The organism is Pseudenhygromyxa sp. WMMC2535, assembly GCF_011083025.2.
Genome location: NZ_JABJWV010000001.1, coordinates 3,020,001 through 3,135,343, shown reverse-complemented (window position 1 = coordinate 3,135,343; position 115,343 = coordinate 3,020,001). Strand labels below are relative to the sequence as shown.

At 69.8% G+C, this 115,343-nt stretch carries 79 protein-coding genes, 2 rRNA genes and 1 riboswitch (1 of these 82 only partly in view); of the genes, 38 read left to right on the top strand and 43 right to left on the bottom strand.

The window, feature by feature from the left end:
• Positions 1–281 precede the first annotated feature (281 nt).
• Together G6O69_RS12040 and G6O69_RS39370 are read right to left on the bottom strand one after the other, a co-directional pair.
• The gene (locus G6O69_RS12040) at positions 282–2,018 is read right to left on the bottom strand and encodes a hypothetical protein (RefSeq protein WP_172303656.1); all 1,737 of its coding nucleotides are present in this window, start codon (positions 2,016–2,018) and stop codon (positions 282–284) included.
• Positions 2,019–2,907: 889 nt separating this feature from the next.
• A complete protein-coding gene (locus tag G6O69_RS39370; protein WP_217909812.1) occupies positions 2,908–3,117 on the bottom strand; it encodes a hypothetical protein in 210 nt (69 codons plus the stop codon).
• A gap of 4 nt (positions 3,118–3,121) precedes the next feature.
• Here G6O69_RS39370 and G6O69_RS12035 point away from each other — a divergent pair, with 4 nt between their 5' ends.
• Together G6O69_RS12035 and G6O69_RS12030 are read left to right on the top strand one after the other, a co-directional pair.
• Positions 3,122–4,075, top strand: coding sequence for a hypothetical protein (locus G6O69_RS12035; RefSeq protein WP_217909811.1), 954 nt, complete (start codon positions 3,122–3,124; stop codon positions 4,073–4,075).
• Between the two features lie 285 nt (positions 4,076–4,360).
• A complete protein-coding gene (locus tag G6O69_RS12030) occupies positions 4,361–5,152 on the top strand; it encodes a hypothetical protein (protein ID WP_176396783.1) in 792 nt (263 codons plus the stop codon).
• A gap of 147 nt (positions 5,153–5,299) precedes the next feature.
• Here G6O69_RS12030 and G6O69_RS12025 read toward each other — a convergent pair whose 3' ends face one another.
• From G6O69_RS12025 to G6O69_RS12015, 3 genes are all read right to left on the bottom strand, one after another.
• Positions 5,300–6,034: a hypothetical protein gene (locus G6O69_RS12025; RefSeq protein ID WP_172303653.1), complete on the bottom strand. Its 735-nt coding sequence runs from the start codon at positions 6,032–6,034 to the stop codon at positions 5,300–5,302.
• Positions 6,035–6,111: 77 nt separating this feature from the next.
• A complete protein-coding gene (locus G6O69_RS12020) occupies positions 6,112–8,418 on the bottom strand; it encodes a hypothetical protein (RefSeq protein ID WP_217909810.1) in 2,307 nt (768 codons plus the stop codon).
• A 147-nt stretch (positions 8,419–8,565) separates the two neighbouring features.
• Positions 8,566–9,462 (bottom strand): crotonase/enoyl-CoA hydratase family protein, encoded by an 897-nt coding sequence (locus G6O69_RS12015; protein WP_172303651.1) that lies wholly within the window; start codon positions 9,460–9,462, stop codon positions 8,566–8,568.
• A gap of 354 nt (positions 9,463–9,816) precedes the next feature.
• Between G6O69_RS12015 and G6O69_RS12010 the strand changes: the two genes are divergently transcribed.
• Positions 9,817–10,560: a DUF6709 family protein gene (locus G6O69_RS12010; protein ID WP_172303650.1), complete on the top strand. Its 744-nt coding sequence runs from the start codon at positions 9,817–9,819 to the stop codon at positions 10,558–10,560.
• Positions 10,561–10,596: 36 nt separating this feature from the next.
• Here G6O69_RS12010 and G6O69_RS12005 read toward each other — a convergent pair whose 3' ends face one another.
• Complete coding sequence (locus tag G6O69_RS12005; protein ID WP_172303649.1) at positions 10,597–11,025, bottom strand: YchJ family metal-binding protein; 429 nt, start codon at positions 11,023–11,025, stop codon at positions 10,597–10,599.
• Positions 11,025–12,074 carry a hypothetical protein gene (locus G6O69_RS12000; protein WP_172303648.1) on the bottom strand — a complete coding sequence of 350 codons (1,050 nt, stop codon included), beginning with the start codon at positions 12,072–12,074 and terminating at the stop codon, positions 11,025–11,027. Before G6O69_RS12000 ends, G6O69_RS12005 begins: the two co-directional genes overlap by 1 nt.
• Before the next feature lie 149 nt (positions 12,075–12,223).
• On the opposite strand from G6O69_RS12000, the gene G6O69_RS11995 reads away from it, so the two are divergent.
• The 9 genes from G6O69_RS11995 (at position 12,224) to G6O69_RS11955 (ending at position 24,669) form a co-directional block, all read left to right on the top strand.
• A complete protein-coding gene (locus G6O69_RS11995; RefSeq protein WP_172303647.1) occupies positions 12,224–13,294 on the top strand; it encodes an ABC transporter substrate-binding protein in 1,071 nt (356 codons plus the stop codon).
• Positions 13,291–14,358, top strand: coding sequence for an iron ABC transporter permease (locus tag G6O69_RS11990; RefSeq protein WP_172303646.1), 1,068 nt, complete (start codon positions 13,291–13,293; stop codon positions 14,356–14,358). The genes G6O69_RS11995 and G6O69_RS11990 overlap by 4 nt, the downstream gene beginning before the upstream one ends.
• A gap of 134 nt (positions 14,359–14,492) precedes the next feature.
• Complete coding sequence (locus G6O69_RS11985) at positions 14,493–15,587, top strand: hypothetical protein (protein WP_172303645.1); 1,095 nt, start codon at positions 14,493–14,495, stop codon at positions 15,585–15,587.
• Positions 15,588–15,631: 44 nt separating this feature from the next.
• Complete coding sequence (locus G6O69_RS11980) at positions 15,632–16,477, top strand: ABC transporter ATP-binding protein (protein ID WP_172303644.1); 846 nt, start codon at positions 15,632–15,634, stop codon at positions 16,475–16,477.
• A gap of 219 nt (positions 16,478–16,696) precedes the next feature.
• A complete protein-coding gene (locus G6O69_RS11975) occupies positions 16,697–17,242 on the top strand; it encodes a TetR/AcrR family transcriptional regulator (RefSeq protein WP_172303643.1) in 546 nt (181 codons plus the stop codon).
• A complete protein-coding gene (locus G6O69_RS11970) occupies positions 17,239–18,228 on the top strand; it encodes an efflux RND transporter periplasmic adaptor subunit (RefSeq protein ID WP_172303642.1) in 990 nt (329 codons plus the stop codon). The genes G6O69_RS11975 and G6O69_RS11970 overlap by 4 nt, the downstream gene beginning before the upstream one ends.
• Before the next feature lie 20 nt (positions 18,229–18,248).
• On the top strand, positions 18,249–21,395 hold the full coding sequence (locus G6O69_RS11965) for an efflux RND transporter permease subunit (RefSeq protein ID WP_172303641.1): 3,147 nt from the start codon (positions 18,249–18,251) through the stop codon (positions 21,393–21,395).
• Positions 21,396–21,446: 51 nt separating this feature from the next.
• Positions 21,447–23,066, top strand: coding sequence for a TolC family protein (locus tag G6O69_RS11960; RefSeq protein WP_176396781.1), 1,620 nt, complete (start codon positions 21,447–21,449; stop codon positions 23,064–23,066).
• A gap of 166 nt (positions 23,067–23,232) precedes the next feature.
• A complete protein-coding gene (locus G6O69_RS11955; RefSeq protein WP_172303639.1) occupies positions 23,233–24,669 on the top strand; it encodes an MATE family efflux transporter in 1,437 nt (478 codons plus the stop codon).
• 28 nt (positions 24,670–24,697) lie between these two features.
• Here the strand turns inward: G6O69_RS11955 and G6O69_RS11950 are convergent, their stop codons facing one another.
• On the bottom strand, positions 24,698–25,468 hold the full coding sequence (locus G6O69_RS11950; protein WP_176396780.1) for an SRPBCC family protein: 771 nt from the start codon (positions 25,466–25,468) through the stop codon (positions 24,698–24,700).
• Positions 25,469–25,635: 167 nt separating this feature from the next.
• On the opposite strand from G6O69_RS11950, the gene G6O69_RS11945 reads away from it, so the two are divergent.
• The 4 genes from G6O69_RS11945 to G6O69_RS11930 all read left to right on the top strand — a co-directional run bounded on the left by G6O69_RS11945 (position 25,636) and on the right by G6O69_RS11930 (position 30,073).
• On the top strand, positions 25,636–27,342 hold the full coding sequence (locus tag G6O69_RS11945; protein WP_172303637.1) for a DUF1592 domain-containing protein: 1,707 nt from the start codon (positions 25,636–25,638) through the stop codon (positions 27,340–27,342).
• A complete protein-coding gene (locus tag G6O69_RS11940) occupies positions 27,339–28,742 on the top strand; it encodes a DUF1552 domain-containing protein (protein WP_172303636.1) in 1,404 nt (467 codons plus the stop codon). Before G6O69_RS11945 ends, G6O69_RS11940 begins: the two co-directional genes overlap by 4 nt.
• A gap of 51 nt (positions 28,743–28,793) precedes the next feature.
• Positions 28,794–29,039, top strand: coding sequence for a hypothetical protein (locus G6O69_RS11935; protein WP_172303635.1), 246 nt, complete (start codon positions 28,794–28,796; stop codon positions 29,037–29,039).
• Between the two features lie 92 nt (positions 29,040–29,131).
• Positions 29,132–30,073 (top strand): hypothetical protein, encoded by a 942-nt coding sequence (locus G6O69_RS11930; protein WP_172303634.1) that lies wholly within the window; start codon positions 29,132–29,134, stop codon positions 30,071–30,073.
• Between the two features lie 78 nt (positions 30,074–30,151).
• On the opposite strand, the gene G6O69_RS11925 is transcribed toward G6O69_RS11930, so the two are convergent.
• The 5 genes from G6O69_RS11925 to G6O69_RS11905 form a co-directional block, all read right to left on the bottom strand.
• A complete protein-coding gene (locus tag G6O69_RS11925; protein ID WP_172303633.1) occupies positions 30,152–31,744 on the bottom strand; it encodes a TIM44-like domain-containing protein in 1,593 nt (530 codons plus the stop codon).
• Positions 31,741–32,421, bottom strand: coding sequence for a hypothetical protein (locus G6O69_RS11920; RefSeq protein ID WP_172303632.1), 681 nt, complete (start codon positions 32,419–32,421; stop codon positions 31,741–31,743). Before G6O69_RS11920 ends, G6O69_RS11925 begins: the two co-directional genes overlap by 4 nt.
• Before the next feature lie 121 nt (positions 32,422–32,542).
• Entirely contained in the window at positions 32,543–33,442 is a 900-nt protein-coding gene (locus tag G6O69_RS11915; RefSeq protein WP_172303631.1) for a hypothetical protein, read from the bottom strand.
• A 3-nt stretch (positions 33,443–33,445) separates the two neighbouring features.
• Positions 33,446–33,988: a sigma-70 family RNA polymerase sigma factor gene (locus G6O69_RS11910; RefSeq protein WP_172303630.1), complete on the bottom strand. Its 543-nt coding sequence runs from the start codon at positions 33,986–33,988 to the stop codon at positions 33,446–33,448.
• Positions 33,989–34,073: 85 nt separating this feature from the next.
• Positions 34,074–36,200, bottom strand: a complete 2,127-nt coding sequence (locus G6O69_RS11905; RefSeq protein WP_172303629.1) for a serine/threonine-protein kinase — start codon at positions 36,198–36,200, stop codon at positions 34,074–34,076.
• Positions 36,201–36,460: 260 nt separating this feature from the next.
• Between G6O69_RS11905 and G6O69_RS11900 the strand changes: the two genes are divergently transcribed.
• On the top strand, positions 36,461–37,756 hold the full coding sequence (locus tag G6O69_RS11900; RefSeq protein WP_172303628.1) for a hypothetical protein: 1,296 nt from the start codon (positions 36,461–36,463) through the stop codon (positions 37,754–37,756).
• A gap of 140 nt (positions 37,757–37,896) precedes the next feature.
• Positions 37,897–38,679 carry an expansin EXLX1 family cellulose-binding protein gene (locus G6O69_RS11895; RefSeq protein WP_255215766.1) on the top strand — a complete coding sequence of 261 codons (783 nt, stop codon included), beginning with the start codon at positions 37,897–37,899 and terminating at the stop codon, positions 38,677–38,679.
• Positions 38,680–38,746: 67 nt separating this feature from the next.
• Here G6O69_RS11895 and G6O69_RS11890 read toward each other — a convergent pair whose 3' ends face one another.
• The 6 genes from G6O69_RS11890 to G6O69_RS11865 all read right to left on the bottom strand — a co-directional run bounded on the left by G6O69_RS11890 (position 38,747) and on the right by G6O69_RS11865 (position 47,253).
• A complete protein-coding gene (locus G6O69_RS11890) occupies positions 38,747–40,369 on the bottom strand; it encodes a hypothetical protein (RefSeq protein ID WP_172303627.1) in 1,623 nt (540 codons plus the stop codon).
• A gap of 135 nt (positions 40,370–40,504) precedes the next feature.
• Entirely contained in the window at positions 40,505–41,881 is a 1,377-nt protein-coding gene (locus tag G6O69_RS11885) for an HTTM domain-containing protein (RefSeq protein WP_172303626.1), read from the bottom strand.
• A gap of 82 nt (positions 41,882–41,963) precedes the next feature.
• Entirely contained in the window at positions 41,964–43,409 is a 1,446-nt protein-coding gene (locus G6O69_RS11880; protein ID WP_172303625.1) for an amidohydrolase family protein, read from the bottom strand.
• A gap of 49 nt (positions 43,410–43,458) precedes the next feature.
• Entirely contained in the window at positions 43,459–43,875 is a 417-nt protein-coding gene (locus tag G6O69_RS11875) for an acyl-CoA thioesterase (RefSeq protein ID WP_172303624.1), read from the bottom strand.
• Positions 43,862–44,830 (bottom strand): ribonucleotide-diphosphate reductase subunit beta, encoded by a 969-nt coding sequence (locus G6O69_RS11870; protein WP_172308205.1) that lies wholly within the window; start codon positions 44,828–44,830, stop codon positions 43,862–43,864. Before G6O69_RS11870 ends, G6O69_RS11875 begins: the two co-directional genes overlap by 14 nt.
• 59 nt (positions 44,831–44,889) lie before the next feature.
• Complete coding sequence (locus G6O69_RS11865; RefSeq protein WP_172303623.1) at positions 44,890–47,253, bottom strand: ribonucleoside-diphosphate reductase subunit alpha; 2,364 nt, start codon at positions 47,251–47,253, stop codon at positions 44,890–44,892.
• Positions 47,254–47,437: 184 nt separating this feature from the next.
• Positions 47,438–47,634, bottom strand: a riboswitch (cobalamin riboswitch).
• 292 nt (positions 47,635–47,926) lie between these two features.
• Here G6O69_RS11865 and G6O69_RS11860 point away from each other — a divergent pair.
• Positions 47,927–49,999 carry a lipoxygenase family protein gene (locus G6O69_RS11860; RefSeq protein ID WP_172303622.1) on the top strand — a complete coding sequence of 691 codons (2,073 nt, stop codon included), beginning with the start codon at positions 47,927–47,929 and terminating at the stop codon, positions 49,997–49,999.
• A gap of 8 nt (positions 50,000–50,007) precedes the next feature.
• Here G6O69_RS11860 and G6O69_RS11855 read toward each other — a convergent pair whose 3' ends face one another.
• The 6 genes from G6O69_RS11855 to G6O69_RS11830 form a co-directional block, all read right to left on the bottom strand.
• Positions 50,008–51,435: a homogentisate 1,2-dioxygenase gene (locus tag G6O69_RS11855; RefSeq protein ID WP_217909809.1), complete on the bottom strand. Its 1,428-nt coding sequence runs from the start codon at positions 51,433–51,435 to the stop codon at positions 50,008–50,010.
• Positions 51,432–53,351: an iron-containing alcohol dehydrogenase gene (locus G6O69_RS11850; protein WP_172303621.1), complete on the bottom strand. Its 1,920-nt coding sequence runs from the start codon at positions 53,349–53,351 to the stop codon at positions 51,432–51,434. Before G6O69_RS11850 ends, G6O69_RS11855 begins: the two co-directional genes overlap by 4 nt.
• 22 nt (positions 53,352–53,373) lie before the next feature.
• A complete protein-coding gene (locus G6O69_RS11845) occupies positions 53,374–54,078 on the bottom strand; it encodes a pirin family protein (protein ID WP_172308203.1) in 705 nt (234 codons plus the stop codon).
• Between the two features lie 337 nt (positions 54,079–54,415).
• Positions 54,416–55,648, bottom strand: a complete 1,233-nt coding sequence (locus tag G6O69_RS11840) for a hypothetical protein (RefSeq protein ID WP_176396779.1) — start codon at positions 55,646–55,648, stop codon at positions 54,416–54,418.
• A 99-nt stretch (positions 55,649–55,747) separates the two neighbouring features.
• On the bottom strand, positions 55,748–57,082 hold the full coding sequence (locus G6O69_RS11835) for a DEAD/DEAH box helicase (RefSeq protein WP_172303619.1): 1,335 nt from the start codon (positions 57,080–57,082) through the stop codon (positions 55,748–55,750).
• Positions 57,083–57,416: 334 nt separating this feature from the next.
• Entirely contained in the window at positions 57,417–59,891 is a 2,475-nt protein-coding gene (locus G6O69_RS11830) for a UvrD-helicase domain-containing protein (protein WP_172303618.1), read from the bottom strand.
• A gap of 272 nt (positions 59,892–60,163) precedes the next feature.
• Here G6O69_RS11830 and G6O69_RS11825 point away from each other — a divergent pair, with 272 nt between their 5' ends.
• The 6 genes from G6O69_RS11825 (at position 60,164) to G6O69_RS11800 (ending at position 69,699) form a co-directional block, all read left to right on the top strand.
• Complete coding sequence (locus tag G6O69_RS11825; RefSeq protein ID WP_172303617.1) at positions 60,164–62,587, top strand: hypothetical protein; 2,424 nt, start codon at positions 60,164–60,166, stop codon at positions 62,585–62,587.
• Complete coding sequence (locus tag G6O69_RS11820) at positions 62,584–63,279, top strand: hypothetical protein (protein WP_172303616.1); 696 nt, start codon at positions 62,584–62,586, stop codon at positions 63,277–63,279. The genes G6O69_RS11825 and G6O69_RS11820 overlap by 4 nt, the downstream gene beginning before the upstream one ends.
• Before the next feature lie 37 nt (positions 63,280–63,316).
• Positions 63,317–64,894, top strand: coding sequence for a hypothetical protein (locus G6O69_RS11815; protein WP_172303615.1), 1,578 nt, complete (start codon positions 63,317–63,319; stop codon positions 64,892–64,894).
• A 323-nt stretch (positions 64,895–65,217) separates the two neighbouring features.
• Complete coding sequence (locus G6O69_RS11810; protein ID WP_172303614.1) at positions 65,218–66,807, top strand: hypothetical protein; 1,590 nt, start codon at positions 65,218–65,220, stop codon at positions 66,805–66,807.
• Positions 66,808–66,860: 53 nt separating this feature from the next.
• Positions 66,861–68,444 (top strand): DUF4215 domain-containing protein, encoded by a 1,584-nt coding sequence (locus G6O69_RS11805; protein ID WP_172303613.1) that lies wholly within the window; start codon positions 66,861–66,863, stop codon positions 68,442–68,444.
• Positions 68,445–68,721: 277 nt separating this feature from the next.
• A complete protein-coding gene (locus G6O69_RS11800) occupies positions 68,722–69,699 on the top strand; it encodes a hypothetical protein (protein ID WP_172303612.1) in 978 nt (325 codons plus the stop codon).
• Between the two features lie 82 nt (positions 69,700–69,781).
• Here G6O69_RS11800 and G6O69_RS11795 read toward each other — a convergent pair whose 3' ends face one another.
• On the bottom strand, positions 69,782–71,257 hold the full coding sequence (locus tag G6O69_RS11795; RefSeq protein ID WP_176396778.1) for an Ig-like domain-containing protein: 1,476 nt from the start codon (positions 71,255–71,257) through the stop codon (positions 69,782–69,784).
• A gap of 187 nt (positions 71,258–71,444) precedes the next feature.
• On the opposite strand from G6O69_RS11795, the gene G6O69_RS11790 reads away from it, so the two are divergent.
• Both G6O69_RS11790 and G6O69_RS11785 read left to right on the top strand, forming a co-directional pair.
• Positions 71,445–73,103, top strand: a complete 1,659-nt coding sequence (locus G6O69_RS11790; RefSeq protein ID WP_172303610.1) for an NAD-dependent epimerase/dehydratase family protein — start codon at positions 71,445–71,447, stop codon at positions 73,101–73,103.
• 188 nt (positions 73,104–73,291) lie between these two features.
• Positions 73,292–75,514 carry an NADP-dependent isocitrate dehydrogenase gene (locus tag G6O69_RS11785; RefSeq protein WP_172303609.1) on the top strand — a complete coding sequence of 741 codons (2,223 nt, stop codon included), beginning with the start codon at positions 73,292–73,294 and terminating at the stop codon, positions 75,512–75,514.
• A gap of 647 nt (positions 75,515–76,161) precedes the next feature.
• Here G6O69_RS11785 and G6O69_RS11780 read toward each other — a convergent pair.
• The 4 genes from G6O69_RS11780 to G6O69_RS11765 form a co-directional block, all read right to left on the bottom strand.
• Positions 76,162–77,166: an alpha/beta hydrolase gene (locus G6O69_RS11780; RefSeq protein WP_172303608.1), complete on the bottom strand. Its 1,005-nt coding sequence runs from the start codon at positions 77,164–77,166 to the stop codon at positions 76,162–76,164.
• A gap of 345 nt (positions 77,167–77,511) precedes the next feature.
• The gene (locus tag G6O69_RS11775; RefSeq protein WP_172303607.1) at positions 77,512–78,210 is read right to left on the bottom strand and encodes a hypothetical protein; all 699 of its coding nucleotides are present in this window, start codon (positions 78,208–78,210) and stop codon (positions 77,512–77,514) included.
• A 103-nt stretch (positions 78,211–78,313) separates the two neighbouring features.
• The gene (locus G6O69_RS11770) at positions 78,314–81,307 is read right to left on the bottom strand and encodes a serine/threonine-protein kinase (RefSeq protein ID WP_172303606.1); all 2,994 of its coding nucleotides are present in this window, start codon (positions 81,305–81,307) and stop codon (positions 78,314–78,316) included.
• An 89-nt stretch (positions 81,308–81,396) separates the two neighbouring features.
• Positions 81,397–82,365, bottom strand: coding sequence for an NAD-dependent epimerase/dehydratase family protein (locus G6O69_RS11765; RefSeq protein ID WP_172303605.1), 969 nt, complete (start codon positions 82,363–82,365; stop codon positions 81,397–81,399).
• A gap of 349 nt (positions 82,366–82,714) precedes the next feature.
• On the opposite strand from G6O69_RS11765, the gene mraY reads away from it, so the two are divergent.
• Positions 82,715–83,833, top strand: coding sequence for a phospho-N-acetylmuramoyl-pentapeptide-transferase (gene mraY / locus G6O69_RS11760; RefSeq protein ID WP_172303604.1), 1,119 nt, complete (start codon positions 82,715–82,717; stop codon positions 83,831–83,833).
• On the top strand, positions 83,830–85,257 hold the full coding sequence (murD, locus tag G6O69_RS11755) for a UDP-N-acetylmuramoyl-L-alanine--D-glutamate ligase (protein ID WP_172303603.1): 1,428 nt from the start codon (positions 83,830–83,832) through the stop codon (positions 85,255–85,257). The genes mraY and murD overlap by 4 nt, the downstream gene beginning before the upstream one ends.
• Before the next feature lie 107 nt (positions 85,258–85,364).
• On the opposite strand, the gene G6O69_RS11750 is transcribed toward murD, so the two are convergent.
• Positions 85,365–86,567, bottom strand: coding sequence for a hypothetical protein (locus G6O69_RS11750; RefSeq protein ID WP_176396777.1), 1,203 nt, complete (start codon positions 86,565–86,567; stop codon positions 85,365–85,367).
• 240 nt (positions 86,568–86,807) lie between these two features.
• Entirely contained in the window at positions 86,808–87,530 is a 723-nt protein-coding gene (locus G6O69_RS11745) for a glutathione S-transferase family protein (RefSeq protein WP_172303602.1), read from the bottom strand.
• Positions 87,531–87,631: 101 nt separating this feature from the next.
• On the opposite strand from G6O69_RS11745, the gene ftsW reads away from it, so the two are divergent.
• From ftsW to G6O69_RS11730, 3 genes are all read left to right on the top strand, one after another.
• Positions 87,632–88,951 carry a putative lipid II flippase FtsW gene (ftsW, locus tag G6O69_RS11740; protein WP_172303601.1) on the top strand — a complete coding sequence of 440 codons (1,320 nt, stop codon included), beginning with the start codon at positions 87,632–87,634 and terminating at the stop codon, positions 88,949–88,951.
• 132 nt (positions 88,952–89,083) lie between these two features.
• The gene (locus tag G6O69_RS11735) at positions 89,084–89,788 is read left to right on the top strand and encodes an isoprenylcysteine carboxylmethyltransferase family protein (protein WP_172303600.1); all 705 of its coding nucleotides are present in this window, start codon (positions 89,084–89,086) and stop codon (positions 89,786–89,788) included.
• A 38-nt stretch (positions 89,789–89,826) separates the two neighbouring features.
• Positions 89,827–92,439, top strand: a complete 2,613-nt coding sequence (locus tag G6O69_RS11730; RefSeq protein ID WP_172303599.1) for a DUF3516 domain-containing protein — start codon at positions 89,827–89,829, stop codon at positions 92,437–92,439.
• A 51-nt stretch (positions 92,440–92,490) separates the two neighbouring features.
• On the opposite strand, the gene G6O69_RS11725 is transcribed toward G6O69_RS11730, so the two are convergent.
• Positions 92,491–94,401: a DUF2254 family protein gene (locus G6O69_RS11725; protein ID WP_172303598.1), complete on the bottom strand. Its 1,911-nt coding sequence runs from the start codon at positions 94,399–94,401 to the stop codon at positions 92,491–92,493.
• A gap of 46 nt (positions 94,402–94,447) precedes the next feature.
• Here G6O69_RS11725 and G6O69_RS11720 point away from each other — a divergent pair, with 46 nt between their 5' ends.
• Positions 94,448–95,242 carry a type III pantothenate kinase gene (locus G6O69_RS11720; protein ID WP_172303597.1) on the top strand — a complete coding sequence of 265 codons (795 nt, stop codon included), beginning with the start codon at positions 94,448–94,450 and terminating at the stop codon, positions 95,240–95,242.
• Positions 95,243–95,283: 41 nt separating this feature from the next.
• Here the strand turns inward: G6O69_RS11720 and G6O69_RS11715 are convergent, their stop codons facing one another.
• From G6O69_RS11715 to G6O69_RS11700, 4 genes are read right to left on the bottom strand one after another with little or no spacing between them, the layout of a single operon-like run.
• Positions 95,284–96,837, bottom strand: a complete 1,554-nt coding sequence (locus G6O69_RS11715; protein WP_172303596.1) for an ATP-binding protein — start codon at positions 96,835–96,837, stop codon at positions 95,284–95,286.
• A complete protein-coding gene (locus G6O69_RS11710) occupies positions 96,830–97,054 on the bottom strand; it encodes a hypothetical protein (protein WP_172303595.1) in 225 nt (74 codons plus the stop codon). The genes G6O69_RS11715 and G6O69_RS11710 overlap by 8 nt, the downstream gene beginning before the upstream one ends.
• Complete coding sequence (gene tatC, locus G6O69_RS11705) at positions 97,051–97,965, bottom strand: twin-arginine translocase subunit TatC (protein WP_172303594.1); 915 nt, start codon at positions 97,963–97,965, stop codon at positions 97,051–97,053. The genes G6O69_RS11710 and tatC overlap by 4 nt, the downstream gene beginning before the upstream one ends.
• A 56-nt stretch (positions 97,966–98,021) precedes the next feature.
• Positions 98,022–98,714 carry a twin-arginine translocase TatA/TatE family subunit gene (locus tag G6O69_RS11700; RefSeq protein ID WP_172303593.1) on the bottom strand — a complete coding sequence of 231 codons (693 nt, stop codon included), beginning with the start codon at positions 98,712–98,714 and terminating at the stop codon, positions 98,022–98,024.
• Between the two features lie 91 nt (positions 98,715–98,805).
• Here G6O69_RS11700 and G6O69_RS11695 point away from each other — a divergent pair, with 91 nt between their 5' ends.
• The 5 genes from G6O69_RS11695 (at position 98,806) to G6O69_RS11675 (ending at position 105,357) form a co-directional block, all read left to right on the top strand.
• A complete protein-coding gene (locus tag G6O69_RS11695) occupies positions 98,806–100,983 on the top strand; it encodes a retropepsin-like aspartic protease (RefSeq protein WP_172303592.1) in 2,178 nt (725 codons plus the stop codon).
• A gap of 3 nt (positions 100,984–100,986) precedes the next feature.
• Positions 100,987–102,375, top strand: a complete 1,389-nt coding sequence (locus tag G6O69_RS11690) for a formimidoylglutamate deiminase (protein ID WP_172303591.1) — start codon at positions 100,987–100,989, stop codon at positions 102,373–102,375.
• A 14-nt stretch (positions 102,376–102,389) separates the two neighbouring features.
• Entirely contained in the window at positions 102,390–103,145 is a 756-nt protein-coding gene (locus G6O69_RS11685; protein WP_172303590.1) for a hypothetical protein, read from the top strand.
• Between the two features lie 88 nt (positions 103,146–103,233).
• Complete coding sequence (locus tag G6O69_RS11680; RefSeq protein WP_172303589.1) at positions 103,234–104,424, top strand: hypothetical protein; 1,191 nt, start codon at positions 103,234–103,236, stop codon at positions 104,422–104,424.
• A 486-nt stretch (positions 104,425–104,910) separates the two neighbouring features.
• Entirely contained in the window at positions 104,911–105,357 is a 447-nt protein-coding gene (locus tag G6O69_RS11675) for a hypothetical protein (RefSeq protein ID WP_172303588.1), read from the top strand.
• 97 nt (positions 105,358–105,454) lie between these two features.
• Here G6O69_RS11675 and G6O69_RS11670 read toward each other — a convergent pair whose 3' ends face one another.
• The 6 genes from G6O69_RS11670 to G6O69_RS11645 all read right to left on the bottom strand — a co-directional run.
• A complete protein-coding gene (locus tag G6O69_RS11670; protein ID WP_172303587.1) occupies positions 105,455–107,767 on the bottom strand; it encodes a DUF4139 domain-containing protein in 2,313 nt (770 codons plus the stop codon).
• A gap of 88 nt (positions 107,768–107,855) precedes the next feature.
• Complete coding sequence (locus G6O69_RS11665; RefSeq protein WP_172303586.1) at positions 107,856–109,814, bottom strand: serine/threonine-protein kinase; 1,959 nt, start codon at positions 109,812–109,814, stop codon at positions 107,856–107,858.
• 29 nt (positions 109,815–109,843) lie between these two features.
• A complete protein-coding gene (locus G6O69_RS11660; RefSeq protein ID WP_172303585.1) occupies positions 109,844–112,054 on the bottom strand; it encodes a S9 family peptidase in 2,211 nt (736 codons plus the stop codon).
• On the bottom strand, positions 112,051–112,656 hold the full coding sequence (locus G6O69_RS41545; protein ID WP_176396775.1) for a biotin/lipoyl-containing protein: 606 nt from the start codon (positions 112,654–112,656) through the stop codon (positions 112,051–112,053). Before G6O69_RS41545 ends, G6O69_RS11660 begins: the two co-directional genes overlap by 4 nt.
• Before the next feature lie 499 nt (positions 112,657–113,155).
• Positions 113,156–113,272, bottom strand: a 5S ribosomal RNA gene (gene rrf / locus G6O69_RS11650).
• A 174-nt stretch (positions 113,273–113,446) separates the two neighbouring features.
• Positions 113,447–115,343 (bottom strand): 23S ribosomal RNA (locus tag G6O69_RS11645) (it continues 1,043 nt past the right edge of the window).

Genomic DNA, 115,343 nt, shown 5'->3' with positions numbered 1-115,343 from the left:
GGACCCAGGACGATACAGTGCAGGGTGAGGTGCCTCTCAACCTCTCCAACGTATGGGAGGATGAGCCGGGGTTGGTCCATCGAGGAGCACAGTCTGTTCCCGACCCCCAGTACCCGCCTCCATTCGAGCAAGACTACATTGACTATGCGGGCTATGAACGAGGTGTTCGAGAAATTGCGGCGCGAGTAGAACCTTCTGCACGGTTTGTTCTCGGCGGCGCTCCTTTTTCTGTGCGGCGTCTCGCCAAGCAAATGCTGCTCCACGCTCGCGCGGGCGAGGACTCACCTCGTACGATTTTTGAGCGCATGGTGTTCGAGGCCAATACAGGAATCTCGTGCCGCGACTTCTATACTGATGATGACATACCAAATTTCCGTCCACTGGAGGCGATGGCAGTCGTCGGAGACTTCCTCGATAGCCCCCGAAGCCAGCGCTTTGTCGAGGGACAGCGATATTTTTGGGGCCACCCAATCCCCGATTGAGCGCGAACATGTAGATCCCCTCGTTCCTCTATGGCTGCTTCGACTGGCGGGAGAACGGCCTGAACTGGAATCATGCGCCCGAGTTCGATCTTCTATCGGATACGGCGCTCCACTCGACGAATCCCTGGATCGTCCTGGCCGCCGTGACCGAACGGGCCAAGCACGGCGACCATCATCACGCTCGGCGGCTTCAGCCCTTCTTTCATCTTGACGAGCCGTTCGCGCTGAGCCGGGTGTCGCTACTCGTCTGCGCCAGCGTCGCGGCCTCGGAGGACCTCTCCATGCTGCGCGAGGTTCTCGAGAGCGACGATCGCAACGCCCGTTGCTACGCTGCCGAGGGCGCAGGAGCGCTTGGTTGGTATCGATGGTCGAGCGAAAGGTGTGGACTGCGAACTCACCATGCACACCGCAGCTGTAGACTTGCTCTGTCAGAACCTCGTCAGTCCCACAGCTGGCCGCGACGACAGGCGAGATGCCAGAATACTCGCCAAACTCGAATGTTTTGAAGCGCCCGCTCGACGGCGTGCAAACCTCGACGCCCCAGGCCTCGGCGGTCTCGGAATCGCTCGGACGGTCGCTGGCGCAGGTCTCGGTGACGGTGAACCCCGCCGGGTCGACCACGAGATCGGCGAGATCATCCTGCAGCTCGGTGCACATCACGAACAAGATGTCGCACTCATCGTCGAGTTCGGCCTGCCAGCGTGGCGGAGCGGCCCCGATCTCGTCGAGTAGCTCAGCGAGGGCGACGACCTCCTCGCAGCGGCTGTAGTCGCTTCGCAAAGACTCGAGCAAGGTGCGGGCGATGGCCTCGGCCTCGGCCGCCGGGAGTCCGTGAAGCTCGGCGATCGCGTCGAGTGGTGTCTGGAAATCGGCGTCGATATCGAGGACCAGGGCCGGAAGGATCGTTCGGGGAGGAAGGCTGAGAGTCAGGATCGCAAACAACTCTTCTCGCGGGGTCCACTCGACCTCGTAGCCGCTGTAGTAGGCCCCGCGAGGGCGAAAGTCGCTTGCCTCGATCAGGCCCAGCCAGGCGTCGAGGTTGGCTTCGAGGGCTGTGCTCGCGCTCGCATCGGCGACTTCGATCGCGCGACCAAGCTTCCAGCATGGATCGTCGAGATCTCGATAGGGAGGCCGGGGCCACGCGACGACACGATCGGCGCAGATGGGCGAGATCTCGACAGGGTCACACATCTCAGCCCCGTCGAGCAGCCATGCACCGAGCTCGGCCTGCCTGATCGGCGACAGCGTGGCAGGATCGACGAGGGGCTCGAGCCACGGCCACGGCCCCTCCGGGTCTCGACTGGCCTCGCGCGTGACCTCGACCTCGACCTCGAGCGCGGTCTCGGCTGCCGCGCGCTGGTCCTCCCTTGCCGACTTCAACACGAGGCTGGTCTCGCGTGTGCCACTTGGGGGCAACTGGACCGCGAGCAGCGCGCTCGAGCCAAGCTCGAGCGCCATGGGGGTGTTCGGATCGAGCTCGAGACCTGCGGGCGAGTCGAGCCAATCCGGCTCGACGGTGTTGCCATCTTCGGACACATAGTCGAGCTCGAGAGCGTGAATACCTGGGCCCGGGTCCTCAGCGAGCGACCACAAATCCCCATCACAGCGCAGCTGCAGAGAATCGATGACGTCGCACTCGAGCGCGTCGAGCTCGCTCGTCTGGTCTCGATCCAGGTCTCGACGATACGTGGCGAGGCCTCGGTGTGATTCCAATGCAGCCAGGTCAAGTTCACGCGGCCAGCCTCGGAGATCGGCTTGGCGCCACGGGTAAGGAGCAAGCTGACCGCGCGGGCGCTCATCTCGAAGGACAGCACGGCGCCGGTCTCGAACCGTGCAAATCCGCGCTCGTGCCCGCTGGGGTCGAGTCGCCACAGCCAAGCCCGGCTGGCTGCGCTGCGCCCGAACACGTAGAGGTCAGTCGGGCTCGCGTGAAGATCTTCGGCCCAGCCGGGGCCGTCGTTGTCGTGGGTCGCCGACCACTGCATCAGTCCGTCGAGGTCGAAGCCCGCGACCCACGCCACGCCTGCGTCGGCTGTGGGCGTCCGCGTCCGGCCAAGCGCGACGACCTGGTGTTCATGGATCCGCAGCGCACTCGCGTGGACGCCGGGGTAGCGCCGGGTCTCCTCACCTTCGTCGATCTGCGCGGGCACCGAGGAAACAGGGGAAGTGGCCTCGGGCGCGGCTCTGCACCCGAGCAGGCCAAACGCGAGCGCGATCACAGTGGCAGGACGCATCTCGGCGACGATCGCACGGGGGCACGGGGAACGCCACCAGGCCCAGGCTGCTCTCTGCGACGTGGCATGACCAGAACTCGCACGACAAAATCGACTCCAAGCGCGGCTTCGCTAGTATGCGCTCCAGAGGACCTGATGGCCAAAGCCCCAGCACACAAATGGACCTTCCTCCCTCGCTTCCGTCGGGGTGCCTACGGATGGAAGTCGCAGCCGGCGATCAAGCGGATCAAGGAGGCAGTCTCCGAGATCAAAAAGGAAGCGCGCAAGAACCCGCTCCTCGCCGCAGAGGGGGCAGTGCTCTTCCTCGAGAAAGTCTCGCCCGCCATCGAGCAGGTCGACAGCTCGTCGGGAGCCATCGGCGCGGCGGTGAACAACGCCATCGCCGCGCTGGTGGAGGTCATTGCCGTGGCACCGGCCGACGATGGCACGCGGGCGAAGTGGCTCGAACGGCTGTGGAAAGCCTACCAGGACGACGACATCCCCTACCTCGAGTCGCTTGGAGACCACTGGGGCGAGCTCTGTGCAAGTCCCGAGGTCGCGTCCCACTGGGCGGACGAGCTCATCGAGACGTGCAAGCTGGCGTGGAACCCCGACCCCGCTCTGCGAGGCTACTTCGAGGGCACCACGAACTGCCTGAGCGCGCTCCTCGTAGCCGGCCGCCACGAGGAGCTGCTCGAGCTGCTCGACATGGCGCCGTACAAGATGTGGCACTACCGGATGTATGGTGTGAAGGCCCTCGCGGCGATGGGCCGCAAGGCCGAAGCCATCCGCTACGCCGAGGAGGGTCGCGGGCTGAACGACAGCCCCGTTGCCATCGCGCGGGCCTGCGAGGAGGTGCTGCTCTCCTCCGGGCTCGCCGAGGAGGCCTACGTGAAGTACGGGCTCGTCGCCAACCAGGCCGGCACCTACCTCGCGTGGTTCCGCGCCGTAGCCAAGAAGTACCCCCACAAGTCGAAGGCCGAGGTGCTGGCCGATCTGGTGGCGAACACGCCCGGCGACGAAGGCAAGTGGTTCGCCGCAGCGAAGTCAGCGAAGCTCTTTGACGAGGCCATCGTGCTCGCCAATCGGACACCGTGCTCGCCGCAGACTCTGACACGGGCGGCGCGGGACTTCGAGGAGAAGAACCCGACCTTCGCGCTCGAGGCCGGCATGGCTGCGCTGCGCTGGCTGGTGGATGGCTTTGGCTACGAGATCACCGGCGCCGATGTGCTCGCCGCCTACTCCCACACCATGAAGGCCGCCGAACATGCGGGCGTCGTCGAGGAGACGCGAGCGAGGATCCGCGCGCTCGTCTCCCGCGAGACCTTTGGCAAACGCTTCGTGACCCGCGTCCTCGGCCGCTACCTGCAGCTGAGCTGATGCCCCACCTACGTCACGGCGAACGCGACTCCGTGGCAGCGACTGAGAACGAATCCACACCAAGTACCAGCTGTGGCATACATCATCAAAAAGCCCACGGCCTGAGCAAGCGACCTGCCGATTTGGAGAACTCGACAGATGAAGTCATCAGAAAGAATTCCTCCTTTCCTCCATGGCTGTTTCGACTGGCACGGGAACGGCCTGAATTGGAATCATGCGCCTGACTTCGACCTCCTGTCAGACGCGGCGCTCCATTCGACGAACCCATGGATTGTCCTGGCGGCCGTGACCGAACGGGCCAAGCACGGCGATCATCGTCACGCTCGGCTCTTGCGACCCTTCTTTCACGATGACGAGCCATTTGCGCTCAACCGGGTCTCGATCCTCGTCTACGCGAGCGTGGCCCCCTCGGCGGAGCTTCCGGTCGTGCGCGAGGCCCTCGAGAGCGAGGACCCCGACGAACGCTACTACGCGGCTCAGGCTGCCGAGTTCGTGGGGCAACTGTCTTTGGTCCCAGCCATGCTCGAGGCATGGAAACGTGGCGATACCATTCACGAACTCGAGACGATTGGCTTTGGGCTCTCCGACATCCTCGAACCCGAGCTTGGAGAGATCGCCAATCAAGTCGGGATTCAGGACACCAAGCCTCCTGAGCGCGCTCCCACCCCCGATGATTCGCCGGGAATGGTCTGGCTGCTCGAAAGCAGGGCGAGGCGGGCCCGCGAGGCCCTGGAGGACCCGGCGCCCTTCCCCGGACTGGTGACCGACGCCTATGAAACCTTGCGAGCCAAGTTCGGCGACGACGCCTTCGTGTGGAAAGCCGAGCCGCTGAGCGTCTCGAAGGTCGTCTCTAGCCTGCTCACAGCCGCCAAGCAGGGAGAGCGCGGCATCGGAGGCTACCTCCCCCTGCGCCACCGTCTCGAAACATGGACTGGGATGGACTGCCGCCCCTTCTTCTACGCAGGCGAACCCCGCCGCCTCGAGATCGTCGCGGCGCTGGAGTCCTTCGTGGAGTCTGGCGAGATCGAGCGTTATACGCCCGGCCAGCGCTACTTCTGGGGCCACCCGGTCCCGTAGCCCCTAAACTGCAAGACCAATGCGCTTCCGCGTCGTGTGGATCAGTCCCCGTCGAGACCCCCTGATCGCCGAGCAACTCGGGCCGGGGTGATTTCGGCTCGGAGAAGCTCCCCGACTCGGGCCAGTCATCCTGCGCCGGGCGCTGAGTCAACCGCGGGCCTTGGATCCCAACCCAAGCCCACCAGCCCGCGCCACGTTCCCATGAAAGGCCGCCACCGTGCGAGCATGCCCCGCCGGATAGAGCCACCCCCGAATCCGCCCCTCACAGCGAAACCATGTCTCGTGCCGAATCACCGTCTCCCCGCCGACCTCACGAAAGCTCATCCGCTGCCTCCCACGTGTGTTCCCCCCAGCGAGATAGGTAAATTCGATGACCTTCGCCAATGCATCGACCCGAGAGATCTCCACACCAACCGCCATCTCGAACAACCCAAACACCTTCAGGTCGAGATAAAAGCCCGTCCCCTCCTGCTGCGGTGGAACACCGTCGCTCGCGCGCAGGTAGAGCGCCTTCGTGGCGCGCGAGTAGGCGAAGGCATACGCGATCCCGTCGCCGTCCCAGCCGGCGCGCGGATCTGTGCTGGTGTAGGCCGTCCAGACCACGTCCAGGGGCGCACCATGCTCGACCGACATGTCGTGGTAGTCGAACGCCGACTCGAGCTCGCCCTCGGTCATGCCCTCCGTCGACAGGCGCAGCTCCGCGACCGAGCGCATGTTTGGGACGCCGACGTGCTCGAGGCGCGCGCGCATCGGGGCAGACAGCCCACGAAAGTAGTCCGCGTCGAGGAAGCCGACCTTGGGGCCGTTTGGGAGCTGATGTTGGCTGGAGATGGTTCCTCCGCTGACGACGGCGACTTCGGGCCGTGTCGTCGGCGTGCTCATGCTCCCCCTCGGACGAGGAGGATGCAAGAGAGCCTCCCTTGGCGCGCTACTGGTGGCCCCGAGCGATGAGCTTCGGCTCAGTTGGGGCACAGCTCGTAGCGCCACAAGCGAACCCCATCGTGGATGAACACCCCATCGTCCGCCGGCTCGAGCAGCATGCTCTGCCGCTCCGACCAGCCATGCAGCAGCGCCGGCGTGTCGATCATCGTCCAGTCCTCCCCGTCCCAGTGAGCGAGGTCCTCGGGCTCGAAGAAGGTCGAGCCGAGCATCCACATGTCGTCGGCGCGGTTGGCCTTCAAGGTCCACCAGTCGTCCCCCTCGGCGATCTCCGGGTAGAGATCGGCCGCGGCCTCCCAGCTCACGCCGTCCCAGCGGTAGAGGCGACGGCCCGTGGCCTGGCTGACGTAGCCCGCGACCCACAGCTCGTTGGCGCCGGTCGCCTCGAGCGCGGTGGTGCTGCTGAAGGGCGGAGTGGGCAGCGACTCCCAGGTCTCCGCCCCCGCGTCGAAGCGCCACAGCCCATCCGGCAGGTAGCTGGTATAGACCACGCCCTCGGCCGCGGTGATGGCCTCGACGTCGTAGACATCCGAGGACACCGGCGGCAGACGATCGATCCACTGATCCCCCACGCGGGCGTAGAGGAAGGCCTCGACGTCGTCCACGCTGTGCGTGCGCCCGCCGATCCACAGCTGCGCCTCGCCCCCCAAGCTGAGCTGCTCGGCCTCGCCGATTGCCAGGTTGTCCGCCGGTAGCGCCACACCCTCGGGCACGCCGTCGACGATGCGGTGGAGGTGATCGTCCTCCGGGGCAGGGTCCGGGCTCCAGTCCGGGTTGGCGTAGCGGGCACCCCAGCCTTGATCCACGGCGCCGCGCAGATGGCTGAAGCCGTTGACGACCTCCGGATAGGTGGACGTCCAGTCCTCGCCGTCCCAGCGCCGGCTCCCCACCTCGCCGGCGCTCGCGCTGTAGTTGCTGGCCACCGCCGAGCCCATGTCGTCGACGACCATGGTCTGCGGCCAGAAGCTTCCGTCGCGGGTGTAGATCGGCGTGACCGTGGCGTTGCTCGTGTCGACGTGGGCGATCCAGTGCCCGCCCTCTTCGCCGACCACCACCAGCCCGTCATCGAGCACGGCGAAGTCCCGAGCCTGAGGCAGCGCGAAGGCGGTGGTCCACTGCGCGCCGTCCCAGGCGTGGATGTTCCCGTCCGCGTCGAGGGCCCAGACCTCGCTCGCCGAGCGCCCGTCGAGCTTGACGACGCGCGCCGTCGTCGCGAGGTCGTGGCTGGTCCACAGGCCCTGCGCGAAGTGACGCAGCGTCCCGGACTCGCCGCCGACCCAGGCCTCGTCGGCGTCGGCGGCCCACACGGCGTAGAGCGCTGGCATGTCGTCGATCTCCAGCGTCTCCCAGTCCACGCCGTCGAAGCGCGCCACCTGACCGCCGGTTGGCGTCAACCAGGGCGAGTCGTCGCGGCCTCCCGCAGCCCAGGTCGTGACCCCGTCGGTCCACAGCGCCTGGATCAGGATCGGCACCTCGACCTCGGACCACTCGACGCCGTCAAAGTGCACCGCCACCGCCGGCTCCGAGTTGCAGGTGCAGTCGGGCTCTTCGGAGCAGGTGAAGGAGTTGCAGTCGGCGACGGCCACGGCCCACACGTCATCGGGCCCCGAGCCGGCGAGCTCGCGCGGCTCCATCTGACCGCTGTCGCCCGGGACCCCGGGAAATTCCAGCACCTGCGTGAGCTCGCTGCCGTCGCTGTGAAACACGCCAGGTGAGGCGCTGGAGATCTGGCCGAGCACCCAGTGGCCGTCGACCGCCGGGCCCCACACGTCATCGCTGCGAAACAGCAGGCGATCGCTGGTCGCCGCCTCGATGTCGAGCCAGGGGCCCTCACCACGCGCGACGATGTCGCCCTCGCCGAGGGCGATCACGTCGAGGCCGTCGGTCCACACGTGGTCGAGGCCGTAGGCGCGGGTCTTGAGCGCATACCACTCGCCGCAGAGCGGATCGAAGCCATTGCCACCGCCCGTCTCCGTCTCCTCTCCGCCCGTCTCCGTCTCCTCTCCGCCCGTCTCCTCGCCAGTCCCCGTCTCCCCGCCAGTCCCCGTCTCCTCTCCCGTCTCCTCTCCAGTCCCCGTCTCCGTCTCCTCTCCCGTCTCCGTCTCCTCTCCCGTCTCCGTCTCCTCTCCCGTCCCCGTCTCCGTCTCTTCTCCGCCCGTCCCCGTCTCCTCCCCGCCCGTCTCCTCCTCGCCCGTCGACTCTCCGGAGGTGTCTGTGTCCACACCCGCGTCGTCACTCCCCTCCTCGCCGCCCATGCCCTCACCAGCGTCATCCTCGCCTGGGTGGGGGCCACAGGCCGCGAGCCCAGCCAAGACGAACAGACCCAAGACAGAGCGCCCAAAGTGAAGAGACCGCGGTCGTGACATCTGAGGCTGAAATGTCCCTCGCCCGCAGATCCTTCACGTCATCCCCCCTTTTTTCAGACCTACGGTGCCGCGCCGAACCAGCGACGAGGAGCGAGGGCCCCGAGCGCGTCAAAGCGAGGGCAGGCCCAGCTCGCTGCGCTTGCGCGGCTGGTCCTCCGCCGCCCCCTGGCTGTAGTCGCCAAACGGCCCATCGCGCTCGATCACCGCCGCCTTCACCCCCTCGTCCATGGCCTTGCGCACGAAGGCCCGGCCCTCGATGGTGTTGCGCATGGCGCCGTCGAGGATCGGCCCGAGGGTCTGGGTGCTCTGCAGGCCCATGTTGTCGTAGGCCTGGTTGACGATCAGCTTCATGGAGACGAGCTGCGTGAGCGGGATCTTGGCCAGCTTCTGCGCCAGCTCGTCCACCTTTTGGTCGAGCGCTTCGAGCGGATAGGAGAAGTTGATGAGCTCCATGTCCACGGCCTGCTTGCCGCTGACCCACTCGCCCGTGAGGGCGTAGTACTTGGCCTTCGCCAGACCCAGGCGATAGATCCACATGCCGGTCAGGTGGCAGCCCCAGACCCGCGAGTATGGCGTCCCAAAGCGAGCCGAGTCCGCGGCGACGACGATGTCGGCGGCGAGCGCCAGCTCCGAGCCACCGCCCACAGCCCAGCCATGGACCTTGGCGATCGTCGGCTTCGAGCCTCGCCACAACCCCATGAATGTGGTGATGTAGCTCGTATATCGATTGGTCACCATGTGATGATCCACGCCGGGGTCGTAGCCGGCCTCGGTGATCCCAGGGTAGTGCTCGAGTCCACCCGAGAAGTCGAAGCCTCCGCAGAAGCTGTCGCCAGCGCCCTGAAGCACGATGACCTTGATGGCCCCGTCACGGTTCGCGTCGCCGAGGGCCGCGTCGAGCTCATCGAGCATCTCGAAGCGCAAGGTGTTGTACTTCTCCGGGCGGTTGAGGGTGATCGTGGCGATCGCCCCGTCTTTTCGATACTTCACGAGTTCGTCGGACATGCACGTCTCCTTCATCTCGAACTTCACCAAAGTTACGGATCGACGGCTGGGCTTTCAAGTGAAGTTCGTGAAGTGAGTCGAAACCAGTCGACGTCCAATGGGCGAGCTGTGTGGGACCCGCCCGCGCGACCTCGTGCCACACCTTGCGATCGCGGGTCACCGCCTCGATGTCGAGCCAGGGACCCTCTCCACGCGCGACGATGTTCCTCTCTTTTCTCCGCCTCGACCATGACGAAGACCTGGTGGCCATGTACTCTCCCGTGCGTGACATCCTCATTCAAAATCCGACTCCCCCACGACGTCCGAGCATCCCTCGTTAGAGCCGCGCGCAACGCCTCACTGACCGGCGTGGCCGTGCTCGCGGGTCTCCTCTATCTGCTCATCACCTCGCGCTGGTTCCCGAGCTCGGCGCTGGTCGAGCTGTGGTGGCCACTCGAGATCATCGGGTGGCTCGCCGTGCTAGTCACCCTCGCGCTGCTCTGGGACAGCGTCCGCTCCATGCTCCGACCGCAGCAGCACGACGCGATCACGAGATTGCGGGACCACGAGCTCTCCCCAGCGCTCACCGAGACGCTGGTGGTCGAGCTCGCAGAGGCCAAGCGCGAACGCCACGGCAGCGCGACATTCCTGCCGAACTTCGTGCTCGTCGAACACTGGGCGAATTATGCGATCATCCCCATCGACTGGATCGTCTGGGCCTACGCCAAGAAGACCGAACACCGCAAATATGGGGTCCTCCACGTGCGCAGCAGCCACGAGGTGTACCTGGCCCTGCGCAACGGTGAGCGCTACCGGATCCCGTCGAGCAGCAGCGACTGCGACAACCAGCTCCTGTGCTGCAAGCAACGCAACCCTGAGGGCATGCTGGTCGGCTACGACGAGGCCCTCGACAAAGCCTGGTCCGACGACGCGGATCAGGTCATCCGAGACATCGACGCGCTCGCGGCTCTCGGCGAGCTCGAGCGCGGACCCGCAGCCCTGCCCGGGGCCGCGCTGCGCATGACGGCCGGACAGACCGTCGACGCGACTCGCAAGGCGCTGGCAGCCTCCCAGAAGCTGCTGAGCCAGCGTCGCGAGTCGGGTCAGGACGACCAGTAGCGCCCTGTTCATCGAAGCGCGACCTCGCGATGGATCTCATCGGAGGTCGCGGCTCTCGAGCAGCTCCCCGGAGTGATAGAGCCACCGCCCCCCGACCCGAAAGAACACGCTCCGCTCCCCAAACGAAGTATCTCGCCCCTGCGCAGACAAGCGCACGAAGAACGCCACCATCCCGCGAGCCCCCTCCGCCGACGCCTCGCGGACCTCGAGCCCTTCGAAGCGCGTCCCCTGGCAAAAGCTCGCGACCTCGCCCACCCAGACCAGCTTGTCCCGCTTCGCCAGCGGGCTGTCCGGGTGCGTGGTCGCGAGGATGTACTCGACCAGGCCCAGGGCGTAGGCGCTGTAGCGCGAGCGCATCAGCGCCTCGGGGTTCTTGGCCGCCTTGCCCTCGTGCAGCGGCCGACAGCAGCGCTTGTACTTGCGCCCGGAGCCGCAGGGGCAGGCCGCGCCAGCCGAGATCGCCATCACTTGCCCCGCCAGTAGACCTGCTGGTCGTCGACCCAAAACAGGTTGAAGCGGTTGCTGGTCACCTCGCGGTCGCCGGAGCCAGCGAGGATCTCGATCTCGCCGCCGGCCTTGGGCAGGCGACGCAGCTCGCCGCCGCGCACGGTGGTCAGGTAGATGTGGCTGTCGTCGGCGAAGACCTCCATGAAGCCGGGCAGGCCGCGCTTGCGGGTCAGGACCTGGGTGTCGCCGCCGGCGATCGGGCGGCGGTAGAGGCTGTGCAGGGGCTCGCCCTCGTCCTCGTCCCAGGTCACCCACAGGAAGTCGTCGCCGTCGACGGCGATGCTCGCAAAGGTCTCGTCGCTGCGCAGGAGCTCCTTGCCCGAGCGCTTGCCGTCCCACTCGTAGACGCCCCAGGTGCCGTCGCGGCGCTGGCGGGTGATCCAGTAGAGCTTGGAGCCGTCAGCGCTGGCGAGCAGCGAGCGGACGACGCCGCGCCGGCGGGCGACGAGCTTGGGCTTGGACTCGCCGTCGCGGGCGAGCACGTAGAAGCCGCCCTCGTCGATCTCGTCGTCGGGGCGGGTGAAGTAGACGAAGTCGGGCTGGATGCTCCAGCTGTGCCCGGAGATCTCGCTGATGCGCTCGAAGTGCTCGCCGTCGGTGCTCAGCGCTCGCAGGCCGCGGCCGTCGGGGGAGTCGTGGCGCTCGTGCCAGTAGAGCCAGCCGTCGATCAGCTCGAGGTTGGTCATGGGCACGAAGGCGCCCTCGGCGAGGGTCTCGGGCACGCCGAGGAAGGGGATCTTGACGATCACGCCCGTGGGCTCGCCCGCGCCCTCTTTTTCGCCTTCACCCTCGCCGGTGTCGGCGAAGCGCAGGCCGCTGACGTAGAGGTTGTCGGCGTCGGCGACCATGCCTCGGATGACGAAGTGCGCGGTGTAGAGCGGGGTCGGGCGGGTCTCGGCGACGACCTGACCCTCGCGGATGTCGTACGCGCCCCTGGTCTGGGCGCCGTTGAGCTGGCACGCGCTCGCGGTGAGCGTGAGGCCAAGGAGCAAGGCAAGGCGATTCACCAAGACGATTTTTAGCAGCTCCGCCCGTGGCTTGACGACCGCGGGGGGGCGGGCGAGGCTGTCACGCGCCTCGCCGCGCTGTGTGGGCCACGAGCGCCAGCGACGCCCAGACACGCCCAGACACGCCCAGACACGCCCTGATACGCCCTGTGGCCAGCTCCGCCGACACCTCGCAGCCCTCCTCCACGCCTGTCTGCGCGCGGCTCGGCTGCGCTTCGCGGACCAGCCTCGCGGCTGCCACGGGCCTCGCCGCGCTGCTCGGCTCGAGCCTCACCTTGGCGGCCTGCCAGCGCGAAGGAGCGCCCTCGCAGGCCACCACTTCTTCGGGTTCGAGCGAGCGCACGCGCGCGCTCGAGGGGAAGGCGCCCACGCGCGTGGCCTCGCGGACGGTGCTCTCCGACGAGATCCTGTGGGCCCTGGGCCCCGCGGCCCGCGGCCGCGTGGTCGGGCTCAGCCCGCTCGTCGACGATCCCCGCTACTCCCAGGTCGCCGGGCGCTGGCCCGAGGCCACGCCGCGCCTGGGCACCAACCCCGAGGAGCTGCTCGCCCTCGCCCCCGAGCTGGTGATCCTCGCCAGCTTCAGCGATCCGGTCTATCGCGCGGCCGTCGAGGACCACGTGACGCTGCTGACCCTCGACGACTTCTCGGGCTTCGACGGCTACCGCGACAACCTCGCGCAGATCGGGGCGGCCCTCGTCCTGGAAGACGAAGCCGCCGAGCTGCGCGAGCGCTTCGACGGGCGCGTGGCTGCCCTCGAGGCCCGCCGCCCGCCGCCCGCCGCCCGCCCCAGCGTGCTGTGCTGGTCCGCCGTGATGGTCCCCGGCGCGTCGACGACCTTCGACGACGCGGCCACGGCCGCCGGCTTTCGCAACCTCGCGGCCAGCGAGGGCATCGAGGGCCACCAGCGCGTCGACGTCGAGCAGGTCGTCAGCTGGAACCCGACGTGGCTGGTGATCAGCTGTGAGGAGCGAGGCTGCGCCGACGCCCGCGAGGCCCTCGCGGACCAGCCGGGGCTGCGCCACATGGCAGCGGTGACGGCCGGACGAGTGATCCCCGTGGAGGCGCCCGTGCTCGCCAGCGTCGGCGAGGGCATGCTCGCGCTCGCCGAGCAGCTCCAAGCCGCGCTGCTCGATGCCCCCCCCGAGCCCGGATCGGGTTCGGGGTCGGGGTCGGGGTCGGCCGCCGACGAAGCTGCTGACGCCGAGGCGGACCAGGGATGAGCGCCGAGCCTGCGAGCGCGGGCGCAGTCGAGCCGGCACCCGCGAGGCGCCGCGTCATCCTCGCGGGCATCGGCCTCGCGCTCTTTCTCACCCTGGCCGTGGTCGCCGCGCTCGGCGTGGGCCCCGGAGAGATCTCCTTCGCCGAGATCCTCACGGCCTTCGCTGCCAAGCTCAGCGGCCGCCCGCTGGCGTTTCGAACCGAGGCGATCTTGTGGGAGCTCCGCCTGCCCCGAGTGCTACTCGCGCTGCTCGTCGGCGCGGGCCTGGGCAGCGCCGGCGCCCTGACCCAGGGCCTCTTTCGCAACCCCCTCGCCAGCCCCGGCGTGCTGGGGATCTCCACGGGCTCCGCGGCGGCGGTGATGCTGGGCTTCGTCCTCGGCCTCGACGAGCGCGCGCTGTGGGCCACGCCGGCGCTCGCGGGCATCGGCGCCGTCGTGATGCTCGCGCTGCTCTTCGCGCTGACCGCCAGGCGCCGGGACCTCGCGCAGCTGCTGCTCACCGGCGTCGCCCTCAACGCCCTCGCCGGCGCCCTGGGGACGCTGCTCCTCGCGCTCTTCCTCGATCGTCCCACCCTCGCGCAAAAGGCAATGGCGTGGACCCTGGGCAGCTTCGACGGGCGCGGCTTTCCCCACCTGCGCGCCGCGGTCCTCCCGCTGAGCGTGGGGATGCTCGGTGCGTGGACCCTGCATCGGCCGCTCGACGCGATGGCTCTCGGCGAGGAGACGGCGGCGAGCCTGGGCGTGGATCCCGGGCGGCTGCGCGTCGGTGCAGCGCTGCTCGTGGGCCTACTCGTGGGCACGAGTACCGCCGCGGTCGGCGTGATCGGCTTCGTCGGCCTGATCGTGCCGCATCTCGCACGCAGCCTGCCCTGGGTAGGAAGCGCCGATCACGGGCGACTCCTGCCGGCCAGCATGCTCACTGGCGCCGCGCTGATGCTCGGTGTAGACACCTTGAGCCGCGCGTCGACGCCGACCTTTCTCCCCCCCGGTGCCTTGACCAGCCTGCTCGGTGGCCTCTTTTTTCTATGGCTGCTGCGGCGCCAGACGCCAGAACAAGGCATCTGAACCGGGTGCCACCATGGGGTTCTCGCAAATAGCGCGGTTGCGACTTACACCACTCTCCCTTTGAAAACACCTGAAAAAGATGCGCATCAGCGGTCTGTACAGACTCGAGGTTTTCGCGCATAGGCACTGAGTTCATGTCCGAGGTCATCGACACCGTAGAGATTGCTCCCGACACCTACTGGGTCGGCAAGCGCGACACCAATTCCATTTTCTTCGCCAACCCCTACTTGCGCCTGTTTCGATCCGATGACGGCAGCAAGCAGGTGAGCTTGTTGATCGACCCCGGCTCGAGCTCGGACTTCGCGGTGGTCAGCGCAAAGGTGACCTCGATCCTCGGCAACCTGCGGCGGCTCTCGGCGATCTTCATCAACCACCAAGATCCGGACGTCGGCACCTCGACCCCCACGCTGATCAATCGCTTCGCGCCCAAGGCTTCGATCTTGTGCTCCGAGGCGACCTGGCGCCTGGTCATCCACCTCAACTTGCCGCGCGAGAACTTCGTCGACCTCGATCGCTTCCCCCACGGCATGCGCCTGGGCACCGGCCAGCTGCTGCTCCCCGTGCCCAGCCCCTTTTGTCACTTCCGCGGCGCGGTCATGCTCTACGACCCGCAGACCCGGGTGCTCTTCTCCGGTGACCTCTTTGGCGGGCTGACCGAGCTCGGCGCCCACGGGATCTGGGCCGACGAGAGCGACTGGCGAGGCATGCGAGCCTTCCATCAGCTCTACATGCCCTCCAACCGCGCGCTGCGTCCGGTGGTCCAGCGCATCCGCGCCCTCGATCCCTTCCCCGAGGTCATCGCGCCTCAGCACGGTCGGCTGCTGCGTGGCGAGCTGATCAACGAGGTCCTCGATCGCATCGAGAACCTCCCCGTCGGCCTCGACATCATCGACGACACCGACGAGAGCACCCTCGACGCCTGGAACCATGTGCTCTCCCGGGTGATGGAGACCGCGCAGATGCTGCTCGGGCCCCACGGCGAGATTCGCCTCGCCGACGCCCGCGAGCTCGAGGACAGCCTCGACTTCTCCTCCGGCGTCCCTCGCATCACCAACATCGGGCGCTGGACCGTGGGCAAGGTCGTCGAGAACCTGTGCCGCGGCGAGCCCGTCGAGGTCGTCAACCCGATCAAGTTCGAGGCCATCGCCGCTGCCGAGGAGCTCGGCCTCCCGGCCCCCGACATCGGCATCGAGAACGAGAGCGACGACGCCCACATCGGTCTGTTCTGAGATTTCTCGTGGCATGGGGCCCGCGCTGGCCCCAAACTGCCAACGTGAGCCGCGAGACGACCGAGCTGCGCGCCGAAGGTCTCGGCTACGCCCTGCCCCGCTCCAACGAGCGCGCAGGGCGTTGGCTTTTTCGTGGCCTGGATCTGCGCCTCGAGCCGGGCAGCGTCACGGTCCTCGTCGGCCCCAATGGCAGCGGGAAGACCACGCTGATGCGCACGCTCTTGGGGCTGCACCCGCCCAGCGAGGGCAGCGTCCGGCTCGGCCCGCGCCCTCTCGCCGAGCTCCGCGCCCGCGCCCGCGCCCGCGCCATCGCCTGGCTCCCCCAGCGCACCGAGCTGCCCTGGAGCATGACCGCCGAGCAGCTGGTGATGCTCGGCCGCACGCCGCACCTCTCGGTCCTGGCAGGGCCACGCGCCGAGGACCGCCACGCCGTGGCCGCGGCCCTCGCCCGCGTCGGCGCGAGCGAGCTCGCCGACAGAGCCCTCCAGACCCTCAGCGGTGGCGAGCGCCAGCGCGTGCTCCTCGCTCGCTTGCTGGCCACCGACGCGCCGATCCTCCTGCTCGACGAGCCAACCACCGCCCTCGATGTCGGCCACGCCCTCGAGCTGCTCGAGCTCACCCGCAGCCTCGCCGCGTCGGGCCACGCGCTGCTGCTCTCCCTGCACGAGCTCGACCAGGCCCGCCGCTATGGTGATCGCGCGCTGCTCCTGCGCGCAGACGAACAGGGCGGTCACGTGCAGGGCGAGGCCAAGGCCGTCTTGACCCCAGCGCGCCTTCAAGAGGTCTTTGGTGTGGGTGTAGAGCTGATTGGTGACAGGCTCGGCTTTTCCCCACTCGTCACTCGTGACCCCGTGTATGCCGAGGTGGTGAATCGAGATTTCGCAGAGTGAACTTGATCCACTCGCGTGACCCATGGCTAACACCGTTCAATGAGGCACAGGGTGCAAGCATTTGTTTTTATTAGACTTTTAAAATTGATACCCATGTTTTCTTGACATGAATCATGATTCATATCATGAACTCGAAGTTCGATGTCGCGTACACGAGCCGTTAAGGGGCCACGCAAATCCGTGCGTGAAGAGAGTCGTGCTGTCTATCGACGGGCGATCATGGATGCCGCGTTGCAGATCTTTGGCCAGGCTGGCTATCACGACACGAAGATCACCGACATCGCCAGCGCCGCCGGCGTGGCCACCGGCACGCTCTACAACTACTTCTCGAGCAAAGAGGACATCTTCTTGTCCATCCTCGAGGACGGTCGCGTCCACCTGCGCGCGTCCTTGACCAAGCTCTCGGAGGTCCCCGATCCAATCGAGCGCCTGCGCGCCCTCGCTGCCGTCATCCTCGACTTCCTCGAGGAGCGCGGGGCGGCCTTTTTGATTCATCTACAGGTGGGGGCGACCCTCGCCCAATACCGCACCAGCGAGGCCGACGAGGTCTTTCGCCGCGAGCTCTTCGAGATCATCTTGGCGACCGTCGCCGAGGCCCAGGACCAGCTGCGCGAAGACTTCCCCTCCGAGACCCTGGCCATCGCCTTTGGCGGGCTGCTCAACGGCGTGATCCTGCGCTGGATCGAGAACGGCTGCCAGACGAAGCTGCGCGGCCAGGTCGACACGATCATGGAACTCTTCTTGAACGGAGCCACATCCCGATGAACACGACGCGAACCATCGCGCTGGCAGCCGCGCTCTCGTGCCTGGCGGCCTGCGACCGCGGCGAAGAGGGCGCTGGGCTGCCCGACGCCAAGGGCGACAGCGCCCCCGCCCGCGCCGAGATCCCCCTGCCCAGCGCCTCGCAGCGCGCGGCCACCGAGGCCGTCGAGTCCGGCAGCCACCGGTGGATCGGCAGCGTCAAGGCCAAGCACCACGTCGAGCTCGCCCCGCAGATGACCGGGGTGATCTCGAGCATCGAGGTCGAGGAGGGCGACCGCGTCGAGGCTGGCGACCGCCTGTTTCGCATCGAGGGCTCCGCCGTCAAGCTCGGCGTCGCCCAGGCCAACGCGGCCCTCGCCGGCGCCGAGCTCCAGCTCGCCGACGCCCAGCGCGAGGCCGAGCGCACCGCCAAGCTCGCCCAGCGCGGCTCCGTGGGCGCGGCCAACCTCGAGCGCGCCGAGGCCGGCGTCGAGGCGGCCGAGGCCGGCGTCAAGCAGGCCAAGGCGGCGCTCGGCATCGCCAAGGCCCGGACCGCGGACCTGCTGGTCAAGTCGCCGATCTCCGGGGTCGTGACCTCCAAGTACAAGAGCGTCGGCGAGCTCGCGACCATGGCCCCGCCGACGACGGTGTTGGTCATCGACGACCTCTCCGTGGTCGAGGTCCGCGTGCGCGTGCCCGAGCTCAAGCTGCGCGAGATCGACGTCGGCTCCTCGGTCAGCGTGTACCTCCCGGCCCTCGACGACACCCGCGAGGTCCCGGTCACGCGCATCGGCAACGCCGTCGACCCGCACACCCGGACCATCGAGCTGATCATCGACGTTCAAAACCCCGACATGCGCATCAAGGCGGGCATGTCCGTCGAGGTCGGGCTCCCGCGCAAGCAGGCCGCGGCCAGCGACGCCCAAGCCAACGACGCCCAAGCCAGCAAAGATCCAGCCTCCAAGCCCACGGCCATGGCCGAGCGCGAGGCCGACCAAGACCCGGTCTGAGACCGAGCAAAGAGCCTGAAGTGAAGCTCGTCGACGTATCCGTCAAGCGGCCGGTGTTCGCGGCCATGCTGATCATGGCCCTGGTCGTGTTCGGCTTCTTTGCCTACCCGCGCCTCGGCGTCGACCTCTACCCCTCCGTCGACTTCCCCGTGGTCACGGCCACGGTCGTCTACCCGGGCGCCGACCCCACGACCATGGAGTCGAAGGTCGCCGAGCCGATCGAGGAGGTCCTCCAGGGCATCAGCGGCATCAAGCGCATGACCTCGCGCAACCTCGAGGGCGTGTCGATGATCGTCGTCGAGTTCGAGCTCGAGGTGCCCTCGGACCAGGCCCTCCAGGAGGTCCGCGACAAGATCTCGGTGGTCGAGCGCGACCTCCCGCCGGGCATCGACCCGCCGGTGATCCAGCGCTTCGACACCGGCGCCGCGCCGGTCGCCTCGATCGCCCTGGCCTCGAACCTGCCCCCGGCCGAGCTCACCCGCGTCGCCGACAAGCTCGTCAAGCAGGACCTCCAGCAGATCCCCGGCGTCGGCGAGATCGAGATCATCGGCGGGCGCGAGCGGCAGATCCGCATCGAGGTCGACCCGGCCAAGCTCGCCAGCTACGGCCTGGCCGTCGACGACGTGTCCCAGGCGCTCCAGGCCCAGAGCCTCGACATGCCCGCGGGCCACGTCACCGAGGGCTCGCGCGAGCTGACCGTGACCACCCGCGGCGAGGTCCGCTCCGTCGAGGAGATCTCGGACCTGGTGATCACCGGGGTCGGCGGCGCGGCGATCCACATCCGCGACGTCGCCGAGGTCGTCGACGGCGTCGAGGAGGCCCGCTCGGTCAGCGCGCTCAACGGCCAGTCGGGCCTCGCCCTGGTCGTGCGCAAGAAGTCCGGCGGCAACACGATCTCGATCTCCGACGGGCTGCACGAGCGCCTCGAGGTGCTCGGGCCGCGGCTCGAGGAGCTCGGCATCACCTACTCGATCCCCAGCGACAACTCGAGCTTCATCCGCCGGTCGATCGCCGACGTCCAGCTCGACCTGCTGATCGGCGCCGGGCTCACGGTGCTGATCATGTTCGTGTTCCTCCACGACCTGCGCACCACCTTCATCTCGGCGCTGGCGATCCCGACCTCGGTGATCGGCACCTTCGCGTTCATGGACGCGATGGGCTTCACGCTCAACAACGTGACCATGCTCGCGCTCTCGCTGTCGATCGGCATCCTCGTCGACGACGCGATCGTGGTGATCGAGAACATCTTCCGCCACCTCGAGATGGGCAAGCCGCGCATGCAGGCGGCCCGCGAGGCGACCAACGAGATCGCCTTCGCGGTCATCGCCACGACCTTGTCGATCGTCGCGGTGTTCGTGCCCGTGGCCTACATGTCCGGGATCATCGGCCGCTTCTTCTACGAGTTCGGCCTCACGGTCTCGGCGGCGGTGCTGATCTCGATGCTCGTCAGCTTCACCCTGACCCCGATGCTCGCGGGCCGGATGATGAAGCAGACCCACGAGTCGAGCGGGCAAAAGTTCATCCTCGCGCGGTGGTTCGACAGCGCCTTCACCGGCCTCGAGGACGCCTACGCGTGGCTGGTCCGCAAGGCCCTGCGCTTCCCCTGGCTGACGATCTTCGCCGCGCTCGCGACCTTGGTGCTCTCGGTCCTGGTCGTCACCCAGGTGCCCGGTGAGTTCATCCCGCCCGAGGACCGCTCGGAGTTCGCGGTCACCATCGAGATGCCCACGGGGACCTCGATCGAGGCCACCCAGGAGACCGCGCGCGCCGTGTCGGCGGACATCCGCGAGAACCTCCCCGGCGTCCGCGACACCTTCACGACCATCGGCAGCGGCAGCTCGCCGGTCAACCAGGCGCGGATCAACGTCTCGCTCGACGGCCCCCACGCCCGCGGCTGGCCGCAGCTGGCCGGCATGACCTGGGTCCGCGCGCGCCTGGGCGACCTCGCCGAGGCCGGCGTCGAGGTCAAGGTCGAGAAGATCGACCCCTTCGGCGGCGACGGCTTCCGCCAGCAGGCCTTGCAGTTCACGATCCGCGGCAACGACATGGACGCCATGGTCCACGCCGCCGACGAGCTCGCCGCCTACATGCGCTCGGTCGAGGGCTTCGTCGACGTCGACACCTCGTTCTCGGGCGGCAAGCCCGAGCTCGCCATCGAGATCGACCGCGAGCGCGCTGCCGACCTCGGGGTGCCCGTGGCCCAGATCGCCGCCGGCCTGCGCAGCCTGATGGCCGCCGACCCGATCGGCACCCTCAAGGACGAGGGCGAGGTCTACGACATCGTCGTCCAGCTGCCGATCGAGCGCCGCGACACGCTGCGCAACCTCGACGGCATCACCTTGCGCTCGACCACCGGCCAGCTCGTCGACCTGTCGAACGTGGTCAACATCGTCGAGACCACCGGGCCCAGCGAGATCGAGCGTCAGTCTCGCCAGCGCCAGATCATCGTGCTCGCCGACCTCGACGGCATGCCCCTGGGCGACGCCAAGAAGCTGGTCGAGGCCAAGGCCGCCGAGGTCGTGCCCGAGGAGTTCAACACCGGCTGGCTCGGCAACGCCGAGATGATGGAGGAGTCCTTCGTGGCCATGGTCGGCGTGCTCGGCCTGGCCGGCGTGCTCGTCTACATGATCCTCGCGGCGCAGTTCAACAGCCTCAGTCAGCCGCTGGTCATCATGATCTCGCTGCCGCTGTCGGTGATCGGCGCCTTCGGGCTGATCTGGCTGACCGACCAGACCCTCAACATCTTCAGCTTCATCGGCGTGATCATGTTGATGGGGCTGGTCACCAAGGCCGCGATCTTGCTCGTCGACTTCGCCAACGCCGAGCGCGAGCAGGGCGTCGAGCTGAGCGACGCCCTGGTCCGCGCCGGCAAGGTCCGCCTGCGCCCGATCCTCATGACCGCCGCGGCCACGGTGTTCGGCATGCTGCCCATCGCCCTGGCCCTGTCCGAGGGCGGCGAGACCCGCTCGTCCATGGCCGTGTGTGTGATCGGCGGGATGATCACCTCGACGCTGCTGACCTTGGTGGTGATCCCCGCGGTCTACCTGATCTCCGAGCGGACCATCGCGCGGCTCTCGGGGGTGTGGGTGCAGCTCGGCGGCAAGCCCAAGTCCACGACCGAGGCGTCGGGCGAGGTCTCGAGCGAGACCTCGCCCGACGCGTCCTGATCGCCGCCTCGCGCCGCACCACGTCTCGATCACTTCGGAGCGCACCTCTCGATGCCCCGTCCCCTCGTCATGCTCCCCTCCCTCCTCCTGGCCACGCTCCTGCCAGCCACGCTGCTGGCCGCCCCGCCCTCTGATCAGCCCGCAGACCGGGGCGAGCCCCCGGCTGACCTGGCGACGCAGCCCAGCGACGGCGTCGTCGAGGGCCCCGCGCCCGTGCCCGAGTACGACGACCCGATCGTCGCCGCGCTCCAGCCCGTGCCCGGGGGCCTGACCGCCGACGAGGTCGCCCGGCGCACCGTCGAGCAGTCGCCCAACCTCGTCGCCAAGCAGGCCGAGGTCGACGTCGCCAAGGCTCAGCTCGACCAGACCCTCTACCAGTTCATCCCCCACATCGAGGGCACCGCGAGCTACACCCGCCTGTCCCAGGCCTACCTCGACTTCGGCCTCGACGAGCTGTCCGACACCGAGGGCTACATCGTCGGCGCCCTCAACGAGGGCCCGCTGAGCCTCGGGCCGTGCACCGAGGGCAGCCCCTTTCAGTGCGTGATCGACTCGGGCGGGATCCCCGTGGGCGCGGCGCCCTTCGAGTTCGACTTCGAGATCTCGAACCCGCCGTTGAACGCCTTCTCGCTCCAGGCCACCTTGGGCGTGCCGATCTCCGACTACATCGCCCGGCTGCCCACGGCCAAGAAGGGCGGCGAGGCCCAGATCCGCGCGGCCGAGTACGCCGCCGAGGCCGAGACCCTGACGATCCAAAAGGACGCCCGGCTGGCCTACTACGACTGGGTGCGGGCGATCGCCAGCACCGTCGCGCTGCAGGAGTCGCTCGAGCGCACCCAGGCCCGGCTCGAGGACGCCGAGGCCAGCTTCGAGGCCGGCCTGATGTCCAAGGCCGACGTCATGCGCCTCGACGCCGCCGTCGCCAGCTTGACCGCGGCGAGCATCCGCGCCGACAACTTCCAGCGCGTCGCCGCCCAGTACCTGGCCACGATGATGGGCGAGGAGGGCTTCCCCAGCTACCAGATCGGCGAGGACCTGTTCACGGACCTGCCCCCGCTTGAGGACGCCGAGGATCTCGAGCAGATGCTCGAGGAAGCGGTCGCCTCGCGCCGCGAGTTCAAGGCCTTCGACGCCAGCGTCGAGACCCTCGACTACGGCATCAAGACCACCCGGGCCGGCTACTACCCGCGCCTCGACGGCTTCGCCGAGGCCACCTACGCCAACCCCAACCAGCGCTTCTTCCCGCTCGAGGCCGTGTGGAACGGCTCGTGGAGCGCCGGGCTGTCGCTGACCTTCGTGGTCAACGACGCGATCCAGACCAAGGCCAAGGTCAACGAGCTCCAGGCCCAGCGCCGCAGCCTCGAGGCCCAGCGCGAGAACCTGCGCCGCGGCGTGACCTTGGAGGTCGCCTCGGCCCACGCCGAGCGCCAGAGCACCCTCGCCGAGCTCGAGCACATCCAGCGCGCGCGCGAGTCCGCGGCCGAGGGTTACCGCGTGGCCGTCGACCTCTACCAGGTCGGCGACGCGACCACGACGGACATCCTCGACGCCGAGTACGAGCAGGTCGACGCCACGCTGCGGGCGATCAACGCCGAGATCGACCTGCGCGTGGCCGACATCACCTTGGCCTACGCCCTCGGGCGCGAGCCGCTCGAGACCTCGGATCAGTAGCGTAACTTTTAAAAAGCGGTTGATTTTGGCCGCTCGGGCGCCCCGAGGCGGGCCGTTGGGCGAAGGGAGGGTGGCTTCGCCGCCCGTCCCGAGGGGCGTTGCGTGCGAGATGACTCAGCTCGAGGCAGCTGGCCGCGCGCGCCATTCCTGCTAGCTTCCGCGGCTCATGTCTGGGGACGGCAAGCGCAGCAGGCTGCGCACGCTGCTGGTCCTGGCCTGGCCCGTGGTGCTCTCGCGCTCGGCCCAGGCCGTGATCGGCTTTTGTGACGCGTTGATGACCGCGCCCTTGGGCGAGGACGCCGTGGCCGCCTCGACCACGGGCTCGCTCAACACCTTCACCATGTTGATCCTCCCCATGGGGGTGGTCTTCATCGTCCAGAGCTTCGCCGCCCAGTACGGCAGCAAGGGCGACCTGGCCAGCGCCCGGCGCTACGGCTGGTACGGGCTGATCCTCGCGGCCGTCGCCGGCCTGTTCGCGGCCGCGGTGATCCCCCTGGTCGAGCTCGCGCTCTCGCCCATGGCCTACAGCGCCAACGTCAAGGCGCTGATGGGCGACTACATCGAGATCCGCCTGCTCTCGGTCATGGCCGTGGTCGGCTTCGAGGCGATCGGCAACTGGTACGGCGGCCTGGGCAACACGCGGATCCAGATGATCGGCAGCCTGGTGATGATGGTGCTCAACGTCGCCCTCAACGCCTTGCTGATCCAGGGCCGCCTCGGCCTGCCCGCCCTGGGGGTGTCCGGCGCCGCCTGGGCCAGCGTGTTCTCGACCTGGGTCGCCTTCGCCCTGGTCGCCGCGCTCTTCGTGCGCGGCTGGGGCAGCGCGCTCGCGACCGACGCCAGCGCCGCCCACGAGCCCGCCCCGAACATCGAGCCCGCCCCCGAGCGCCCCCTCCCCGCCCCCGAGCTCGGCTTGGACCCCCGCAAGCTGCGGCCCAGCGAGTTCGTCCGCATGCTCCGCTTCGGCCTGCCCAGCGGGCTCAACTGGTTCATGGAGTTCGCCGCGTTCTTGTTCTTCATCGACGTGGTCGTCGCCAAGATCGGCACCACCACCCTCGCGGCGCTGATGATCGTCTTTCAGGTCAACTCCGTGTCCTTCATGCCCTCCTTTGGGCTCTCGTCCTCGGGGGCGATCCTCGCCGGCCAGGCCGTCGGGCGCGACGAGCACGACGAGGTCCCGGGGATCTTGCGCATGACCATGGCCACCGCCGCGCTCTGGCAAGGCTGCGTGGGCCTGCTCTACCTGGCCTTCCCCGCCGTGATCATGGCCTGGTTCACGCCCGCGGGTCAGGACACCAGCGCGCTGGTCAGCGTCGGCGCCCCGCTCCTCGCCCTGAGCGCGGTCTGGCAGCTCTTCGACGCCGCCGGCATCTCGCTCAACGAGACCCTGCGCGCCGCCGGGGACACGCTGTGGACGATGTGGGCGCGCCTCGGCCTGGCCTGGGCGCTCTTCGTGCCCACCAGCTACCTGGCGGTCGGCCACTTCGAGGGCGGCGGCCTGGCGGCGATCGCCTGCCTGGCCACCTACCTGGCCGCCCTCGCGGGGGTGCTCGCGCTGCGCTTCCGCGCGGGGGCGTGGCGCTCGATTCAGATGACCGAGTAGGTCTCGCGCGCGAGCCCCGTGGCCTCGTTCACTCGCCCTCGGCCCGCTTGCGCAGCCCGAGCATCATCTTGCGCTCCATCACGAAGTTGATCGGCTCCACGAAGGCCTTCCACATGATCTCGTTGCTGCGCGTGGGCGTGTAGTCGATCCGCCAGCGGATCAGCAGCCGCGTGCCCCCGGCGAACTCGGGCAGCTCGTCGCCCTCGGGCTCCTCGAGGATGAAGGCCCAGCTCGCGCAGTGAAAGTCCGCCGGGCGCTCGCTGCTGCTCGGATCGAAGCGCGCGCCGGTCTCGTTGTCGCGGGCGTCGACCATGATCAGCTCGCGCGGCGCGTTCATGGCGTGGACCTGGAAGGCCAGCTGCTCGTGCAGCTTGATCTCGTCGCCCACCTTCAGGGTCTGGAGCTCGGGCACCACGCGGTCGGCCGAGTCCCCGTCGACGAACTTCCCGGCCCCGGCCATGTCCTCGAGCACGTCGTAGCTGTACCAACCGGCGCGCTCATAGCCGATCTGGATCAGCCACGGCCAGACCTGCTCCGGCGGCGCCTCGATCGAGATCGCCCGGGTGTATTGCATGCGCGGCGTCTGGATCAGCGCATCGCCAGGGAGCAGCCGATGCGCCTCGTGCTCGGTCGCGCCCCACTTGCGATAGAAGGCGCGCAGCAAGGGGTTGGCGACCACGGTCGAGGCGATGGCCGCGGCCCCGACGACGCCGTCGGCGATGTGCTTGAAGTCGTGGTGATGCACGGTCTGCCGATCGTCGCGGATCCGCCGGGGGCGAGGCAACCGCAGGAGTTGCAAGCGGCCTCATGGCCACGCGACTCGACCCTCTGGCCAGTCGCTCCGGGACAGAAGGGTAAGTCCGATAACGCGCCCAGCGGGGGACACGCGCAGGCTTGTATTGGCACTCGGTCCCGTGGGAGCTTGTTTCCATGGCAGCGCGCGTGGATGTCTCCAAACGGCCAAAGATGGCGTCTTTGAGCCTCGGCCTGCTCTCCCTCCCGGCCTTCGTCCTCGCGCCTGCCTGCTACATCGGTGTAGACAACGAGGATACCTTTGCCGACAGCGTTGGCGACGACGCGGGCTCTGGCGGCGAGGGTCAAGAGGGCGCCGATGGAGGCGAGGACGAGGGCGCCGAGGAGCTCGTCGATGTCGACTACGCCGAGCCGCGGCTGCGGATCCTGCTCGGCCGGCAGTACGTCAACTCGATCACCGACCTGCTCGGCCCCGTCGCCGGGCTCGCGGCCTCGCCCCGCGACGACATCGCGCTCAACGGCTTCGACGCCGTCGGCGCCTCGCAGCTGTCGATGTCCGACGCCGACGTCGACACCTACGAGTCCTCGGCCGTGGCCGTGGCCGCGGCCGCGATGACCGACGAGGGCGCCCTCGATCCCTACCTGGTGTGCACGCCCAGCGAGCCGGGCGACGCCGAGTGCATGGCCAGCTTCGTCGAGAACTTCGGGTTCATGGCCTGGCGCCGGCAGCTCGACGCGGACGAGCTCGCGCGCTGGACCGCGGTCGGCCTCGACGCGGCCCTCGACTACGGCGACTTCGAGTCCGGCCTCGAGTTCGTGATCGCCGGCATGCTCCAGTCGCCCTACTTCCTCTACCAGGTCGAGATCGGCGCCCCGGCGCCGGCGCTCGGCGAGGGCCTGCGCAAGCTGAGCGGGACCGAGCTGGCCACGCGCCTGTCCTACTTCTTGCTCGACACCACGCCGAGCCGCGCGCTGCTCGAGGCCGGCGAGGCCGGCGAGCTCGACACGGCCGAGGGCGTGCGCGCCTGGGCCGAGCAGCTGCTCGCGGATCCGCGCTCGCGGGCGGCCTTCCAGAGCTACTGGGAGGAGCTGCTCGAGCTGCGCGAGCTCGGCGAGACGGCCAAGGACCTCGAGCTCTTCCCCGAGTGGACGCCCTACCTGGCCGAGTCGATGAAGCTCGAGACGACCACGCTGATCGACGAGGTCATGTGGATCGAGGACGGGGACTTCCGCGACATCCTCGACGCGGACCACACCTACGTGAACCAGGCCCTCGCCGATCTCTACGGCGTCGAGTTCCCCGGCGGCAGCGGCTTCGCCAAGGTCGAGCTGCCCGCCAGCGAGGGCCGCGGCGGGATCTTTGGCCACGCCGGGCTGCTCTCGGCCCTGGCCCACGTCAACAGCACCTCACCGACGATCCGCGGCAAGTTCGTGCAAGAGCGGGTGCTGTGCACCTCGATCCCGCCGCCACCACCGAACGTGGTCACGGACCTGCCGATCACCGACGACGCCAAGACCATGCGCCAGCGCCTCGAGATGCACCAAGAGGAGCCGACCTGCGCGGCCTGTCACCTGCTCATGGACCCGATCGGCCTGGGCCTCGAGAACTACGACGGCATCGGCCGGTTCCGGACCACGGAGAACGGCGAGCCGATCGACGCGCTCAGCGATCTCGACGGGGTCGCCTTCGAGGGCGCCCAGCAGCTCGGCCAGGCCGTGCGCGACAAGTCGCGCTTCAGCCTGTGCACCGTGCTCAACCTCTATCGCCACGCCACCGGCCACGTCGAGTCCGGCGGCGAGGTCGACCGCCTCTACGAGGTCGACGCGGCCTTCATCCAGTCCGACTACCGGCTCCAGGGCGCGATCGTCGAGCTCGTGGCCAGCCGGGCCTTCCGCTACGTCGGGGAGCAGCAACAATGACGCGCCAGCGAAAAGCACCCATCATCCGCAGCAAGGGCATGAGCCGCAGGACCATGCTCCGCGGCGCGCTCGTCGGCGGCGGCAGCGTAGCCTTGGCCCTGCCCCTGCTCGACGTCATGCTCGACGACCACGGCGAGGCCCTGGCCAACGGCAGCCCCCTGCCCCAGCGCCTGGTCACCTGGTTCTTCGGCAACGGCTGCGCGCTGAAGGATGTCAACGACACCGGCGCGGGGATCCGCTTCTACCCGAGCGCCACCGGGCCGGGCTACGAGGTCACCGAGCAGCTCGCCCCGCTCGCGGCCGCGGGCGTGCTCGACTACTGCTCGGTGCTCTCGGGCTTCGACGTCAAGGCCGCCCAGGAGCACCGCCGCGGGCACCACGACGGCTGCACCTTCTTCTCGGGCCACCCCTTCATCCAGCTCGACGCCGGCAGCGCCAACTACTCCTCGAAGTTCGGCGGGCCGACCGTCGACCAGGTCGCCGCCAGCTACGTCGGCGGCGAGACCTTCCTGCCCTCGATCCAGCTCCAGATCTCCAAGCGGATCGTCGGCAGCGAGGGCCCCACCCTCCAGTACCTCTCGCACAAGGGCCCGGATCAGCCGCTGCCGCAGATCGCCAACCCCCAGGAGGTCTGGGACAAGCTCTTCGCCAGCTTCATCCCCGAGGACGACCCCGCCAAGCCGCACCGCCTCGCGGCCCTCGACGCCGTCGCCGAGGACGCCAAGCGCCTGCAGACCAGGGTCGGCAGCGCCGACAAGGCCAGGCTCGAGGCCCACCTCGAGTCGGTCGCGCAGATCCGCGGACAGATCGCCGCGGCCGCCCCCGAGTGCACCGAGCCGGCGCTGCCCGGCGAGGCCAACGTCGACACCGACGGCGTCGAGCCGATCGCCAACGTCAACGCCGTGATGAGCGACCTGCTCGCCCTGGCCTTCGCCTGCGACCTGACCCGCGTCGCCAGCGTGCAGTTCACCGGCTCCGTGGGTGGCACCGTGTTCACCGATATCGGCATGAGCATGGGCCACCACGCCATGAGCCACGAGTCGGCGCACAACGACGACATCGACGCGGCGACCATCTACACGATGGAGCGCTTCGCCTACCTGCTCCAGGCCCTGCGCAACACCCCCGAGGGCAGCGGCAACCTGCTCGACAACGCCGTCGTCCTGCTCGGCAGTGACGCGGCCGCCGGGCTGACCCACAGCACCTTCGACCAGCCCTGCATCGTGGCCGGCCGCGGCGGCGGGTACCTGCGCTACCCCGGGGTGCACTACCGCTCGCCGAGCGCGGAGAACACCTCCGACATCCTGCTCGCCTGCCTCCAGGCCCTCGCCCCGGAGATCAGCGAGGTCGGCGGCGGCTACGGCCTGTCCAGCACCCCCGCGGCGGCGATCCTCGCCTGACGGCCAAACTTTCCCCACGCCGGGGCGCTTCTCGCTAGACTCGACGAGCGCATGATCCGCGCCCTCATCTTCGGCACCAGCCTCGCCCTCGGCGCGACCTTGGGCTGGCTCGACCTCGACGGTCCGCCCCTCGACCCACCGAGCGAGGACCAGCCGCGGGCGTGCTGCAAGATCTGCCACGAGGGCAAGGCCTGCGGCGACAGCTGCATTGCGCGCACGAAGGACTGCACCAAGGCGCCCGGCTGTGCCTGCGATGCCAGGCCGCCCAAACCGCCCGCGCAGCCACCCTCCAAGTAGGCTCGCGGCCTCAACGCGCCCACGCCCCAGCTACGCTCGCGTCTGCGCGTTGGTGGAGTCGGCGCGGCCCTCCGTGCTAGCCTGCCCCCGACATGCGTCGCCTCAGCGCCCCAGTCGCACTCGTCCTCAGCCTGGCCCTCCCCGCCACCACCTTCGCCCAACAGCCGCTGAGCGCGGCCAACCTCCTCGTCGCGCCCGAGGAGATGAGCGAGGAAGAGAAGATGGAGAAGGCCAAGGAGCTCTACATCGCGGCCGAGGGCCTCGCCGCCGAGGAGAACTGGATCGCGGCCGTGCCCCTCTACGAGCAGGCCTACCAGCTCGTCCCCGGCAAGCACGGCTTCGCCCTCAAGGTCGGCATCGCGGCCTACAAGATCGACGACTGTGACAAGGCCTACGACTACCTGACCCACTTCGTCACCTACGGCGACCCCGAGAAGTACGGCGACAAGATCGAGGAGGCCAACGGCATGCTGGCCGACATCGAGCAGCGCCAGTGCCGGACCACCACCGCCGAGCCCGAGCCCGAGCCCGAGCCCGAGCCCGTCGCCGACGAGAACCCGCTCGAGAACCCGCTCGATCAGGGCGGCGGCGGCGGCACCAAGGACAAAAAAGAGAAGGGCAAGAACGGCCTGCTCGTCGGCGGCGCCGTGATGCTCGGCGTCGGCGTGGTCGGCCTCGGCCTCGGCGGCGCGGGCCTGGGCATCGCCGCCAGCACCAGCCGCGAGCTCGAGACCCTGGCCTCCCCCAGCTCGACCACCGGCTTCTCCGTCGGCGACTACGCCTGCCGCAACGACCAGCCCTGCCCTCCGGACCTCGAGGCCAAGAAGGACACCTGGAAGGTGATCGGCTTCGTCGGCCTCGGCGTCGGCGGTGCCCTCGCGGTCACCGGCGTCGCGCTGATCGCCGTGCACGCGTCCAAAAAGAAGAAGGCCGCCGGCGCCTCGGCCAGCCGCCGCGGCCCGCAGCTGACCGGCCTCGGCCCGGTGCTCGTGCCTGGCGGCGGCGCGGGTGCATCGGCCACGCTGCGCTTCTGAGCGCCGCGGAGCGCCTCGCGCCAAGCCTCACGGCCGAGCCCAGCTCTGGGGCTCGGCCGTCTTCGTATGGGCTCGCGCTCAGCCCAGATAGCTCTCGTCTTGCTCGATCCGCGAGAGCACCCAGTCGAACTCGCCGCGGGTCAGGTGCGCGCCACAGTGCTCGCAGCTGCCAGCCATGTTGACCTCGAGCGGCGCGCCGCAGTTGGGGCAGCCCCCGTCGCCGCGCGGCTCCCCGCGCACGCCCGCGCCGCGGATCAGCGTCCAGTACTCGCTGTAGCGCCGCGCCTTCCTCTTCGAGCCGCCGACGCGCTTTTTGTCGGACTCGCGGACCGTGTAGTCGAGGCCGTGGGCGAAGACCCGCAAGGTCAGCGCGTCGAAGTAGAGGTCGCGGGTCAGCTTGACCAGCTCGACGCGCTCGATGGTCATGTCCTCGAGCTCGTTGATCAGGCCCTGGCGACGGTAGGCCGCGATCCAGTAGCGCAGGTAGTCGTAGATGTTCTCGGACAGGTAGGGCCGCGCGATCCCCAGATCGCGGGCGGTCCAGGCGGTGTTGAGCTGCGCGTAGATCTGCTCCAGGCGCGCGCGGATGGCCTCGCGGCTGACCTCGGGGTCCTCGGCCTGGAGCACCGTCCAGGCCGCCTCGAAGTCCGGGTCGACGAGCGTGGCCCGGTTGGTCCCGACCTCTGGCGCGTAGCCCCCGAGCGAGGGGGGCAGGGCCTTCATCCCGCTGAGCTGGACCCGGACCACGCTCCAGTCGAAGCGGCCGTTGTCGACCACCTCCCCGCAGTAGTCACAGCGCGAGCCGTCCGTGGATCGAAAGGGCGCCCCGCAGTTGGGGCACTTCAAGGCCGTGGCCTCGGCCGGCGCCTTGCTGGTCACGTCGGCCTCGCGGCGCAAGATCCAGCTCTCGGCCAGGTACAGGGTCTGCGCGCGACCAGCCTCGGTCTCGGTGCTCACGTTGGACTCGAAGCGCAGACTGATCCGCGTCTGCTCGTCCTCGATCTTGAGCCAGACGACCTGCATGCTGCCGATGACCACGTTGGTGATCTTGGCGCCCGTGGGCTTGCGCTCGGCCAGGGCCTTGCGCGCGCGAGCCCCCACGTAGGGCGCGAGCTCGGCCATGGCCTCGGCGTCGCCCCGGGCCTCGTGGGCGCGGGCGTAGAGCTGATAGGCGAAGTCCTCGAACACGACCCGCGAGAAGTTGGGGTCGCGGGCACGCAGCGCGCTCCAGTTCGGCCCGCGGCGCCTGGCGGACTTGCGGCGGCGAGGCGGCGCGTGGGTGCTGAGGTCCAGCGAGACCCCCATCTCGCCGAGGCCCCCGAACCTGTCGACGTCGTCGTAGCCTCCGAAGCTGTCGAATTGGTCGCTCGCGCCCATCTTCTTGATCGCGCCCAGGCCCCAGGCCACGACGACCAGCCCCCCGAGGGCCAAAAACCCGATCAGCCCAAAGCCCTCGCCTCCGCCAAAGTCGCCCGAGTAGCCGCCGCCTCCAGAGAAGCCGCCGCCCCCAGAGAAGCCGCCGCCTCCAGAGAAGCCGCCGCCCCCCGAGTAGCCGCCGCCTCCAGAGTAGCTCTGACCGCCGCCGGGTCGGGCCCGAGCATCGCCGGCGAGGGCAAGCCCACCGCCGAGGCTCGCAAAGACGATCAGCGCACGCAGTCCCCGTCGAGTCATCGCCCCACCTCCTCGTCTTCGAGCTCGTCCTCGTTCTCGTCTTCGTTCTCGCCCTCACTGCCGTCGTCGATGGCGTTGGAGAGCTCGTCGATGTCGTCCTCGCGGACCTCACACCAGCTCGCGAGCGGCGCCTCGAGGGCGGTGATCCGCTCGGCCAGGAGCGAGGCGTCGCCCTCGTCATGAAACACGGCGCGCAGCGGCGCGAGGGCGCGGCTCCACTCGTCCTCGGGCACCTGCGAGGTGATGCCTGCGTCGGCGAGGATCACCACCTGCTGCTCGAAGCAGGCCACGTAGACGAGGATCCCCGTGCGCTCGCGGGTGTGGCGGATCCCCTTGTCGAAGAAGCAGGCCGCCGCCGCGCGCTCGGCCGCCGCCTGCTTGCGCGCCTCGCCAACGAAGAGCCCGCGCAGCCCCGGCGCGGCCATGAACACCCCCACCGCGACCAGGACGAGCAGCGGCGGATAGACCAAAAACCAGTGCAGGGCGAAGCTGAAGCTCGAGTAGAGCATGAAGGCGAGCGCCGCCCAGGCCAGCGCGCCGCCGACGATCAGCTCCGTGTCGCGGTAGTTGCCCGCCGCCTCGCGGACCACGACCACCAGCTCGGCGCGGCTGCGGGCCTCGACGGCCTCGATCGCCGCGCTCAGCTTCTCCTTGCCTCGTTCATCGAGAAAGGCCACGGGGCTCAGTTTCGGGGGGCAGCGCCGCCGCGGTCAACCACCGGCGGGCCTGCTCGAGGTGCCATCTCGGTGACCGGGGCGGCGGGGTGGCGGGGCAGCAAAGAGCCAGCGCGCCCAAGCTTCAGCACCCCAGCGCGACCTTCGTCCCCACGAGGTACGCCCCAAAGTCCTCGCAGCCGAAGCGCGCCCGCATGAGCAGGCTGCCGTCCTTGAACGCCCCCGGCACGTCCAGGCCATGAGCGAGGGCCGAGTAGAAGGCCTTCGAGAACAGCAGCGCCGCGTCGTCGAGGATGTTTCCGTCCATCGCGACCACGTAGGGCAGCCGCGGGCGGCGCGAGACCGTGCGCAGGGAGTCACAGGCGTTGAGGATCAGACACTGGATCTCGCTGCGGGCGGCGAAGAGCTCGAGCAGCGCCTCGAGCTGGACCGGGACCGCGGCGCCTCGCTCATCCTCGAGGCGCAGCCAGCCGCCCCCGTGGTGACACGAGATGTGGACGATGTCGTAGTCGCGCTCGAGCAGCGCCTCTTGAATCCCGACCAGGGTCGTCGCCGAGCGGAAGCTGGGTTCGATGGCGGGCGAGTTCCGCAGCGCCTTGCGGATCACCTCTTGCTCGGCGCCCAGGCGCAGGTAGCCATCGCCGAAAGTGGGGTTGGCGAACAGGCACAGCACGCGCAGAGGCTCGAGCCCGAAGAAGTGCTGGTCGAGGGCCGCCGGCAGGACCTCGTCGGAGCGAACGGGGAGGATCGTCCTGGACATGCGCTGCGCGCAGGCCAGCTGGCGCTGACAGACCCGGTCGCGCTCGAAGGCCGGGCCAACGAAGGGACAAAACAGCTTACTCGCGCTGATCCTGGCGAGGTCGACGTAGCTCGTGATTCCCGTGTACTCCCGCGCCAGGCGAACCAGGCGCACGCTCCCGGCGATCAACTGAGGCTGGAGCTTGGCCTCGAAGCGACGCAGGCGGTGCTCGTCCTCTCGGGTGCAGGCCACGCTGATGATGAGTGGATCGTTTTGCGTGGTCATGGCTCAGCGGGTCCGGTAGGCGTCGATGACCTTGTCTTCGTTGGCGCGCGCGTCGGCGAACTCGGGGCTGGTCAGCAGCTCGCGCAGCTGCTCTCGCGCCTTGTTCAGGTAGCGCTTGACCGTGGCCAGGCTGACCTGCATCGACTCCGCGACCTCCTCGAGCTTGAGCTCCTCGCAAAAGCGCAGCTCGAAGGCGATCTGGTGGTCCACCGGCAGACGCGAGAGCGCGTTGGCCAGGCGCTGGCGACGGTCCAGCTGGGAGCTCAAGGTCCCCCCGAGCTCGGCCACGGAGATCTTCGAGCTCTCGAAGCGCTCGGTCGGGCGCTTGTTGCCGAAGTAGCTGAACAGGCGGTTGCGCGCGATCCCCCACAGGTAGGCCTTGGGGTTGCGGATCCCAGCCGGGTCCGTGCGCACGAAGTGCAGCAGGGTCTCTTGGGTCAGGTCGTAGCAGTCGGGCTCGGGCACCTTGGCCTTGAAGAAGCGCTTGAGCTTGGGCCAATTTTCGCGGGCCACGGTGGCGAGTTGTTGATTGGGAGCTTGGTTCATCTCGGTCCTCGAAAGTCATGGCTGTCTCGCGGAGCAAAACGGCTCGGGTTTGGCTAAAAAAAATCGAAAAACTTCCAAGGCTGGCTCAGTAGCCCTGGCGCCGAGCCGAGAGCTTGGTGCCATCTGCGCCCTCTCCGACGGCGAAAGACCAGCCGTAGACGGCCCAGGCCCACGCGGGGTCGAGGGGATCCGTGGCCAGCCAGCGCCCCTCCTCGTCGAATTCGACCCTCAAGGAGTGATTTCGCGCGGTCTCGCCCTTGGCGAAGCCGATCAGCCGACACTTGTCCGCCTCCTGCAAGGACAGCGTCCAGCGCCGGCTCCCGCCGCCGGGCAGGCGCCCGTCGACGATCCAGTCACCCGCGACGAGCTCGGCCTCACACCCCTTGCCGCCGCTGACCGGGCTCCACTCCCCGTCTCGCCAGCGGGCGAGCATGCGCTGCGTCGACATCGGCGTCTCGAAGTCGGCGCTCGGCGGACCGCACTCGCCCACGCGGCTGTAGTGCTCGCTGCACCTCGTGGTCTCGCAGGACTTTCGGGCGACCTCGCCGGCGCACAGCAGCTCGCACTGGTAGCGGCAAGGCAGCGCCTCGACCGTGGCCACCGAAGGCCGCCCTCGCCCTTCGCGAGCGCCGCGGACCAGCCCGCGGATCCCCGGTCGCCCGCCATTGACCAGGCGCGAATAGACGCCGCGCGCCTGGCCATCGTCGACCTCCAGCGAGAAGTAGTAGCGCCGAGTGTCCTGCTCGCTGCTGGTCTCGAGCAGCCAGGTCCCCTGAACGTCGACGAGCGCGCCTCTGCGGACCACGTGCAGCGGCGCCTCTCCCCGCAGCGGCGCCTCGTAGCGCTTGGTCCGGGCGCCATCTCGATAGGAGAGCTTCGCCATGCGACCGACGAAGTCGCAGTCACCACGCGCGACGATCTCGAGCTCGAACTCGCTGACGACGCCTCGACGCGAGCTGTCCCAGTCCCACAGCACCTCGTTTTCCAGGCTCCAGACGCCGACCAGCTCCGAGCTCGGGCAGCCTGTCACCGCGCTGGGCGCCTCGACCTCGTCGCTGGCGACTTGCTCGACCTGGTCGCGCTCGTCCGCCGCCTCGCCCCCGATCCAGCCTCTCCACAGCGCCAGGCCCAGGCCGCCGCCACCCAAGAACAGCACGGCCCCCATGCCCGCGGCCAGCCACGCGCCCTTGCGACTGGGCGCCGCCTCGTCGTCGAGGCGCTCCCATCTCCACTGGTCATCCCAGCGCGCCGGCAGCTCCGCGAGCAGCTCGCGCATGCTCGGGTAGCGATGGACCGGATCCAGGGCCAGCGCGCGGTTGAGCACCCGGGCCACCGCCCCGGGGAAGCGGTGCTGCTCGACGTAGGCCACCCCCGCGGAGGTCACCGGCGGCAGGCAGCCGAGCAGGCCCTCGTGAAGCGTGAGCGCGAAGCTGTACTGATCGCTGCGCGCGTCGTTCTTGCCCAGGCGCGCCTCCGGGGCCATGTACTCGTAGGTCCCGACGATCTGGGTGTCTTGCCAGCGCGCGATCACCCCGTCGCCAGCGTCGGGCTGCGTCCCGCTGCGGTGACGCGCGAACCCGAAGTCGACGACCAGCGCTCTGCCCTTCTCGTCGATCATCACGTTCTCGGGCTTGAAGTCGCGGTGCACCACCCCGGCCTCGTGGGCGTGGACCAGGCCCCAGCCGGCTTGGTGAAACACGTCGAGGACCTGCTCCCGCGAGCGCTTCACCATGCCCAGCCAGCGGCGCACGCTCTGGCCGTGAACGTGCTGCATGGTCATGTAGAAGCACAGCACCAGCAGCGGCTGGCCCGGCGCCTGGCTGGGGTCGAGGTCCGCGCGCTCGAGGGCCAGCGCGCCGTCGCCGAAGTCGTAGACCCCGACCACGTTTTGATGCTCGAGGCGCGCGAGGGCCTGGGCCTCGAGCACCACCTCCTGCGAGACCGCCCCCGGCTGCAAGGCGGGGTAGAGCTTGATGGCCACGCTGCGGTGCAGGTGCTCGTCCGTGGCCAGGCAGACCAGCCCGCGCCCGCCCTTGCCGAGGATCCGTAGCAGCCGATAGCGCGTGTCGATGAACAGCGGCGGCGCCAGGCCGAGATCGACGAGGGCCAATCTAGCGCCCACGGCGTTCTCGACGTCCGTGACATCGAGCTGCGGATCTTGCCAGAACTCGGCCGAGCTTCGTCTAGACAGCAGTGTTCCGTGGCCAACCACGGATTCAGTGTCTACGATTCACGGATGGCAGCGCAAGCTCGGCCGCAGCGCCAGCTCTCGCCCAGCTCGATTTCGTCCGCGCGCTTTCTTCGACGACGCCCCACGAGCGCTCTCGCTCTCACCGGTCGGGCTCGGCGGCGCGCTCGCATTCGCGCACCAGGGCAACGGTCTCAGGCGCCGGACCACCAGTTGCTGACGAGGCGAAAAATTGAGTGATCCATACGTCCACCGCTTGGAATTACCCCACGAGGCAACCAGGCATGAAACGAACGCTCTCCTTCACCACGCTCATCGCACTCACGCCGCCGCTCACCGGCTGCACACCACCCTCGGCATCCGATGACGAGTCGGGCGCGGATACGAACGCCACAGAGGACAGCGAAGGCAACGCCAACGACGACGAGATCACGACGACCACGACCGACGAAAGCGAGACGAGCGTCGACACCGACGAGAGCAGCACGGACACCCAGAGCAGCACGGACACCCAGACCAGCACGGACACCCAGACCAGCACGGACACCCAGACCAGCACGGACACCAGTGATGACGGCGCCGCCTGCGAGCAGGACTGCTCCAAGCTCGACGACTACTACGGCTGTGGACAGGGCGAGTGCATCGACGGCGAGTGTGTCTACGTGGCGGCCCCCGACAACACATCTTGCGTGAACAACGGGAGCAACGAATGCCTCGCCAAATGCATGTCCGGCGTATGTGGTCCAAAAGAAGGCACCGACCCCTGCGGCTATCTATCCAACGACTGCAGCGTCGGGTTTTGCGACCAGGGCAAGTGCCTGATCGACTTTTGTGACGAGTTTGACGGCGAGGCAGAGCTGGGGATGAGGATACTGACCCGCTGGTTCCCCTTCCCTGTCGGCATCGAGATTGGCGCCAACGTACTGGTCACATCCTATCACTTCTATTGCGACGACTGCGAAGTACAACACTACGAAATCATCAGCTCTCTCGATGACGGCCAGCTGCTCCTCTTCGCCGCCCTGGGCTCCAATTACAAGAACACCGATTACTGGTTCGGCACGCCCTTCGAGGACCTCGCCGACCCCATCGTCTCGATCGACAAGGTCGACATGGATCTATGCGAGCCGGTCGAGCTACCCTACGAAGAAGAATGCTTCGTGACCCAGGTCTCGACACAGTTCGATCATGCCAACGGTTCGATCGCCTCACTGCTGAGCTACACCGCCGGATCCCTGGAGAACTACGGGATAATGGCACTCAATGTCGCCAACGAGTCGGGGGCGTGCAACGAGGGGGCCGGCTGGGCCGAGACCTACGTCAGCCGCCTCGACGACTGCGACGGCCTGTGCCCGCCGCCAACGATCGTCGACAGCTGCGTCGAGTCGGATCTCTCCTACCCCTACGACAGCGCCTGGGTCTATCCTCTCCCCCTCTCCAGCGATCCCTATTATCCTTACGGGGGCTGGCAATTCGAGTGTCAGATCCTCGATGTCATGGAGGTCCCCTCGGACTGGGGTGGGAACCTGTTCGACGTTCAGCTCGACTGCATTCCGATCACTTTGCTCCCAGACAAATGAGCCCAAGCACGAGCGCCTTCGCCGGGCTCTTCCGCCTGCTCACGGGCAGCTGCCGGGGTTCGTGGTGGTGGACAACCCAGGGTCTTTGACTACGATCGACCTCGTCCACCCTGCCAACTGCCATCCCGCGCAGCGTTTCCATGCCCGCCACCGCCCCCACCATCCACTCGCCTCTCGCCTTCCCCTCCGCGCTCTTCGCCCTGCTCGCCCTCGCCTGCACGGACCCAGCCAGCAGCGAGGGCGACGAGGCCGGGTCCGCAGACACCACGGGCACCAGCGCCGACACCAGCGCCGAGGTCGGCGGCGGCGAGCCCTGCGAAGACGGCGACCTCCACGAGGGCGAAGCCACCTACTACGACGCCGACGGCTCGGGCAATTGCAGCTTCCCCGCGACCCCGAGCGACCTCATGGTCGGAGCCATGAACGCCGCCGACTACGCCGGCTCCGCGGTCTGCGGCAGCTGCGTGCGAATCGACGGGCCCGAGGGCACGGTCGAGGTGCGGATCGTCGACCAGTGCCCCGAGTGCGCCCCCGGGGACATCGACCTCAGCCCCGAGGCCTTCCAGGCGCTCGCCCCCCTCGAGCACGGCCGGGTGCCGATCTCCTGGACCTACATCCCCTGCGCCGTCGACGGGCCGATCACCTATCACTTCAAGGACGGCAGCAACCCGTGGTGGACGGCCGTGCAGCTCCGCAACCATCGCCACGCCATCGCCAGCTTCGAGTTCCTCGACGAGGACACCTGGGTCGAGGTCCCGCGCCTCGACTACAACTACTTCGTGTACGACAGCGGCATGGGCGAGGGGCCGTTCTCGTTTCGGGTCACCGACGTGACCGGCGAGGTGCTCGAGGACTCGGGCTTGCCTCTGCTCGACGACGGCGACGTCGACGGCCAGGCTCAGTTCCCGGCCTGCGAAGGCTGAGCCGCGTCGCTCCGCGTTGTCGATCCGCGGCCAGGGTCGACTTCCTCCGCGCAAGACCCGCGAGCGATCAGTCCAGGATCCAGCGGAAGGCCGTCCCGACCACGAGCGGGACCTCCGTCTCGATCCCGAGGGGCAGATCGTCGAAGCGCCAGGTCTGCTCGTCGATCGTCCGCGCCACGCACAGTCCATCGGGGCTGGTCGAGGTCCCGACGTGCGCCGTCGAGCTCACGCTGATCCCCTCGCCGGGGCGCAGGTGCTGGATCGACGCGCCGCTCAGCGCCTCGATCGGCGGGTCGGTCCACACCGGCGAGCTCGCGCAGAGCAGCTCGCCCTCGGCGTAGCCGCGCAGGTAGTAGGTGTCGCCGACCCGCCCCATGCTCAGGCCAAAGACCTCGCTGATCGGGGCCTCGAAGTCGAGCGCCTGCCAGGGATCTTCGGGCCCAAGCTGGCTGAAGATCCGCGCCGCCGCGTCGTCGCGCCAGACCGTGAAGAGCTCGCCCTGCGGCCCGACCCGCGGCCCGGCGTAGCTACAGTCCGCCCGCCAGTGCCCCGCCGGCGGGACCAGCTCCCAGTCCGTGGACACGGCGTCGGGATCGAGGATCAGGTAGCGGGTCTGCTCGCCCGAGCTGATCTCCGCGGCCACGTGGCCCGCCGGGCCCAGGGTGTAGCCCTCGAAGGACCAGCCATTGAAGAGGTAGGGCTCGAGCTCCGGCCAGGGCACGATCGTCTCTGCGTCGCCGCGCTGCTCGACGTGGACGATCTCGCCGGCGTCGTTGCCCAAGTAGTAGAGCGTCGAGTTCAGCCGGTCCCAGGCGATGTCGTAATCGTCCCACTGGGGGATCTGCGGGCTTTTATCCTCCTGGGTCTCGACGTTGTGCCAGGCGGGGAAAGACTCGCCGACCTCGTTGGCCACCCAGCCGTCGGCCTGGATCGTCCCGCCGACCACGCCCTCGAAGAGATCGATCTGCCCCTCGGCGCCGACGGCCATCGAGTAGCTGTTGTCGCTGTCGTCGTAGGGCGAGTAGGCGAAGAAGGCCGCGCGGCCCTCGGCGCTCACGTAGGGCTGGCGCCCGTCGGGCTCCCAGATCTGGTCGGCGTACTCCCAGACCAGCGCGCCGCTGTCACGCTCGAAGGCGCGGTGGTGGGCCTGGAGGTTGTCCGTGCCGGGAGCGTCGTCGTAGACCACCACGTAGACGAACTCGCCGCGCGCGTCGTAGAGGATCGCCGGCTCGGCGTCCGCGGCCGCGTCGGGCAGGCTCGTGTCGAGGGCCGTCGTGCTGCCGTCGTTGTGGAGGATCTCGACGCTGAGCGCGTTCTCGTCGACGACGATGGCCAGGCCGCGATCCGGCGCCCAGCCCGTCGAAGGGCACAGGCCCTCGGGCTCGCCTCCGGTGTCCGTCTCCGTCCCGCTCTCCGTCTCGCTCCCGCTCTCCGTCTCCGACTCCGTCTCGCTCTCCGTCTCCGACTCCGTCCCGCTCTCCGTCTCCGACTCCGTCCCGCTCTCCGTCTCCGTCTCCACCCCACTCTCCGTCTCCACCCCACTCTCCGTGCTCTCGGGGCCCTCGCTCGTGTCCGGAGCCGTCTCGCCCCCCACCTCACCGCCCGTTGTCCCCGCGCTCTCGCCGACATCGTCGTCGGCGTCGCTTTCCCCAGGCACGCAGGCGGTGCCGAGGAGAATCAGGGGCGCCAAGAGTGCCAAAGAGCGTCGACTCGAAGGGATCATGCGACTAGCGATAGCACGCGCTCTCACGCCGCCATGATCGAATTCGACGATACCACCGCCTTGGACCATTGGCGTGGCGACCGCTACCCTCGCGGCTGAATATCAACGCGAGGGTCGCGGCGGAGGCGTCCACTCGAAAGGGGCGATCCACTCGGCGTGGCCGAGCGAGGCCTCGACGGCGGCGAGATCGACGTCGGGATCGATGAGCCGCTGGTAGTCGCGATAGTTGAGCCGCGCCCACGCGTCGACGCGGACCTCGACCGGATGCCCGAGCCGAGCCCGCTCGCGGGCGGCGATGTGGTGGGCATACTGCAAGATCAGCTCGGGCTGGCCAGCCATCTTGCGGCGCTGCCGTTTGGTCAGCTCGCCCTTCCCCCGGACCTTCCACACCTCGCCCGTCTCTGGATCCCGGACGCGGAAGCGGAGCTTGCCCTTCTTCGAGCGCAGCTTCATGCGCCAGGCGTACTTGTGCCCCTCCTCGGTCCACGCGACCGGGCCCGGATAGAGCAGGTGACGCAGGGGCAGCGCGCACTGGATCGCCAGCCACAGGCCGATCCCGGCCACGAGCACGCGAGACATCGAAGCAGGCCCGACCGCGGCGGGCTCTCGCGCTCCGAGCCTGGCCCCCAGCACCGGGACGTGGCGCGGCCAGTCGGCGGCAAAGAAGATCGGGGTCGCGCCGAGCATCAGCCAGGGGAACACGCCGATCTCGAACAGCGCCGCGTTCGAGACGTGGAACACGAGGGCGGCGGCGACGGCGAGGGGTCGAGTCTTGCGCCACACGAGCGCCGGCACGATCAAGAGGTCGAAGGCGATGCCGGCCCACTGGACGAAAGGGACAAAGACTGGCGCTGCGATGAGCCCGGCAGCCCATGGGTTGCGCTCGGCGGCGTTTTGCATCCACTGCGCGACGGGTACGCCGTGGAGCCAGTCACTGTTGAGCTTGGCGATGCCGCCAAACACATAGACGATCGTCAGCTGGGCCTGGAGGACAAAGCGCGGCCAGCGGGGAGTCGGACGATCGCCGAGCCTCGCGTCGCGCCAGGCGTCGACCGACAACACGCGATGCGCGGGCATCCACATCAGCAAGAAGGCGAGCAGCGAGATCAAGTAGGCGTGGTTGAGGTAGTGCGCGGGCGAGAGCAAGAACGCGTAGGTGTGGGCCAGGAAGTAGTAGACGACGGCCACACGGTAAAAAGCTCCCGCGGCGATCATCAGCCCCGCGACGACCATCCCGGCGTAGACGGCGGCCATGCCCGAAGCCGAGAGCGGCTCGAGCCACGCGAAGCCCTCGTAGTGAAACAAGAACGCGGGCTCGCAGTAGTGGGTCCACGCCCAGCCCTTCCACATGTAGCGCGCCGCGTCCCAGGCCACGGCGAGGCCGAAGCTGACGCGAAAGAGGGCGAGGGCCGAGCCGTCCTCGGGCGCGCGCAACCAGCCCCCGAAGCGCTGAAGTCGGGAGCGGATCGAGTCCCTCACCCGCGCATTGTAGCGGCGCGCGATCGAGGCGAGTGCGCGCTGCGAAGGCGCTCGCTGCGATCACGCTGTCTCCAGGCGCGACTCACAGCCCCGCGCGCGCTGCGAGCTCGCCGAACATCGCCTGGGCCCGCGCGGCGAGCTCGGCCGCGTCGATCCGCGTCAGCTTCCCGCCTCGCTTGTGCACGCGCCCGTCGATGAGCACCGTGTCCACCCAGGCCGTGGTCGCGTGGTGGGTGAAGGTCTTGGCCCGGTCCAGCCCGAGGTGCGCGAGCGCTGGCGGCCGCAGGGCGACGATGTCCGCCGGACCGCCGACCTCGAGCCGCCCGACGCCAGGGATGCCCAGGGCCTCGCCACCGCCGCTCGTCGCCCAGCCGAGCACGCGCGCGTCGGCGCCGACGCGCTGCGCCTCGCCGAGGGCGTCGAGCAAGTTGGCGCTGAGCTTCATGACCTCGAAGAAGTCTGCCCGGCTGGCCAGGACCAGGTTGTCGACGGACAGGCCGACCTTCACCCCGGCGTCGATCATCGCGAGCAGGCCCGGGAAGCCGTAGCCCACGGCGGTCTCGGTCCACGGGCTGATGAACACGGGCGAGCCGGCCTCGGCGAGCATGGCGTAGTCCTCGGGCCGGGCGTGGGTGGCGTGGACCAGCTGCACGTCGGGGCCGAGGCGGCCCTCTTCGTACATCAGGGGGATGTTGTGCTCGTCGGCCGCGGCCCGCTTCGAGGCGACGTGCGCGGTGATCGGGACGCCCAGGGCCCGCGCGCGATCCCACTCGGCGCGCCAGACCTCGCCGGCGCTGCGGTCGGGGCCGCGGGCGGCGATCCCCACGTCGATCAAGCTGCCCTGGATCCCCTCGACTTGGGCGAGCATGGCCGCGACGGTGTCGAGATCCATGATCTCGTCCTCGCCCAGGCTCTGGCTGTAGCCGCAGGAGAAGCGCCCGCGCACCCCCGAGCGCAGCTGGGCGTCGAGCTCGGCCGCGGCGTGCTCCGGCGAGCGGACGTTGTGCGCCCAGTTGTTGACCGTGGTGATCCCGCTGGCCACGCACTCCGCCAGGCCGAGCTCGACCCCCAGGGCGCTGGCCGCGGGCGTCCAGACCTTCGCCAGCGCGCCCATGGACGGGTAGAAGCCGCCGAGCTGACTGTTGTCGGCGCCGCGAGCCAGGGAGTTCCACAGGTGAAAGTGGGTGTCGACGAAGCCCGGCAGCAGCCAGCAACCGCGCAAGTCCAAGCCAGGCTCCCCAGCGCCCGCAGACGACGGCGCGCGCTCGATGGACACGATGCGCCCCTCGACCACGCGCAGGTCGTAGCTGCCCTCTTCGCCCTGCGGGGCGAAGATCGCGGGCACGCGGGCGCCGGTCAGCAGCCAGCTGCGCCCCTCGAGCGCGGCCGGCTCGACCTGGTTCGCCTCGCCAGGCGCGGGTGCCGGGGGCTCGGGACACGCGCCACGGGAGCGGCCCCCGCAACCCGACATGCTGGCGACCAACGAGGGGGCGGCGAGGCCGAGCTCGAGAAAGGCGCGTCGCTTCATGGCTTCGACATAGCGCCAAAGCGAGGCTCGCACCAACCTCGCGTCGCGCTCAGTCGAGCGGAGGCACCGCCGTGGTCTTGCCCTGCGCGTCGAGGGCGACGAGCACGAACTCCCCGCGCGTGGCCAGCTCGCGCTGTCCGCCGAGCAGGTCCTCGGCCCAGACCTCGACGACCACGCGCATGGAGCTGCGGCCGGTGTCCACGAGCGAGGCGATCAGCTCGAGGAGCTGGCCTTGCTTGACCGGGCGCCGAAAGTCCACGCGGTCGCTGCTCGCCGTGACCACGGTGCACCGACACCAGCGCGAGGCGACCACGAAGGCGGCCTTGTCCATGAGCGCGAGGGCCTGGCCGCCGAACAAGGTCCCGTAGTGGTTGGTCTGCTCGGGGAAGACCATCTCGATCATCCGGCACTCGCGGACCTGGCCCGGGCACGCGGGCTCGCTGCGTTCTGAATCAGAAGTCGACATCGAGGGCGACGCTCCCTTCTACCGCGTTTTGATAGGCCGAGACCCGGCGCTCGAAGAAGTTGGCGAGCTCCGGGATGTCTTGCAAGGCCATGAAGCTCAGGGGGTTTTGCGCGCCGTAGCGCGGCGGCAGGCGCAGGCGGACCAGGCGCTGGTCGGCGCAGTACTCGAGGTAGCCGCGCAGGTCGGCCACGGTCAGCCCCGCGACGCGGTGCGCCGTGCCCTCGAGCAGATCCCGGGCGAACTCGGTCTCGCAGTCCACGGCCTCCTCGATCATCTCGACGATCTGGGCCGCGAGCGCGTCGTCGAAGAGCGCCGGGGACTCGCGGCGGATCACGTCGACGACCTCGAAGGCGAATTCCATGTGCCCGCTCTCATCGCGGAACACCCAGTTGGTGCCCGCGGCCAGGCCGTGAAGCAGGCCGCGCGAGCGCAGGAAGTACACGTAGGCGAAGGCCCCGTAGAAGAACAGGCCCTCGGTGCAGGCCGCGAAGCAGATCAAGTTGAGCAAGAAGGTGCGCTGGTCCTCGGCGCTCTCGAGCCGCTCGAGGCCGGCCATCGGCGCCTGCCAGCGCGCGCAAAACTCGGCCTGGGCGCGGATCGAGGGGATGTTCTCGACCGCGGCGAAGGCCGCCTCGCGGGCCACGGGGTCCGGGACGTAGGTGTCGAGCAAGGTCAGATAAAACTGCACGTGCAGCGCCTCCTCGTAGAGCTGGCGCGAGAGGTACATGCGCGCCTCCGGGGCGTTGAGGTGGCGGTACAAGCTGAGCACCAGGTTGTTGGCGACGATCGAGTCCCCGGTCGCAAAGAAGGCGACCAGGCGCTCGATCAGGTGGCGCTCGGCCGGGCCCATGCGCTCACGCAGGTCGCGGAGGTCCGTGGAGAAGTCGACCTCCTCGACGGTCCAGGTGTTGCGGATCGCCGCCCGGTAGCGCTCGTAGAAGCTGGGGTAGACCATCGGGCGCAGCGTCAGGCACTGGCCGGGGTCGAGGAGGTGGGCGGGGCGATGGTGGTCGATCACTGGCAGGCCTCGCAAAGCTGCGGGTTTTCGAGGTCGCAGGCCTTCGCCTGCAAGGTGGTCTTGGCGATGCGCGTCGCCGGCCGCGAGCGCAGGTAGTAGGTGGTCTTGAGCCCGGCCGTCCACGCGTAGAAGTACATCGAGCTCAGCCGCGCGATGTCGGGGGTCTCCATGAACAAGTTGAGCGACTGGCTCTGGTCCACGAAGGGCGCGCGGGTCACTGCGAGATCGAGGAGCGCGCGCATGGGCAGCTCCCAGGCCGTGCGAAAGCGCCGGCGCAGCGCCGCGGGGATCCGCGAGATCGCCTGGATCGAGCCCTCGTTGGCCTTGAGCGCGTCGATCATCTCGGCGTCCCACAGCCCCAGGGCGCGCAGCTCCCGGACCAGGTGGCGGTTGATCTGCACGAACTCCCCCGACAGGGTCTCGCGCTTGATGATGTTGCTGATGATCGGCTCGATGCACTCGTAGCACCCGGCGATCGAGGCGATCGTCGCCGTCGGGGCGATCGCCACGAGCAGCGAGTTGCGCAGGCCGTGGGCGGCGATCTCGGTCCGCAGCCCGGACCAGTCGAGCTCCCTGGACAGGCTCACCTCCCAAAGGTCCGGGTGCAGGGCGCCGTCGGCCACCCGCGTCTCGGGGTAGGCGGGGTGCGGGCCGTGGTCCCGGGCGAGCTCGCAGGAGGTCCGCAGGGCGTGAAAGTAGATGTGCTCGGCCACGCGCCGCGCGACGTCCTGGGCGGCCCTGGAGTCGAAGTCGAGGCCGAGCATCAAGAGCATGTCGGCGAAGCCCATCACCCCGAGGCCGATCGGTCGCCAGCGCTGGTTGGCGGTCTCGGCCGAGGCGATCGGGTAGTAGTTGATGTCGATCACCCGGTTCAGCGCCCGGGTCGCGGCCTCGACGGTCTGGCGCAGCTTGTCCCAGTCGACCTCGAGCCCGCCCTCGCCCTCGCCCTCGCCCTCGCCCTCGCCAGTGGTCAGGTGGTGGGCGAGGTTGACCGAGGCCAGGTTGCAGACCGCGGTCTCGTCGTCGTTGGTGACCTCGAGGATCTCGGTGCACAGGTTCGACAGGTGCACCGTCCGCCCGGGCCGCGCGGTCTGGTTGCAGGTCGCGTTGGACCGGTCCTTGAAGCACATCCAGCCGTTGCCGGTCTGGGCCAAGGTCCGCATCATCCGCCCGTAGAGCGCCCGCGCGGGCAGCTGCTTGGTCGCCAGGCCGGCGCGCTCGGCCGCCTCGTAGGCGCGCTCGAATTTCTCGCCGTAGAGATCCACGAGGTGGCGCACGGCCTTGGGATCGAAGAGGCTCCACATCGCGTCGGCCTCGACCCGGCGCATGAAGAGGTCCGGGATCCAGTTGGCGATGTTGAGGTTGTGGGTGCGCGCGTACTCGTTGCCGGTGTTGTCGCGCAGCTCGAGGAACTCCTCGATGTCGGCGTGCCAGGTCTCGAGGTACACGCAGCACGCCCCCTTGCGCCGCCCGCCTTGGTTGACCGCCGCGACCGAGGCGTCGAGGGTCTTGAGCCAGGGCACGATCCCGTTGGAGTGGCCGTTGGTGTCGCCGATCAGCGAGCCGCGGCTGCGGATCCGCGAGTAGGAAAGGCCCACGCCGCCGGCGAATTTCGAGAGCTGGGCGACGTCGGTGTAGCGCGCGTAGATGTCGAGCAGGTGGTCGCGGGGCGAGTCGAGCAGGTAGCAGCTCGACAGCTGCTCGCGGCGGGTGCCGGCGTTGAAGAGCGTGGGTGAGCTCGGCAGCAGGTCGAGGCGGCTGTAGCGAGTGTAGAGCTCGAGCGCGTCCTCGACCTGCTCGGACAGGGCCGCGGCCACGCGCATGAAGAAGTGCTGGGGGGTCTCGAGCACCGCGCGGGTCCGCGGGTGGCGGAGCAGGTAGCGGTCGTAGACGGTGCGCAGGCCGAAGTAGTCGAAGCCCGCGTCGCGCCCGGGGTCGATCGCGGCCTGGAGCGCGGCGCCGTGGTGGCGGGCGTACTCGAGCAGGCGCTCGTTGATCAGCCCGACGCGGTGCATGGCCTCGATCCCGTTGACGAAGCCGGTGATCCCCGCCCCGCCGACCTCGAGCTCGATCACCCGCGCCAGGCAGCGCGCGGCCAAGCTGGCGTACTCGGGCGCCTGATCCACCCGCGCGATCGCGGTGTGGGCGAGCAGGTCGTAGTGCGCGCGGGCGTCGGCCCCGGGCGGGAGCCGGCGCGCGGCCGTGTCGATCGTCCACTCGAGGTCGACGTGGTCCAGGCCAGCCGCGAGGCGGCGAAGCTCGGCATCTGCGACCGGCGGCGCAGCCGGCGAGAGGGAGTCCGAGGCGGCGGTGAGCGCGGGGTCGGGCTGAGTCGGGGAGGGCGTGCTTGCTGTCGGCATGTGCGGCGTCGTGGTCGCGAAGACGGCAAGCAGGCAGAGTCCACCGCGAGATGCTTCGGGTGCCTGTCGAACCTGCGCCCCCGCGGGCTGTGAAGCAAAGGGGGTCGAGGGACGGGCACACCAGAGGTGAACACCGGCACCGTGGGCCTCCCCCGAGGCTTCAGGTCGAGCCGACCCTGGTTGTCTCCCAGGATCGAGCGAAGGCAGGTCTTCGGACTCACGAGCGCGACTTGGCGTCACCTACACCCCTGGCTTCCCGGCCGTCGCCAGTGCCTGTCTCGGGGCTTCGTTCTCGTTCACCGCTGCGGGGCAGCTCCGGATTCGCACCGGATTCCCTCTTGATTCACGGCCAGGCCGTGAACCTTCGCGGGCACAACATATGGGGGGTGCCCAGCCCTTGTCAACAACATGTTGTGGTCCGAAGCGGGCGGCACGCAGTGACGGAACGAGGCTGAACACCGCGGCAGCGTCTCTCGAAAGCTCCCGCCAAACCATCCAGGAGCCCGGCCAGCAACCCGGCCAGCAGCCCGGCGGAGCCAGCGCCAATCTCCATGTTTCCAGAGCGCACCGATGCCATGTTTTCATATTGATATTTCGAGCTCATCGAATCGACTAACCACATATCGACCGAGTTCGGATATCGTGCCCGAGATAGACACGACTGGATAGACAAATGGCGAACCCCACCTTGCCCCAATATGCCAACGCCACTCAAGCCGCCGAGCGTCAGCGCGCGCTCGCCTGGGCCAGGACGCAGTACACCTGGTCGCACTCGCACAGCTACGAGTACGACGGCCAGACCCTGGTCTTTCAGCCCATCGCCGTGCTCGAGGTCGACGATCAGCACCCCTTGCCGCCCAGCCAGCAGCTCAACGCGGTCCAGATCCTCGACATCCTCGACACCGGCCTCGACCTGCTCAGCAACATGGTCGTCAACGTCACCAACCTGTTTGGCGTGGGCGCCGTCGCCCTCGATCCGCCGCCGCCGGCCGACTTTCAGATCGGCGACGCGAGCTGGCGCGACGCGACCTTGAAGAAGATCCGCGGGCGGATCGAGCACGCCCTCGACGAGGTCGTGGAGATCATCGACGACGTCCGCGCCCTCCGCGAGGCCCCCGACGAGGTCAAGACCTTCGTCGACACCCTCGAGGAGCAGCGCGAGGCCCTCGAGGAGCTGACCAAGGACGTCCACGACGACGTCACCAAGGGGGGCAAGCGCGGCGCACAAAGGGAGCACCTCGATCGCCTCGGCTCGATCTTCGAGGACATCATCGAGGCGCTGATCCACTCGGGCCTCGAGCAGGCCGGGCTCTATGGTCCAGCGACGGCGCTGCGCGATTACGCCGATCAATTCCAGACCGTCGTGGTCCCGGACGTGGTCTCCCAGACCATGTCCGACGCCCTGTTCGCGCGCATGCGCGTGGCCGGGCCCAACCCCCTGCTGATCCGCAAGATCGACGCGCTGCCCAGCAATTTCCCCGTCGACCCCGCGCGCTTCGAGGCGCGCGTCGGCCTGAGCCCGGACGACGCGCTGGCCGATGACCGCGTCTATCTCGTCGACTACCGCGCGCTCGAGACCCTCGAGCCCGGCGACTTCCCGGCCGGGCAAAAGTACATCACCCCGGGCCTCGCGCTCTTCGCCCTGGTCGGCGAGCACCGGCTGCTCGAGCCGGTGGCGATCCAGTGCGGTCAGACCCCGGGCAACTCCACGCCGATCTTCTACCCCGACGACGGCGAGGGCTGGGAGCTGGCCAAGCTGCACATCCAGACGGCCGACGGCAACTACCACGAGCTGATCAGCCACCTCGGGCTGACGCACTTCCTGGTCGAGCCGTTCGCGGTCGCCACCCACCGCAACCTGGCCCAAAACCACCCGGTCTACCTGCTGCTCCTGCCCCACTTTCAGGGCACCTTGTTCATCAACAATGCGGCCGTCACCTCCTTGGTCGCGCCCGGCGGGACCGTGGACAAGCTGCTCGCGGGGACCATCGAGTCGGACTGGGCGCTGACCTCTCAGGCCCTGGGCGCCCTCGACTTCAACGCCCACATGCTGCCCGAGGAGCTCGCGCGCCGCGGGGTCATGGACTCCGAGAGCTTCCCTGGCTACCCCTACCGAGACGACGCGCTGCTCTCGTGGTCGGCCATCGAGTCGTGGGTGCGGGACTATCTGGCGATCTACTACAACGACGACGCGGCGGTGACCGAGGACAGCGAGCTCCAGGCCTGGTACCGCGACCTCGTCTCCCCCGAGGGCGGCTGCGTCGGCGGCCTGGGCGAGCTCGGGCCCGACGACACGCTCGGGCTGTTCACCTTCGACTACCTGGCGCGCGTGCTGACCATGGTGATCTTCACGGGCAGCGTTCAGCACGCCTCGGTCAACTTCCCGCAAAAGCAGATCATGAGCTACACGCCGGCGATGCCGCTGGCGGCCTACGCCCCCGCGCCCACCCAGACCAGCGGCCCGGCCTCGGATCAGACCACGCTCGCGGAGCTGCCCCCGCTGCAGATGGGCATGCTTCAGGTGCTCATCGGCCAGCTCCTCGGCGGCGTCTACTTCACGCGCCTTGGCGACTACGACCGCCACCAGTCCGGCCAGTGGTTCACCGACGCCCGCGTCGGGCCGCTGCTCGAGGACTTCCAGGCCGAGCTCGTCGCGGTCGAGCGGGAGATCGGGCGCCGCAACCTCTCGCGGCCTTGCTACGAGTTCCTGCTGCCCTCGAGGATCCCCCAGAGCATCAACATCTGAGCCGCGGCTCAGGGCTTGCTCGGGTCGAAGTGACGCTCGGCCCGGCTGGCGAACTGGCGAAAGCCCGGGTCGCGGTGTCCGCTCTGCGCGGCCCAGGGCGACAGCCGCAGCGGCAGCGTGGTCTCGAACTGAATCCAGCGCGAGGCCCCGCCGAGCCAGCGCGGCGCGTCGGCGACGGCGTCGTCGAGGGCCACCGCGCGCTCGTAGGACTCGGTCTTGACCCCGTGGGCGGTGAAGGGCGGGGTCATGAAGTGGCCGCCGCGCGTGAACACCTGCTCGGCGTTGCTCGGGCCGGTGACGATCGCGTTGAACTCCGTGGCCGCGTTGCGGTGGTAGTAGGGCGGGCGGAAGCTGTGCTTGGCCACGTCCCAGCGGTCCGGGAAGATCACCAGGTCCGCGGCGTTCTCCCCGGCCTCGTCGAGCTTGGCGGAGAGCACCGTGAAGATCGAGGGGTCCGGGTGGTCGAAGCTCACGCTGCCGATCGCGTTGAAGTGGTCGAAGCTCCACTTGTAGGGCGCGTAGTTGCCGTGCCAGGCGACCACGTCGAAGCAGGAGTGGCCCTGCTCGGCCCGCCACAGCTCGCCGCCGTGCTTGGCGACGATCTCGAAGCCCTCGACCTCGCGGTCTTCGTAGGCGGCCACCGGCGTGAAGAAGTGGCGGGCGTCGGCGAGGCCGTTGGCGCCGATCGGGCCGCGATCCGGGAGCTCGAAGTGGCGCGCGTAGACCTCGAGCACGAGGCCGCGCAGGCGGGCGCCCTCTCCCTGCGACGAGCCCTCGCCCTGATCTTCGAGGGCCTCGACGGCGAACTTGATGCCCCGGGGGACCACGGCGATCTCGCCGGGCTGGACGTGGAGCACGCCGAACTCCGTGCGCAGGCGGATCCCCCCCGTGTCGGGGATCAGCATCATGTCGCCGTCGCCGCTGTAGAGCGCCCGGTCGCGCATGGAGGCGTTGGCGGCGTAGAGGTGGATCGCCAGGCCGCGCTCTTCGCTGGGGTCGCCCGCGCCGGCGACGGTGTGCAGGCCGTCGATGAAGTCGACGTGGCCGGCCATGGCCGGGGGGATCTCGACGGGGCGCCAGCCCACGAGGTCCGGGGTCGGCCGCTCGCTCAGGTAGGCGAGGTCGACCCCGCGATGGCCCAGGGGGGTGAAGGCGCCGTGGGCCACCGAGGGCATGATCCGGTAGAGCCAGGCGCGCTGGTTGTGGGCCCGGGGCACGGTGAAGGAGGTGCCGTTGATCTGCTCGGCGTAGAGGCCATAGGGGACCTCGCGCGGGCCGTTTTGTCCGCGCGGCAGGGCCCCGGGGAGCGCCTCGGACTCGCCGGTGTTGCCAAAGCCCACGCTGTAGGCCGGCTCGGCCACGCCAGGCTTCTCCCTGGGCTCGGTGGGCTCGGTGGAGGTGGCGGACAGCTCGCGGACGGGATCGACGTGCATCATGATGACTGGCTCGATGAGGTGGGGTTGGTGGTGGGGGAAGTGGTGGAGAGCAGGGCCGCGATCCGCTCGCGCAGGGCCTCGCCTTGTTCGCCGGTGATCTCGTGCTCGCTGCCCGCGGCCCAGATCCGGCGCACGCTGGCGCCCTGGGCCTCGAGGTGGTCGGCGCTCGCGGCCACGCGCGCCCGCGGGACCCACTCGTCGGCGTCGGCGATGCCCACGATCACCGGCGCGCGCGGATCTCGAGCGGCGTCGTGCCAGGCGTCGACCGGGCGCTCGCCGATCAGCGCGCCAGCGAAGGCCGCCGCGCCGCCGTGGGCACCGCCTTCGCGGGCGAGGTGATCGAGGACCAGGCAGGCGCCCTGAGAGAAGCCGAAGAGCAGCACCTGGGCAGGCGACAGCTGCTCGCCGAGCTCGCGCCGCATCCGGGCCAGGCCCGCGAGGGCCGCGTCGAGCTCGGGCTGGTTGTCGGCCACCGGCCGCGTGAAGCTGCGGGGATACCAGCGCCGGCCCCAGGCCTGGAGCGCGACCGCGGCGAGTCCCGGAGGCAGCGCGCCGCCGAGCAGCTCCTCGAGCTTGGCGAGCATGGCCTCGGCCGTGCTCCCTCGCCCATGGACGCAGAGCACGAGGGCGCGGGCCTGGTCGAGGGGGGTGCCGGCCACGGCCGGGCGCAGGCCCGCGTGGCCGAGCGCGCCGGGCTCGGCCGCCGGCAGCAGGCGACGGCGCCCGGGGACGCCCGGACGACGGCCGAGCCAGGCGTCGAGGACCAGCTCGCGCAGCGCCTCGCTCGCGCCGGCGAGCGCCCGCGGGCTGTCGATCTTCGCGCGGATGATCTCCTCGACGGCGGCGCCCACGAGATCGTTGTCGCTGTCGCTGTCGCTGTCGCTGTCGCTGTCGTTGTCGGTCGCGCGCTCGGGGTGAAAGCCGAGGCTCAGCAGCTCCCGAGGCGCGTCGACCTGGACCTGGAGATCGAAGAGCGCCGCCGCCGGGTCGCCGCCCGCGGCCATCACGCCAGCGGCGATCAGCCCCGCGCTCAGGGTCTGCGTGGCCCGGGGCGCGTCGGCGGCCATGAAGGCGACCACGTGGGGCAGCAAGGTGGCGTGGGTGCCGGCGTGATCCAGGCCGTAGCCGCCGCCGAGGACGTGGGCGAGCTTGTGGTGCAGCGACATGCCGGCGCGGTCGAGGATCCCCCCAGCGCGCTGGCTGCCATGCAGCGCCCGCAGACGCGCGCTGTCGCGGACCGCTGCGTCTTCGCTGGCCAGGTCGAGGATCCCCCCGGCGAGGTCGGTGATCGCGGCCTGGGCGTCTTGGTGGAGCGCGTCCTCGTCACGCGAGGCGCCGTAGAGCGCGTCGACGGCGTGGGCCATGGCGTTGAACAAGCTGGGGATGGCGATCCGGGCGGGCAGGCTCGAGGACAGGGCGGGGTCGTAGATCACCGCGCTCGCGCGCACCAGCTCGTCGCGGCCGACCTCCTTGCCGGGCTCCGGCTCGGGTCGGCCCATGCCCCAGATCGTCGTCATCTCGGAGCCCGCGTAGGTCGTGGGCAGGTCGATGCGCGCGGGCACGGGCGCGCCGGCTCGGGCTCGAAGCAGCGCCACCGCCTTGGCCAGGCCGATCACCGAGCCGCCGCCGAGGGCGACGAGCGCGTCGGCGCGGTGATCCGCAGCGGCCGCCGCGGCCCGCTCGGCCAGCGCCCGCGGGACGTGCTGCGCCGACTCGGCGAAGCGCGCGACCGCCAAGCCTTCGCCCTCGAGGACCGCGGCGAGCTCCGCCCCGAGGTCGTGCCTACCCGAGCTCAGCACCAGCACCCGGCGCAGACCCCTGGCGGCGAGGAGCTCGGGGAGGACCTCGCGCCACGGCCGGCCGATGGTGACCGCGATGGATCCCTGGGAGAAGCTGCGTGCGTTGGGTTCGTCCATGGTCGCGCTCACCTCGAGTTCCTCAGGCGAGGTCGAAGACCAGCACCTCGGCGCCCTGACCCTCGCCGCCGACCAAGGTCAAAAGCCCCGCGTCGCTCGTCGACGCCCCGTCGCCGGCCGCGAGCCGCTCGCCCTCGAGCGCCACGCTCCCGCGGACCACCTGCACCCAGGCGTGGCGCCCCTCGGGGACGCGATGCTCGACGGTCTCGCCCTCGCCGAGCAGGCCGGCGTAGAGCCTCGCGTTGGCGTGGATCGTCACCGCGCCCTCGCTGCCCTGGGGATCCGCGACCAGGCGCAGGCGACCGCGGCGCTCCTGCTCGGGGAAGGCCCGCTGCTCGTAGCCCGGCTGGATGCCGCCTCGCTCGGGGAGGATCCAGATCTGCATGAAGTGCACGGCCGCGGTCTTCGAGGCGTTCCACTCGCTGTGAAACACCCCCGTGCCCGCGCTCATGCGCTGAACCTCTCCGGGGCGGATCACCGAGCCGTTGCCCATGGAGTCGCGGTGCTCGAGGCCGCCGTCGATCACGTAGGAGATGATCTCCATGTCACGGTGCGGGTGCTTGCCAAAGCCGCGCCCCGGCGCGACCCGGTCCTCGTTGATGACCCGCAGGTTGCGAAAGCCCATGTGCGCCGGGTCGTAGTAGTTGGCGAAGGAGAAGGTGTGGTTGGTGTCGAGCCAGCCGTGGTCGGCGTGGCCTCGCTCGTTGGCGCGGCGGATGGTCAGCATGGCGTGCTTGCTCGCTTCTGGGGTCCGCGCTGCGGGCCCCGCGGTGGTGTCGAGCTCGGTGGTGTCGAGCTCGGAGCCCAGCTCGAGGGCCCCGAGCCCCAGCAGCGGCGCGCCGGTCAGGACGGCCAGGGCGCTACGGCGAGAGGGTTGCTTGCGATCGGTCATGACTTCAGCTCGTCTGCGCCCAGGACCCTCGCAGGACCCGTTCCAACACCCAAGCACCTGATTTCATGGTGTTTTATATTTTGCCAAAGCAGGCCCATGTCAAAAGGACAGCCTCATCATGAGGCTGCCCAGTTCAAAACGAGTCGATCCGCTGCGCCTGGCGGCGAGCGAGCTACTCCATCAAGAAGTAGCGGCAGTCGTTGGTCTGACCCAGCGGACACAGGTAGGAGCACACGCCATCGACCATGGTGATCGGGCAGTTTTGCCAGACCCAGTCCTGCATCTCCGAGCTGTAGAACCAGGCCGAGAAGATCCCCTCGCCGTTGTGGCTGTAGTCCTCGGTCCACTGGACGTCGGCGGTCCAGTCCTCGCTGTTGGCCTCGACGACGCAAAATTGCGTGCCGCTGATGCTCCACGAGCAGGTGCCGTTGCGGCTCCACGACGAGACCCAATTCCACTGGCTGAAGGTCGCCTCCGAGTAGCCGTCGTCATCCCCCGTCAGCGAGTGCGAGTAGTTCCACACGAACTCCTGGTCGCTCTCCTCGTCGAAGGGCAGGTAGTACTGGAAGGTCTCCTCATAGCCCTCGCTGGTCCGGGTGCCAGCGGCGTCGACGGGGAAGCTACCCAGGGTCCAAAGCGGCGGGATCTGCCCTTCGGTGTAGGTGAACGCCGTGGAGGTGAAGCTCCCGTCGAGGACGAAGTCCTTGCCCTCGCGCGTGGTCGTCTTGACGAGCTCGCAGCCGCTGCGCTCGAGGCTGATGTCCTCGAGGATCTCGGCGCCGAGCATGTCGATGGTCGTCGCCGAGTAGCTCGAGCTCTCGTCGCCCGCCTCGGAGATCACCGCGGTGCCCGAGACGGTGGTCGACGTCCGCCAGTGCTCCGGGTCGTAGGCCACGGTCCACGAGAACTCGCCGGTGAGCGGATCGTACTCCCCGGCGATCTGGGTCATCACCGCGCCGGCGGGGTCATAGTCCCAGGTGCAGGTCGTGCCGAAGCACTCGGCCTGGAGCAGGTGAAAGGAGAGGTCCGCCTGGCCGAGGAGGGACTCGGCGCAGGAGATCTCGGGCGGGTCGAAGGCTCCGGTCTCGGACTCGCCCTCGGTGTCCGTCTCGGACTCGGACTCTGACTCACCCTCGGACTCCGACTCCGACTCGCCCTCGGTGCCAGACTCGCCCTCGGTGTCCGTCTCGGACTCGGACGCTCCCTCGGTGTCGGCGCTGGTGGTCTCGGTGTCGATGTCCGTGTCGGTGTCCGTGTCGGCGGCAGCGTCCCCGCCAGACTCGCCTTCGTCGGCTCCGTCCTCGGAGCCGCCATCTTCGGGGACACAGGCGAAGGAGACGCTACACAGCGTGACGAGCGAGACGAGCGGAATTTCAAAACGCATGTTTCCGTTATTCGTGGTCATGCTTTCGAGGCAAGCAAAAATATGGATAGGCCTCGAAATGCAACGAGGCGCGGCATCGATGATGCGCCGCGCCTCGTGATCGGTGACGACTTCGAGCGCTCAGCTGCTGGCCTGGCTGCGGCTCCCGCTGCGCTTGCCCCCGCTGCGCTTGCCTCCGCTGCGCTCGCCTCCGCTGCGGCGGCCGCGACCGCCCCGCCGGCTCCGCCCCGAGCGGCTGCCAGACTTGGCCTGCTTGCCCGCCTGGCCGCCGGCCTGACGCCCACCGCCGCCGCCTCCCTTGCCGCCGAGCTGAGTGGGCGGGGGCTCGTTCGCCGGGTAGGCGTGCTCCGTGACCCGCGGGATGTGGCGCTGGATCAGCCGCTCGATGTCGACGAGGTAGGGCTGCTCTTCGCTGTCACAAAAAGACAGCGCGACCCCGGAGGCGCCGGCCCGGGCGGTGCGACCGATGCGGTGCACGTAGGTCTCGGGCACGTTGGGCAGGTCGAAGTTGATCACGTGGGAGACCTCGTCGATGTCGAGGCCGCGGGCGGCGATGTCGGTGGCCACGAGCACGCGCAGGTCGCCGTTGCGGAAGGACTCGAGCGCGCGGATGCGGGCGTTTTGCGACTTGTTGCCGTGGATCGCCGCGGAGCTGACCCCGGCGGCGCCGAGCTGCTTGGCGATGCGGTTGGCCCCGTGCTTGGTCCGGCTGAAGACCAGCGCGCGCCGCAGGCTGCGATCGCCGCGGAGCAGGTCGACGAGCAGCTTGCGCTTGTCGCCCTTGTCCACGAAGTAGATGTGCTGCTCGACGTCGGCGGGCTCGGAGACCCGGGCGACGGCGACCTCGACGGGGTCGTGGAGCAGCCCGGTGGCGAGCTCGCGGATCGCCGGGGGCATGGTCGCCGAGAAGAACAGGGTCTGGCGCTTGGCCGGCAGCTTCGCGACGATCCGCCGGATGTCGGGCAGGAAGCCCATGTCGAGCATCTGATCGGCCTCGTCGAGCACGAAGAACTCGATCTTCGACAGGTCGATCACGCCGCGGCCCATGAGGTCGAGGAGCCGCCCGGGGGTCGCGACGAGGGCGTCGACGCCCTCACGCAGCTCGCGGATCTGCGGCTTGTCGTTGACGCCGCCGAAGATGACCGCGTGCCACAGGTCGAGGTGCTTGCCGTAGGCCGCGATGCTCTCGCCGATCTGCGCGGCGAGCTCCCGCGTCGGGGTGACGATCAGCGCGCGCAGTACGGGCTCCTCGCCGGCCTTGGCGTCGAGGAGTTGGAGGATTGGCAGGGTGAAGGCGGCGGTCTTGCCCGTGCCGGTCTGGGCGCAGCCGAGCAGGTCGCGGCGGGAGAGCGCCGGCGGGATCGCCTGATCCTGGATGGGGGTGGGGCGCTCGTAGCCCGAGTCGCGAAGGGCGCGGAGAATGGCGGGCGAGAGGCCGAGGTGGTCGAAGCTCACCGGCGGGGAGTCCCACGAATGTCGGCGCCCCGCAAGCGAGAGGGCGCGGTGAAGCCTTCTAGGAGCCCGTGGTGGAACCCAGCGCGGCTCCTGGCGCCGGGTTTTTCGTCGAGGGCGCGAAGCCAAAACGCCGCTGTACCGGGTGTACTGCCAGTTTTGGCGACAAAGCCCTCGGCGAAAAGACCAAGCCAGGTGTCGTGTTGGGTTTCACCACGGACTCCTAAGCGCCGGCGCCAGGCTCACCACGGAGGCCTCGATCGGGCCACAGCTGGCTGCACTGGCCCATCCGACCCGTCGCACGGACCAGTCACGTGGACCGGGCGCGCGGACCCCATCACGCGGGAGTGCAAAAGCGAGCGAGGATCGTTCGCCGCTCCCCGGCGAAGCTCAGCGTGAGCTTCATGTTGCGACCGCTGCCGCTCCAGCCGAGCACCGAGCCGACCCCGAACTTGGGGTGGCGTACCCGCATGCCCTGGTAGATGCCGACGTTGCCGTAGCCGTCGTGCTCGTCGATCGCCTCGTCGTCGTACTCGATCGTCGGCTCGACGCTGACCTCGCGATCCTGGCCATCCAGGGAGGACCCGCCGCCCGCGCCCAGGGCCGCCCGCGAGCGCGAGGGAGCCTCGCCTCGCTCGCGGCTGTCGGCGAACTCGGGGTCGAGGACGATGCTATCGTCCCAGCGCGGCGCGCGGGGCCGCGGCGGCGCGCGCCTCTCCCGACGCTTGCGGGCCGCGGCCTGCCCGCGCAGGACCACCGCCTCCTCGGGCAGCGCCCGGACGAAGCGCGAGACCGGCTTGACCTGGGTGCTGCCCCACAAAAAGCGGCTACGCACGAAGCTCAGGCTCAAGCTGCGCCGCGCCCGGGTGAGCGCGACGTAGGCCAGGCGGCGCTCCTCGTCGATGGCGTCGATGCCCGCGTCCTCGCCGAGGGCGCGGGCGTGGGGGAACACACCCTCCTCCATGCCCGTGAGCAGCACGCGATCGAACTCCAGGCCCTTGGCGGCGTGGATCGTCATCAAGGTGATCGCCCCGCCCGGGTCCTGCTCGTCGACGGTGCTCGCCAAGGAGATCTGCTCGAGGTACTCGGCCAAGCTGGCCTCGGGCTGCTCCTCGCCGAACTCCTCGAGGGCGCCGACGAACTCCTTGAGGTTCTCGACCCGGGCCTCGCCGTCCTGCTCCTCGGCGATGGACTCGACGTAGCCCGAGCGCTCGAGGATCAGCGCGGCGATGTGGTGGTGCGGGAGATCCTTGCTGTCCTCGCGCAGGGTGTCGACGAGGCTCCAGAAGCTCGCCACGGACTTGCTGGCGGCGGCTCCGAGGCCCGCGGCCTTGCCGTGCTCCGAGCGCGGGCCGCAGGCCTCGTAGAGCGGGCAGCCCTCGCGCGTGGCCCAGGTCGTCAGGCGCTCGATGGTCTTGGCGCCGATCCGTCGCGCCGGGACGTTGATGACCCGCAGGCAGTCGAGGTCCGAGCCGGGGTTTGTCAGCAGGCGCAGGTAGGCGACGAGGTCCTTGATCTCGCGGCGGTCGTAGAAGCGGATCCCCCCGAGCATGCGGTAGCGGATCCCGTGCAGGCGCATGGCCTCTTCGAGCGGCCGCGACTGGGCGTGGGTCCGATAGAAGACCACGATCTCGGCCGGCGACTCGCCCTCGTCGATGGCCCGACGGGCGGCCTGCGCGGCCCAGCGCGCCTCTTCGCGCTCGTCTTCGAAGCCGACCACCTCCACGGCCTCGCCGGGGCCGAGCTCGCTCCACAGCTGCTTGTCGTGGCGGGCGGCGCCCGAGCGGATCACCGCGTTGGCGCAGTCGAGGATCCGCGTGGTGCTGCGGTAATTTTGCTCGAGGCGGATGACCTCGCAGCCGCGGTGCTTGTCGGGGAAGTTGAGGATCTGGCCGACGTCGGCCCCGCGCCAGCCGTAGATCGCCTGGTCGTCGTCGCCGACGACGCAAAGCTCGGCCCGGGCGCCGCACAGCAGGTCGACGAGCTCGGCCTGGACCGGGTTGGTGTCCTGGTACTCGTCGACGACCACGTGCATGAAGCGGCGGCGCAGGCCGACGACCGGGTCCACGGCGCCGCCCCCACTACCGGTCCCGCTGGGCTTGCGCCGGGTCTGGAGGGTCATCTTGCGCACGGCCTCGCCGATCTCCCCGAGCTCGCTGCCCGCGGGCTCGGGCTTGGGGGCCTGGCTGGGCCCGGCCTTGCGCAGCAGCTCGACGGTGAGCGTGAGCAGGTCGCCAAAGTCGGCCGCGTCGGCGGCCCGCAGCTGCTCTTCGTAGAGCGCCCAGGCCCGCCGGGTCCACTCCTCCACCGGCTGACCGAGGCCGAGCTCGTGGAGGCGATCGCGGCCCAGGCCGATGTTCTTGGCGGCGTCGATCTTGCCCAGGGCGGCCGTGGGCGAGAACATCTTGGGGTCGATGTTGAGCGCCTTGAGGACCTTGCGCATCAGCACGCGCTGGTCGTCGGCGTCGTAGATCGCAAAGTTGCGGGACAGGCCCACGCCCTCGCCGTGGCGCCGGAGGATCCGCGCGCAGATCGAGTGGAAGGTGCCGATCCACGGCCCGTCGCGGCGCAGCTCGCCGAGCTCCATGCCGAGCAGGCCGGCGATCCGCTCGCGCATCTCACCGGCGGCCTTGTTGGTGAAGGTCACGGCGAGGATCCGCCAGGCGGGGACGCCCTCGTCGATGAGCGCGGCGACCCGATGGGTGATGACCCGCGTCTTGCCCGTGCCGGCGCCGGCGAGCAGCAGCAGCGGGCTGCCGCGGTGCTCGACGCCCGCGAGCTGGGCGGGGTTGAGGGGCAAGGCCTGAGACATGCGCCCGCAGGTCTTACCAAAGCGGGCGCGCGCCGACGAGCCGCGGCGGCCGGCGGAGGATCCCCCGCCGGATTCGCCACGCAGATCACGGGCGGACGCCGCGAGCGATCCCCTCGGCCAGCGCTCGCGCGTGCTTCGGCGGGCTGATAAGGTCTGCGCGCGTGATCGCCGGGGAAGGCCGCAGCGAAGAGCGAGTGCGAGACGACGCCGCGTCCAGGCGGGGCGCCGCCAAACCCCAAGCTCCCGCGTCGAAAGCTCCCGCGTCGCGGCTCGTGGGCCTCGCCCTCGTCGGCCTGTGCCTGCTGCTGACCCTCGCCGCCCTCGTCGACCTCGGCCTGAGCGCGCCGCGGGCCCGCGCGGGCCTCGACGCCCTCCTCCCCGAAGACCACCGCGTCACGGACCCGCGCCCCATGGCGATCCTCCGCGTCGACCACGGCGCCCTGAGCGAGGACAGCGAGGGCCCCGAGCACGATCCGCGCACGGTCCTCGCCGAGGCCGGCTTCGTGCTCGAGGAGGCCCTGGGCGAGGAGCGGGTCCCCCACGCGCCGCCGAAGACCGAGATCACCCGCTGGCTCGACGCCCACGCCCTCTACCTGCTGCCCCTCGACGCCCACCGGGCCCTGGCCGAGCGCCTGAGCGACACCGCGATGCTCGCCGAGGTCCAGGGCCTGCAGGCGCGCATGGCCAGCCCGCTCTTCTCGGTCTCGGGCGAGCAGCCGCGCCGGGATCCCCTGGCCATCGCCGAGCTCTCGGCCGGCGCGGCCGGGCGCCTGGGCCACGTGGCCGAGGCCCCCGGCAGCGGCGGGCCGCAGGTCGGCCCCAACGGCGACCTGCTCTCGGCGAGCGGGGACCGTGCCCTGGTCCAGCTGGTCTCGACCCGCGCCCCCGAGGTCCTGCGCGGCGAGCTCGAGGCCGCCCTCGAGGGGCTGCCCGTGACGGTCGAGCTGGTCTCGCCGGCCACCCGCGAGCAGGCCGCGGCCGCGCGCCTGGGCGAGGACGCCCGCGAGACCGTGCTCGCCTGCCTCGCGGCGCTGGTCCTGCTCTTCGCCGTGGTCGTGCGCCGCCCCGCGCCAGTGCTCGCCACCCTCGCCTGCCTGGTCAGCGTCGGCGCCGTGCTGCGCTGGGTCGTGGGCGAGCTCGACTTGGTCGGCCTACCCCTGCTCGTCGCGCTCTTCGGCTTTGGCTGCGACGCCAGCGTGCGCGCGTGGGCCAAGCGCAGCCACAGCGCGCTCCCGACCTGGACCGCGACCGCGCTCTTCGCCGCCGCCTTGCTGCCGCTCTACTTCGGGCCCTACCCGGCCTGGCAGCGCTGGGCGCTGATCTGGGCCGTCGCCTACCCGAGCCTGGCGCTGATCGCCTGGCTCGTCGCGCCGACCGTGCTCGGCCTCGCCCGCGGCCAGCTCGACGCGCGCGCCGGCCTGCGCCCGCGGCGGATCCCCCTGCTCGGCCCGGCGCTGTGCCTGCTCGCCCTGGGCGGAGGCGCGTGGGCGGCCGAGGCCCTCGACTACCGCGCGCCGGGGAGCCTGCCGCTGAGCGCCGACGCCCGCGACGTGGGCGAGCGCGAGCTCGTCGAGCACTTCTTCGACCCGGCGATGATCGTCGAGGCCCGCAGCCTCGCGCCCGCGGATCACGACGCGCCCAGCGAGGCGGCCGCGGCCCTCGACGCCGCGGCCGACGACTTCGCTCGGCTCGCCAGCTTGGTCCCCGAGGTCGCCCAGCGCATCGACTCGCCCGGCGCCTTCGTGCTCCCCCGCGAGGAGCTCGAGGCCCGCAAGGCCGCCCTCGCCAAGCTCGACCTCGAGACCCGCATGGACTCGCTGCGCGCGCTCTTGGTCGACCAGGGCCTGCGCGCCGAGGCCTTCTCCGAGTTCATCCGCGGCGCCGCCGACATCGACGAGCTGCCCAGCGCCCAGGCTGCCCTCGACGGCCCCCTGGGCCCGTGGATCTCCGCGTACCTGCTCGCGCCCGATACCGAGACCGGTACCGATACCGAGGCTCGGATCGCGCTGCGCACCCGGGTGGAGCTGCGCGGCCGCGAGGGCCTGCCCGCGGTCGACCTCGACGAGCAGACCCTCGCCTCGCTGCCGGCCATGCGCGGCCCGGCGATCGCCGCGATGATCGATCACCAGCGCTTCGAGGAGCGCATGATCGCCTTCTCCCTCGCCGGCCTGTGGCTGAGCGCCTTCCTGATCTGGCTAGCCACCCGCCGCCTGGGCCTGGCGATCCACGCGGCGGTGATCGCCGCCGCCTGTGAGGCCGGGGTGCTCGCAACGCTGCGCCTGCTCGAGCTGCCCGTGGGCCCGCACCTGCTCCCGGCGCTGCTCCTCGTCGGCGCCGCGGGGGCGCTGTCTGGCGCCCAGGTCGGCGCGGCGGCTCGCGGCGCGCCGCCTCTGCAGGGGCGCGCGCTGCTCCTCGGCCTCGGCGGCCAGCTGCTCGCGGGCGCCGCCCTCTTCGTCTCGGGCCAGCCGCTGTGGCGCGAGCTCGGCGTTGCGCTCGCGGTCGGGGCCGCGCTCGCGGCCGCGCTCGGCCTGCTCGCGGGGCCGAGCTTCACCAAGCCAGCGCCGGACAAAAACCCAAAAGCAAAAGCAAAGCCGGCTCCAGACCAGAAGCCCGAGCCTGAACCCGAGCCAGACCCAGACCCAGACCCAGACCCAGACCCAACGCAGACTCGAGCGCGAGGGGGCGCGAAGCCATGACGAAGCGACTCAGCCGACGCGGCGCGCTGTGGGCCGTGGGCGCGAGCTCGGCCCTCGCCGCCACGAGCACGGCGCTGTGGGCCAGCCCGCCGAGCCGGGAGCAGCGGCGCCTCGACAACCGCCTCGAGCTATGGGGCACCTTCACCCGGCGCACCCACGACAACCTGCTGGCGCGCTACGCCTCCGAGCGCAGCTCCTCGCTCCTGCGCGAGGCGCTGGTCAACGGCGGCTCGCTCGCCTTCATCGCCCCGGCCACCTTGATCTTGCGCGACGACGGGGTGACCGGCTCGACGACGCTGATCAGCCCGGGGCGCGTGGCCATCGAGCCCAACGATCCCTCCTTGCCGCGGCGACCGCTGGCGACCCGCGCCGAGGCCCCCGCGCTGGCCTGGCTCGCGGATCACCTGCTGGCCTGCTTTGCCCCCGGTGACGGCCAGGCCCTGCTCGCCGACGCCCGCGCAGAGGCCCCCCGTGCCGGCGGCACGCCCAAGCTCGCGTTGATGCCACCGCGAGACTCCGCAGCCCGCGCGCTGATCCGCAGCGTGACCTTGAGCTTCGATCAGGTCGGGGGCGCGATCGTGCGCGTCGAGATCGCCGAGTCCGACGGCGGCGTGTTCGTGCTGCGCCTGTCCGACCACCGCCAGGACGTCGACACCGACAGCCTCGCGCGGGTCACGGAGGGGGTGCTCTGAGTCCGCGAGCTGTCCTCGTGTAAACTGATCGAGCGTCATGCAAGCGTCGCGAACGATCTTGCTCGCTCTCATGTTTGCGAGCGCTTGCTTCGATCCCCAGCAGACGCCCGCGGATGACGACGTCGGGGACTCGGGCCCAGACGCGTCAGGCAGTGACGCGGGCATGTCGACCTCGACCGAAGACGACTCGGCCGAAGACGAGCCCGCCGCGGACACGGGCGAGAGCGCGGGCGAGTGCCCGGGCCTGGGCTGTCCCTGCGCCGGCGCAGGGAGCTGCGAGCACGGCCAATACTGCTACGACGGCCAGTGCATCCTCGGCGCCTGCGGCGACGGTGAGCGCCAGGGCCCCGAGCAGTGCGACGACGCGAACCTCATCGACGACGACGGCTGCGACGCGGACTGTAGCTTCACCGAGCTGCTCGACGTCCAGACCGCGCGCGGGAGCACCTGCGTCCTGCTCGAGGGCGGGCGCGTGCGCTGCTGGGGGCGCAACGACGCCGGTCAGCTCGGCTATGGCCACACCGAGACCATCGGCGACGACGAGAGCGCCGCGGTCCTCGCTGACGTCGCCCTGCCCGAGCCCGTCGTCGCCCTGAGCATGGGCGAGCGCCACGTCTGCGTGCTGATGGCCGACCAGGGCGCGCGCTGCTGGGGGGCCGGCGAGCGCGGTCGCCTCGGCTACGGCGGCACCGAGGACATCGGCGACGACGAGACCCCGCTCGCGCTCACCGACGTCCCCCTCGGCGAGCCCGTGCTCGGGATCCAGGCCGGCGAGCGCCACACCTGCGCCCTGCTCGAGGGCGGCCGCCTGCGCTGCTGGGGCGCGGGAGACGACGGCCGCCTCGGCTACGCCAGCGACGAGGACCTCGGCGACGACGAGCTGCCCGCGAGCGTCGGCGACGTCACCGTCGGCGAGCAGGTCGTCGGCCTGGCCCTCGGCGGGGACCACACCTGCGCCCTCGTCGACACCGGCAAGATCCGCTGCTGGGGGAGCGGAGCCCTCGGCCAGCTCGGCTACGGCAGCGACAAGTCCGTGGGCGAGCAGGAGACCCCGGCGAGCGTCGGCGACGTCCCGGCCGTGCCCGAGGACGCCGGGCTCGACACCCCCGCGCTCGCGCTGAGCCTCGGCCTCGACACGAGCTGCGCGCGCTTCGAAGGCGGGAGCGCGCTGTGCTGGGGCGCGGGCGAGCGCGGCCAGCTCGGCCAGAGCCAGACCACCAACCTCGGCGACGACGAGCTCCCGAGCACGGCGCCAGCCATCGTCCTCCCCGGCCCGCTGCGCTCGCTGCTCGCCGGCGACGCCCACGTCTGCGCCCTGCTCGAGAGCGACCAGGCCCTGTGCTGGGGCGCGAACGACTCGGGCCAGCTCGGCTACGGCCACACCGAGGACATCGGCGACGACGAGCCGCCCGCGAGCGCCGGCCTCCTCGCCCTCGGCGGCCCCGTCAAGGCGATCTCGGCGGGCGGCGACCACACCTGCGCGATCTTGTCCGAGACCAACGAGCTGCTGTGCTGGGGGCGCAACGACTTCGGTCAGCTCGGCTACGGCCACACCCAGGACATCGGCGACGACGAGCTGCCTCCCGATGTCGGCTCGGTCCCGCTCTTCGAGTAGCGCACTGGGCCGCGCATTGGCGAACTTCGCGGCGTCACCGGCTCGTGGGCCAGGTCATCGCTCCAGGTCCGCGTCGACGCGGACTGAGCGCGCCGTGACGAACGTTCGCGAGTCCATCGAAGCGCGGCCAAAGCCGTGAGCACGGCTCGCTGGTGCAGTTCCCGATGCGGAGGCCTCGCAACTTCTTCGCCGGGTTAGCGAGTTCGCGACCTGTTCGGATTATCACGGCTGCGTGCTTGCCGGGCGTCGATCGTCCACGCGCGCACGGGTACACTCGCTGCTCCAACTGGCCGGACTACGGCCTTTGATTTACGGCGCGACCAATGGCTTCGAAGATTTTTTCAACCCGACTTCGTCCGACCCTCGTCCTCGCAACGGCGGTCGGCACCTTGGCCTGCGCTGGCGGCGAGGTCCTCGACTCGGGCTCCAACGAAGAGGGCACCGGCGACACCGGTGACACCGCGGGGAGCGAGACCGACGGCTCCGAGTCTGAAGAGTCGGTAGGCGAGACCACAGAAGAAAGCTCGACCGACGACGGCGAGTGCAGCTCGGCCGGCTGCGCCTGTGACGGCAGCGAGGGCAGCTGCGACGCGGGCCTCGAGTGCATCGGGGGCGTGTGCGGGACGGCCTCGTGCAACGCCGACGGCGTCGTCGATCCCGGCGAGGAGTGCGACGACGGCAACGACTTCGAAGGCGACGGCTGCGACAACGACTGCACCTGGACCGAGGTCCTCGACGTGCAGACCGGCCGCGCCCACACCTGCGCGCTGATCGAGAGCGGCCGCGTGCGCTGCTGGGGCCTCAACAACGCCGGGCAGCTCGGCTACAAGAACACCGAGAACATCGGCGACAACGAGGTCCCCGCCGAGCCCGCCGACGTGCCCCTGGGCGGCGAGGAGGCCATGTCGATCAGCGTGGGCGGCTCGCACACCTGCGTGAACCTGGCCAGCGGCTCGCTGCGCTGCTGGGGCGAGGGCGGCTCGGGCCAGCTCGGCCTCGGCAACAACAACGACGTCGGCGACGACGAGTTCCCCTTCGACGTCTCGACGGTCAACATCACCGAAGAAATCCTCGGGATCGCCGCTGGCGGCAGCCACACCTGCGTGCTGATCGGCAACGGCGAGGTCCGCTGCTGGGGCCTCGCGACCTCCGGCCAGCTCGGCTACGGCAACAACACCAGCCTCGTCGTGCCCCTCGGCGTCGACGTCCAGCTCGGCACCTTGAGCGTGCTCTTGCGCGCGGGCGAGGACCACAACTGCGCCCTGCTCGACGACGGCAAGCTGCGCTGCTGGGGCCGCAACAACAAGGGCCAGCTCGGCTACGGCAACACCGAGAACATCGGCGACACCGAGACCCCAAACTCGCAGCTCCCGGTCCCGCTCACGCCCCAGGGCGTGCCCAGCGGCACCGCGCTGATCGACCTCGACCTCGGCTACAGCCACACCTGCGTGCTCTACGAGACCGGCGACGTGGTCTGCTGGGGCGACAACTTCTACGGCCAGCTGGGTCAGGGCAACACCGACACCATCGGTGACGACGAGACCCTCAACACCCTCTTCCCCATCGACCTCGGCGGCGAGGCCGTGTCCTTGCGCCTGGGCAAGCAGCACAGCTGCGCGATGCTCGAGGGCGACGAGATCAAGTGCTGGGGCCGCAACATCTACGGTCAGCTCGGCCGCGGCGACATCCAGCACATCGGCGACGACGAGGTCCCCGCAGACATCGGCACCATCGAGCTCGGCGGCGCGGCCACGGCCTTCGACGCCGGCGACTACCACACCTGCGCGGTCGTCGACGGCCACGAGGTCTACTGCTGGGGCTTCAACGACTACGGCCAGCTCGGCTACGCCGACACCCAGCTGCGCGGCGACGACGAGGTCCCCTCCGCGGCCGGCCCCGTCCAGCTGTTCTGAGCCCCCATCCTCCCGCACCTCACCTCCCCTGCATCGATATGTACGCGCCTAAATTGTCCCTTCGGCTCTCGGTCACCAGCCTCCTCGCACTCTCCTCGCTCTTCCTCGGCTGCAAGGGCGGCGAGTCGGACGACGGCGCCGACGGCACCGAGACCGCCGGCACCGAGACCGCCGGCGACAGCAGCAGCGGCGACGAAAACGACGACGACGACGACGACGACGACGACGACAGCTCCGGCGAGAGCACGACCTCCGAGGGCTGCACCTACCTGGGCTGCGACTGCGACGACTCGGCGGGCAGCTGTGACGCCGGCCTGGCCTGCGTCGACGGGGTCTGCGCCGAGACCTTGTGCGGCGACGGCGAGGTCCAGGGCGAGGAGGAGTGCGACGACGCCAACGAGATCGACGGCGACGGCTGCGACAGCGACTGCACCGCGACCGCCGTGTCCGCGCTCAGCCTCGGCGAGAACCACACCTGCGCGCTGATCGACGGCGGCAGCGTGCGCTGCTGGGGCCGCGGTGAGTTCGGCCAGCTCGGCTACGGCAACGCCCTGACCGTCGGCGACGACGAGCTGCCCAGCGACGTCGGCGACATCTTGCTCCCGGGCCCCGCCGTCAGCCTCCGGGCCGGCGGCCAGCACACCTGCGCCATCTTCGAAGACGGCGGGCTGCGCTGCTGGGGCCTCAACGACCGCGGCCAGCTCGGCTACGGCGACGTCAACAACCGCGGCGACGACGAGAACCTCGCCGGCCTGGCCGCGATCGGCGTGGCCTCGGCGATCTCCGTCGAGCCCGGCGCTCGCCACACCTGCGCCCGGGTCGGCAACGGCGAGGTCCGCTGCTGGGGCGCCAACGACTCCGGCCAGCTCGGCTACGGCAACACCTTGGACATGGTCCCCGTGCTCGAGCTGCTCGTGCCTGGCGAGGCCCTCACTCTCGGCGGGACCGCTGCGGGGCTCGCCGGCGGCGGCTACCACAACTGCGTCAGCTTCGTGGACGGCGGCGTGCGCTGCTGGGGCGCCAACGCCTCGGGCCAGCTCGGCTACGGCGACGTCGCCAACATCGGCGACGACGAGCTGCCCAACGCCGCGGGTCTGGTCTCGCTGATCCCCGCCACCTTGCCGCCCAACACCGAGGTCGTCGACGTCGAGCTCGGCGGCTCGCACAGCTGCGCCCTGCTCGGCAGCGGCGACGTCCTGTGCTGGGGCGCCAACGCCTCGGGCCAGCTCGGCCTCGGCAACACCAACCCCATCGGCGACGACGAGACCCCCAACACCCAGCTCGCCGTCAGCTTGCCCGGCGCCGTCAAGCAGCTCGCCCTGGGCGCCAACCACACCTGCGCGCTGCTGACCACCGGCGCCGTGTCCTGCTGGGGCGACAACCAAGTCGGGCAGCTCGGCCTCGGCAACACCGACAACGTCGGCGACGACGAGGCGCCGACGGCCGTCGGCACCGTGGAGCTCGGCGGGAACGCCCTGACGATCGCCGCCGGCTCCAACCACACCTGCGCGCTGCTCGAGAACCACGACGTGCGCTGCTGGGGCCAGAACAACTACAGCCAGCTGGGCCTGGGGAGCATCGTGACCATCGGCGACAACGAGACGCCCGCGGAGAAGGACCCCGTCTCGGTGCTCTGAGCACGCGCCCCGAGCTTCGAGCGAGGCTCGCCAAGGCGAGCTCGAAAGAGGCACGCGCCCTGCGTGCCTCTTTCGTTTGACTGTCCAGCAGCTCGGCGACGCTGGTGGCTGCGCGCGCCCGCGCGACCCACTCCTCCAGCTTCGACTGCGGAGCCGCCTTTTCCAAGATCCGCGAGGGCAGCCGTCCCGAGTGGCCTGGATTTCGGCCGGTCCAAACCATTCGAGCGTTTGCGAAAATAATCTGCACCGCAAAACTTCGCGGGCCGAAGAGGAGGATGTGACTGGCATTCTCCACCAAGGCATCCTTCAACTCTTTCGTGACGAGCCGTGGCTCGCCTTCGACCTGCAGGGCGCGCCCCGCCCCGTGGACGCCCGGCCCATCGATCGCCGGGCCGAGGTCGAGGTCCCCCTCGAAGGCGAGAAGATGGCGGTCCGCCGGGGCTTCCCGGATCTCGTCATGGTCTGCCTCGGCCCAGACGGGCGCGCCTCCCCATCGCTGCCGGACGGCGCGGTGCTGTCGATCGAGGCCCAAAAAGCCCGCGACTGGCGGCTGCGCTGGCGCCTGCCCTTCTTTCAAGCGGTCCTCGCCCGGGATCACGAGCTCCCCTGCTGGATGATCGTCGTGTCCTTCTCCGACGAGATGTCCGCGGATCTGCGAGCCTGGTCCCAGGGTCCGCCGCCGCGGGTGGACGCCGTGGTCCTGGACGTCCACACCGTCGCGGCGATCCATGATCCCGAGCTGGCCAGGAAGCGGCCACAGGCAGCGGTGCTGGCCGCAGCCTTGCACGGATCCAGAGGCGATCTAAAAGCAGCCCAGGCCGGGCTGCTGGCCACCCGTGAGCTGCCCGAGGCGCAGCGTCACGCCTATACTATGACCATTCTCGCGGCCGTACCTCGCGCCGATAGGAGCAAATTGATGGAGCTGATCCCAAAAGACGAACACGACCCGCTGTGGGAGATCGAGATGAACAGCGGAACCTTTCACCTCGGCCTCGAGAAGGGCCGCAAAGAAGGCCAGGAAGAGGGCCGCGCCCAAGGCCGCGCCCAGGGCCGCAAAGAAGGCAAGGAAGAAGGCCGCGCCCAGGGCCAGGCGGCGGTGCTCACGGAGATGATCCTCGCCCTGCTCGAGGTCCGAGGCGTCACCGTCGACGCGACCAGCGAGGCGCGGATCCGCGGGGAGTCGTCGCTCGCGCGCCTGCGAGCCTGGGCCGCCGCCGCGCGGGACGTGACTCGAGCCGACGCGCTCTTCGACTGAAGGCTGGCACCTGGCGGTCGACCCCCGGCTTCGGGCTCGGGCTCGGGCTCGGGCTCGGGCTCGGGCTCGGGCTCGGGCTCGCTCAGCGGCGACGGCGGAGCATCGGCAGGACCAACAACCCGAGCAGCAACCAACCGCGCTCGCTCGGGGGCAGACCGCTGCGGCAAGCGCAGCCGCCCTCGAAGTCCCCGCCCTGACCGAAGCCCGGCGGCAGGCCGCTGCCAAAGTCGTCGCCCCCGTCGAGGCTGTCGGTCCCGATCTCGTCGTTGCTCCCGCCCTCGTCGTCGCCGCCCGTGCTCCCGCCAGAGTCACCGCTGTCTGCGCTGTCTCCCCCGCCCGTGCTCCCCCCCTCGTCGCCGCTCTCCTCGCCGCCGGTCGTGGTCGTGTCGCCCGAGCTGCCAGCGGTCGCGCTGAAGGAGACGACGGCGCTCATCGCCGAGTTGCTCGAGGTGTCGGTGGCCACGCAGTAGGCGTCGTAGTCGCCCTCGGGGATGTCGGTGACGTTCCACTCGAAGGGCGCGCTGGCCTTGGAGCCGACCTGGTCGCCGTTGACCCACAAGACCACGCTGGCCACGGCCTGGTCGTCGCTGGCGGAGCAGGTGATCAAAAAGTCGGCGCCCACCCCAAAGACCTCGCCCTCGCTGGGGTAGGTCAAGGACACGCTCGGCGCCTGGCTGTCGACCTCGGCGGCGCCGAACATCCCGAGCAGCTCCTGGTAGCTGTTTTGTAGCGAGCTGCTGCAGTACTGGGTGTGCTGAGAGGAGCAGTAGATCCCGTTGCCGCCGTCGACGAGGGTCAGGCAGGTGTCCGTGAAGCTCGGGTTCCCCCCCGAGTTGTAGGGGTTCATGATGTCGGAGGTGTTGCTGACGTGCTCGAGGCCGTAGGCGTGGGCGACCTCCTGGCTGATCGTCGTCGCCTGGGTGTTGGCCCCGAAGCTCCCCGAGAGCTGGCTCGCGTCGTGGAAGGCGAACACGACGTTGCTCGCGTTCGCGTCCTGGCAGTCGAGGGGAGCGATGCCGAGGACGTTGGACCCAAAGGGGTGGTCGCCCGGCCCGGTCATGCACATCGTGTAGCCGCTGGCGTTGGGCCGCGAGTCCGAGACCACCATGTTGAAGGGCGCCCAGTCCTGGGTGACCGCGTCCATGACCGACTGGCGCTGGGCCGCGGTCCCGCCGTAGTCGGGGTAGGCGCCCGAGAAGCCGTACTGACAGGCGATGATCGACGAGTCGACGGTGGCGTCGTCTCCCCCCTGGCAGACCAGGTCGGTCCCGTCCATGTTGACGAAGATGTAGGTCGGGTCGGCGACCGGGACCTGGGGGATTGTCGACTCGACGCCCTGCTCCTCGGGAGAGTAGGGGATGGACAGGCGCTGGACCTGCCCGGGGTCGACGATCGGGGTCGGGTCATCGTCGGGGATCGTCGGCGCGACCTTCAGCGCGGGCGAGCCGGGGCCAGCCAGGGCCGGGCCCGCGGCGGTGACGATGAGCCCGATCCCCGCGGCCGCGAGCGAGAGGAAGAGCGCACCGACCAGACGGGGCAGGCGGGGCGCGCCGACCAAACGGGGCAAACGGGACAAACGGGGCATTCGGGGCAAGGGAGCGCTTTTCTCGTCCGACATCGCCAACTCGAGGACTGCGACACAGCGTCGCAGCCCACGAATACCAACCCTGGCGCGCGAAAAGCAACCTTCGAGAGCGCCGCGCGAGGCCGCCTACACATCCAAGCCTCGGCGTACACTCCCGCGAATGGGACGGAGCATCGCGCTGGCAGGGGGAACCGGGTTCATTGGCCGCCACGTCGCGGCGCGCCTGGTCGCGGCGGGACACCGGGTCGTCGCGGTGGCGCGCGGAGTCGCGCGGAGCTCCTCGACCGACAGCGAGACGACCGAAGTCGAGCTGCGCCGCTGCGACCTGAGCCAGGCGAGCGTCGCCGAGATCGCGGCCGCCCTCGCCGGCTGCGACGCGCTGGTCAACCTCGTGGGCATCAAGCGCGAGGAGCCCGGCGGCCTGAGCTTCGAGCAGGCCCACGTCGCGCTCCCCCAGCGCCTGGCCGCGGCCGCGCGCGCGGCAGGGATCTCGCGGCTGATCCACGTCAGCGTCGCCGGTGCCCGGGCCCACCCGCGCTCGGCCTACCTCGACAGCAAGGCCCGCGGCGAGCAGGCCGTGCTCGCCGAGGGCCTCGCCCTCGACGACCCGAGCGTGACCGTGCTGCGCCCGGGGGTGGTCTACGGCCGCGGCGACGATCTGCTGCGCAACCTCGCCGACGGCGTCCGCTCGGCGCCGATCTTCCCGGGCCCCGACGGCGGCCGAGCCGAGCTCGCTCCGGTCGCCGTCGAGGACGTGGCCGAGGCCGTGGCGCGCTGCCTCGAGGGCGAGCGCGAGGCGGCCCTGCGCGGCGCGGTCATCGACGTCGTCGGCCCCGCCCGCCTGAGCCTGCGCGCGCTCGTCCACGAGGTCGCCGCGGCGCCGAGCGTGGCCCGACCCTGCCTGGTCGCGCCGGTCCCCGCGGCCTTGCTGCGCCCCGCCGCCGCCCTGCTCGAGCGCCTCTCGGCCGACCCTCTGCTCACGCCCTCGCAGCTGGTCTTGCTGCGCGAGGGCGTGGTCGGTGACCCCGAGCCAGCCAGGCGCCTGCTCGACCTCGAGACCCGCCCGCTGAGCGCCGCGGCCATCGACGCCGCGCTCGCGGACTTTCGCCCGCGCCTGCCGAGCTTGCGCCTGCTCCCGGATCCACGCGCGAGCGCCGAGCTCCACGCCCAAGTCACCCGCACCACAGCCGACTTTGGCCCAGTCCCCTCCAGCGGACGACTCCTGGCCTTCGCCGCGATCGCGGTCGCGGCCATGCTGCTCGCGCCGCGCTGGATCCCCTCGGTGTGGACACGCATGGCCGCCCTCGAGGTCACGCTCTCGATCCTCGCCCTGCTCACCCTCGATCTGCGCTGGGGCGCGCTGTGGCGCCCGAAGCCGGCGCGGCTAGCGTGGGGCCTGGGCGCTGCCCTGATCATGTGGGCGGGGGCCCTCGGCGTCGGCGCGGCCCTGGCAGCGCTCGCGCCTGCGCTGTGGTCTCAGGCGGCCGCGCTCTACGACTGGGCCGACGCCCTGCCCCTCGCCGCCTCCGCGGCCCTGCTCGCGGTGATCGTCGCGGGCGAGGAGCTCGTCTGGCGCGGCGCCCTCGGCCTGGCCCTGGTCCCACGCCTCGGCCCCTGGGGGGCGACCCTCACCTCGGCAGCGCTCTTCACCCTGGCCCACCTCAGCTCGGGCCCGCCGCTCCTCGCCCTCGCCGCGGCCCTCGCCGGCGGCGCCTGGACGGCGCTGGCGATCCGTTCGCGCAGCCTGATCGCGCCCTTCTCGTGCCACCTGATCTGGGACGCGGCGCTGCTGTGGCTCACGCCCATGCGCGGCTTTTGAGCCGGCCCCAAAGCCCTGCGCTGGGCCCCGCGCTGGCCCCCGGAGACAAGGCGCGCGAGCCCGTTCACCCCCCGCTGCGGCGTAGATTGCTCAGCCCCGCCGACTCCCCGCCGAGTGGGGGATCCCCGCGGGGCCCACCATTGAAGCCCGGCCCGATCTCCCTCACCATGGCCCGGCATCGGAGCGACATGAGTCAGACGATCATCTACACGAAGACCGACGAAGCCCCCGCGCTGGCGACCTACTCCTTCTTGCCGATCATCCAGGCTTTTGCGGGAGCCGCCGGTGTCGAGGTCGAGATCCGCGACATCTCCCTCGCCGGCCGCATCCTCGCCGTCTTCCCCGATCACCTCCGCGAAGATCAGCGCGTCGACGACGCCCTGTCCGAGCTCGGTCAGCTGGCCAAGACTCCGGAGGCCAACATCATCAAGCTGCCCAACATCAGCGCCTCGGTCCCCCAGCTCAAGGCCGCCATCGCCGAGCTCCAGGCCAAGGGCTACGCCCTGCCGGACTACCCCGAGGAGCCCAAGACCGCGGCCGAGACCGAGGCCAAGGCTCGCTACGACAAGATCAAGGGCAGCGCCGTCAACCCGGTGCTGCGCGAGGGGAACTCCGACCGCCGGGCCCCGGCCGCGGTCAAGGAGTACGCCCGCAAGAACCCGCACTCCATGGGCGCGTGGTCGAGCGACTCCAAGTCCCACGTCTCGACCATGGGCGCCGGCGACTTCTATCACAACGAGAAGTCCGTCACCGTCCCCGCGGCGACCACCGTCCGCATCGAGCACGTCGCCGCCGACGGCAGCGTGACCGCCCTCAAGGCCAAGCTCCCCCTCGAGGCCGGCGAGATCATCGACGGCACGATGATGAGCAAGCAGGCGCTGATCGAGTTCCTGCGCGCGCAGGTCGACGAGGCCAGGCAAAGCGGCGTGCTCTTCTCGCTGCACATGAAGGCCACGATGATGAAGGTCTCCGACCCGATCATCTTCGGCCACGCCGTCGAGGTGTTCTTCGCCGACGTGTTCAAAAAGCACGGCGGCGTATTCGAGGAGCTCGGCGTCGACGTCAACAACGGCCTCGGCGACCTCGTGGCCAAGATCGCCAGCTTGCCCGAGGACCGCCGCGCGGCCATCGAAGCCGACATCCAGGCCGTCTACGCCAACGGCCCGGCCATCGCCATGGTCGACTCGGACCGCGGGATCACCAACCTCCACGTGCCCAGCGACGTGATCATCGACGCCTCGATGCCCGCGATGATCCGCACCTCGGGCCGGATGTGGAACGCCGCCGGCAAGACCCAGGACACCAAGGCGGTGATCCCCGACAGCAGCTACGCCGGCGTCTATCAGGCCGTGATCGAGTCCTGCAAGGCCCACGGCGCCTTCGACCCCACGACCATGGGCAGCGTGCCCAACGTCGGCCTGATGGCGCAGAAGGCCGAGGAGTACGGCTCCCACGACAAGACCTTCGAGATCCCCTCGGCCGGCACCGTGCGCATCGTCGACGCCGAGGGCAAGACGCTGATCGAGCACAGCGTCGAAGCCGGCGACATCTGGCGCGCCTGCCAGGTCAAGGACGCCCCCGTCCGCGACTGGGTCGAGCTCGCCGTGCGTCGCGCCCGGGCCACCGGCACCCCCGCCGTGTTCTGGCTCGACGAGAAGCGTGCCCACGACGCCCAGCTGATCGCCAAGGTCCGCACCTACCTCGGCGAGTGCGACACCGAGGGCCTCGAGATCCACATCAAGGACCCCGTCGAAGCCACCCGCTTCTCCCTCGAGCGCATCCGCGCCGGCAAGGACACCATCTCCGTCACCGGCAACGTCCTGCGCGACTACCTCACCGACCTCTTCCCGATCCTCGAGCTCGGGACCAGCGCCAAGATGCTCTCGATCGTCCCGCTCATGGCTGGCGGCGGCCTGTTCGAGACCGGCGCCGGCGGCTCGGCCCCCAAGCACGTCCAGCAGTTCGAGAAGGAGGGCCACCTGCGCTGGGACTCCCTCGGTGAGTTCCTCGCCCTCGCCGTCTCCTTCGAGCACCTCGCCGAGCGCTACAAAAACGCCGGCGCCGCCATCCTCGGCAAGACCCTCGACCAGGCCACCACCAAGTACCTGCTCGAGAACAAGGCCCCCTCGCGCAAGGTCAACGAGCTCGACAACCGCGGCAGCCAGTTCTACCTGAGCCTCTACTGGGCCCAGGCCCTCGCCGCCCAGAGCGAGGACAAAGCCCTCGCCGAGCGCTTCGCCCCCATCGCCAAGGCCCTCGCCGACGCCGAGACCAAGGTCATCGCCGAGCTCGAGGCCGCCCAAGGCACCGCCCAGGACATCGGCGGCTACTACATGCCCGACGAGGCCCTGGCCAGCGCCGCCATGCGCCCGAGCGCGAGCTTCAACCAGGTCATCGACGGCCTGAAGTAAGCCCTCCCAAGCCCTCCGGCTCTCACCAGACCCGGGACTCGAGCACCGCTCGGGCCCCGGGTCTCACATTTTAAACCCTCCTCCGCAGACGGCCTCTCCCTCCAACGACGACCTCAAACCCTCCTCCGTGGACGGCCCTCTCCCTCCAACGACGACCTCAAACGCTCTTCCGTGGACGGCCCTCTCCCTCCAACGACGACCTCAAACGCTCTTCCGTGGACGGCCCTCTCCCTCCAACGACGACCTCAAACCCTCCTCCGTGGGCGGCCCTCTCCCTCCAACGACGACCTCAAACGCTCTTCCGTGGACGGCCCTCTCCCTCCAACGACGACCCCAAGCGCTCTTCCGGAGACGGACCTCTTCCCCGAAGAGCAAACACCCTCCATCGACCCGGGGCGGAGACCCTCCCCGACAAAGACGCGCACAAAAGGGCCAGCAGGGGACCCTTCCAGCGAGTTTCGCGTACGACCTCTCCACCGAAGCCACACACCCTCGAGGACCCCTCTCTCCAATACCCCACCTCCCTCCGAAGTCAGCGAACTGTCCGAGCGGGAAGGGTCCCCTGCTGGCCCGTGCGCTTCCCCATCGTCACCACCACCCCCCGCCAAAAACCAGGCACCCTCCACCAAACACCAAACACCAAACACTCACCCCCCAACAACCTCCCCCATAAAGCGCTCCACCTCCTCCACATACCGCCCCCCCTCCGTCATGTGAATCTCATGCCTCCCCGGGATCTCCACCACCCGCAGATCCCCCACCAGCCCCCTCACCCGCGCGAGATCCTCATCATCGATGGCCCCGAGGATCCCCCAGTAGGGATCCCGCGAAGCAGAGGCCCGCAGCAGCAAGGTCGGACACGCGATCCCCCGCAGCGTCGCCTCCACGTCGAAGCCCTCACCCAGCGACCCGTCCGCCGTCGCGCGTGAAAAGTCCGGGTCGTACTCCGACAAGAACTTCAGCGACGCCCGCATGTTGAAGGGCAGCAGCGGCACGTCGTAGGGCCGGCTCGGCCGCAGCGCCCGGTTCATGCGGTAGAGCCCCAAGATCACCGAGACCACCGGCGGCGGGATCATCCGCAGCTCCCGCGTGCCCTCCACCGGCATCCCCAGCCGCGAGAAGTAGCCGCGAAGGTCTCGCGGGCCCGGCCCGCCCAGGGTCTCGACGGCGACCTCGAAGAGCAGCCGCATGTATCGCTCCTCGCGGATCCGCGGCAGGATCGACGCGAAGATCGGCGGGTCTTCGGCGATCACCGCGAGCACCTGCTCGCGCGCCCAGGCCCCCAGCCAAAGCGCCAGCACTCCGCCCGAGGACAGCCCCGCGACCACCGCTGGCGCGCCGATCACCTCGGCCATGAACGCGCGCAGGTCCGCCCCGCAGATCTCGTAGCTGTAGCGCCCCGGCGTGCGCGTCGACTTGCCGTGGCCGCGCAGGTCCGGCACGACCACCCTGAAGCGCTCGGCCAGCGCCGGCATGACCAGCCCGTAGCCCTGCCACGACTCCATCTGCCCGGGGATCAGCAGCAGCGGCGGCCCTGCGTCCGGGCCGATCACATAGTTGAGCGTGACCTCCCCGAGGTCCACGCGCTGCTCCTCGAAGCCGGCGGGGATCCCCGCGAGGCTGGCGTTCTTGGCGACCCGTCGTTTCACCATCGACCTCTCCCAGCTCGCGAGATAACACGCCTCCTCGCCCGCGGCCCACCTGGCCATGAGCCACCTCGTGCCACGCTGCCAGCCGCAGCCGTAACCGTAGCCGTAGTCGCATCGACGCTCGGGTGCTGGGCCAGCTCGCCCTCGTCCTGCGCTGGCACGCGACCGAGGCAGGCTCCCCCTCGCCCTCTTCACCGAGCTCGTCACCGAGCTCGTCACCAAGCTCATCACCGAAGGTGTCCTCGGGCGCGAGGCCCCACGCCCCGCGCCCGTCGACGGCTCGGCTCGGCGTCTGTGAATTTTTCCCGCAGGTCCTCAGGTGCGTCGCTGGGGAAAAATCACAGACTCTCAGGACACCGAGAAGCCCTGCCAGCTGTTCATCGGCCGGAAGATCTTCACCTCCCAAACCTCGAAATCATGCTCGCTCGCGTAGGTAGCGAGGGTGAAGGTATGCGGATTGCTCGCGTCGACGACGGCATAGTCGAAGAGCGCCCCGTCATGATGGAGCACCGCGATGTCCGAGCCGCTCGTGTCGGTGTTTTCAATCCTCAGCGCCGCCGTGGTCTCCGGAGCGACGCGATCGCTGAGCACACCGTCGCTCGGCAGGTCGACCCAGCCGCCGGTGTCGTCCTTGTAGTCCCACGCCGCCGCGCTCTCTTTCCAGCGCAGCGTGCCGGTGTCCTGGTTGATCATCGTGCCCCCGGTGGTCCTCGACCACTTGACCTTGTAGGTCGGGTCGTCGCTGATCAGGTGGAGCGCGCGCAGATAGTGGCTCGTGGATGTCGAGAGCGTGATCGTGAAGCTCGAGCCGGCCTCCCCCGACGCAACGATCGCGCTCACCGGGGGCGTTGTCGCGTTGCTGGTCGAGACGGCGTAGTAGGTCGTATAGGTCGGCGGGTCATGGCTGACCACGGTGAAGGTGTAGCTCCCCGCGCTGAAGGTGTGGCTGCTGAGGTCGGTCCAGGTGTTGGGGCTGGTCTCGACCTGCCAGGTGCCGCTGTAGTCGCTGTTATCGTCGCTCCAGCGCAGATTCATCGATGTCGTCATGATTGGTCCCTTTCTACTTTGGTCTGATACTGATACCGCAATGAATTCCAAATCAGCCCGGGGGCCAAAGCGGCTCCCGCCCGCCGCGCTCTAGGAGCACACACTAGAGCGCCTCGAGAGCCTCGGCCCGCGCGTCGAAACCAAATTCTCGCAACACGGGCGCAGCCTCGTCGACGAGCGCGGAGATCCGCGCCACGCTCCCGGGCGCGTCCCCAGCGTGCAGGGTCTCGGCCAGCGAGGCCTGGATGTCTGCGCGCTCGAACACCTCTTCGGCGCTCACGAGGCTGGCGGCGCGCTCGAGGTCCTCGCGCGCCGCGTCGAGCTCCCCGCGGGCCAGCCTGGCCTGGCCGCGGCCCTTGAGCGGCATGGAGAGATCGGGGTGGTCGCGGCCGAGGGCGCGCTCGAGGTCGTGCAGCGCCCAGTCGTAGGCCGCGAGCGCGCCGACCTGATCTCCGAGGGCCGCCCGCGACTCGCCGATGTTCGAGCGCAGCGAGGCCACCGCGGGGTGGCTGGGCCCGAGCCTGGCCGCGCGCAGATCCAAGCTGCGCTCGTAGGCTCGCAGCGAGCCCTCGAAGTCGCCGGTGAAGAAGCGCAGCACGCCTCGGGCCTCCTCGACCTCGTCGCGGGCCCGCGCGGAGGCCCAGTCCGCGGCCGTGTAGATCTCCGCGCAGGCGTCGAGCTCGACGAGGGCCGCCTCGAGCTCGCCGCTGGCCATGAGCAGCTTCGAGCGGTTGAAGCGGACCTCGGCCACGGACAGCGCGTCGCCCCCAAAGGCGGCCTCGCGCATGACCTGGGCGCGATCGTAGTGCGTCGCGGCGACCTCGAGCGCCCCGCTAGCGAGGGCGAGATTGCCGAGGTCGAGCTCGACGGCGGCGACGGCCGGCGCGGTCTCACCCAGGGGCTCCGCGAGGGCGCGAGCCTCCTCGAGGGCGGCCTCGGCCTCCGACAGGCGATCCAGGGTCGCGAGCAGGCGGCCGCGCTCGAGGGCGCGACGGATCCGCCGCTCGCGCGACAAGCTCGCGGCCTCGCCCGCCGACGCGTCGAGCAACGCGAGGGCGGCCGCGAATTCACCGGCCTGCTCGCGCGCGCGCAGCTCGGCCATGAGTAGATCGAAGGCCAGGTTCGGCCGGTCCTCGCCGAGGCGCGAGACCGCGGCCTCGGCCTCGGCGATCAGGTCGCGCTCGCGGACCGGCTCGCCCCAGGTCCCGGACAGATCCCGGGCGAGGCGCGCTCGCCCCTGGGCCACGAATTCATCGAGGCCCAGGGCCTCGGCCTCGCGGACCTGCGCGAGCATGATCTCCGCGCCCACGTCGTGCTCCTCTCGCAGCAGCGCGGCCTCGCCTGCCAGGGCCGCGACCGCGAGGCGCAAGGGCGGGTAGTCGCTGGCCTCGAGGCCGAGCTCGAGGCGCGCGCGTAGGCTCTCGGCCTCGTCGAAGCGACCGAGCTCCATCAGCGCCTCGGCCCGGGAGACCTGTCCAAAAGCGGCCAGGAGCGCGTCTGCCTGGGCAGCGTCGGCCGGCAGCGCGAAGGGATCATCGAGGCGCCGAGGGTCCGCGCAGACCTCGAGCGCCGGCAGATGATCGAGCAGCTCGAGGGCGCGACCGGGCACGCTGGGCTGCTCGCCCGCGGACATGAGCACGTCGATCACGGCCTCGGCCCGGTGGCGCTCGCGGGCCAGGCAGGCCACGCGGCGGTCGAGCAGCGCCTGCGACTGGCTGCCCTCGACATGCGTCGCCTCGCAGGCGTCGCGGCTGGCCGCGAGCCAGTCGGCCGCCCACCCGTCGAGGGTCTGCTCGACGAGGGCCGCGCTGGCCGGGGCGAAGTCGAGGCCGCTGGCCGCGAAGGCCTCTCGCAGCGCGCCGCGCCGGGTCGCGTCCCAGGTGCCCTCGAGGGCGGACGCATCGACGGCGCACAGCGGCGGCTCCCCGGCGCCCTGCGAGGCGAACAGGCCGAGGGTGACCAGGGCCGCGCTCACGCCAGCGCCCAACAGCGCGCCACGTCGACCCTCCAGCGCCGCCTCGAGCTCGGCGAGCAGCGCCGCCATGCTCTCCCAGCGCTCGCCGGGCTCGCAGCGCAGGCCCTTGCTCAGCGCCCGCCGCACCCGCCAGGGCGCGCGCCCGTCTTCGGGGGCCTGGAGGCGACCGGCCGCGATCTGCTCGCACAGCTCGCCGACGGACTTGGCGACGAAGGGCCGGCGACCAAAGAGCAGCTCGTAGGCGGTCACGCAAAACGCGAACTGATCCCCCGCGGGCGTGCACGGCCGCGCGGCGAGCTGCTCCGGGGCCATGTAGGCCGGCGTCCCCAGCAGCGCGCCGTGGCGGGTCAGCGTCCCCGCCAGCGGATCCCCCGCGCGCGTGCGGGTCGAGTCCAGCGTCGCGCCCTCGCCCCCGCTCTCGCCCCCGCCCCCGCTTCCCCGCCAGGTCGAGTCCATCTCCACGGAGATCCCCTGACCGAGCTCGTCGAGCTGCCCGCGCGCGAGGCCGAAGTCGAGCACCCGCACCCGCCCGTCGTCGCCGACGATCACGTTGTCGGGCTTGAAGTCGCGGTGGACCAGGCCAGCGGCGTGCGCCGCCGCCAGCCCGCGCCCGGCTTGGATCAGCAAGTCCAGCGCCGCTCGCCAGCCTCGCGTCTGCGCCTCGGCTCGCCAGCGTCGCAGCGTCCGCCCGGCGACGAACTCCATCGCCAAGAAGAGCGCGCCCTCGTGCTCGCCGACCTCGTAGAGCCCGACCACGTTGGGGTGCGAGAGCTTGGCCAGGGCGAGGGCCTCACGGCGCAGGCGCTCGGCACCGCCCTCGCTGGAGATCCCCACGCGCAGCAGCTTGACGGCGACCTTGCGATCGAGGCGCTCGTCGTAGCAGGCGTAGACCACCCCCATGCCGCCTTCGCCGAGCTTGCGCAGGACCACGAACGGCCCGATCGCGGCGACCCCCGGGCCCGACGCGTCGCCGCCCTGGTTGGCCTTCGGGAACAGCTGCGCCCGCAGGCGCGCCTGCGTGGCCAGGTCGCGCAAGGTGTCGCCGTCGAGCGAGGCCGAGCTGCGACCAGCCTCGACGAGCGCGTCGGTCAGCGGATCGCTCGATGCCTGCGCGCGCTCCATCGCTACCCCAGGCTACACGCCATGGGCTGGAGCGCACGAGTTTTTCTAGTGCTGAAGACGCGAGGATTGGCTTGCCGAGTGGAAACGGCTCACTCGTAGTCCAGCGCGTCGGCCCGGCGTGCGAGCAGCTCTTCGATCTGCGGGAGCAGCTCGCGGGTCATGTCGGCGAGCTGATAACGCGGCGCCCAGCCCCAGTCCTCGCGGGCGTTTTGATCATCGAGGGCCGAGGGCCACGAGTCGAGGATGCGCTGGCGCTTGGGGTCGGGCTCGAAGCCAAAGTCCGCGCCGCGGGGCAAGGCCGCGGCCACGTCGGCGGCGATCTCCTCGGCCGTCGGCGAGAACGCGGCGATGTTGTAGATGCAGCGGCGCAGCTGCTCGCGCGGGGCCTTGGACAGCTCGAGCAGCGCCCGGATGCCGTCGGGCATGTACATCAGGGGGATGCGGGTGTCGGGGCGGCAAAAGGCCGTGTAGCTGCCCTTGCGCACGCCGTCGATGTACATGAAGACGACGTAGTCGCTGCTGCCACCGCCGGGGATCGAGGCCGAGATCAGCCCGGGGAAGCGGACCCCGCGGACGTCGAGGCCGAAGCGCGCGGCGTAGTAGTCGGCCAGCATCTCGCCGGCGGCCTTGGTCACCCCGTACATCGTCGTGGGGTGCAGGGCCACGTCGTCGCCGACGGTCTCGGGCAGCCCCGGCCCGAACACGGCGATGGTGCTCGTGAAGATCAGCTGGGCCACGCCGGCCAGGCGGCAGGCCTCGAGGACGTTGTAGGTCCCGCCCTGATTGACGCGATAGGTCAGATCCGGGTCGACCTCGCCGCGCGCCGAGAGGATCGCCGCGAGGTGGAAGATCTTGTCCGGCTTCAGCTCGCCGACCAGCTCGACCACGGCCTCGCGCTCGGTGACGTCGAGGCGGTGCCAGGGCAAGTCGGCGGGGAGCTCGGCGCCGGCCGGCGGGCCGCGGAGGTCACTCCCGTGCACTTCGTGGCCGTCCGCGAGCAGGGTTCGGATGAGGTCGGCGCCGACTTGGCCACCGGCGCCGGTCACGAGGATGCGCACGGCGGCAGTCTCCCCGATTCGCTCCGCGCCTCGCAAGCTGGCCGGCCGCGAAGTCGGGGATCCCGGCGAAAGCAAGATCACGCGAATTCGCGGCGCGCAGCGCTGTTCGCAACCATTCGTGCAAAGAGATCTCCCACCCGAAGGCGCGCGAACGCGCCGGCTCGAGGGCCCCCTCTCGACCTTGGCGGCGCCCTCTCGACCCCCGCCTCGGCCGGAATGGCGATCCGCCCAGGCGCGTCGAGGCAGCGCGCCCTCGGGCGCTGCCTGCGACTCCAACCCACACCGCGACGCCCGCCACCGCCGGATTCTTGCCAGGCCGGGCGTTGCTGTGCCAATCACCGAAACAGCCGTGCTCTACCACCTCCTCTACGGGTTGCACGACCAGGCCAGCTGGCTCTCGGGCCTCAACGTCCTGCGCTACACCTCCACGCGGATCTTGCTGTCCACGCTGACCGGGCTGCTGCTCACGCTGCTGCTCTATCCGTGGTTCATCCGCACGCTCCAGCGCATCCAGCTCGGCCAGGTCGTCCGCGACGACGGACCCGAGTCGCACCTGGCCAAGCGCGGCACGCCGACCATGGGCGGCTCGCTGATCATCTTCGCCGTCATCATCCCGACGGTGCTGTGGTCGGACCTCGGCAACCCCTTCGTGCTGCTCGCGACCTTGGTCACCGCCGGCTTCGGCGTGATCGGCTTCCTCGACGACTTCCTCAAGATCCGCCGCAAGAGCTCCGGCGGCCTGCCGGGGCGCTACAAGTTCCTCGGCCAGTTCGCCGTCGCGACCGCCGTGGTCGCCTACCTCTACAGCGGCGACATCATGCCCGAGGCGATCCGCTACCAGCTCGCCCTGCCCTTCTCGGACTTCTACGCCACCAAGATCGTGCTCCCGCACTGGCTGTACTGGGTGTTCTCGGTCCTGGTGATCGTCGGGGCGAGCAACGCGGTCAACCTGACCGACGGCCTCGACGGCCTCGCGATCGGCCCGACGATCATCTCGTCCGGCACCTTCTTGGCGCTGACCTACGCCGCCGGCACCTTGCTGGCCGGCTTCGACATCGCCCGCTACCTCAACATCCCGCACATCCCCGGGGCCGGGGAGCTGGCGATCTACTGCGGGGCGATGTGCGGGGCCGGCGTGGGCTTCCTCTGGTACAACACCTACCCGGCGAGCGTGTTCATGGGTGACGTCGGCTCGCTGCCCCTCGGCGCGGGTCTGGGCTTTTTGGCCGTGGCGTCAAAAAACGAGTTCACCTTGCTGGTCGTCGGTGGGATCTTCGTGCTCGAGACCGTCTCGGTCATCATCCAGGTCGCGAGCTTCAAGCTCACCGGCAAGCGCGTGTTCAAGATGGCGCCCATCCACCACCACTTCGAGCTCAAGGGCTGGGCCGAGCCCAAGGTCATCGTCCGCTTTTGGATCATCAGCTTTGCCCTGGCCCTCCTCGCGCTGGCCACGCTGAAGCTACGGTGAGCGCCTCCGACTCGAGCACCCAGCTGCGCCTCCCGGCCCTCGCCAGGGTCCGCCGCGCCCTCGTGGTCGGCTGCGGCCAGAGCGGCGTCGCGGCGGCCGAGCTGCTCGCGGCCGCCGGCGTCGAGCTGCGCCTCTACGATCGCCGCGCCGAGGTCCACGGCCTGCCCGCGCGCCTCGACGGCGCCGAGCTCTACTTCGGCGAGGCGCTGCCCCCCGACGCGGCCTTCGCCGACCTCGACCTGCTCGTGCTCAGCCCCGGCGTGCCTCCCCGGCTGTTCCGCGAGCGCTACCGCCGGCTGGTCCCCGAGGCCGAGCTCCACGGCGAGCTCAGCTTGGCCCTGACCATGGTCGCCGACTGGAACCTCCCGACGGTGCTGGTCACCGGGACCAACGGCAAGAGCACCGTGACCGCGCTGACCGGGGCCATGCTCGCGGCCGGCGGCCTCTCGCCCTTCGTGGGCGGCAACCTCGGGATCCCCCTGTGCGAGCTCGTGCTCGCCGTCGCCGAGGGTCGGCGCGAGCGCCCCGGGGCCCTGGTGCTCGAGTGCTCGAGCTACCAGCTCGAGACCCTGCGCGTGTACCCCGAGGCCCCGCGGACCTCGGTGGCCATGCTGCTCAACGTCAGCCCGGACCACCTCGACCGCTACGACTCCATCGGCCACTACGCCCAGACCAAGGCGCGGATCTTCGCCGGCCTCGACGCCAGCTCGCTGGCCCTGCTCGCCGCCAACGACCCCTTCACGCCGACCTCGAGCCAGGCCGTGCCCCCGGTCGCCGACTCCAAGCTCGTCGACGGCCCCGAGCCCCCGCGCCTGACCGAGGGGAGCCAGGACCTCGAGTTGCGCCCCGACGAGCGCTACGCCCGGAGCCAGCTGCCCCTCGCCGGGCGCCACAACGCCATCAACGCGCTCTTCGCCCTCGCCGGCGCCCGCCACCTCGGGGTCTCGCGCGAGCACTGCGAGGCCGCCATGGCCGGCTTCCACGCCCTCCCCCACCGCATGAACCCGATCGCCGAGCGCGGCGGGGTCGTGTTCTACGACGACTCCAAGGCCACCAACGTCGCCTCGGTGCTCGCCGGCCTCGACGGCTTCGAGCGGCCCTTCGTGCTGATCTGCGGCGGCCGGGCCAAGCAGGGCGACGACCTCCGGGCGCTGCGCGAGGTCCTCGGGCGCCGGGCCAAGGGTCTGGTCGCGATCGGCGAGAGCGCCGAGCAATTCCTGGCCATGGCCCGCGGCGCGGTGCCCTGCCAGCAGGCCGTGGACATGCACGCGGCCGTGCGCGCCGCGGCCAGCATGGCCAGCCCCGGCGACGCGGTGCTGCTCTCGCCGGCCTGCGCGAGCTGGGACATGTACCGCAGCTTCGCCCACCGCGGAGAGGTCTTCGCCGAGGCCGTCCGCGCCCTGGGCAGCCCCGACACCGACTGAACTCGAAGCCCGAGCTCGAAGCCCGAGTTCGAAGCCCGACTCGAAAAAGAGCGCTCGCAGCCTTCGCCGCGAGCGCTCTTTCGTCGTTCAAGAACGAAGCGCGGAGCTCAGGGAGGGGTGCCGATCGGCGTGCGCGAGCAGTCGACCTCGCCCCAGTCCATCAGCTCGCCGTGGTCGATCACGGCGAAGTCCATGGGCCGCAGGTCCAGGAGATCGTGAGGCGTGAGCAGCCCGTCCCACTTGTTCTCGGTGAACTGATCGCTCTCGGCCGTCAGCGCGATCTGTCCGCCGTCGGCCAGGAACATCCCGTACTTTTGCAGCGCCCGCGCGACGACCTTGGCGCCCTCGCTGGGCAGCGTGTCCACGGGGTAGTCGGCGCGCAGGCGCAGGTGGACGCCGTAGGGCGGCGCCTGGTCCGGGCCATCGGTCGCGTTGGTGCTGTGGGTCGCCGGCGCCGAGTACATGTGGTGGCGGATGTTGTCGTTGGGCAGGATGAAGCGGATCGCGTGGTCGATGGACCCCGAGGCGACCTCGTCGGCGTCGAAGAGCAGCGGGGCCATGGGGAAGCCCGCCGCGTCGGCGCTGGTGCAGCCCTGGCCGCGGCCGTCGTCGTCGTAGACCTGGTTCATGTCCCAGATCGCCAGGCAGCCGCCGTCGAACTCGCCGTCGACGATGTTGGCCCGGAACATCTCGTAGAGGATGCCCTCGTCGCGGGCGGCGACGAGCAGGTGACAGTCGCCGTTGTTCTCGCAGGCGTAGCCCTCGTTGCCCTCGATCGCCCCGCCCTCGGGGATCGGCATCTCGGCCCAGTCGCAGTCCGGCGTCCAAAACGCGTTGTTGGTCGCGAAGGCCACGCGCGGCGTGTCGGCGTCGGCCTCGAGCGTCTTGATCGAGAAGTCGATCTGAAACTTGTCGCCGTTGCCCCAGCCGGCCTCCTCGAGCCAGGCGATCACCGTGTCCGAGTCGGCCGTGGTCGCCGCCTCGGTGACGTCTCGGCACCACACCGCGTCGGCCGGGAAGTAGCCGGCGCAGGCCGGGAGCTCGCCCCCGCCGGTGTCGGTCGTGTCGTCCTCGGAGCTGGTGTCGTCGCTGTCCGTCGACTCGGAGCTGGTGTCGGCGCTCGTCGTGTCGCTGGTGTCCTCGCCCGTGGTGCCTTCACCCGTCGACTCGCCAGAGGTGTCGACCTCGTCGGCGCCGGTGCCCGTGTCGTCGCTGCTCTCGCCCGCGCCGTCGTCGGAGCAAGCGGCGAGCGCGAGCGAAGAGGACGCGAGGCAGGCCAGCACCAAAGATGCTCGTGACATGGAGTTCATGGCGCAAATGGTACTCCCTGCACCCGGCGCCAGGCACGGCCCCGCGCGCCCTCGACGGTGTCCAACGCAGCGCACCGAGGGAGATCCATGCACGTCGTTTGGCGGGCCATCCGTGACGCGCGAGGCCCCTGCCGTGCGCATAGGCCCCGAGCTCGGCCAAGGTTTTCAGCCCGACGAAAACACAGCCGCCCGGCACGGGTCACCCGCGCCAACGCGCCGCGTGGGGAAAAAATCACAGACTCAGTCCGCGTCGAAGAGCGCGACCTGTACTCGCGCCAGGTAGGCCTCGAGCCCAGGGAAGCGCCCCTTCGCCGCGGCCTGCAAGGGCGTGCTCAGCTCGGGCGTGATGGCGCCGGCGACCATCGAGTAGACCGTCGCGTCGATCGAGGTCATCGCCTCACCAAAAAAGTAGGGCCCCTCGCCGAGCATGACCTCGAGGGCCTCGAGCAGCGCGAGGCCGCGGGCGACGACCTCGGCCTCGGCGTGCCGGCCCATGCCCTGACCGCGCAGCGAGGCCACCGTCTGCTTGCGAATCGAACGCAAGATCAGCGGGACCAGCAAGCCCGGCGCACCGCCCGAGCGCACCGCCCCGCCGATCACGTCGGCGTAGCGCGACCAGACCGCGTCGAGCTGCCAGCGCATGTAGAGCACCACGAAGTAGAGGTCCTCCTCGACCATGCTCTGGACCGCCCGCGCCTGGGCGCGCTGCATGGGGCTCAGCCCCGCGTCGAGCTCGACCCCGCGCGAGCGCGTGAGCCGGGCGATGATCTCGCTCGAGTCCCCGACCAGCTCGCCCTCGAGCTCCGCGTAGGGGGCCTTGCCCTTGGGCGCGCGCTTGGGATCGAAGCCGCCGGCCTCGTAGTCGATGCCCGCCATGCGCAGCCAGAGGATCAGCTTCGTGCAAAAGGGGCTGAGATCGGGCTGACCGAGGCCAGGGCCGAAACGGTAGATCTTGACCGCCATCACCGCCCCAGATGCCCGATTTTCCCGGCCTTGGCCATAGCCGAGCCCGCTCGCCCGCCATTTTTTTGCTTCGCTGGCACGGCCGTGCTTCGTTCCCGAGCATGTCCCAGCCTGCCCAGACCGGCGTGGCCGACGAGCGCGACCTCAGCGAGAGCGCCGACGCGAGCGACCAGCCCCGAGAGCGCCGCGGCAAGGGCCCCGGCGAGCAGGCCATGGACCCGTGGCTGTTCTTTGCGACCCTGGCCCTGGCCGCCATGGGCCTGGTCATGGTCTACAGCTCGAGCGCCTGGACGGGCAGCGGGCTGACGGGCTCGTGGGAGTTCTTCCTGCGCCGCCAGTCCGTGTTCTTCGGCCTGGGGATCGCGGTGATGCTCGCGGTCAGCCGCGTCGACTACCGGATCTTGCGCCGCTTCTCGCCCCAGCTCATGGCCGTGGCCGTGTCCTTGCTCTTGCTGGTGCTCTTCATCTCCGACGACATCAACGGCGCGCGGCGGTGGATCGACCTCGGGCCGATCCACATGCAACCCTCGGAGATCGCCAAGATCTCCCTGGTCGCGTTCATGGCCGCGACCCTGGCCCGGCGCGGCGAGCAGATCCGCCAGTTCAAGGTCGGCTTCCTGGCCCCGATGCTGGTCGCCGGCGGGACCATGCTCCTGGTCCTGCTCGAGAAGGACCTCGGCACCACGGTGCTCATGGGCATGCTCAGCCTGATCCTGCTCTACGTGGCGGGCACGCGCTCGAGCTGGGTGATCGCGGCGGTGATGACCGCGGCGCCCCTGGCCTGGTCACAGATCGTCAACGTCGGCTACCGCCGCGAGCGCGTCGAGAGCTTCCTGTCCGGCGACGACTACCAGGTCGAGCAGGGGCTGATCGCGATCGGCTCGGGCGGCCCCTTTGGCCTCGGCCTCGGCAACGGGCGCCAAAAGCTCGGGTTCTTGCCCGAGAACCACACCGACTTCATCCTCGCGACGATCGGCGAAGAGCTCGGCCTGCTGGGGATCCTCGCCGTGATCGGCCTCTACGCGCTGCTGGTCTGGCGCGGGCTGACCGTGGCCCGCCAGGCCGCGGACCGCTTCGGCACCTACCTGGCCATCGGCCTGTCGGCCCTCTTTGGCCTCCAGGCGCTGATCAACATGGCCGTCGTGCTCGCGCTGATGCCCGCCAAGGGCATCACCTTGCCCTTCGTCAGCTACGGCGGCTCGAGCTTGCTGATGTCGATGGCCGCGATCGGGGTGCTGCTCTCGATCTCGCGCCGGCCCGAGCCGTGGGCGATCAGCGACATGCGCGGGCGCGGGCGCGGCTCGGCACCCAGCGGCTTCGTCACCCGGCTGCGCGAGCGCGTCAGCGGGCTGATCTCCGGCGGCGGGCACCAAGCTCGACCCACTCGCGCCGCCCAGGCGCGACCCAACGTGCGCCGCTGAGCTGCTGCCCCCTGCCGTGCTCGAGCTTCTGGCTCGGGCTTCTGGTCGCAGGTGGTCGTTCGCCTCGGCCAGCGCAGAGCGTGCGCTCCCGTCGTCGCGGCCGATCCACCGCGGCCTGCTAAGCTCCGCGCCATGTCCGCAGATGTCGAAGAGAGCGCTGACGAGCGCAGGGACATCGCCAAGAAGACCCTCGTACGCCTGGTCGCCGGCTTCCTGAGCATCGCCGCGATCCTCTTCATCCCCGCGGGGACCCTGCGCTACTGGGCCGGCTGGCTGTACATGGCCGTGTTCCTCGGCCCGGCGAGCGCGGCGGGGATCTACTTCTTGCGCCACGATCGAGCCCTGCTCGCTCGACGCCTGCGAACCAAAGAGAGCCAAAGCGACCAGCGCTGGATCATCGCCCTGACCAACACGCTGTTCATCGCCGGCTTCATCCTCCCGGGCCTCGACTTCCGCTTTGGCTGGTCGCAGCTGCCCTGGCCGGTGATCCTCGCCGCCAACGCCCTGGTCGCCGCCGGCTACGCCCTGGTGTTCTGGGTGCTGCGCACCAACAGCTACGCCTCGCGGACCATCGAGGTCGACGCCGGCCAGCGGGTGATCGACACCGGGCCCTACGCGTGGATCCGCCACCCGATGTACACCGGCGTGCTCGTGATGATGCTGGCCTCGCCCCTGGCCCTGGGCTCGCTGTGGGCGCTGCTGCCCTTCGCCCTGCTGCTCCCGCCGCTGCTGGTCTGGCGGATCCGCGGCGAGGAGCGGGTGCTCGGCGAGCAGCTCGTCGGCTACGCGAGCTACTGCGCGCGCGTGCGCTGGCGGCTGATCCCCGGGATCTGGTGACTAGACCCAGGCGGCGCCATCGCCCATCATCGCGGGCCATGGCCACCGCTCCCCGCATGCTCGTCGACGGCGTCCCCCTGCCCGGAGAGGGCGCCCCCGGGCGGCTGAGCGACGACCGCATGCTCGAGCACTTCCTCGAGTGGACCATGGACCAGGGCCTCGAGCTCTACGAGCACCAAGAAGAGGCGGTGCTCGAGATCATGGCCGGGCGCCACGTGATCCTCAATACGCCCACGGGCTCGGGCAAGTCGCTGGTCGCCCTCGCGATGCACTTTCGCGCGCTGTGCCTGGGCAAGCGCGCCTACTACACCTCGCCGATCAAGGCCCTGGTCTCGGAGAAATTCTTCGACCTGTGCCGGGTGTTCGGGCCCGAGCGCGTGGGCATGCTGACCGGCGACGCCGCCCTCAACCACGAGGCGCCGATCATCTGCTGCACCGCCGAGGTCCTCGCCAACGTCGCCCTGCGCGACGGCGACCAGGCCAATGTCGACTTCGCGGTGCTCGACGAATTTCACTTCTTCGCCGACCGCGATCGCGGCATCGCCTGGCAGATCCCCCTGCTGACGCTGCCGCAGACCACCTTCATGCTGATGTCGGCGACCCTCGGCGACACCAGCGGCTTCGAGCAGGACCTCGAGGCCCGGACCGGCCGCGAGGTCGCGCTGGTCCGCTCGGCCCAGCGCCCCGTCCCGCTCGAGTTCAGCTACGCCGAGACCCCGCTGCTCGAGACCATCTCCGAGATCGTCGAGGGCGGGCGCTCGCCGGTCTACGTCGTCAACTTCACCCAGCGCGAGGCCGCCGAGCTCGCCCAGGCCCTGACCAGCACCAAGCTGATCGACCGCGACCGCCTCGACCGCATCCGCGAGGCCCTGCACGGCTTTCGCTTCGACTCGGTCTACGGCAAGGACATCCAGCGCTTCATCCGTAGCGGCGTCGGCCTGCACCACGCCGGGCTGCTGCCCAAGTACCGCCTGCTGGTCGAGAAGCTCGCCCAAGACGGGCTGCTCGAGGTCATCTGCGGCACGGACACCCTGGGCGTGGGCGTCAACGTCCCGATCCGCACGGTGCTCTTCTCCAAGCTGTGCAAGTACGACGGCGAGGGCACCAAGATCCTCGCCGTCCGCGACTTCAAGCAGATCGCCGGGCGAGCCGGGCGCAAGGGCTTCGACGACCGCGGCTGGGTGATCGCCCAGGCCCCGGAGCACGTGATCGAGAACAAGCGCCTCGAGCAAAAGGCCCAGGCGGCGAGCAAGCCGGGCAAGAAGCCCAAGAAGTTCGTGCGCAAGAAGCCCCCGGAGCGCGGCTACGTGCACTGGGACGAGGACACCTTCCGCAAGCTCGTGGACAGCGAGCCCGAGACCCTGCGCGCGGCCTTCCGCGTCGACCACGGGATGATGCTCAACCTGCTCCAGCGCCCCTCGGCCCGCTCGCGGCCCGACGGGGGCTACCGCGACCTGCTCGAGCTGATCGCGGCCTCGGGCGAGCGCGACGTGATCGTCTCACGCCTGCGCCGCGAGGCCGCGCAGCTGTTTCGAGCCCTGCGCGGGGCGGGGATCGTCGGTCTCCACCCGCGCGCGGACGGCGCTCGCGGCCGCCGGGTCCAGGTCGAGGAGGCGCTCCAGCGCGACTTCTCGCTGCTCCAGACCCTGGGCCTCTACCTCGTCGAGACCCTCGAGCTGCTCCCCGGCCCCGACGAGGACGAGCGCCACCCGCTGCGCGTGATGAGCCTGGCCGAGGCGATCCTCGAGAACCCGCGGGTGATCCTGGTCAAGCAAGAACAAAAGCTCAAGGGCGAGCGCGTCGCCGAGCTCAAGGCCGAGGGCGTCGAGTACGAGGCGCGCATGGAGGAGCTCGAGAAGGTCAGCTACCCCAAGCCCGACGCCGACTTCATCTACGACACCTTCAACGCCTTCGCCGGCAAGCACCCCTGGGTGGGCAGCGAGAACATCCGGCCCAAGTCGATCGCCCGCGACATGTACGAGCGCTGGGCGACCTTCAACGACTACGCCAAGGACTACGGCCTCGCGCGCAGCGAGGGCCTGCTCCTGCGCCACCTCCACCAGACCTACAAGACCCTCGAGCAGACCGTGCCCGAGCGCCACAAGCACGAGACCGTGGTCGACGCGATCGCCTGGCTGCGCGCGACCATCGAGCGCGTCGACTCGAGCCTGGTCCAGGAGTGGGAGCGCATGCTCAGCGGCGCCCACCAGGTCGACGAGCGCCTCGCCGCGACCCTCGAGCGCATGCGCCCCGAGGAGCTCGACGTATCCTTGGACCGCAAGGAGTTCCACGCGCGGATCCGGGCCGAGCTCCACCAGCTCGTCCACGCCATCGCCCGCCAGGACTGGGAGGAGGCCCTGGGCTGCATCCGCGTCGCCCCCGACGAGCAAGGCGAGGACTGGAGCGAGGAGCGCCTCGAGGCCGCCATGGCCGGCTACTTCGAGGACTACGCCGAGCTGCGCTTCGGCCCCGATGCCCGGCGCGCCGACAAGACCCAGATCCGCGAGGAGGAGGACCACCTGTGGTCCGTGCGCCAGACCCTCGTGGATCCCCAGGACGAGGGCTTTTGGTACATCGCTGGCGAGGTCGACCTGCGCGAGGATCGCTCGCCCGAGGGGCCGCTGGTCCGGGTCCTGCGGATCTCCAGCTAGGCCCAAATCAGGGCCAGTTCAGACCCTGATCAAACCCAACTCAGACCCAGCTCAGGGCGCGTTGACCGAGACCACCGCCGCCCCCGGCGGCCCGAACAGGCCCTTGCGCGCGGCCTCGATCGCCTCGCGGTTGAGCGCCGGGAACCACGAGAAGAAGATCGGCAGCTGGCTCTTCTGCTCGTCGGTGAGGTAGTCGAAGTTCGAGCCGCGGTCGTTGACCTCCCAAAACTCGCGCGTGCGCAGGGCCGCGAGCTCGCCCCAGATGCTGCGCAGGCGCTCGGCCGGCTCGTTCTTCATGTCGGCCTGGATCCGCCGGGCGAGCGGCTCGGCGCCGTTCATCATGTAGGTGGTCGCGAGCTTGACCTGGGCCCGGCGCACGCCCTTGAGCGTGGTGTCGCTGGTCGAGCTCTCGGCGCTGTCGTCGACGCGCAAGAAGGTGGCGAGCAGCTCGTCGTGGAAGGGGATGTCGGCGTGGAAGGCCTTGGCGCACAGCGCCCCGACGTCGTGGGCGATGACCTCGGTGACGAAGGCCATGCCCCGGCCAAAGGCGATCCCCGAGTAGTAGCGCATGTAACGGGCGATCTCGAGCCCGCGCTTCTCGAGCTCGCTGAGGTCGCCGGCCGGGGCCCCGAGCGAGACCGTCAGCGTCGAGGTCATGCTCACCGGCTGGTCGAGGATCAGGTCGTTGGGGTCGGTGTCGCGGTGCTCGATCACGAAGCCGCCGAGCTGGCGATACTGGTGGAGGATGTTGTAGCAGGTCCGCGTGTCGTTGGCGTTGATCGTCGCGCGCAGGTAGGTGTTGAAGAACTTGATCGTCAGGTCGAGGGCCGGGAGGTCGCCGTGGCGCGAGGCCGCCTCGCCCAGGCGCCGAGTGTTGATCGCAATCAGGTAGCAGAGGTCCTTCATGCGCTCGAGGCCCTCGCCGAAGAGCATCTGGTACTGGCGCAGGATCTTCCACTCGAGCCAGGTCCCGCGCCCGCGCAGGTCCTCGATCGCCTCGTCCGAGAGGCTGACGAAGTCGGGGCTCTGGCGGTTCCAGTCGGGGATCGCCGACCAGCTCTGGACCATGCCGGCCTTGGTGTCGCCGTAGTAGATGGCGAAGTTGCAAAGCGCGTTGGTCGTGCTCGAGGCGATGTTCTTGTCTTTTTGCTGGACCGCGTTGAGGCCGATGTTGGCGAGGTGCTCGACGGCCTGGGTCGCGCCGTGCTGGCGCGCGCTGATCGAGCGCCGGCCGCGGCCGCGGTAGGGGGTCGAGGACGCCAGCCCGTCGGTGGTGATCCTCGAGATGATCGAGTCCGGCTCGAGGAAGTTGAACACGTAGGCGAAGTAGGGGAAGAGCAGGCACAAGCTGGTGGTCAGCAGCAGCATCGAGAGCACCACGCCGACCCGCGGGACCGAGCCCTCGCCGATCGCGAAGTTGACCCACAGCACGTAGGCGTTGCAGACCACGAAGAAGCCGAGCACCAGCAAGTTGGTGCGCGCGCGGAAGAAGAGCGAGGTCACGATCGGCGTGAACCGAGTCGCGGCCAGCTGGACGATGATGCTCGAGACCGTCAGCGCCAGGCCCAAGACCGCGGCCATGACCTCGCCGAGGTTGCCCAGGGTGTTGCGGGCCTGCTCGAGGTCCTGGTTGGTGAGCGCGCGCCACAGCCCCCCGAGGGTGAAGCCCTGATCCATCTCACCTGGCGGCGGCGGCGAGACGTAGCTGGCCACCGAGTCGAAGAGGATCGAGACCGCGAAGATCAGCGCCGCGGCCGTGCCCACGAAGGCGAAGGGCAAGATCCAGTCCTTGAGCGGCTGGCGCAGCTCCTTCTCCCGCGAGCGGATCAGCGTGACCGGATCGACCCGCGTGCTCTCGCTGTCGAGGGCGGCGCTCGGCTGGCTGCCCCTGGGCTTCGCCGCGCCCGGCTTGGACCCGGCGCTCGGCTTGGACCCGGTGCTCGGCTTGGACCCGGTGCTCACGGATCGACGGTAGCAGATGCCGCGCGCCTACGGGTACAGTCCCTGCATGCTCCTCGCCGTCGACGTCGGCAACACCAACACCTCCATCGGCGTGTTCGAGGGGGAGGCGCTGCGCTGCGAATTGCGCCTCGCCACCCGACGCAACTGGACCCGTGATGAATTCGCCATCGCCCTCGAGCGCGCCCTGGCCCTCCAAGGTTACGGCTTCGCGGCGATCGCAGACGCCGTCATCGCGAGCGTGGTGCCCCCGGTGCAAGGTCCCCTGGTCGAGGCCCTGCGCCGCTACGTCGGTGTTCAGGCCCTGGTCGTCGGCCCAGGGGTCGAGGCGGGGATGCCCGTGCGCTACGACCCACCCAAGGACGTGGGCGCGGATCGGATCGTCGCCGCTGTCGCCGCCCACCGCCGCTACGGCCGGAGCGAGGCCGGTGAGGCCCTCGCGGTGATCGTCGTCGACTTCGGCACCGCGACCACCTTCGACGTGATCTCCGCGACGCCCGAGTATCTCGGCGGCGTGATCGCCCCCGGCGTGGGCATCAGCGCGGACGCCCTGTTCGCCAGGGCGGCCAAGCTGCCCCGGGTCGACGTGGTCAAGCCGGCGACGGTCATCGGCCGCAACACCGTCGACGCCATGCAGTCGGGGCTCTTCTATGGTTACGTCGGCCTGGTCGAGGGCATGCTCGCGCGCATTCGTGGGGAGCTTGGTAACACCGCCCAGGCCGTCGCTACCGGCGGCCTCGCCCGCAAGGTCGCCCACGAGACCCAGGCCATCGACCATGTCGACGACAGCTTGATGCTCGAGGGCTTGCGCCTGCTGTGGGAGATGAACTCGGGCCGCGCCTGAGGCCTGCCCTCCGCCTCCGCCCCCGCCCCCGCCCCGCGCGCTCAGCCGCCCGCGGCCCGCGGCAGCTCGAGGCGAAAGCGTGCGCCCGGCGGCTTGCTCGGCACGTAGCTCAAGCTGCCCTCCATGCGCTCGGCCAGGCCCTGAGAGATCGCCAGGCCCAGGCCCGTGCCCTCGCCGGCGGCCCGCGTGGTGAAGAAAGGTTCGAAGAGACGCTCGCGGACCGCCTCGGGCACGCCGGGGCCGTTGTCCTGGACCTCGACGGCGATCATCTCGGCGCCGCCACGAGCCCCGCCCACCTCCAGCTCGCTCGCGGGGCGCCTGCGCTCGGCGATCATGCTGGCCTCGGCGACCTCGGCCGAGCGCACCCGGACCTCGACCCGCGGGCCCTCGCCCTGTGCCCCCCCTTGCCCCTCGCCCCCCCTGCTCGCCTCGAGGGCCGCGCGTGCAGCGTTGAGCACGAGGTTGATCAAGATCTGCTCGATCAGGCCCGGGTCCGCGCGCACACACAGCTCGGGATCCCCGGCGACCTCGAACTCGACGCCCGCGCAGCGCGGGTCGGCGCGGAGCAGGGCGATGACCTCCTGGACCCGCGCGACCACGGCCACGACCTCGAGCTTCGCCGGGGCCGGCTTCGAGTAGTCGAGGAGCTGAGCGACGATGCCCTGGATGCGCTGGGTCTGGGTGCCCACGCGCTGGAGGAGATCCCTGGCCGGCGCGTCGAGGCCGGGCTCGCCGAGCAGCAGCTCGGTGTAGCCGACGATCGCCGCGAGCGGGTTGCCGACCTCGTGGGCGACCCCGGCGGCCACCCGACCGACGGCGGCCAGGCGCTCGCTTCGCTCGAGGCGCCCGCGCTGGGCCTCGAGCGCGTCTTGCTGCTCGCGCAGCGAGGCGACCATCTGGTTGAAGCGCTCGGCGAGCTCGCGCAGCTCGGCGGGGCCATCGAGGGGCGCCTGGGCGCGGCCGCGGCCCTCGCCAAAGTCGGCCACGGCCTGGCCCAGGGCGCGCATCGGCCGGAGCACCTGAAGCTCGAGCAGCCCGCCGCCGATCAGCAAGAGCAGCAGGCCCACCCCGCCGGCGACGATCAGGGTCTCGCGCCAGTCGTGGCCGCGGGTCCACGGCGAGTGCTCGGCGATCAGCCGCAAGAGCACCTTTTGGCTGCTGTCGAAGGTGGGGACCGGCTCGTCGACGATGACCAGGTTCCAGCGATCCAGCAGGCTGTCGTCGACGGCCGCACGCAGCTGCGGTGCCGGGGCCGGCAGGTCCTCGAAGCCCGCGTGGACCCCCACGGCGGCGACGCGCTCGAAGCTCCCGTCGCTGCGCATGCGGTGGATCTCGATCGAGGTGCCCTGGAGCCCCGCGGCGTCGGCGAGCAGATCCTCGAGGCCGTCGCGCTCGAAGTCGCCGCCGCGAAAGGAGCCGCCGGAGAGGATCGCCAGCTGGCGCGCGTAGCTGCGCAGGCGCTCGACCTCTTGCTCGTCGTGGCGACGCTGGCCCAGCCACTCGGCGGTCAGCGACAGCGAGATCACCGCCATGACCAAGACGATGGCCAAGGTTGCGATCAGCTCGAGGCGCAGGCTCGACCGGCGCTCAGCCATCGTCCCGCAGCACCCGCAAGCTCGGCGAGCGGATCCCCCGGTCCTCGGGCCTGGAGGTGGGCGCGGCCAGGTTCTGCGGCGCCCGCTCACAGCGTGCGCAGGCCGGGCTGCCCTGGGGACGGCCGATCCGCAGCCACCGGAACACCAGCCACAGCGCCGCGAGCACCACCGAGGTGATCGCCGCGAGCTCGTGCAGCCAGGCCGGCAAGCTGATCAAGTCGGCCCCCGATCTCCCCCGCTCGGCGGCGCTGCGCCGCTTCCCGCCTCACCGTCACCGTCACCATCACCGTCACCGCCACCGTCTTCATCTTCATCGTCGTAGGCAGCGAGCGCCGCCTCGACCTCGGAGGCCGGGTTGATCATCCAGGCCACGCCGACCGACACGAAGTAGAGCACGATCATCGGCCCGGCCATCATCATCTGGCTGATCGGCTCGGGCGGCGTCAGGAAGGCGGCGAGCACGAACATGATCAGCACCGCGATCTTCCAGTAGCGCAGCAGCGTCTTCTCGGTGACGACGCCCGCCTTGGCCAGGAAGGCCACGAGCAGCGGGAACTCGAACACCGCGCCAAAGGCCAGGAGCACCCGCGTGGTGCCCTTGAAATAGTTGTGCAGCTCGAGCTGGATGACCTCGCCGCGGTCGTTCGAGTAGTTGATCATCCACTCGTAGATGAAGGGCAGCACGATCGTGAAGGCGAAGGCCGCCCCGAGCACGAACATCAGCACCGAGACGACCACGAAGGGCACGACGAAGCGCTTCTCTCGGGCGTAGAGCCCGGGCGCCACGAACAGCCAGATCTGGAAGAAGATCCACGGCGCCGTCAGGAAGATCGCGGCCATCACGGCCACGCGCACGTCGACCATGATCGGGTCTTGGATCGCCAGCGCCTGGAGCTTGGCGACGTCCCCCATGCCCGCGCCGGACCAGGCCTGGTCCAGGGGGATGCGCAGAAATTCGGCGATCTGCGGGACGAAGGAGAAGGCGGCGAAGAAGCCGAGGAAGAGCCCGGCGACGATGCGGATCAGCCGCTTGCGGAGCTCCGCCACGTGGTCGAGGAAGGCCATGGGCTGGTCGCCCTCGGGGCCACCAGCAAGGCCGTCGAAACCATTTTCTTCTTGCGTGGCCATGATCAGCTGATCGGCTTAGCCGCTTGGCGGGGCCTGGACGCCCGGCGCTCGGGCGCTCAGGCGACGCCCTCTCGGGGCCCGCCGTCCTGATCCGACCCCCAGGGGTTTTCGCTGGGCCGCTCGCTCGGATCCGGCACCGCCGGAGTGTATGCCTCCGAGCGCCGCGCGGCGATCGTCCGGGGATCGCTGCCCGCCACGGCCCCGCTGGCGCTCGATGTCGGGGCGGCGCTCGGCTGCGCGTTCGCCCCCTGGTTGGCGGGGGCCCCCTCGGCCGCCGCGCTCACTCCAGGTGCCGCAGCAGCTGCGGCGGGGGCATCAGACCCAGCGGGATCCTTGGCTTGCTCGCTTGCTCCAGCGCTCCCAGCACCCGCCTGCGCGGATGCGCCGGACCCGCCAGCGGCCTCGCTCGAGGCCTCGCTCTCGTCGCGCTTGGCCTCGCGGTCCGCCTGCATGCGCCGCGCGGTGGCCATGCGCATCTCCATCTGGGCCTTGGCGAGCTGCTGTCGAGCCTTGCGCTCGGCGTCGCGGATCTCCCAGCGGGCGTCGTTGTAGGCCCCCTTTATCTCCTCGATGGGCTCACGCAGCTCCTCGTCCAGGAGGAGCGTCTTGCGGAAGTCCTCGGCGGTCTTGCGGACCTGGCCGTAGGCTCGCGCGACCGTGCGAGCCAGCTTGGGCAGCTCTTTGGCCGGGAACAACACCACCGCGACGAGGATGATGAGCCCGATCTCCATCATGCCGAGGCCGAACACCGGCGAACAATAGCAGAGGTTTGCAAAGCCGCGCAGAGGGGTCGCGCTCTACGCCTGGACACCCCTCCAGGCCGGGGGCAAGCTTCGCCGCATGGCCCGGACCCGAGTCATCTTGGCGCTCTCCTTGCTTCCCGCGCTCGCCGCCACTACGGCGTGCCTGGAGGTCCCCGATGACCTCGAGACCCCGGCCGGCCAGGCCGCCGCGCCCTCGAGCGCGCAGGAGCTCTTGGATCGTCACATCGCCGCCAGCGGCGGCGCCGAGGCGCTGCGCGCCTTGACCCAGCGGACCGTCGAGGCCCGGGTCGTCTTCAAGGCCCAAGAAGGTTGCGAAGAGGGCGCACAGGACTGCATCTGGGAGGACGCCAACGGCCAGTTCGTCCTCTACTCCACGGCCGACGGCCGCATGTACCGGCGCATGCTCGTGGGCGACAACGTCCTCGAGCGCGGATTCGACGGTGAGACCGGCTGGCAGATGCAGTCGGAGCCCCGCCTGCTGGTCCTCGAGGACCCCGCGGCCACGCCGGTGCTGCGCGAGGACGCCCTCTTGCACTGGTACTTCGACGTCGACCAGCGCGACGCCCTGGCCCTCGAGCTCCTGCCGCCGCGCAAGATCGAGACCCCCGAGGGCGAGCTCACCCTCGACGGGATCCGCTGGTTCGCCGCGGGCCCGGCCTCACCGGAGAGTGAAAAATGGTTCGACCGGGCTACGGGTCTGCTCTACGAAGAGATCGAGCGTGACACCGAGACCGGAGATCTCGTGCGCCGGGTCCAGGGGGACTACCGCGAGGTCGACGGCGTGCTCGTGCCCTTCCTGATCCAGCAGATCACCTCGATCGACGAGCTCCCCGACCAGGTCGTCGAGCTGCGCATGCAGGTCGTCCACCACCGCGAGATCGAAGACCAGCTGTTCGTGATCCCCGAGCTCGAGGCCGTCGAGCCCGCCGCGGATCAGCTGCTCGCCAACCTCGAGACGGCCACGGCCGACGTCGCGGCCGACCCCAAGGACGCCCAGGCCCACGTCCGCCTGGCCCGCGCGGCCTTCCAGGCCGCCCACTTCGAAGAGGCCAAGGCCGCCGCCAGCGCCGCTCTCGAGCTCGAGCGCGACGAGCTCGAGGCGCTCTACACCCTGGCCCGGGTGGCCCTGCTCCAAGGTGACCTGCGCACGGCCGACAAGCAGCTGCGCGCGGCCCTATCCGCCGGCCTGCGCCCCGACGAGGCCGCGCGCCAACAGGCGTGGATCCACCTGCGCCAGGGCAATTGGAACAAGGCCGGGCAGGAGCTCTCCGACGCCGGCTTCCCGGTCATCGGGGAGCGCTACGCCGCCTTCGAGGGCAAGCCGCTCCAGGGCAGCATGACCGGCGGCTGCTCGACGAGCCTGCCCCTCGACAGCGAGCACGGCGACGTCCTCGTCGTCGAGGTCGGCGCCGAGGGAGAGCGCATGAAGCTGCTCGTCGACACGGGCGCCTCCGACGTGATCATCTCCGACGCGCGCGCGCGCAGCTTGGTGATCGGCACCGACGCCATGGCCCCGCTCGCCGCCGGCGGCCCCAACCTGCCCCAAGGCCAGATCGAGACGCTGAAGCTCGGCGCCCTCGAGGTGAAGAACGTGCCCGTGACCATGTTCCCCGCCGACCAGCTCGGCGCCGTGGTCGGGATCGAGGGCGTCGACGGCGTGCTCGGCATGCGCCCCTTCGCCGGGCGCCAGCTGACCGTCGACCGCGAGCAGGGCGTGCTCGAGCTCGTCGACACCAGCCGCAAGTGCAGCTCGGCCCGCGACGCCAACCGCCGCGGCGAGGCCGTGCCCTTCTTCTTGCACGAGACCCACTACCTCTACGTGCTCGCCAGCCTCAACGACGCCGAGGGCCTCTACCTGCTCAACACGGGCATGCGCGGCGCGGATCTGACGGCCAACGAGGGCGCCTACGCCCACGCGGGCATCGGCGCCCCCCCGGTCCGCGCGGGCATGCCCTCCCTCGCCCACGTCGCGCGCTTCAGCCTCGGTGGTTTCAGCCGCGAGGACCTCGGCGCGGCCTGGGGCTTCTTGCAACAAAACGCGACCAGCGACTACTTCCGCCTCGACGGCATGCTCGGCCTCCCGGTGTTCGGGCGCGGGCGCTGGACCCTCGACTTCGACAACCAGACCCTCTACCTCAACGCGCCCACCAAGCCGGCCGCCGACCCCGAGGCCAAGCAGCCCGAGCAGCCCGAGCAGCCCAAGCAGCCGAGCGCCGAGGCTCCCGCCGCCCCCGCCGCGAAGAACAAGAAGTAGCTCGTGGTCGCCGATCCCAACGCGCGCCTGCGGATCACCGCCGCCCTCGGCTGGATCGAGCCGACCCCCGGCGACGCGCCTCGCCTGGTCCGCCGGCCTCGCGTGGAGATCGCCCGCGAGCGCGGGACGATCCTCGCGCTGAGCCACGCGGGCGCCTGCGAGGACGCCGACGTCTGCGAGCCCCCCGACCACAGCGAGGTCCCGACCGTCGACCTCGGCAACAGCCTGCTCTTCCCCGGCCTCGTCAACGCCCACAGCCACGCCTTTCAGCGGATGATCCGCGGGGCCACCCACCGCCGGGGCGCGGGGGATCCCTCGAGCTTCTGGAGCTGGCGCCAGGCGATGTACACCGCCGCCAACGCCCTCGACCCCGAGGGCGTCTACGCGCAGACCCGCGCCTGCTTCGCCGAGATGCTCGCCCGCGGGATCACCTGCGTGGGCGAGTTCCACTACCTCCACCACCAGCCCGACGGCAGGCCCTACGCCGACGCCAACGAGCTGTCCTTGCAGGTCATCCGCGCCGCCGCCTCCGTCGGCCTGCGCCTGTGCCTGCTCGAGGTCTACTACGCCCGCGCCGGCGCGGATCAGCCCGGCCCGCTGCCCGAACAGCGCCGCTTTTGCGACGCCAACGTCGACGCCTACCTCGGCCGCCTCGACGCCCTGCGGACCCTCGCCGAGGCCCACCGCGAGCACCTGCGCGTCGGCGTCGCTCCGCACAGCGTGCGCGCCGTCCCGGCCCAGGCCCTCACCGAGCTCGCCGCCTACGCCCGCGCCCACGACCTCGTCGTCCACAGCCACGTCTCGGAGCAGCCGCTCGAGAACACGCAGTGCCGTGAAGAGCACGGGCGCACGCCCCTCGAGGTGTTCGCCGACGCCGGCTGCCTCGATCGCCCCGGGCGCTTCACGGCCGTCCACGCCATCCACGTCAGCGCGGCCGACCTCGAGCGCATGCGCGGCCAGCAGATCTGCGCCTGCCCGAGCACCGAGGCCGACCTCGGAGACGGGGTGATCCCCGCCGCGCGCTGGCTCGCCGGAGGCGCGCGCCTGGCCCTCGGCAGCGACAGCAACGCCCTCGTCGATCTCGTCCGCGAGGCCAACATGCTCGAGATGCACGAGCGCCTGGTTCACCTCGGCCGGCTGCGACTCACCGACGAGACCGGCGCGGTCGCCCCGGTGCTCGCGGCCGCGGCGACCACCGGGGGCGCCGCCGCCCTCGGCCGCCCCGAGCTCGGTCGCCTGGCCCTCGGCTCGCCCTTCGACGCCCTCGCCTTCGACCTCGATCACCCCACGCTGCGCGGCGTCGAGCCGCGCTACGCCCTCGACGCCCTGCTCACCCTCGGCAGCGCCGAGCCGCTCACCCAAGTGTGGGTCGGCGGACAACGCCGACGCTGAGTCGAGACCACGCGATGACCCTGCTCCGACCCGGCGCCTCCGCCCCCTGCGACCGAGGGTCGCAGATCCGCGCTCGCGGGCGCCTCCGCGCGCCACGGTGTCTCGCGCTCCTCTCCCTCGCGCTCTCCCCTCTCTCCTCCACCGGCTGCGCCAAGACCCCCCCCGACTGCGAGTACGACTCGGTCGAGCGCTGCCTGTGGGAGCGCGGCCGCGCCAAACCCGACGACCCCAACGCGAGCACCGCCAAGGTCGACGACGGCAGCGAGCTGACCAGCCAGCGCCGGGACGCGAGCCCCCTGGATCGCACCGTCGACGACCTCATCGAGCTCATGGGCGTGGGCCTCGAGTGGGCGCTGATCGACGAGCGCGCCCGGGCGATGTGCATCGAGGCACCCAAGCGCCCCCCGAGCCCCAGGCGCGACGAGGACGAAGACGAGCCGCCCGCCGCCGGCGAGCCGTGGCTGTGCGATCCCGGCGAGGATCTCACGATCAACGGCAACGGCCTGATCCTCGAGGCCGGCGACGGCGTGATCGCGCTGACCTCGACCGAGGTCGACGAGGCAGGCAGCGCCGAGGTCGTCGAGTTCGCGCTACAGCGCTTCGACGACTGGTGCGCGCGAAATTTCTTCGAGCCCGTCGAGGGCAAGATCCACGAGGAGCTCTACCGCTGCTCCCTGCCCGAGGGCCCGTTTTTGGTCGTCTCCCGCTTCCCCAGGGACCTCGACGCCGACCGCTGGCAGGTCTCGATCGCGGTCATGGACGCCGGCTGACGCGTGAGAACGCTTTCATGGCGAGTTCGCTGCGCGCGAGCGCCGGGCTTTCCTGACGCGGGTGAACCATTACACTCGCCCGGCGCCAATGGTCGACCACAGTTTGCCCAGCAGCCACGGCGGGCTCGTCTTCCCGCTAGACACCTTCCGCCCCACGATGCTCGCTGCGGTCCTCGCCGAAGGCCTGGTCGCACAAGCGCGCAACATCCTCGACGCCAAGCTGGTGCTCACGCGCCACCCCGAGGTGCCGCAGCTCGTGCTCGGCCAGATCATCGGCTCCGTGCTCGATGGCAACCCCGCGGCCTTCTGGCGCGAGAACCCAGAGCTCGGGCTGATCGCCTCGCAGATCATGCGCCACCAGCTCTTCCAGTATTGGGTCGAAGGTGGCGAGGAGCCGCGCCAGGGCTTCATCGTCGCCCAGCGCGGCCAGGCCCTCGCGGCCCAGGACGCGACCCGAGATCAGATGCCTCCGGGCTCGATGGCCCAAGACTGGCCCGTCGCCCAGCTCACCCAGCAGCTGCAGATCACCATCGAGGAGCTCGCCGGCGGCTTCGAAGGCGGGCCGCAGATCGAGCTGTCCCTGGTCGATCGCGAGGGTGACGATCGCGAGCTGCTGATGACCCTCGTCGGGCAGATGCCCGGCGCCGAGGACGAAGACCCGGCTCACGGTCAACATGCCCAGCAGGGTCAGCAGGCCCAGCAAGCGCAGCCCGCAGGCGCCCCTGGCCCCGCCAGCGACGACGCTCAGGCCCCCGCGCAGCCCAAACGGATCACCGCCGAGGAAGATCGCAAGCGTCGCGCCGCCGAGCATCAAGCCGAGCTCGAGGCCCGCCAGGCCAAGGCCGACTCGATCCGCGCGGACCTGCCGTACATCAGCGATGCGCTCGGCGTCGTCGTCGCCCCCAAGAGCGCCGAGCTCGCGGACACCGACATCCTCGAGCCCTTCTTGATCCCCAAGGTCGAGGGCGACATCCCCAGCGGCCTCCCTCGCGAGCTTCACCAGTCGCTCCAAGGCAAGCGCGTCGACTTCGCCGTGCCCGTCGAGTTTCTCAGCGAGGTCTTCACCAGCGAAGGCCCCCTGAACAAGCCGGCCTTCGACGAAGGTGCACAGGTCCGCGAGATCGGCGGTCAATCCGTCAAGGTCCTCGAGGTCCTCGCCCCTCGGCTGGGCTCCGGAAGCTTCATTCGCCGCGAGCGCGCCGGCGTGTTCGTGTCACGGACGCCCGATCTGCCCCTGCCCGAGGCGCTGATCGTCGCGCTGCTCGACCAGCAGGGCTGACCACAGCCCCATCTGTTCCCCGCTCCATCGGGACCCCCATGTCGTGTAGGTGTGACATGGGTGTCCTGCTTGGTTGCATGCATCGGGGGTAAGATCACACAAAGCACATAGACCGTCGTAAAAGATGACACTCTGACATCGTACTGAGCGTACACGCCCATTGTTGACGACCGCCCCAACTACACTCCCTTTACGTATCTCGGGGCCCAAATTGACAGTTAAAACGCGCCCAGAGCTGCCTCTGCTGACCCCCCGATAACCTTCTAGAAAGGTTTTATTCTGCAATTTCAGCAGTTTGTAAATTTCCCTGGCCCCAGCTGGTCAACATCGGGCGCTGCGCTAGCCTGGAGGAGTGATGGACGGAAGCGAATCGAGTCATCTTCAAATCCGGTACGGAACTTGAAGATTTTCTCCCTCGCAAACCATCACCAGAGGGTGTGGCCCGGGTAGAGCCCCGGCTGGAAAAGCAACGGAAAGGGATTTCAGATGTACTTGCGCAGGAACAAGGTCCGCTGTGGCGATTCTCGCCGAACCTACCTCTCGATCGCTCACAATGTCTGGTGGTCCGGTGAGGGCAACAAAAAGGCTCAGAGCCGCCCGATCGTCATCGCTTCCTTCGGAGTCGAAGACAAGGTCGACGTCGATCTCGCCCGTGACGTTGTCTCCGCCGTCGAAGCGAGCGCCCCTCGCCTGGCCTTCCGCCGCGGCGAAGGCAAGGCCGCGACCGTCCGCGTCGCCCAGGAAGTCCGCAAGATCGAGCCCTTCTTGAAGGTCCTGGTCAGCCGCAAGCTCGGCCTCGCGCAGCATCTGCCTCCGCACCCGCAGCGCGCCGAGATCCTCGAGGCGCTGATCCGCGATCGCCTGGCGGATCCAGACACCAGCATGCGTGAAGAGGAGATCATGACGTCCCTGCGCAACCGCCTCAGCCCCTAGCTCGAGCCACACACGACGCACGCGAAGACGCGAGCCCAGCACCGCCGGGCTCGCGTCTTCTCGTTTGTCGGCGATACCCAAAGATCAGGAGCGGCGCTCACCCCTCGTCCGACGGCGCAGGCTGCTGACTGACCGCCCCCTTGCCCGCACGCAGGTCGAGGTCCTGAAGCATGTCCTCGAGCTCGATCTTCTTCTCCAGCCGCTTGCTCTCCAGCTCCACGATCTTCCGCCCCTTCTCGTCCGCCTCGCTCGAGAACTCCTCCAGCCGCGTGTTGAGCTTCTTGCGCAGCGACCCCGCCGCGCTGTCCTTCTTGATCGCCTCGAGGTTGCGCCGCGTCTGCTCCGCCCGCTGCTCGAGCTCCGCCTGCTGCCGCCGCAGCCCGTCCACCTCCGTGTCGATCCGCCCGATCTCTCGGCGCAGATCCACGATCGGCTGGAGCTTCGCCCGCGCCCCCGCGTCCAGGTCGCCCTTGGCCAAAAACTGTTCGAGCAGGCCAAGCGCCTGCTGATCCCAGATCGCCAGGGTCAGCTTCGAGGGCGTCTGCTCGACCACCTTCAGCGAGGCCGAGCTCGACTTCGCGGGGATCGTGATCGGGATCAGCCACGCGCCCTCGAGGTCCTCGGTCCCCTCGGGCCGCTTGGCGAGCGCGTAGTTGCTGCCCGACTGCGGCTGGCGGATCAGCACTTTGTAGGCCTCCGGCTTGGCCGGCCCGCGCACGTCCCAGGTGGTCGTGGTCTGATAGAAGCTCTCGACCTCGAGCACGCCGCGGACGATGCGGGTCAAGGTCATCTCCTGGCCGCTGTACTGCTTGGCCGAGGTGACCATGATCTCGGGCTCGACGGCGAAGGGGATGGTCACCGAGGTCCCGGCGCCCACGGCCTCGGACAGGCCCTCGCCGACGAAGCTCCCGCCCGAGTAGATCGCGATCGGCCCGGGCTCGAGCACGTAGTCCGTGGCGTTTTCGAAGCGCACCACTCGGTAGGGGTTGGCCTCGTAGCCGTAGCCTGCCCCGCCCGGCTTGTAGAGGAAGGTCTGCTCGGCGGAGATCGACTCGTTGACCAGGGCGACCATGGTCGAGGTCCCGTCGGGGACGGTCACCGGCGTGTCGAGGTCGACGCGGGTCAGGCCGGAGATCCGCTGCGAACGCGCCGAGGCGTCGGTGCTTCGGCGCAGAGACTCGAGGTCGAGGCTCGGGCCCTGGTCGTAGCTGGGCGCAGGAGACGGCTCCGCCATCGGCCGGCCTGGCAGCGTCGAGCCCGTCACGGCGTCCTTGTTGCGGCCCGAGGAGGAGGAGGACTTGCGCTTCGACTTCGCCTGCTCGTTGATGTCTCGACCTCCGTACTCGCGGCGCTCCTCCACGGCCATGGCCTCGTCCTCGAGCATCTGCGACCACTCGGCCTCGGCCTTCTTGTGCTCGAATTCCTCGAGCTCGGGCTCCTCGGCGCCGTCGGCCCAGCTGGTCTCGCCCAGCGCCACCGCGGCCTGCTTGTTCACGCCGCTCTCGGTCATGTCGCTGCGATAGACGTCGCGGGGCGTGTGCAGGTCGTAGCGAAAGGCGATCGGCGCACCAGAGGTCAAGCTGAGGCTGATGTCCGTCCAGTCCTCGCCAGAGACGTTGTCGACCACGGCCCAGGCCTGGAGCAGCGCCTCGTCCCCGGACTTCTCGGGCAAGACCACGCGGTAGGTCGGCTTCCACATCGGCGCCGAGACCACGTAGCTGACCGTGAGCGAGTGGCTGCGCGCGCCCGCCAGGCGGACCTCGAGCTCGACCTGCTCGAACATGCCCTCACCGGCGGTCGCGTCGAGGCTGCGGTGCAGCTGCATGGCCAGGTCGCCGTCGTGCAGGCTCACGCTCTTGACCTTCGACAGGCGGATCACCTTCATCTCGTCGCCCGCGAGCAGGGTCAGCTTCCAGTCGCGGACGTCGCCCCCGCCAGCGGGCATCGAGACCACCGCCCCGCCGCCGCGGTCCGTGGGGTCCGGCTCGTTGATGCTGCGCTCGACCATGACCACGCGGCCGCGGACGAAGCCGCCGCCGTAGGTCGCCACGGTGATCTCCGAGCCGCGGATCGTGTCGAGGACCTGGGCGAGCGAGCCGCTGCCCGGGGCGAGCGTGGCCATGGCAGCGCTCGCCCAGGCCTGCGGATCCAGCGGCATGGACACGCTCACCGCCTTGCCGTCCTCGTCGACCACCGTGAGGCTCTTGAGCAGGTCGTTGACCTGGTCCTTGCGCACCTTCAGGCGCAGCACGTCCTCGCTGACCTGACCGTGGCGCTCGAAGTAGCCGATCCCGTTGCGGTAGAGGACGACGGTGTCGAGCTCGAGGTCGCTGACCGTCGGGAGCGGCCGGCGGCCGGCACAGGCGAGGAGGGGGAGCGTGAACAAAGTGGCGAGGACGAGCTTGCGCATGCGCGGGGTTCTCCGGGTCGGAGGGTATCGCAGCGCGGCGCGGCCTCGGGGGCCGCTCTCGCCAGCAGCGCAACGTTTTCGTCGCCGCTCAGTCTTGCAGGCCTGGCAGACGGGGCTGGGGCGCGACCGCCCCCTCATCGCCATCGGCCCCCGCTTCGGGCTCGGCCCCCGAGGCCGCGAAGGGCTCGTCTGGCCCGGGCAAGATCGGCGCGACCGGCTTGGCGGGCGCAGGCGGCTTCCCCAGGCTCAGGGTCTGATCGAGGGCCTTGGCGTCGACCTGCTTGCGGATCAGCGACGCGAGCAAGATCTGCTTGTAGTAGAGGCGGTCTTCCTCGGACAAGCTCGCGTCGCGGTCGTACTGCGCGTAGGTGTTCTCGATCGTCTTCTTGGCCTGCTCGGGCTTGTCTTGGTTGACCGAGAGGTAGATCCGCTCGAGCCGACCGAGGCTGAGGTCGTCGCCGGGGAGCTTGCGCGGGCGCTCTCGATAGAGGCGGATCTCCTCGACGAGGTCGCCGCGCAGCTCGTCCTCGTCGAGCTCTCCGGCCTCCCGCAGCGCCTTGCGGCGCTCGCTGTCGGTGACCACTTTGGCGATCTCCGAGGGCGGGATGCTGCGCCCGCCCAGCTCCTCGAGCAGGATCGTCTCGAGCTGGCCCTCGGTCAGCTTGATCAGGTGCCGGGTCTCGGCGTCCCGCGACGCCCCCTCGGGGCGCTTGCGGTTCTTCTCGCGCTCGAGGGCCATCTTCTCGGCGGCCGCCTGGTTCGCGCTCATCAGCCGGTGCGCCTCCTTGCTGGCCTCCTCGATCGCCAGCTTCTGCGCATCGATCTGCTCGCGCAGGCGAGTAGCCCGGGCCCGCTCCTGCTCGAGCTCGGCCTGGATCTCCTGCTGGCGCGTCCACAGGTTCGAGCCGACGTAGCCCAGGCCGCCGATCATCGCCACGCCCAGACCAGCAAAGATCAACCGCCGGGTCAGCCGCCGACGCTGCTGACGTCGCGCCAGGCGCTGGGCCGTGGTCGTGCGCCCGCCGAGGACCGCCGAGAGCTCCTCGGCCACCGCCTCGGCGCTGTCCGGGCGCTCGCCGGGCTCCTTGGCGAGCAGGTGCATCACGACCTGCGCCAGGCCCTTGGGCACGCTGCCCGGGAGCGCGGGCGGGCTCTCGTGGAGGTGCGCCGTGATGAAGCCGACCGCCGTGGGCGAGGCGAAGGGCAGCTCGCCGGCGAGCATCTCGAAGAGCAGCACGCCGAGGGAGTAGAGGTCGCTGCGCCCGTCGAGGCTCTCGCCGCGCAGCTGCTCCGGCGACATGTACTGCGGCGTGCCGAACATCGCCCCGCTGCGGGTGATGTCCGAGCCCTCGAGCTTGGCCACGCCGAAGTCGAGGACCTTGGCGAAGCACAGCGGGTCGCCGTCGCGGGTGTCCGCGCGGCGCTCGAGCAGCATGATGTTCGAAGGCTTGAGGTCGCGGTGGACGATGCCCGCGGCGTGGGCCTCGCTCAGGGCCACGCAGATCTGGCTGGCGATGGTCACGGCCTGCTCGGGCTCGAGCGAGCCTTGCTCGCGGATCACCTCGGCCAGGGTCTTGCCTGGCAGGTACTCCATGGCCATGAACAGCGTCCCGTCCTCGAGCTCTCCCCAGTTGAAGATCGAGACGATGTGCGGGCTCTCGAGGCTGGCCGCGGCCTTGGCCTCGTTGCGAAAGCGCTCGACGAGCTCGTCGTGGTCGCGCTCGCGGGTCTGGGAGTGGACGACCTTGATCGCCACCTGGCGGCCGATCGCTGGCTGGTCCGCGAGGTAGACCTCGCCCATGCCGCCCTCGCCGAGCTTGGCCACGATCACGTACTGGCCGATGATCTCGCGGCCGAGCATCGACTCGCCGGGGCTGGGCGGGCGCTCGGTCCCGGCGAGCAGCGTCGGCGCGTCGACGGGCGTGAGGCGGGCGGCCTCGGCCCCATCGAACTCCCCCGCCGCGGGGCGGACGATCGCGGCGCCGCAGTGCCAGCAGCTGACCGCGTCGGCTTCGACCATCGCGCTGCAGCTCGGGCAGGTCGCCACGGGCCGAGACTACAACAGGTTCGCCCCCATCACCCCTGGGACGCCACGGACAGCGCCTGGGGCAAGCCGAGGCGATCGATCAAGAACGCGTATTCGATGGCCAGCTCGCGCAGAAACTCGAAGCGCCCCGAGGCTCCCATGTGCCCGGCGCCCATGTTCGTCCACAGCAGGATCTCCCGGGCGTCGGTCTTGCGCTCTCGCAGGCGCGCGACCCACTTGGCGGCCTCCCAGTAGCCGACGCGTGGGTCATTCCAGCCCGCCAGCACCAACATGTCCGGGTAGGCCTGGGCGCGGACGTTGTCGTAGGGTGAGTAAGCGCGGATCCACCGATACCCCGCCTCGAGCGCCGGGTTCCCCCACTCGTCCCACTCCAGCGCCGTCAGCGGGAGGCTCTCGTCGAGCATGGTGTTGAGCACGTCGACGAAGGGCACGTCCGCGACCATGGCGGTGAAGAGCGCGGGGCGAGCGTTGGCGACGGCGCCGATCAGCAAGCCCCCGGCGCTCCCGCCCGTGGCGGCGAGCTGCTCGGGCGAGGTCCAGCCCTCGGCGCACAGGTGCTCGGCGCAGGCGATGAAGTCGTCGAAGGTGTTTTGCTTGTTCGCCAGCTTCCCGGCCTCGTACCAGCGCCGGCCGAGCTCGTCGCCGCCGCGGACGTGGGCGATCGCCCAGATCGCGCCGCGACGCAGCAGGCTCAGGCGCGCGCTGGAGAACGCCGGATCCGAGGCCGCCCCGTAGGCGCCGTAGCCCGAGAGGATCAGCGGGCAGGCCTCCCCGGGGCGCTCGAGGCTCGGCCCGCGCGCGCCCGACCCGGAGGCCGCCCGCCGCCAGACCAGGGAGATCGGCACGCGCTCGCCGTCCTTTGCCCGCGCCCACAGCCGCGCGCTCGCGTAGTCCCCCGGCTCGTGACCGCCGACGACCTCGACGCGCTTGCGAACACGCATCTGGCCGTCTTCGAGGCCATACTCGAGCACCGACGCCGGCGTGGTCAGGGAGCTGTAGCCCAGGCGCAGCGCGCTGGTGTCGAGCTCGTCGTTGAGCCCCGGCCAGATCGAGTAGGTGGGATCCGGGAAGGCGACGAGGTGCTCCTCGCCCGGGCCGCCGTCGTCGCGCAGGCCGACTTGCTCCGGGAAGGGCTCGAGCGGGACCACGCGCAGGCGCTGGAGGCCCTCGGCGCGCTCCCAGACCACCATGTGCCCGCGAAAGACGTCCACGTCCTCGAGCAGCACGTCCTCGCGGTGGGGGATCAGCGTCGCCCACGAGCCCTGGGCCGCGCTGCTCTGGGCGCGCGCTGGCCCGGCCGGCAGCGGCGCGAGCAAGAGCTGGAAATTCTCGGCGTCGCGGTTGCTGCGGACGAAGAGCCACTGGCCGCGGTGGCCCACGTCGTACTCGACCTTGGGCTCTCGGGCCGCGACCAGGCGCGGCTCGGCCCCCGGCGCATCGCAGGGGATCAGCCAGACCTCCGAGCTGTCGTTGGCGTCCGCGCTGAGCACCACGTAGGCCTCGGAGCGGGTGCGGTGGATCGATAGATAAAAGCGCTCGTCGTCCTCCTGAAACACGAGCGCGTCGTCGGCCTGGTCCTCCCCGAGGACGTGGCGCCACAGCTGCCAGGGGCGATGGCGCTCGTCGAGGCGCAGGTAGAGCAGCGTGCGCTCGTCGAGCCACACCGCCGAGGCCCCGCAGCCCTCGAGCACGTCGTCGAGGTGCGCCGCGAGGGGCAGGTCCGCGAAGCGCAGGGTGTAGACCTCGTCGCCCTCGAGGTCGACGCTGTAGGCACAGCGCGCGTGGCTCGGGGTCAGCGCCAGGCCGGCGAGGTCGAAGTACTCGTGGCCGTCCGCCAGCGCGTTCTCGTCGAGGTAGAGCTGCTCGGGGACCCCCGCGGCCTCGAGCTCGGCGAGGCTCAGGCGCTCGCGCCCCGGGCTCCAGGCCCGGCGACAGTGGCGGGGATACTCGTCCCCCTCCTCGGTGCGCGAGTAGTAGAGCCACGGGCCGTCCTTGGCCGGCACGGAGCCGTCGTCCTCCTTCATGCGCCCGCGCATCCCGGCGTAGAGGCGCTCGCGCAGCTCACCCGTGCGCGCCTCGAGGACCGCCTCCGCGTGCGCGCGCTCGGCCTCGACGTGGGCGCGCACCGCAGGGTCCTCGCGCTCGCGCAGCCACGCGTACTCGTCGACGCAGGTGTCGCCAAAGAGCGTGCGCCGCTGCGGCCGCCGCTCGGGTCGGGGAGCCTCGCTCACCTCGCTCATGCAGGCTCGACCCGGAGGATCGCGTCGCCCTGGTCGAGGTCGCCCTGATCTTCAGCCACGATCTCCACGACCTTCGCCGGCGAAGGCAGCCGGGGGTCGTCGTAGTTGACCCGCGTGAAGGTCTTCATCACCTCGAGCAGCCCCAGCGTCTGGCCACGGGAGATCGTCTGTCCGACCTCGACGAAGTTCGGCTTGTCCGGCGCCGGCCGGCGATAAAAGCGCCCGCTCGAGGGCGCCGTGAACGACAGCGACCCCCCATCCGACCCCACCTCCGCGCCGGCCTCGACCGACGCGCTCGAGCTCCCCGCCAGCCCCTCGGGATCCAGGCACAGCAGCGCCTGCCCATACTCGACCGGACGCCGCGCCCGATCGTCCCCCGAGGAGCCACCGACGACGCCCGAGGCCCCCGCAGGCGCCCGCAGACGATGCATCACCCCGAGCACCTCGATCCAGCCGATCTGGCCCTGCGCCCGGACGAGCGCGCCCTCCTCGGGCATCTCCCGCCACAGCCCCGGACAAGGCGCGAGCAGCTGCGTGCGCCCGCCCTCCTGCTTGTGGGCGAGGGCGACGAGCTCCGGAACGAACTGGCGACTGTCCTGCATCGCGCCAAGGATAGCCGCCTCGAAGGCTGCGAGCCTAGCCAGCAGCGAGCTCCGCAATAAGCGAGCTACGCAAGCAGCGAGCTCCGCAGGCAACGAGCTCGACAGGCAACGAGCTCGACCTCGAGCCGGTTCCGCATCCAGACGCCGAGCTCCGCAGGCGCCGAGCGCCACCGACGATGAGCTCCGCCGACGACCAGCTCCGCCGACGACCAGCTCCGCCGACGACCAGCTCGAACCGACCCCGCAAACAGCAAGTCCCCCACCACCCCCCGGGCTGGCGGTCCCAAAACCGACCACCCACCAGGCAACCGCCCAGCGCCAGCCGCAGCCCGCCAAGCAACCAATACCCAACGGCCGCCAGCCTAGCTGGCGCCCAAACGCCGAACCGCCCACAGCAAAGATGCCCCTGCCGGAGCCCCTTCCCCTCGAAGCCAACACCTCCCCACGGCCGCCAGCGCTTAAAAAAGTACGCCCCCGGTCTTTCGACCGGGGGCGATAGATCTGGCGATGACCTACTCTCCCACAGGGTGGCCCCTGCAGTACCATTGGCGCAGGAGGGCTTGACTTCCGAGTTCGGGATGGGATCGGGTATGGCCCCTCCGCCATGACCACCAGAAAAACGTGAGGTCGGGGGCTGCATGTTGCAGCAGCCCACTCCGACCCGGCGACTTCACCAAAGCACACTTCCTTGTCGAAGAGCCCTGAGGCTCTTCTCTCGCTTGTTGCGAGGGGCGCTTGTGTCGCTCGGAACCTCGTACCCGACCGCTGACAACGGTCAGCAGCCCCTGTACGGGCCAAGTCGAACGGCTCATTAGTACTGGTTAGCTCCACACGTTGCCGTGCTTCCACACCCAGCCTATCAACGTCGTAGTCTACGACGAGCCTTCAGGGAGTCCTAATCTTGAGGTTGGCTTCCCGCTTAGATGCTTTCAGCGGTTATCCGTTCCGGACTTGGCTACTCTGCAATGCCGCTGGCACGACAACAGAAACACCAGGGGTCCGTCCATCCCGGTCCTCTCGTACTAGGGACAGATCCTCTTCAAGACTCCTACGCCCACGGAAGATAGGGACCGAACTGTCTCACGACGTTCTGAACCCAGCTCGCGTACCGCTTTAATTGGCGAACAGCCAAACCCTTGGGACCGACTTCAGCCCCAGGATGCGATGAGCCGACATCGAGGTGCCAAACCTCCCCGTCGATGTGAACTCTTGGGGGAGATCAGCCTGTTATCCCCGGAGTACCTTTTATCCGTTGAGCGACGGCCCTTCCATTTGGAACCGCCGGATCACTAAGGCCGACTTTCGTCTCTGCTCCACTTGTATGTGTTGCAGTCAAGCTCCCTTGTGCCTTTACACTCTACGGCTGGTTTCCAATCAGCCTGAGGGAACCTTTGCGCGCCTCCGTTACTCTTTAGGAGGTGACCGCCCCAGTCAAACTACCCACCAGGCAGTGTCCCGGACCCGGATTACGGGCCACGGTTAGGAGTCCAGACTCATCAGGGTGGTATTTCAACGGTGACTCCACCAGACCTAGCGGCCCGGCTTCAAAGTCTCCCACCTATGCTACACAGACAAGCCCGAACTGCAGTGCCAAGCTGCAGTAAAGGTTCACGGGGTCTTTCCGTCTCTCCGCAGGTACGGGGCATCTTCACCCCGATTTCGATTTCGCCGAGTCCCGGGTCGAGACAGTGGGGAAGTCGTTACGCCATTCGTGCAGGACGGAACTTACCCGCCAAGGAATTTCGCTACCTTAGGACCGTTATAGTTACGGCCGCCGTTTACCGGGGCTTCGATTCGAAGCTTCGCTTGCGCTGACCTCTCCTCTTAACCTTCCGGCACCGGGCAGGCGTCAGACCCTATACGTCGTCTTGCGACTTAGCAGAGTCCTGTGTTTTTGGTAAACAGTCGCTACCCCCGATTCACTGCAACCCCCTCCGGCTCCAGGCGCGAGGCCCTTCACCAGCTGGGGTACACCTTCTCCCGAAGTTACGGTGTCATTTTGCCGAGTTCCTTAACCCGGGTTCTCTCGAGCGCCTTGGGATTTTCTCCCCACCCACCTGTGTCGGTTTAGGGTACGGTCGGCACAGCGGTACACTCATGCGAAGCTTTTCCTGGAAGCGTGGAATCATCGAGTTGAAGGCCCCGGGGGGCCTGCCTCATCACCTCTCGGCCTTGATCGCGCGTTTGTGGCCATTGCCTCCTACGCGACCAGCCTACTGGCTTGAACGTCCAATCCTCAAGGACGCTCGACTATCCTCCTCCGTCCCTCCTCATGAAACCATCCGTGCCGGTGCAGGAATATTCGCCTGCTTCCCATCACCTACGCCTTTCGGCCTCGGCTTAGGGACCGACTAACCCTGAGCAGATTATCTTTACCCAGGAACCCTTGGGTTTACGGCGAGAGGGTTTTTCACCCTCTTTATCGCTACTCACGCCAACATCAGCTCTTGTCTGCGCTCCAACGCTCGTTCCCGTACGTCTTCACTGCACAGACAATGCTCGCCTACCGCACTCCCGAAGGAGTACCCGCAGCTTCGGCGCGTGACTTGAGCCCCGTTGAATTTTAGGCGCAGGCTCGCTCGACCAGTGAGCTGTTACGCTTTCTTTAAAAGGTGGCTGCTTCTAAGCCAACCTCCTGGCTGTCTAAGCGTTCCCACATCCTTTACCACTTAGTCACGACTTGGGGG

Coding starts and splice junctions, on each gene's coding strand:
- G6O69_RS41545 (WP_176396775.1), bottom strand. CDS start 112,656: ATGCAGGACAGTCGCCAGTTCGTTCCGGAGCTCGTCGCCCTCGCCCAC.
- G6O69_RS11745 (WP_172303602.1), bottom strand. CDS start 87,530: ATGGCGGTCAAGATCTACCGTTTCGGCCCTGGCCTCGGTCAGCCCGAT.
- G6O69_RS11840 (WP_176396779.1), bottom strand. CDS start 55,648: ATGACCACGAATAACGGAAACATGCGTTTTGAAATTCCGCTCGTCTCG.
- G6O69_RS11930 (WP_172303634.1), top strand. CDS start 29,132: ATGCGTCGCCTCAGCGCCCCAGTCGCACTCGTCCTCAGCCTGGCCCTC.
- G6O69_RS11715 (WP_172303596.1), bottom strand. CDS start 96,837: ATGGCTGAGCGCCGGTCGAGCCTGCGCCTCGAGCTGATCGCAACCTTG.
- G6O69_RS11770 (WP_172303606.1), bottom strand. CDS start 81,307: ATGGAGCGCGCGCAGGCATCGAGCGATCCGCTGACCGACGCGCTCGTC.
- G6O69_RS11875 (WP_172303624.1), bottom strand. CDS start 43,875: ATGTCGACTTCTGATTCAGAACGCAGCGAGCCCGCGTGCCCGGGCCAG.
- G6O69_RS11940 (WP_172303636.1), top strand. CDS start 27,339: ATGACGCGCCAGCGAAAAGCACCCATCATCCGCAGCAAGGGCATGAGC.
- G6O69_RS11935 (WP_172303635.1), top strand. CDS start 28,794: ATGATCCGCGCCCTCATCTTCGGCACCAGCCTCGCCCTCGGCGCGACC.
- G6O69_RS11960 (WP_176396781.1), top strand. CDS start 21,447: ATGCCCCGTCCCCTCGTCATGCTCCCCTCCCTCCTCCTGGCCACGCTC.
- G6O69_RS11720 (WP_172303597.1), top strand. CDS start 94,448: ATGCTCCTCGCCGTCGACGTCGGCAACACCAACACCTCCATCGGCGTG.
- G6O69_RS11735 (WP_172303600.1), top strand. CDS start 89,084: ATGTCCGCAGATGTCGAAGAGAGCGCTGACGAGCGCAGGGACATCGCC.
- G6O69_RS11670 (WP_172303587.1), bottom strand. CDS start 107,767: ATGCGCAAGCTCGTCCTCGCCACTTTGTTCACGCTCCCCCTCCTCGCC.
- G6O69_RS11790 (WP_172303610.1), top strand. CDS start 71,445: ATGGGACGGAGCATCGCGCTGGCAGGGGGAACCGGGTTCATTGGCCGC.
- G6O69_RS11955 (WP_172303639.1), top strand. CDS start 23,233: ATGTCTGGGGACGGCAAGCGCAGCAGGCTGCGCACGCTGCTGGTCCTG.
- G6O69_RS11695 (WP_172303592.1), top strand. CDS start 98,806: ATGGCCCGGACCCGAGTCATCTTGGCGCTCTCCTTGCTTCCCGCGCTC.
- G6O69_RS11780 (WP_172303608.1), bottom strand. CDS start 77,166: ATGGTGAAACGACGGGTCGCCAAGAACGCCAGCCTCGCGGGGATCCCC.
- G6O69_RS11990 (WP_172303646.1), top strand. CDS start 13,291: ATGAGCGCCGAGCCTGCGAGCGCGGGCGCAGTCGAGCCGGCACCCGCG.
- G6O69_RS11895 (WP_255215766.1), top strand. CDS start 37,897: ATGCCCGCCACCGCCCCCACCATCCACTCGCCTCTCGCCTTCCCCTCC.
- G6O69_RS11730 (WP_172303599.1), top strand. CDS start 89,827: ATGGCCACCGCTCCCCGCATGCTCGTCGACGGCGTCCCCCTGCCCGGA.
- G6O69_RS11775 (WP_172303607.1), bottom strand. CDS start 78,210: ATGACGACATCGATGAATCTGCGCTGGAGCGACGATAACAGCGACTAC.
- G6O69_RS11910 (WP_172303630.1), bottom strand. CDS start 33,988: ATGAACCAAGCTCCCAATCAACAACTCGCCACCGTGGCCCGCGAAAAT.
- G6O69_RS11675 (WP_172303588.1), top strand. CDS start 104,911: ATGTACTTGCGCAGGAACAAGGTCCGCTGTGGCGATTCTCGCCGAACC.
- G6O69_RS11815 (WP_172303615.1), top strand. CDS start 63,317: ATGCAAGCGTCGCGAACGATCTTGCTCGCTCTCATGTTTGCGAGCGCT.
- G6O69_RS12015 (WP_172303651.1), bottom strand. CDS start 9,462: ATGTCCGACGAACTCGTGAAGTATCGAAAAGACGGGGCGATCGCCACG.
- G6O69_RS11975 (WP_172303643.1), top strand. CDS start 16,697: ATGGATGCCGCGTTGCAGATCTTTGGCCAGGCTGGCTATCACGACACG.
- G6O69_RS11970 (WP_172303642.1), top strand. CDS start 17,239: ATGAACACGACGCGAACCATCGCGCTGGCAGCCGCGCTCTCGTGCCTG.
- G6O69_RS11660 (WP_172303585.1), bottom strand. CDS start 112,054: ATGAGCGAGGTGAGCGAGGCTCCCCGACCCGAGCGGCGGCCGCAGCGG.
- G6O69_RS11850 (WP_172303621.1), bottom strand. CDS start 53,351: ATGGACGAACCCAACGCACGCAGCTTCTCCCAGGGATCCATCGCGGTC.
- G6O69_RS11810 (WP_172303614.1), top strand. CDS start 65,218: ATGGCTTCGAAGATTTTTTCAACCCGACTTCGTCCGACCCTCGTCCTC.
- G6O69_RS11945 (WP_172303637.1), top strand. CDS start 25,636: ATGGCGTCTTTGAGCCTCGGCCTGCTCTCCCTCCCGGCCTTCGTCCTC.
- G6O69_RS39370 (WP_217909812.1), bottom strand. CDS start 3,117: ATGACCTCCACCAGCGCGGCGATGGCGTTGTTCACCGCCGCGCCGATG.
- G6O69_RS11880 (WP_172303625.1), bottom strand. CDS start 43,409: ATGAAGCGACGCGCCTTTCTCGAGCTCGGCCTCGCCGCCCCCTCGTTG.
- G6O69_RS11685 (WP_172303590.1), top strand. CDS start 102,390: ATGACCCTGCTCCGACCCGGCGCCTCCGCCCCCTGCGACCGAGGGTCG.
- G6O69_RS11855 (WP_217909809.1), bottom strand. CDS start 51,435: ATGATGCACGTCGATCCCGTCCGCGAGCTGTCCGCCACCTCCACCGAG.
- G6O69_RS11915 (WP_172303631.1), bottom strand. CDS start 33,442: ATGACCACGCAAAACGATCCACTCATCATCAGCGTGGCCTGCACCCGA.
- G6O69_RS11845 (WP_172308203.1), bottom strand. CDS start 54,078: ATGCTGACCATCCGCCGCGCCAACGAGCGAGGCCACGCCGACCACGGC.
- G6O69_RS11925 (WP_172303633.1), bottom strand. CDS start 31,744: ATGACTCGACGGGGACTGCGTGCGCTGATCGTCTTTGCGAGCCTCGGC.
- tatC (WP_172303594.1), bottom strand. CDS start 97,965: ATGGCCACGCAAGAAGAAAATGGTTTCGACGGCCTTGCTGGTGGCCCC.
- G6O69_RS11785 (WP_172303609.1), top strand. CDS start 73,292: ATGAGTCAGACGATCATCTACACGAAGACCGACGAAGCCCCCGCGCTG.
- G6O69_RS11985 (WP_172303645.1), top strand. CDS start 14,493: ATGTCCGAGGTCATCGACACCGTAGAGATTGCTCCCGACACCTACTGG.
- G6O69_RS12025 (WP_172303653.1), bottom strand. CDS start 6,034: ATGAGCACGCCGACGACACGGCCCGAAGTCGCCGTCGTCAGCGGAGGA.
- G6O69_RS12005 (WP_172303649.1), bottom strand. CDS start 11,025: ATGGCGATCTCGGCTGGCGCGGCCTGCCCCTGCGGCTCCGGGCGCAAG.
- G6O69_RS11900 (WP_172303628.1), top strand. CDS start 36,461: ATGAAACGAACGCTCTCCTTCACCACGCTCATCGCACTCACGCCGCCG.
- G6O69_RS11830 (WP_172303618.1), bottom strand. CDS start 59,891: ATGTCTCAGGCCTTGCCCCTCAACCCCGCCCAGCTCGCGGGCGTCGAG.
- G6O69_RS11750 (WP_176396777.1), bottom strand. CDS start 86,567: ATGAACTCCATGTCACGAGCATCTTTGGTGCTGGCCTGCCTCGCGTCC.
- G6O69_RS11865 (WP_172303623.1), bottom strand. CDS start 47,253: ATGCCGACAGCAAGCACGCCCTCCCCGACTCAGCCCGACCCCGCGCTC.
- G6O69_RS11820 (WP_172303616.1), top strand. CDS start 62,584: ATGACGAAGCGACTCAGCCGACGCGGCGCGCTGTGGGCCGTGGGCGCG.
- G6O69_RS11860 (WP_172303622.1), top strand. CDS start 47,927: ATGGCGAACCCCACCTTGCCCCAATATGCCAACGCCACTCAAGCCGCC.
- G6O69_RS11870 (WP_172308205.1), bottom strand. CDS start 44,830: ATGGTCTACCCCAGCTTCTACGAGCGCTACCGGGCGGCGATCCGCAAC.
- G6O69_RS11680 (WP_172303589.1), top strand. CDS start 103,234: ATGGTCGACCACAGTTTGCCCAGCAGCCACGGCGGGCTCGTCTTCCCG.
- ftsW (WP_172303601.1), top strand. CDS start 87,632: ATGTCCCAGCCTGCCCAGACCGGCGTGGCCGACGAGCGCGACCTCAGC.